A 115,343-nucleotide genomic window follows, 5' to 3' on the forward strand; every position below is an offset into this window, starting at 1 on the left:
TGCTCCAGCACAGTGTGTATGGCAAAATTATGACAAAAAAACCATTTATGCAACCCTTTTGTCTTCTTTCCGCCTAACGTCCTACTACAACGTAAACTGCCTTACCAAATTGTGACGGAACAAAACATTTCCGTTTTCTTTTTTTTATCAAGATATAATTAGATTTGCCTTCCCAAAACAGGACATAGGAATGAGCTCAGTAGAAATCACGAAAGACACTTATCTGCACTGGTATGAACAAATGCTTCTCATGCGTAAATTCGAGGAGAAGTCAGGTCAGCTTTATGGACAACAAAAGATAAGGGGCTTTTGCCACTTATATATCGGACAGGAAGCAGTACTCGCCGGCGCAATGTCAGTACTGGGCCCGGGCGATTCTATGATCACTGCCTACCGCGATCACGCACATGCTTTGGCACGCGGGATGAGCGCCAACGAGATCATGGCCGAGTTATACGGCAAGGCTACAGGTTGCTCAAAAGGCAAAGGAGGTTCGATGCACATGTTCAGCAAAGAGCATAAATTTTTCGGCGGACATGGTATCGTAGGCGGACAGATCCCGTTGGGTGCCGGTATCGCATTTGCGGAGAAATACAATGGTACCACCAATGTAAATGTTTGTTACATGGGTGATGGCGCAGTTCGCCAGGGCGCGCTTAATGAAACATTTAACATGGCCATGCTTTGGAAACTCCCGGTGATCTTTGTTTGCGAAAACAACGGTTACGCAATGGGAACTTCCGTGGCACGTACCACCAATATGGTCGATATTTACAAGATCGGTCTCGGCTTCGACATGCCTTGCGCGCCGGTTGATGGCATGGATCCGGTAGCAGTGCATAACGCGATGGACGAAGCGGTTCAACGTGCCCGCAACGGCGAAGGACCTACTTTCCTCGAAATGCGCACTTATCGATATAAAGGTCACTCGATGTCTGACCCCGCAAAATACCGTACCAAAGAAGAAGTAGAGGGTTACAAAGCGAAAGACCCGATCGAGGTGGTAAAAAAAGCGATCCTTGATAACAACTATGCCGACGCAGCCTGGATCGGGGAGATCGACCAGAAGATCAAGGACATCGTAGAAGAATCAGTTAAATTCTCCGAAGAATCACCATGGCCCGACCCTTCAGAGCTTTACAAAGACGTTTACGCACAGGAAAATTATCCTTTCATCAATAATTAAGCAATCAACACTCACATAGCTAAATCCGGATAAAGAAACATGGCTGAAGTAGTAAAAATGCCGAAAATGAGCGACACCATGACCGAAGGGGTCATCGCGAAATGGCATAAAAAAGTTGGTGATAAGGTTAGCTCAGGGGACCTGATTGCTGAAGTGGAAACCGACAAGGCCACCATGGATTTCGAATCTTTCCAGGAAGGCACCTTACTGTACATCGGTGCAGAAGAAGGCTCGGCCGCCCCGGTAGATTCCGTGATCGCGGTATTAGGTGCAGAAGGCGAAGATTACAAAGCCGCGCTCGAAGGAGCCGGAGCTGCAGCAGCTGCGGCAAAAGAAGAAAAGCCAGCTGCCGAACCGGCACCTGAAAAAACAGACGATAAACCTGCTGCGGAAACACCAAAAGAAGAACCAGCCAAAGCTGCGGTGACACCGGAATCGCTCGGTGCTACCGTAATTCGAATGCCGCTCCTGAGCGACACCATGACCGAAGGCGTAATTGCCGAGTGGCATAAGAAAGTAGGCGACAAAATTAAAAGTGACGATACCCTGGCGGACGTAGAAACCGATAAAGCGACCATGGAAGTTACCGCTTACGCAGAAGGAACCCTGCTCTACGTCGGCGTTGAAAAAGGAAACGCCGCTAAAGTCAACGACATCATTGCCATCGTTGGGAAAGAAGGTACCGACGTAACCTCATTGCTGGGCAGCGCGCCGGCGGCTGATGCAAAAGGTGATGCAAAAAAAGAAGATGAGCCTGCAAAGGAAGATGCAAAAGTTGCTGAACAACCGTCACAGGAAGAAAAAGAGCCGGCCGCTACCGCTGATTCGCGCGTGAAGGCCTCGCCTCTCGCCAAAAAGATCGCCAAAGATAAAGGAATCGATATCGCACAAGTAAAAGGCAGCGCAGAAGGCGGCAGGATCGTTAAAAAAGATATCGAAGGGTTCACACCTTCCACCAAGCAGGTGGAAGAGGCTGCACCAGCGCCGGCAGCAAAACCTGCTGGTACAACTTCCACTTCCGTTACTATTCCACAGTTTATCGGCCAGGAAAAATATACAGAGAAACCTGTTACCCAAATGCGCAAGGTAATTGCCAAGCGCCTCTCAGAAAGCCTTTTTACTGCTCCGCATTTCTATCTCACTATGAGCATAGATATGGATGGCGCAATGGCGGCCCGTGCCAAGATCAACGAGTTTGCACCGGTAAAGATCTCCTTTAACGACATGGTGCTAAAGGCGGTGGCCGTCGCCCTGAAACAACATCCAAATGTGAATTCTTCCTGGTTAGGCGACAAGATCCGCTATAACGAACACGTAAATATCGGTGTGGCCGTTGCAGTTGAAGATGGTCTGCTGGTACCGGTAGTTCGCTTTGCCGATGGAAAAACTTTATCGCATATCTCAGCTGAAGTGAAAGATTTCGCACAGCGCGCCAAAGCCAAGAAGCTGCAGCCCGCTGATTGGGAAGGTTCTACTTTCACGATCTCTAACCTCGGCATGTTTGGTATCGATGAGTTTACCGCGATCATTAATCCACCAGACGCTTGTATCCTCGCCGTAGGCGGTATACAACAAGTGCCGGTAGTGAAAAATGGCGCCGTAGTGCCCGGCAACGTGATGAAAGTAACGCTTAGCTGCGACCACCGTGTAGTTGACGGCGCAACCGGATCCGCGTTCCTGCAAACTTTGAAAGCGTTATTGGAAGAGCCTGTTAGGTTACTCGTTTAAAAACGAGCCCTGCGCTACTTTACAGAACTTATACCTGGGAACGAGATACGAAGCTTTACGCTGACTTATCTCATTCCCTTTTTTATGCTCATTACCTCACTCTTTTAAAAATCTTGCCCTACCCAGGACCTTCCCGGATGCCGTTTGCAACTCCGCAATGTACTGACCCGCTTGAAGACCGGAAATATCATGCTCCCGGAACCCCGAAAACGATAGCCGCTTACAACCGAGCATATCATAGATCACTAGTGTAGCCGGCGGCCCTACCACTAAACTGCTTTGAACATTTATCCTGGTCTTTACCGGGTTTGGATAGACCAGTATCGAATTACCCTCCAGGAGACGATCCACCTCTTTCCCGGATTTAAATATTATTTCGAATCGTCCTTCCTCCGCGGCGCTATTATCGGCTTCCTGCGTGAAATTATATGCTTCTGACCCGGGTATTGGTGTCAATCGCCCGGTCAGCAGGTCATGCAGGAAGAGGTCGTACTTTTCCAGCCCGGGCGATCGGGAAAACTTTAGCGAGGCGTTTACCTTACCTGGTACCTGTATATTTAACGGGATCCGCATACTATCAACGATACCCGGAATGAAATTGATGGCAAGCTTAACCAGGTCATTACTCAAACTTGAAATAGCCGGAAGCGTACCCGGAAAGGCGACCGCATCAAGTTCATCAGTACCTGGTTTACTTTGATCGTTAAACACGATAGCGGTCTCATCGGCCGCGGTGCCCACGGCCACTTGAATCCTTAACAAAGCAGCGGTCGGTTCCTGGTTGCCCGAACTACTATGCCGCCATCCGGGAGCGGTACTAAGGCTGGGCAGAAATTTTTTACCTGGTGCAACCAATAACCTGTCAGGCGAAGCGTTCACCGCCTTACATGTTTCGTTAAACGTCACCGAAGCTTCCGGTCCCAGCGCCTTCACATAGAACGCCTGTCCCGGTTGAATATAGGGTAATGCCGAAGCTGCTCCCGTTACCGGGCTGTTCACCACCACTCCGTTGCTATACGTAATCATTCCACCGCCGGGCTTGATAATAGCTATCATGTCTTGTGTATTCGTCCTGCTTACTTGCCGCCAATCTATCGTTGATGGATACGGGTTCCCGATAACGTGATAGCCATTATAAACATCTCCCGCGTTATTGGTATACCCCAGCGTTACTGTTCTGCTCCTTTTGTAAACAGGACCTTTATAGCTAATCACCACGTCTTCCGGCACGGCATAATTGCCCGATGTAGCATTGAGCTTATGAAAAGGGTCAGACCTGTTTCCCCTAAAATACAGGAAGAAGCCAAATCCCGATCCCACATAGGCTGAGGTAGCACACCGCTGAAAAATATCCGGCAGCGGGCGGTACGACACCTGTCCCTTCCCCGCCGGCTCATAGTAGGTCTGGATAGTGATCGCCTGCGGCTGAAGCGGTCCACCCGGATCAAACCCGGAAGCCACCCCTCCGGGCCCGGTAATAAGCACCTGCTCCTGTATTTGGCGAAACACTGACCTATCCGATAACGCGTCATCGACCGGTGGCGATAACATCCTCGTTCCACGCATCCCCGCTCCGCCGGAGAGCCAGCATTGAACGGTTACATCGCCAAGCACATCTGCAAACGACGAAAGAGGGCCGATCGCCGCAGAACCGGTAGCCGACGACAATAGTACCAGGTAGCCGTTGCTGTTAAGCTTGCCGGACAGCACATTCAATTGTTCCTTCACATATAAAGTGTTGGCCAGCGTGATGATGCGGCCCGATGTACGATTCAGCTCTATATATTTCAAGGTACGGTTGGACGGGGGACCACCGGGATTAAACCGAAGCGTGGCATTCCCCCCGGAACCCTGTATATACACCGACGCCTGTTCAGACCCCGTTAACCATCCGCCTTCCTGGATCGATATAGATAAATTAAGAAAAAGCCGGCTCCCCGAAAGATTGAGCGTACTTACGCTATCGATACGCAGCGTGCCGTCGATGATCAGCGCCGATGCATCAGCCAGCATCACTTCTCCCGCTCCGGGCATCCGGTTAATCACGAGGTCCTCAAGCGTGAAATTTGCCGCAGATGCCTGCGAAAGACCGATCACAACACGCGAAGTTCCGTTCCCCCTTACCGTGATTCCAGACGCGGTTCCGGCATACAGGGTTCCCTGGCAAACAAGGTTTCCCTGACCGGGATTACCTCCGTTCACCCCGAGCGTAACGGTGGCATTTGAAGGCAGCGTGACCGAAGACCCGGCAGCGATCATCAGCTCCGTTCTCGCCGTAAAAGAGTTCTGAAACGTAACGCCGGATGGCCTTATTACCGTGATCTTGTTAAACACCGTATTTGTGGTTAGTCTTAGTGAAGTGATCGCCGGGCCCGTCCCGGCAACCGCCAGATCGGCCGTCTCTGCACCCGACAAGCTTCCGTTACCCGCAATATTGCCCTTAATGGTAATGGTGTTCATCGAACCGGTCAGCAGCCTGTCGGTCGCCGATACCAAGGCCAGCGGCCCAAGCAACTGCAGCGGGTTGGCCGTGGTATTGTCTTTAAAGGCGAGGGAAACGGGTCCTGAGGAAGCAGACTTATTAACAGTGATACCCGGGTAGAAAAACATCGAACCGTCTGAGGGAATAGAGGCATTCTCCGTTCCCGAGAATTTGAAGATGGTCCGCTCCCTTTTATAAAGTTTGTTTATTGTCGCCGGCGAATTCCCGGTAATATTATCCGCGAATGAGATCACCATATCATCATCGAATTCCAGCCCATAAAGGTCCAGGTTCAGCTGGCTCAGCGTCCATACGCCTGCACCCGACCAATAACTATGCCCATGAAGGAAAAGCGTTCCTTTTCCCGAATTACTGTTCCACAATATCAGTTCGCCGAGATTGCGGATATTTCCCTTAATATGCAGCGATGAGCCATTGACGGTAAGGACAAGCTTGGCACCCGCTTCGATCGACAGGAACGCGAGCGGATTTGCCGTGATCATGTTGAGGTTTACAATAGTACCGGACCTGATCAAGACAGAATCATTTACCGCCGGAATTATGGCTCCCCATGTAGCTTCGTTACTCCAGTTACCACTTATTTTACTTGATTTTATAGTCGCTACTGCCGTCCCGCGAACGGCTGCCAACAGCATAACGATTATCGCCACCGTTAAATATCTTTTCATAACCTCCATATTGAGAAGGCTAAATTAAAATATTATTTTAAATAAAATAACTATTGATTAATTATTATTTATAATTTTACGAAATAATTAATTAAATAACATGAAACGACTGATCGCTTTGTTATTATTGCTGATAATAACCTGTATGGCAGCGAATACTTTTGCAGCGGCAGATCCCTGTGACCTGGACCCGTTCTGCGACGATCCTGATTATGGCGAACAGGTTCCGCTCGACAATAGCCTGTGGATGCTACTGGTAGCTGGGACGATTTATGGCGTCAGGGTATTGGGACAGCAAAAAGAAAGGTCCCCGACCTGACGACCGGGGACCTGTATCTTTGCTAATATTAAAGTTACAGCGCTACTAAATTCGGGTTGTATTTTATGAATTCGGCATATGCACGACTGATGTCACGAACAGAGGTGATCTCCAGGTTATCTCCCCAGGGTGTCCATGAAACAAATTTCTTATCCTGCAGGGACGGCGACGCTTTACCGTCTGCTTTGCGGATCGGTGTTTCCTCATAGATACCAAAATTATCAAGCGTGTAGTACTTGATCTTCTTGGACCTGCTGCTCAGAATGTGGGATTTCGATAACTTGAATCCCATACTTTTGATCCAATTCCTGATGGAAGATGCTTTGTTAGGTGTCATGGTGATGCTTTTTATTGTTTATCATAGATGTGATTTACAATAGGTTAACATCATTCCTAACGCAATGTTTAAGATTTTTGAAAACAAAAAAACCCCACGATTGTGGATAAACGCCACAAGCGAATTACCGGTTCGTTGTACCGGTAACCGGTACATCCCGATGTTTGGCGCCATATTGAACAGACGCTGTTTTTACTTCGCCATTATCGGCGACCGTTACTTTAAACAAGTAGTCATAGTCTTCGTCCGATAACGCCTTTACGGGTCTTTTGCCCCCGAAAGCTTCTACCAGTTCCAGCACGGTATTGGAATGGCCAACAACCAGGACGCTTTTCCCCCTAAAAGCGGCAACGACCTCCTTCGCCAACGCGCCGGGATCTTTGGGATCATACGAGATGATGGTAAGTCCCGCACGTGCTGCCAGCGGCGCCCCGGTTGCCTGGGTACGTTTATATTTAGTTGAATAGATTGCGGCCACCCGCTGATCTGCCAGGTAAGTATCCAAGTCCTTTGCGCGCTGCGTCCCAGCGTCAGAAAGCGGCGGATCAGCATTTTTCGGGTCAGAAACATCTTTCTCCGCATGCCTTACTACCCAGACGGTAGTTTGTGCGAAACTTTTTCCAAAGCCAAGGCAGCCGATGATGAGTAGTAAACGAAGCAGGGCGGTGAAGGATCTTTTCATAATTCCGGTGATTAGCAAACCAAATATAGTGTCGTGTGCGGGTTATCCAATAAACTTTAACTTTCATCAAACACTTTAGTGTAAAGTTTCATTTAACAACCAAACGGGAAAAAGATTTATGAAGCTCAATAAACAATATTTTAAAGATCTGTGGAAAGTGCTGGTGTGTTCTGCGAACGCTTTTGTAAGTGATAAAGCCTTAAAAATGAGTGCGTCATTAGCATACAGCACTATATTTTCGCTTTCACCTTTACTGGTGATCGTGATCTCGCTGGCGACCTTGTTTTATGAGCGCGAAGCCATCCAGGGTACGCTATTTAAAGAAATCAACGGGCTGGTAGGCAACGATGCCGCCCTCCAGATCCAGCAGCTGATCGAAAAGAGCAGCATTGGCGGAGGTTCGGTAATTTCTCTTACGATCAGCATCTTTGTGCTGATCCTCGGTGCAACCGCCATATTTACAGAGATCCAGGATTCATTGAATACGATCTGGCGGGTGCGGCCAAAGCCAAAAAAAGGATTTCAGAAGTTCCTGCTCAACCGGGTACTGTCATTTTCGATGATCATTGGATTGGGCTTCCTGCTGATCGCTTCCCTCCTCATTAATGGCGCCGTTGCATTTATCAGCGAACGACTGAGCCATTACCTCCCGCATACCACTGCTGTACTGGTGCTGGTATTTAATGTCGTCCTTACTTTCACCATCGTATCCACGCTCTTTGCTATCATTTTCAAGTTCCTCCCGGACGTTAAGATCGCCTGGAAAAATGTGAGAACGGGCGCCATCGCCACTGCGCTCCTGTTCATGCTTGGCAGGTATATCATCGGGCTTTACTTAACGACCACCGGTACCGGCTCAACTTTCGGTGCAGCCGGATCAGTGATCGTGATCCTCACCTGGGTATATTATACTGCCGCCATACTTTATTTTGGCGCAGAGTTTACACAGGTTTACGCCGAGAAATTCGGCGGGAAGATAGAGCCCGCTGAATATGCCGTATATGTTCAGCAGATAGAAAAAGAAAAGGACGTGGCTGTGCTGCCGCTGCAAAATCCCGATATCAAAAAAGATGATTAATACCGTTCATAGAGCCAGGTCACGATCCGTTCCATCTCTTTACGCACATCGGCGGCCGGATTAACGTAATTGTTGTTCATAAACGAGTAGGTTAATCGCTTACCACGCCTGGTGAGGAGATACCCGCTCTGGCTGTAGTTATTTGACAACGTCCCGGTTTTGGCAAAAACGAACGGTTTCCCACTTTTGTAAAGGTTCTTCAGCGTGCCTGTCTTGCCTCCTGCGGGGAACAGGTCGAACAGCCGCTCCTGGTTCCCGGCTTTGGCATAGATCTTTTCCAGCAGGAGCACCATGTCCCTTGGCGTAAAAAGGTTCATTCGCGATAGCCCCGAGCCGTCAACCCACTGCGGCTTATCAGGAAGGTTGGCCAGGTAGGTTGATGTTACATAATTGATGATCCCGGTTGTATTCATGGGCTTGCCTGCCGCAACGGCACAAGCCAGTAACAGGTGTTCGGCCAGGAAGTTATCGCTGGGCTGCAGCATATGCTTGTACAGCGTGTCACTTTTGATGCTGTAAAGGGTTCGCACATCCCGGGGCACGGGCTTACTGACCAAAGCGACCGGCCTTTTGAGCGTATCCTGCAGCAATCTCCGCACCAGTGCCGTATCTACCTTAAAAGGCACAGACTGCATATAACCTGGAGGCACCGGGACAGCCGGGAAACTGAACTCGTTCGTCATAAACTCACGCCGCACGGAGAACTTCCCTGACGTCTTCAGCGTATCCGTATTCAAAAATACGTCTAACAGGCCGGGGGATACCCGGAGTTTCGTGCCTTTAGAAGAAAAATGAGCCATATTTTCGAATATCGGGAACTCCGTTATCTCCGGCTGGTAATCGCCATTGTAGTCGTCCCACATCCAGCCATATCCAAAGAAATTACCGGTATACCTGCCGGTAGCCAGGTAGATCGGTTTGCCAGCGCTCTTCAAAAAGGAAAAAGCACGGCCGTTATCCAGCGAAGGGTTTAGGAACGACGCATCGGCAGTTCCCCAGCAGATCAGCGAGTCCCGGCGTTCCACGTATTGAAGGGCAGGGATGGAATCTCCCAGCATGTTAAGTGCCGCGAAAAATGTAAACAACTTGGTGTTGGAGGCCGGCGTGAAATATCTGTCGGCCAGCACCTCGGCCACCATCTTTTTTTTTACAGGATCATACAACGCAAAACCGGTAAAGTGCGTATTTAAAACAGGAGAGCTGGTCACTATTTTGCGTATACGCGCCGGCCGTACGCTGCTGCAGCTGGCCAGGTAAATTGAAAATAAAAAAATTACAAAAAAGAATATTCTGCTTAACTTCATATATTAAATATACTTAGAATTAACACTACCTGTGCTGCGCTATCCTCCAAACTAACTATGCAGGCCTTACTTAAGCATCGATCTCCCTTTCACTGTTGCTTTATATTGGCCCTATGGATGTTGGTTACCTCCTTTGCGACAGGACAAGGGCTACACCTCGAATATAAGAGACGCCGCCAGACCATCGAATTTAAGATGGTAAAAAACCTGATGATCATCCCCATCATGATCAACGGCAAGGGGCCTTTTAATTTCGCGCTCGATACAGGTGTGGGTTTATTCATTATCACAGACTCTACGCTCATCGATTCTCTCGCCATCCATACCCTCCGGCAAATCAAAATTACCGGCTTTGGAGAAGGAAAGGACATCAGCGCTTACGTCACCCCCTCGGTTACCCTGCATATCGGCACCGGAATTTCCGGAAATGTGTCTGCGGCCATCTTAAAACACGATGCGTTCGATCTCTCCACCTATACCGGTATGCCCGTCCATGGACTGATCGGCTACGAGTTTTTTAACAGTTTCATCGTCAGGATCGATTACCAGGTGAAAACCATCACCGCATATTCCACCGAAAAACCCTACCGGCTGCGAAGAGGCGCCACCGTCCCCATCACCATCGAAGAGCATAAGCCTTACCTTCAGTCGGAGGTTACGCTGTTCTCCGGCAGAACACTACTTACAAAACTGATCATCGACACCGGTGCCGGTCACCCGATCTCCCTGGAAACAGACTTGGGAAACCCGTTCGAAGTGCCAAAACCGAATATCGCAGGCAACCTGGGCGTCGGCTTAAACGGTCCCATTAAAGGGAATATTGCCCGGATCGGCTCCTTCAGGCTGGGCAATTATGAGCTTAAGAATGTGATCGCGGCTTTCCCCGACTTTAACGACGTGGGTGCGAAGGTGGGCGGCGTGAACCGTAACGGGAACCTGGGCAACACCATCCTGAAACGGTTCAACGTGGTATTCGATTACTCGCGCGGACTCATGTACATACGGCCGTCGTACGAATTTAAAGAGGCCTTTGAACACGATATGAGCGGCCTGGAGCTCAATGCCGCCGGAAAAGACCTCGACCGCATCATCATTTCGCGGGTAGAGCCGGGCTCCGCAGGCGACGACGCCGGCCTGAAAAAAGACGATGAGATCCTGGCTATTAATTTTAAACCCGTAAACACGATGTCGCTGCAGGAAATCGACGACCTTTTCAGGTCGAGAAATAACAAAAACCTGCTGCTCGATATCATGCCCAAAGATGCAGAACAGCGTGAACATGTTGTACTTACCCTCAAGCGACGAATCTGAACTATTTTGGCTACCCGATCCACACATACCCATTACTTCGAAAATTTCTCACCGTTAGACCTGTCGTACGGCTTTATCATCAAACACAGCCATGGAACCGCAGACACCGGCGCCAAAGGTTACTATGATATTCAGCCGGAAAAGATTGCGGTCAATACCGGTGTGTTCAACCTCCATCTTTACCCCGTATCATACCAGGTAAGCCTGGCGCTAAATGATCGTACATTAATTATTACGTGCAGCTGCAGAGACTCTTCCAGGTTGTTATGCACACATGCCACACAGGTACTTCTCAACATTTCGAACCGCGACGAGTTACGTATTTTCTTTGACGAGCAACACCGGCAGGCGGCCCTTACCACGCATGCTAAGGACTATGGGCTTGAAAATGAGAAAGATCTGCAAAACTTCTTCGAGGTCGGGTATGTGGATAAGTCCCTGCTGATCACGTCAAAAATTAAGGGTCTCGTTCCGGTCACTAACAGCCGCAACACGCTCTTTAAGGACCAACTGCTCCCGGTTATTAACAAAATCCCCGCTTACAAAACAGGAATAAAACCGGGAACCAACACCGTGCTGATCTTTAAACAGCATAAATACTATAAACATTTCCAGGCGGAATTAGCAGAAGCTGAAACGGCCAAAAATGGCAAGCTGAAAAATCCGCTGATCACGCTCGACCCGCTTAGCTTTGTGTGGAAAACACAAGATCCTGCCGAGTTAAAGTTCTATACCGCGATCCTGAAGTTCCAGCATACTTTTGAAACCGGCAGTTTCGAAACTGACCAGGCAGGCTTGAATGCGCTGGTAGCCAACCCATTAAATTTTCCGGTTTTTTTCCATGACGCCAAAATCGCCGAAAGCATCACTGCGGCCTCCCTCGTACCCGTAAGGCTAAAGACCCTGCAGGCCGATGTAAGGATACAGGTGGAAGAAAAAAATGACTTCTACGAAATCTCCAGCCAGTTCTACCTCGACCAGATCCCCTACGACATCAACAACCTGCAGGTTAAGTTTGGGTACTTTATTCATTATTATGGTGTGCTGCATTTCATAAATAACCCGGATTACCTGCGTGTGATCGAATTCTTCAGGAAACACCAAAACCTGCTGGTGATCCACCGGTCTAAGTTTGAGGCGTTCCGGCAGGAGATCCTGGATAAGCTGGAAAATAACGTGGCCATTACCTACACGTACCTTAAACCGGCCACGCAACAACAGCTAACGGAAAGCGGTTTCGATGAGGGTACAGAAAAGATCGTCTATTTGTCGAACGTCGATGATTTTATACGGATTACCCCTGTAATGCGGTACGGAAAGGTGGAAGTACCCCTATTGTCGAAGAGAAAGATCTATGCCATCGATCCCCACGGGCGTCCCTTTACCGTTAGCCGCAACGAAGCCGAAGAAATTAAGTTCCTGGGAACGGTGATGCGGCAGCATCCTTATTTTGAGGAGCAAGTGCAGGGCGACGAGTTCTACCTGCATAAAAGCCGGTTTATGGATGAAGGCTGGTTTCTCAACGCCTTCGAGGAATGGCAGGACCAGCAGGTTACTATCCTTGGCTTCAACGCCCTGAAGAACAATAACCTGAACCCGCATAAAGTAAAGATCTCCATTAGGGTGAACAGCGGGCTCGACTGGTTCGAAACTTCCGTGAAAGTGTATTATGGCAAACAAAAAGTACCCTTAAAGCACCTCCAGCGATCGATCCGCAACCGCCACCAGTTCATCAGGCTGGATGACGGTACCCTGGGTGTGCTTCCCGGGGAGTGGATCGAAAAATTTACCCGTTATTTCCGCGCGGCGGAGGTGGCAGGCGATACATTGCGGACCCCTAAAATCAACTTCTCCGGTATCCGGGAAATCTATGAAGAAGAAGTCCTGTCTGAAGAAGTGAAGCTGCAACTGGAGCAGTACCAGCAAAGAATTTCGTCTTTCGATACCATTAAAGCCGTAGAAGTACCCCGGGAGTTAAAAGGCACACTTCGCGATTACCAGAAACAGGGGCTGAACTGGCTTAATTTCCTGGACGAATTCGGCTTCGGCGGATGCCTGGCCGATGACATGGGACTGGGGAAAACCATCCAGGTGATCGCTTTCATCCTCTCGCAACGCGGTAAAGATCACGCCAATACCAACCTCGTGGTCGTTCCCGCAACGCTCATTTTTAACTGGCAGGATGAAATTGCCAGGTTTGCCCCTTCCATTAAAATACACACCGTATATGGGGCCGACCGTGTAACGGATACCAGATCTTTCGACAAGTACGAGGTGATTCTCACTTCGTACGGCACCTTACTAAACGATATCCGTTTCCTGAAACAGTACAAATTCAACTATATCTTCCTGGATGAATCGCAAATCATTAAAAACCCGGATTCGCTGCGTTACCAGGCCGCTTGCTCGCTGCACTCACGGAACAGGGTGGTGATGACCGGCACTCCCGTAGAAAATAACACCTACGACCTCTATGGCCAGCTTTCGTTTGCATGCCCGGGGCTGCTGGGAAGCAAACGGTTTTTCCGCGATCACTATGCCACCCCGATCGATCAGTTTAAAGATACGAAACGGGCCATCCAGCTTCAGCGGAAAGTGAGCCCGTTCATCCTCAGAAGAACAAAAAAACAGGTCGCTACTGAACTGCCGGATAAAACCGAAGTGATCATGTACTGCGAAATGGGGGAATCGCAGCGGAAGGTGTACGACACGTATAAAGAAGAGTACCGCGATTTCCTGCTCTCTAAGCCGGAGGAGGAGCTCTCGAAATTCAGCATGCACATCTTAAAAGGGCTCACCTTGCTGCGCCAGATCTGCGATTCACCCGCCCTGTTAAAAGCCGACCGGTATTACGGAAGCTCCTCCTCTAAGATCCAGGCGCTGCTGGATGAGATCGAATCGAGATCCGGCGAACATAAGATCCTCGTGTTTTCGCAATTTGTGACCATGCTCGACCTGGTAAAAAAAGAACTGCACGCAAGGACCATTCCTTTCGAGTACCTCACCGGGCAAACACGCAAACGGGCAGAGAAAGTGGCTAACTTCCGGGAAAATAAAGACGTGCGCGTTTTCCTGATCAGCTTAAAAGCAGGCGGCACCGGTCTCAACCTGACTGAAGCAGATTACGTATACCTTATCGACCCCTGGTGGAACCCGGCCGTAGAAAACCAGGCCATCGACCGCAGTTACCGCATCGGGCAGGAAAAACAGGTAGTCGCCGTACGGCTGATCTGCCCCGACACCATCGAAGAAAAGATCATGAAGCTGCAGCAAACGAAGAAACAACTGGTGAACGAACTGGTAAAAACGGATACGGAAATGATCAAAGCGCTCTCAAGAAATGATTTGCTGTCGCTTTTTAGTTAGCGGCCTTTAATTTAATGTTAACGTTGTAAAGGTGCTTTATATAAACCGCGCATGGTATTACCGAGCATAACGTAGTTGACAAGACCGTACCCCATATTACTCCCGGCACGCCATAAGACTTAACTAAAAGAATTGAAAAAGTTAGGTTGGCCATTACCATGATCAATGCCCAGAATGCCTGTAACTTTAATTTTTTCAGGCCGTTAAGTAAGGTGGCAATATTACTGTCGATACTATTTACAACTGCCCACAGCCCGAACGCGGCTAATAAAGCTGCGGAAATCTGCATCTGCCCGGACAACCAATATTTTACCAGGAGGTCTTTTGACAGGCCTATTGCAGCTACGAAGATTACCGCTCCTAAAAATGCAAAGAACAACGAATTTAAGAATACCCGTTTTATCCATGCCCAATTGCCATCTGAAAATGCCTTGGCGTAAGCGGGCCACAGGCTTTGCAAATAAACTCCCAGGATTACCATCGGAATGGCGAAAATTTTTGCCGCAACGGTAAATTGGGCGACACCCGCATAGGTGGTGTAATGTGCCAATATCAAACAGTCGGTTTGGAAACAGATCATCGCCGCCAATTGCAGGAACAACAGGAGGGCACTGTCGCCGGTAAATAGCTTCATTTCTCTCCAGCTGATATTGCGGCTGATGAATGCCTGGCTGAATACCTGTTCCTTGTATAGGAACAATACGGAATTCACCAGGGATACGACTACGGGTACCCCGAAATTCACCAGCGCTATCCATTCCAACGCTGGATTTTTCATCAGCACAAGCCAAAGTAACAGGAGATAGATTATAGTGCCGGCTAACAACCAAGCATTTGCGGTATAGCTTTTTTGCAAGCCTTTTTGAATAGCGTAGATTGTGCTGGTGACAAGGTTTACCAGGAAACAGGTAACGGTGATAGCCACTGCCCTAAGAACATTTGCTCCCGGCTGGCGTATATTTAAAATACCGTCCCATGGTATGTGCGCAAATGACAGCTGCAAAACAATAAGTAAGATGCCGATAAAACAAAACTGGATCATGTAGGCCGTCTTGATAAATTTTACGACGTCCGCTTTACGATCGGAATTAAATGCGATATAGTTCATCAGGGCACTCCCAAGGCCCAGGTCCAGGAACCCCATTAATCCGACCGATGAGCTGATCACCATCCATATCCCAAACGTGTTTTGACCCAGTTTTTCCAGCATTAACGGCAAAACCATGAAACTCCCAATGGCCATTACCGCCTTGTTAACTAAACCAATAACAGTGCTTTTAAGGAGGTTTCTAAACACGGCACATCGATTTAACAGGTTAATTGGTAATGTCCCAGGTTTTACGAACTGCCTTAACCTGTAAAAGGTACGTATTTAAAGCTGAAAGGCTTTTTTGCAGGTCGAATTCAGACTGCATGATGTGGGTGTAAGCTGAATCCGCCAGCGACGTCCTGCCTTCTTCATTGCCGGTGAGAAGTTCCATTGCATTTTGTATAGATCCAGGGTCTTCGGGCTCGAAATACAGCGCATACTCTCCCATGATCTCGTAATGGCCCTTAAGGTTTGAACATAATACGGGGCATTTTAGCCGGGCGGCCTCGATCAACGGCATATTAGTAGGCCCTAAAAATGTTGGCATAACCGCCGCTGTTGCGTGCCGGTAGAATACAGAAAGCTCTTGGTCGGGTACAAAACCCGGGAATAAGACAGAATCATCCAGTGACAGGTCCGCTACCAACTTTTGGATGTAACCCAGGTTTCCCATGTCCGAGCCCGGAAGCACTAATTTGAAGTGACGGTCCGGATCTTCGCCAATGAAAGCGGCGAAGGCGACAATGAGATTATAGTGATTTTTTAACGCCCAAAACTGGGCCGGATAAATAAAAAATTCATTCGTGATGAGCCCGTACTTATTTAACACCTGCCTGGCCGCTTCTACAGACACCGTTAACTGAAGATCGCTGTTGCCGAATAAGGGCAATCGCTTGATTCTTAACGGGCTAAGCGAGTAATGATACCTCAGCTCTTCGATGCCGGCATTTGACTCGCACAATATCAACATCGCTTTGTTGAGTACGTTCGAGTAATATTTTTCCCTCGATTCATGATGCCCGTCCAACGCAAGTTCAGGAAAAGGATAGGTAGATTTGTGAGCAAGATCCCAATGGGTGGCAATAAACGGATAATTAAGATCTACCATCTCAGGTTTTAAATGATAAATAATATCGATACCATTTCTTGCCAAATCTCTTTCAATCCGTCTGAACTTGATCTTTTCGGGAAGAGACAGCAGGTCGTTTACAAAGGTCAGCGATTTAATAATGCTTTTCAGGCCTTTAGAGACTCGTCGGGCCAGTTTGTTCTTGGAACTGATATTGAGATACCCTTTTATAAAAACGACCGGCTTTTTAAAGTCGACTTCCGGTTGTGTCTTTTCATAAAACACCACGTTTACGATTTCTATCGCCTGGTCGAATTCGTAATTGTTAATGCCCGAAAGCAGCGTATTGTAATAGGAGAAGGTTCCGCCGAGGGATTTAGCCAGGTTGACGTCTACAATAACTCCAACTTTCAACTTATGCATAAAACCCTTTTATTGCTTCTACCACTAAGCCCATCTGTTCCCTGGTAGTGCCCAGGCCGCTGGGTATGTAAAACCCGCATCTCGCCAGCCGCTCCGCGAACCGGAAACCAGTTTTTTTGTAAAACTCCCGGGAGGCAAACACGGGCTGCTCATGCATGCACCAAAAAAAAGGCCGCGTTCCAATATTCGCCTTATTTAAATAGGCGACAAGATCCTCTTTTTCTGTTTCTGAAGGAGCGACCAGCCCGAACACCCAGTAAATATTATCTGCATAAGCAGTCTGTTGTTTGGGAAGCAGGTAGCCTGACTCTTCCAGGAAGCTTAATTCGTCGTGATAATACCTGCCCATTCCACGTTTTCTGTGAATAAAGTCGTCGATCTGCTCCAGTTGCGCCAAACCCATAGCCGCCTGCATGTTTGTCATCCGGTAATTCCATCCCATTTCGTGATGCACGAAGCGAGGCAAAGCGGGATCGAAGGAAAGATTTCTTAACTTCCTGCATCTTTCAGCCAGCGCATCGTCATTACAAAGGATCATTCCCCCTTCGCCGGTGGTAATATTCTTGTTTGCGTAGAAACTGAATATGCTGATATCGCCAAATGAACCACAAGGACGACCATGGCACGTCTGGCCGTGCATTTCGGCAGCGTCTTCAATTACCAGGAGATCGTACTTTTTTGCAAGATGTACTATTTTATTCATATCAACGGGTAAGCCGTAAATATGTACTACTAAGATGGCCTTTGTTCTCGCGGTTATTTTGTCCTCGATCTCAGCTACGTTCATATTCCAGGTTGTCAGCTCACTGTCTACCAATACAGGTACTGCAGCAGCCCTGATGAGGGAGAATGCCGGAGAAATAATGGTGAATGTGGGCATGATCACCTCATCTCCGCTGCTGATACCAAGTGCTTTAACTGCCACATCCAACGCAGCCGAACCGCTTGAAACGGCTATACCGTGATTTCTGTGGCAATAACGACTATACCGTGCTTCAAACTCTCCTACAAACGGGCCTTCCGACGAAATCCACCCTGTTTCGATACACTCATTGACATACTTCTTTTCGTTGCCGTTGAGAAACGGAATATTAACCGGAACGCTCATTTTTTACGGAGCTTATAACATACTTTCCAGGTACTGCTATCAGCGGCTTTGCCGGTTAATAACTCCCCGCAACCAATCAATTCAAACCCGGAGGAGCAAGCGATCGCGTCAATCTCGGGTACATTAAAGTGCCTTAATGTATGGATCTCTTTAAGTGACCGGTATTGGCCGTTGTTTTTATCCCTGATAATAAATTCATAATGCACAGCTACCGTATTTTGCCGGTAGTTCATCACCGGCTCAGCAAGTCGTATAATTTCTACCTTGTCATTTTCTGCACGCCTGATACCTGCCTGGGGTGGCGAAGCATAAACTGCAGGTGTGTACCAGCTATCAAAAATCAGCACCCCGCCTTGCTTCAGGTTTCTCGATATACTGTTAAAACAGGATATTAGTTCCTCGTCTTCCGTTAGATAACACATTACATCAAACAAGGAAACCGCCGCATCATATTCCCTGTCCAGGTCAAAAGATACCATATCACATAACAGCGGCTCGAAATTTTGAATCGACTTCATTTTCGATCTTTCTATCATCGGCCTGCTTTTCTCGATACCAGTGACATGATAACCTGCTTCGGCGAAATAGTGCGAATAATTGCCTGTACCGGAACCCAGCTCTATCAAGGTACCCGCACCCGGGCTCAGGTCCTTTAAAAGTGCGATCACGCACCCCGACTCTTTCTCATAGTTTTTATCACGGTAAAAAAGATCGTAATAGTTGCTATAATCCTCAAACACATGTTGATTATCAGCCATGACAACTTTTGGTACTGTGAACATTAAGCGGCAGGTTATATTGATCGCCACTATAGGGCCCTTGTTTTATTTCTATCAATTCTGAGTCTTCCAGCATTTCAAACCCGTGGCCATATCCCGAGAGGAGCATCACATCCCCTGTTTCAATAGTGGTTTCTGCAAAAAAATTGTCGGCCTCATCATATAAAAACACTTTAACGCTTCCTTTTCTTACGATGAGTGTCTCGCATGACTGTTTAACCACGATTTCTTCGTGGTTATGCCTGTGCGCGTTAATGAGATATCCTTTAGGCCGGTTCATGTATCCCATTTGCTGAGGCAATTCCGGAGCTGTAAAGAAAACAATTCCCTCAGCTTTAAAAGCCGACTTAATGATAGTAGCCAGCACACAATTTTCCTTAATTATTTTTTCGATCACGGTTTATAAGCTATCAGATGCAAATGGAAGTTAAGGCTGGTGAACCCTTGACAAGTAACACAGGTTATTGATAGCTTGTTTGGAAAATAAACTGGCCGGCTTAATAAATTCATCTTATAGGTTATTTTCGCAAATATAAAAACATCATTGTTCCCTCATCATTTCTCCCCAGTTTATCTTTCGGCTGCCGCTTGATCACCCCGAACGCTCCCTTGTTACGCTCCAAAAAAAAACTATCTTTGCACCTCTGAATGTAGGAACTATGAAAGTTTTAGCAGTCCTCCCTGTACGATAAGGACGAATTCTTCCGCTGATAATTATTAACGCTGTGCGATCCGCAGCTTGTTTTTCCGTTCCTAAAACCGATCAAATGTTATTTTCTAAAACAAAGGGGCGCAAGCTTTCTTCATTCTTTTCATTACTGAAACAATCGCTGCGTGGCGGCGAAATCGATTATACAACAGGCAGCATCAACCGTTCAGTGGTGCTGCTGGCCATCCCGATGATGCTCGAAATGATCATGGAATCGGTATTCGCCCTGGTCGACCTGTACTTTGTAGGGCACCTGCACAATAGCAGCATCGCCATACAGACCGTAGGTTTGACCGAATCCGTACTTACCATCGTTTACTCCCTGGCGATCGGCATCAGCATGGCTGCCACGGCCGTAGTGTCCCGCCGCATTGGCGGAAAAGACCCAGTTGCCGCGGCAAAGGCGGGTATGCAAACGATCGTCATCGCTTTCATGATCAACCTCGTGCTCAGCGTAACCGGGGTTATTTTTGCAAAAGACATCCTGCACATCATGGGCGCATCCCGGGAGGCCGTGGAGCAGGGCTACCCGTACACCCGCATGATGATGGGAAGCTGCCTGTTCATCATGCTGCTGTTCCTCATTAACGGGATCTTCAGGGGCGCGGGCAATGCGTCCATCTCGATGAAAAGTTTGTGGGTAGCCAACCTCACGAACATCGTGCTGTGCCCGGTATTCATTAACGGATGGGGACCCGTGCCGGCGTTCGGGCTTAACGGCGCAGCCATGGCCACCACCATCGGCCGCGGGCTGGGCGTTTGCTACCAGTTGTACCACTTGTTCAACGGGAAAAGCTCGCTGAAGATCCGTATTTCGCACTTTATACCAGACTGGGCGCAAATCAGGGCACTGCTTGTAATCGCCGCACCCGGCGTTTTACAATTCGTGATCGGTTCGTGCAGCTGGCTGTTCCTCGCACAGTTGGTGGCAACTACCGGCGGCGACCATGGATCGGCCGGTTACCAGACCGCTATCAGGCTGCTTATGTTCTTTATGCTGCCTGCCTGGGGATTGAGTAATGCCGCAGCTACACTGGTGGGCCAAAACCTCGGGGCCAAATTACCCGACCGTGCAGCCACCTCCGTGTACCAAACTGCGAAATTTAACGTTTGCTATATGGCCGTTATTACCATGATCACTTTGCTTGGCGGCACACATTTCGTGTCCTTTTTTACCAACGATCCGGCAGTACAGCAGGTAGCCGTTACCGCCCTTCGCATCATGTGTGTCGGCTACATTTTTTACGGGATCGGCATGGTTAATGATCAATGCCTTTAACGGTGCAGGCGACACCTGGACACCTACCTGGATAAACGTTGCAGGTTTCTGGTGTTTCCAGGTTCCGTTGGCTTACCTGCTGGCGAAATATATAGGAATGGGGCCAAAGGGTGTGTTCTTCGCCGTACCTGCCGCAGAAATCGGCATGACGATCGCAGCCGTTCTGCTGTTCAGAACCGGCAGGTGGAAGAAGATCAACGTGTAGCGGTTTGACGTTAACATACCACCAATACTGACACACAGGCAGTACGTACAACGTCAAACGTATAACGTCCTGCGTACAACCTTTTTTACTAGCTTCGTACGAATGGAAAAACGCCTCCGTTTATTGTTAATCCTGGTACTCGCCGTCGCAGACGTATTTGCCGAGGGCAGTAAAGAATTGACCGCGAGCGGAGGCTACCGCGCGTTTTTATATTCAGGACCCGCCGTAAACCTCTCCTACCCGTTCCCAAGTCTCGGCACCGTGAAGGTATATGTTAAACCGGGCGAAATCATTTGTGCCGGGTCGAGCGCGCAGGGCATAGGCTCGGGTACCATCAATTTCAGGGCACCCGACGGCGCCGCTTACACCAGCGGAGGAGGAGCCACCACCGGGCGCATCGCCAACCGCAGCCAGGAGGTGGCAGGGCCGTTGCCTGCCGCAGGCGGCTACACTCCTTATACATTAACGGTACTTGCAGGGCAGGAAGGCGTTTGGGAGATCGACTTTACCTCGCCTACCAACGTCAGCGGTTCAAACCCGGTACCCATCCTGGGCAGCGCCAACTGGACACAGCTTACCAACCAGTATGTGGCCGCGTTTGATGTATCCGTTCGCAATGCGGCAGGCGCCTTCGTCCCAGGCAGGGTATATATGAACGTATTCACCGGGATCCTGGGCACCTACGATGTAGGCTTTAACGCCATTTTCAGGATCCTTACACGGGATGGTTACCAATATACGCTCGACAATAACGGGCAGGCCGGGAACGGCTTTTCATTCTTCGCTAACAACAAAGGTTTCCGCACCCCTGGTGGTGCGGCATCTTATAAAAGCGTGGACAATCTCGCGTTGCCAAATATCCAGGATCCACGAGCGTTAGATACCCAGTCGGACATTACCCACAAGATATTCTTCAACACACCCGCTGCCGACCTTCCATCCTCCGCAAAAACGCCGGGCGGAACTACCTGGCTGTTAACCACGCCCATCACCCCGCAAACCACCAACCTTACGTTTAAGGGGGGCGAGGGCACACCCGGCAAAGGCGGCACTTCGCCCATTGGCGGTTATATCGGGTTTGATGCCAACCAGAACGGCACCTACGTTATTTCCATCGACCTGAACAATAACGGCAGCTTTACCGACGCCATAGACCGTAAGCTCACCGGGAACTCCGTGGCCGGCAACAACCAGGTGCCATGGGACGGGCTCGACGGGCTGGGAAACAAGGTTGCCGCCACCGGGACCTCCGCCGTGACAGCCATGATCAGCGTGGTATTGTTTGGCGGTGAGGTACATTTCCCGTTTTTTGATGTGGAGCGCAACATCAATGGCCTTAAGCTTACCCGCATCAATGGTGCCGGCGCTCCCGATAATACGTTATATTGGAACGACTCACCTATCACGGTAGTGGGCACGCCCTCCAACCCCCTGGTGAACCTCACCGGGCTCGACAGCCAGCTGAACGGCCATAAATGGGGTACCGCCGGCGCGGGCGCTACCGAGTTTGGCGACGAAAACGGTCTCGATACCTGGGGCTATATTTCCAGCGCCCCTGCCAACCTGCTGGTTACCGGCGGCTTGCGCGAAGCAGACCTGGAAGTGGCCTCCCTGGACATGTCGCAGGATTGCACCGGAAAGCTGGTGACCTATACGGCAACCGTTAAAAACAACGGGCCCGACGAGGTAACCGGCGCGACTTTTTCCTTCACCTTCCCGGCCGGGATCACGGGAGTAGCGGTAACGAGCGCTGCCATTTCGGGAACGTCGTCGGTAAACGGACCGGCTACCGGCAGCGGCCGCTACACCACCACTGTCAACCTGGACAATGGAGCCACACGCAGCTTCACCTTAACGGGCGTCGTTCCTTCGGCACCCGCCGGAAGCATGATCAGCGTGTCGGCCGGACTTCTTCGCACGGCGGACGTGACCGATCCCGATGCCACCAATCCCGACGACGCCGTTCCCTCAGACATACTCGCCGAGTGCAACGCTGCTCCCTCAGGCGCCGGATGCAACAACCTCAAAACCGTCGCCACCGCATTCTTGCCCACCTTAGATGCAGGTCCCGACCGAACGGTGGCCAGGAACACCATGGTAACCATGGCCGCAAGCGGCACCGGAACGTGGACGCAATCGGGCGCCTCGCCCATCAGTGTCGCCATCGCCGACCAGGCGAATCCGGCCACATTGATCAGCGGGTTCAAGCTCCCGGGCATCTACTCTTTTACCTGGGCAAACACGAGCGGGTGTACAGATACGGTCCGGATCACGGTAGTTTCTTCTGCAGACGATGAAACCATCATCCCCACCATTTTTACGCCCAACGGCGACGGAAAAAACGACACCTTCGAAATACCGGGACTCGAGAACTATCCCGGGTCCATGCTGCATGTGTTTAACCGCTGGGGAAACGAGGTGTACCGCTCTGAGAATTACCTGAATAACTGGGATGGCAGCGATCTTGCTGAAGGTACCTATTTTTATGTGCTGGACAGAAAAGCGCCCGCCGGCACTTTGAAATCATTTAAAGGATGGGTATTTATAAAAAGATAACATACCTGCTTTGCGGCAGCCTGCTTGCTGCGGGCATACCGGCGCGCGCGCAGCAAACCATCCAGTTTAGCCAGTACGTGTTTAACGGTCTGGCCATTAACCCGGCTTATGCCGGTTATAAAGAAGATTGGTCGGCAAGCCTTAGTTACCGCTTACAATGGGCCGGTATTGACGGCGCACCAAGGACCGGGACCGTTTCGCTGGACGGGCTCACCAACGATCGCAACAAGAATATCGGCATCGGCGTTATTGTCACTACAGATAAGATAGGGCCGCAAAACACCTCCTCGGTATACGGAAACTACGCGTATCGCGTCCGCTTAGACGAATATGACACCAAACGCCTTTGCTTCGGCATTGGTATTGGTGCCACTCAATATAGTGTTGACGGCGCCGCGCTTACCGGGACCAGCATCGGCGACGGCAGCATCCCCGCCGGTCATGTGAGCAAGATCATCCCGGACCTCCGCGCAGGAGCAGCTTACTATTCGCCAGGTTTTTACCTGGCTGCATCGCTGATGAACGGACTTGCCGGCGCCGGGTTTATCGATAATACCACCGCCATTAAACAGGTAAGGCATATGTATGTGACCGGCGGCGCACTCATTCCGCTAAATAAGGGCCTCGACCTTAAACCATCTTTTCTGATAAAAGAAGATTTTAACGGGCCCACCAACCTCGATCTCACGGCCTACCTCGCCTTTAATAAAGTGATCTGGGCCGGCGCCTCCTGGCGCGCGCGCGCGCCGCTGTTTAACAAAACGAACCTGCAGCAGGGACTCGACCGGAGCGACGTGGCCGCCGCCCTGGTGCAGTTATATTACCAGCGTTTCCGGCTCGGGTATTCCTATGATTTTACTACCAGCAAATTGTCGACCCACCAGAACGGCTCGCATGAGATCTCATTTAGCATGGCCTTTAAAAGCCGCGCAGGCAGGGTGTTAACTCCCCGATATTTTTGATGATGAAAAGGCTCCTGCTAATATGGCTGATGATTGCGCTGCCGCGGGTTGCCCATGCACAGGAGCAGGTAACCCGGAAACAGCGCGCCGATCAATTATTTGACCGCTACCTGTATGCCCGCAGCCTCCCGATCTACCTCGACCTGGCAAAAAAGAGGAAACCGGACCCGCAAGTGATCGAAAGGATCGCCGAATGCTACCTCAAAACCAGCCGCTACCAGGAAGCCGAAGAATGGTACGCCAAAGCGTTGGCCGACCCGCAATCAGCCCCGGGATTGCTGTACGCCTACGCCACCGTCCTGCAGATTAATGGCAGGTTCGACCTCGCGAAAACACAGTTCCGGAAATACTACACGGTTACACGCAACAGCAGGGACCTCGCCGTCAAACTAGCTGCCTGCGATTCGGCTGCGTTGTGGACGGCAGCCACGCCCGGCTTTACCGTTACCAACGTGCAGCAGTTAAACAGCGCATATTCCGACTGGGGAACCGCATTCTATGAAAATGGCCTGGTCTTTACCTCCGACAGGGTCGACGATACCAAAACCGCTCCCGATACCTTCGGGTGGACCGGCAACGGCTGGCTAAAACTTTACCAGGCAGATCCTGCCGCCAACGGGCTCAAAGAGTTTCAGCTGCCTTTCGCGAGAAGTGAAAAAGATGAAACCATTTTTCACATCGGCCCCGCTGCGTTTACCGCGAAGTACGACACCGCTTACATAACGCTCACTACCACGGTGCCTAAGCATCTGCTGCCCACCGATAGACCTGGTGAATCTCCCGGCGATCGGTTTTATACCAGGCGGCTCGAACTGTTCACCGCCGTGAAAGCGAACGGCAGCTGGCGGAATTTTACCCGCTTTCCATGGCACCAGGTTGGCTCGTGGTCGGTAGGGCACGCCGCAATTTCGGCGGATGGCAAGCTGCTTTACTTTACTTCCGACATGCCTGGCGGCGAAGGGAAAACGGATATCTGGTACTGCCAGAAACTCGCCAATGGCAGCTGGAGCAAGCCAGTTAACTGCGGAAAGACCATTAATACCCGCGAAGAAGAGGCCTTTCCCACCATTGGGCCGGCGGGGCAGCTATATTTTGCGTCGAAGGGATGGCCGGGCATGGGCGGATATGACCAGTTTTCGGCTACCGGCAGCAAAAGTACCTGGACCAATGTCAGGAACCTTCATTACCCGATCAATTCTACAGCGGATGACTTCTGGCTCACCACCACCGACGGACGTACCGGGTTCTTCTCCTCTAACCGCACTGGCGGAAATGGCGGCGACGACATTTACCGCTTTGAAGCCCTCCCGCAGGAACCTATCGCTGTTATCCAGCCTAAACCGGCCGATCGGCCCCAAACCGTTATCGCCCTGCAAACCGATCCCCCGATGGGTACCGGCGGCCCGGAAAAAGGCAAAAGCTATGTGCTGAACGATATTTTCTATGACCTCGACCAGTCGTTTATCCGCGCCGATGCCGCGCTCGTACTTGATCAGCTCGTTATGCTGCTAAAGCGATACCCTGCTATCCGTATCCAGCTTTCCTCGCATACCGATGCGCGTGCGTCCGACGACTATAACCTCCGCCTTTCTCAGCGCAGGGCGGATGCCGCTATGCAATACCTCGTACAAAAGGGGATCGACCCTGCACGCCTCCAGGCAACCGGCTACGGCGAAACACAACCCAGGAACAGGTGTGTTAACGACGTTTCCTGTACAGAGGCCGAGCACCAGCAGAACCGGCGGACGGAGTTCAGGGTATTGCCATAAAACACCTCCAATTACAGAAGGCGGCAACGAAGTAAAAATCGGTTACCTCCGCATGCCGGGAGCGTTCGACCGGAATGCCGCCTCTAAATAGTTACGCCGCACCAAACCCTGGCCTGGCTTTATCCGTATACGGAATATATTTAGGAAGTGCTGTTACAATTCCTCCCCCCGGTTCGTCTTAGATATAAATCAATATAATTACGATCAACTCATATCACTATGTTACTCCGTTTAAGCCATTTCTTTTTTGGCTCCAGCAGATCAGAGCTCCAGCAATTGCAGCAGCAGGGCGTTCCGTTAACCTACGAACAAAAGGTTAAAGGCGACCGCATGACCATGCTTTTGCTGATCGGTATTTCTATCGCAGCCACTATTTTGTACAGCTTAGTCTAAACAGGCTGAACTATTGACGCATCACCTGGTCTAAATATTTATAACCCGACCCGGTGTTTATCAGCAGGACCTTTTCAGCTCCCTGCAGGATTCCGCTCCCTTTTAATTTGATCATCGCTTTCCAGACTGCCGCGCCTTCGGGACAAAGTAACAGGCCTTCGCGGATGGCCATCTCGCGCACACCCGCTACGATCTCCTCTTCGGTAACCGACAGGGCCATCCCGCCTGACTCTTCCAGCACTTTCAGCATCAGGTCGAGACCGAAAGGATAAGGTACCGCCAGCCCGTTTGCCACGGACGCCGCCGGCCCGGAATAACTGTTTGACACTCCCCGCTTGTCATCAAAAGCCTTCACCACCGGCTGGCAGTTTCCTGACTGCACCGCGATCATCCGCGGAAGCGGCCCCGTGATCCAGCCCATCTCCTTCATCTCTATAAACGCTTTCCAGATCCCGATCAGCCCGGTGCCTCCGCCTGCAGGATAAATGATCACCTCCGGAAGCTCCCAGTTAAATTGCTCGGCAATCTCGTAGCCCATCGTCTTTTTACCTTCAATGCGATAGGGTTCTTTTAACGTCGAGATATCAAAAGCGCCCGTTTCCCTGCTGATCTCGCCGGCCTTCTTCCCGCATTCATTGATCAGTCCGTCTAATAACAGCACATCGGCCCCATGCAGCACGCACTCATCTGCAAAGATCTGCGGCGTAATGGCCGGCATGATCACCGTTGCCTTCATGCCGGCTTTGGCGCAATAAGCGCTCAACGCACCCCCGGCATTTCCGGCCGTAGGAACAATACAGGCCACAACTCCCAGCTCCTTTGCTTTAGATATCGCCATACTCAGCCCGCGGGCCTTAAACGACCCGGTGGGATTGTATGCTTCATCCTTCAGGAAAACCTGCGTAAGGCCGTATTCCGCAGCCGCTTTTGTTACCTGCATCACCGGCGTAAACCCTTCGCCAAGCGAAACGATGTTTGCCTCGTTAATAACCGGGAGAAATTCGCGGTAACGCCACATGTTGCCGGGCCTGCCGGCAAGGATGTGCCGGCCGGGAGCGCCCCGGAGGTCATAATTTACCAGGAGAGGCTTTATGCAGCAGGTGGCAAAAGTATTCAGGTGGTGGGCATCGTACTGTTTTCCGCAGGCGGAACAGGATAGAAAAGTGAGACGGGAACCGGCTTTAGGCGAATGGTACATTTCCAAAAATACATGCGCCTGCTATTACTCTTTTATCGAAAGTTTAAATAGCGTATAACTATAAGTTATATACAGCACTGCAATAGCGGATAAAGTGCTTGGTAAGCGAGAACTCTTCTGAGCCTTTTCGTTGAATAAAGAAGAAATCGCGGGTAACCTGCAGTCCTGGAATGTTCAGCTGGACCAGTTCGCCGGAGGCCAGTTCCTTAATTACCGATCGCTTTGGCAGGAAGCCGATACTGGGGTCGGCCAGCAGGAAGTTTTTCAGGGCTTCGGTTCCGCCCAGCCGCACCTTCACCTGCAGGTCGGTGATCTTTATCCCGTTTTTAAGGAGCGCCTGTCCGAGCGCCGCCAGCGTTCCGGAGCCTCTTTCGCGCAATGCGATGGGCAATGTTACGAGATCTGTAATTGTTAGCGTCTCTTTTCTCGTTACGTTACTTTGTGCGGCACATACGGCAATAATCTCATCGGTTATAAAATGCTGGTAAGTGATGGCCGTCAGCTTATTTTCCACCTCTACTATGCCAAGATCGATCTCGTGATTTAACAGCGCGGTGGTAATATTTTCCGCATTGCGGTTCACCAGGCGGATCTCCAGCTGCGGATGCTGGCGGTGAAACCCGGAAAGCACTTTGGGAATGATGTACAACGCTACCGTAGTACTGGCGCCTACCACGAGATGGCCGGTGGCGTCAGACTGGTGCTGCAGCGTGCTCATCTCAAATTCGAGCTGCCGTTCTATCTGCAGGGCCTGCAGCAGGTAGCTGTTAAGCACCTTACCGGTGGACGTAAGCTCGATGGTGTTCCGTTTCCGCTCAAAGAGCGAGGCTTTGTAATGCCGTTCCAGCTGCCGGATGTGTTTGCTTACGGCGGGCTGGCTGATAAACAACACCTCCGACGCTTTCGAGAAGCTTAACAACGCGGCAACTTTCAGGAAAACCTGGTGACTTTGGGATAGCATGCACCTGTAAAATTAGCAATTCCAAATCCTTTGCAGGATACGGTAAATTTTTAAATTTGATTAATTAACACGACCATGTCTTTCATAAATACCAATTACTATTACGTCATTGTAGGGCTGCAGGCGCTTTGCGTATTTCATTCTTTCCGCAGGGGTACGCAGGGAAGGTGGTTGTTTGTGATCGTGCTGCTGCCTGTTGTGGGCTGCCTCGCTTATATTTACTCAGAAATTCTCGCCAACCGGCGGGTAAAAACGCCCAATATCGACCTGGCAGCCGTATTTAATCCCGGGGCCAGGATCAAAAGACTGGAAGATGCACTCCGCTTTTCAGACACTTTTAATAACAAGATCAGGCTTGCCGATGCCTACCTGGAAGCCGGTTACAACAACAGGGCCATAGCCGTATACGAACCGGCGCTTACCGGTGCGTTTGCCGAGAATGAACACGGTCTTTCCCAACTTGTCATCGCCTATTTTAACGAGGAACGGTACGACGATGCCATCAGGGCTGCAAAAAAAGTGTACCGGGCATCTCAATTTAACCGGTCGAAAGCACATATCATTTATGCACAGGCGCTGGAGCGTAACGGTCAGCCGGACCTGGCCGAAAAAGAATTTAAAGCCATGAAGGGGCGTTATTCATGCTTCGAACATCGTTATCATTACGGGGAATTCCTGAAACGGGCCGGTCGCCACGGCGATGCGCAACAAGTGTTCGGCGAGATGATGGACGAGGCACCGCACCTGGGCGCGGTAGAAAAGAAAACAAGCCGCGTTTGGATCAACAAAGCGAAAGAAGAGCTGAAGAAAATGGAAGCGTGAGGCGAGAACATCACTTCAACTACCCCTGCCTTGCGTGGTTATAACATAAATTCCGCGTAAAACTACCTGTTTTTACAACCTGGGGAAGTATACCGCGATTTAAGAGTCGATATTTAAGCGGATTTCCGTCGTAATCGTAACTTTCACAGATCATATCAAACAACCTCTTTATATTATGGCCAAAATAAAGCCATCGTTACCCGCATCCACGCTTCGTAAAACCCCTACCGGGATCCAGGGGCTGGATGAAATTACGCTCGGGGGCCTCCCTGCCGGTCGTCCCACGCTGGTATGCGGGAGCGCGGGCTGCGGAAAGACCCTGCTTTCTATCGAGTTTATCGTACGCGGCGCCACCGAATACAACGAGCCGGGCGTGTTTGTTGCATTTGAAGAAAAAATGGACGAGCTCACGGTAAACGTGGCATCGCTGGGGTTCGACCTCATAAAGCTCCAGGAAGAAAAGAAGATCCGCCTCGACCATGTACACATCGAACGGAGCGAGATCGAAGAAACCGGTGAATATGACCTCGAGGGCCTTTTTATCCGCCTCGGTCATGCCATCGACAGCATCGGCGCCAAACGGGTCGTGCTCGACACCATCGAATCGCTTTTCTCAGGACTCAGCAACGAGGCCATCCTGAGGGCCGAGCTGCGCAGGCTTTTCCAGTGGCTGAAAGAAAAGGGCGTTACCGCCATTATTACCGGCGAACGCGGCGAGAAAACGCTCACCCGCCAGGGCCTGGAAGAGTATGTATCCGATTGCGTAATATTGCTCGACCACCGGGTGATCCACCAGATCTCCACACGTCGTATCCGGGTGGTAAAATATCGCGGCTCGGTACATGGCACTAACGAGTACCCGTTCCTGATCGATGAGCACGGTATCTCCGTATTGCCCGTCACCTCTTTAAAGCTGCAGGGCGAAGTATCATCAGACCGGGTTTCTACCGGGTTCCACTCGCTCGACCAGATGTTTGGCGGCAAGGGTTTCTTCAAGGGCAGCAGCATCCTGGTATCGGGCACCGCGGGCACCGGGAAAACAAGTATCGGCGCTAATTTCATCAATGCGGCATGCCTGCGCGGCGAGCAATGTATCTACTTCGCTTTCGAAGAGTCGCCGGGGCAGATCATTCGCAACATGCGGTCGATCGGCCTTGACCTGCAGCAGCACGTAGATAACGGCCTGCTCTTGTTTCACGCCTCCAGGCCAACGTTATATGGGTTAGAAATGCACCTGGTCTCTATCTATAACATCATCAAAAGACATAAGCCCGCTACGGTAGTGGTCGACCCGATCACCAACCTTATTTCGGTGGGTTCGGTAAGCGAAGTGAAATCGATGATGACACGCCTGCTCGATTTCCTGCAGAACGAAGGCATTACCGCTATGTTCACCGCTTTAAGCCGGATCACCAAGATCAACGAAGAAACGGATGAAGAAGTGTCCTCGCTGGTTGACGCCTGGATCACCGTAAGGGACATGGAGAACAACGGCGAACGTAACCGCGGCCTTTACGTAATGAAGTCGCGGGGAATGCGCCATTCTAACCAGGTGCGTGAGTTTATGATCACCGGCGACGGACTGAGCCTCGTGGACGTGTATATCGGTCCCGAGGGCGTGTTAACCGGATCGGCACGTGAAGCCCAGCAGCTGGAAGAACAGACCGGCCAGGTACTGCGCACACATGCCTCGAACCGCAAAGACCGCGAAATAGACCGCAAACGCATGGTGCTCGAAGCCAAGATCGCCAGCCTGCGGTCGGAATTTGAATCGGTAGAAGAAGAATTGAACAAAGTATATATCGAAGATGATCTTAAAAAAGAGATCATGCGAAAAACAAGATCAGACATGGCGCGGATACGTGGCGGCGCCAATCGGCAGGGTGATCCTGTAAAGAGAAAAGGCAAAAAATAATGGCGACAATAAGCAAACAATGGGAGCTCAGGCTGTACATCGCAGGCAAAACCCTTAAGTCGATGACGGCCCTTGCCAATCTTAAAAAATATTGCGAAGAACATTTAAAGGGCCGCTACCGGATAGAGGTGATTGACCTAATCGAACAACCGCAGCTGGCAGAAGGCGACCAGATCTTCGCCATCCCCACATTGGTGCGCAAAGTTCCGGAACCGATACGAAAAATTATCGGCGACCTCTCTAACGAAGAAAAAGTACTGGTGGGACTAAACATCCGCCCCTTAAAATAACCCGATGGGAGAAAAACTGGTTACCGGGGATGATGAATGTAAAGACGCAAACGAGCCATCCGCTTATGTGCTTCGTTTATTTATTTCAGGCGCTTCACCCAATTCTACGCGGGCGGTATACAACATCAGGCAGGTTTGTGAAAAGTATCTCCCCGGCCGCTACCAACTGGATATTATCGACGTGCACCAACAGCCGGTCCTGGCAAGGGAAGAGCAGGTGATCGCGCTTCCCTTACTGGTGAAATTGTCACCCGAGCCCAAAAGGAGATTGATCGGCGATATGTCTAATACGGCGAAAGTGCTCTCGGGCCTTGGCATCACTATTTCATAATCATGAGCAATCTGGCCAAAACATACCAGGAGCTGGCAGCCGAACTGCAAGAGCTAAAGATCCAGCTGGAGGAAGCGAATGATACCATTCACGCCATCCGCACAGGCCAGGTAGACGCCTTTATCGTGCAGGGCGAGGACGGCAGCCAATTATATACTCTTAAGAGCGCCGACCATACCTACCGGATCTTTATCGAGAACATGCAGGAAGGCGCCATTACCCTTAACCGGCAGGGTTTTATCCTGTACAGCAATTCGCGTTTCGCGGAACTGCTGGGCCAGCCGCTCGAACACGTGATCGGGGTGCCATTCACAACTTTTGTTCCCAATGATCAAAGAGCCGCTATAGAAAAAGTGATCGATGGAAGCTGGACCCATAATACCCGCTTTGAACTGGCATTGCAGGGTGCACACAACGAGCTGCTGCCGTTCCAGTTATCGGCCACCGGCCTTTCACTGGACGATGGCGAGTTCCTGAATATCATTCTTACCGACCTCCGCGCCGTAAAGGAGAGCGAGCGCCTGATAAAAGCCCAGAACGAAGAGCTTGAAATTGCCCGGAAGGCCATGGACCTGAAGGATGAGTTCATCGGCATTGCCAGTCATGAGTTAAAAACGCCGCTCACCAGCCTTAAAGGATACTTGCAGCTGATGATCTTTTACAAGAAAGAACCGGTACCTGATATCGTACGCCGGTTTATCGTGAAAGCCAACGAGTCGGGTAACAAACTGACCACACTGGTAGAAGACCTGCTCGACGTAAGCAAAATAAACGCCGGCAAGCTCGAGTTCAGGAACGAGCGGGTAGACGTAACCGACCTGGTAACCTCGGTAGCGGAAAACGCCTCGGTCATTTACCCCGATTACCGGTTTGTAAAGAAACTAACCGAAGACTGCAAAGTATCAGGCAACTTCGAGCGGTTAGAGCAGGTATTGATGAACTTTATCAACAATTCTGTCAAATACTCGCGCGAGCGGAAAGACATCATAATGAGTTCCGTAAAAGACGGCAATGAGATAGTGATCTCCGTCACCGATTTTGGGATAGGCCTCACGAGCGACCAGCAGGAGCTGATCTTCGAACGCTTTTACCGCGTACAAGACAAGAACTTCCAGGCAAGCGGCCTGGGCATAGGCCTGTATATCTGCGCCGGGATCGTTAAGGCGCACGATGGAACGATCGGTGTAGAGAGCCGGTTTGGAGAAGGCGCTACATTTTATTTCAGGGTACCCTGTTTATAAACATGGGCATAGATCTTCGCCTTTTTAACTGGCCGGGCCCGGTAAGCACCACCTCACTGATTGAACGTTATCGCGGTGATCATTTTTTCTTTGCCCCCGCTTTAGCCTGATTTTCGGCTATTCGAAACTTCACGATCTTCGCAATCAGTTGAGCCGGAACCGGCTTCGTGTACGGGAACTGTATTGCGCCCTTAGACGTAACATATCCGGCCAGCTCTTCTTCAAACTTTGTGATCGCCGCAGGCATGGGATAAAAGCCCAGGTGCTTTTTTGCTGCCGCGAAATATACCAGCATGCCATCCTGCTTAAAAGCGGGCATCCCGTAGCTGATCACTTCTTCTGCGCCGGGTGCGGCCTCTTTAATAATGGCGCGGGCCTTGTTTAATACATCCTGGATCTCCGGGGAAAAATTTCTTTTGTAATCTTCGAAATCTGCGGGTTTAAGCATGGTTACCTGGATTAAAAGTTATAAGGTTTGCGGTGTGGCCTCCGAAAGCATGTCGTCGCTCCGGCGCTTCATAGGCCGAGGCTGGCAGCCACGTCATAATCAGTCAATTAATATTTAAATTCAATGTACGATTCCCGGGGATCTTAAAAAATACCCCGGCGGTAAGAAAACATCTACGAGCTCGCGGTCACAATCATATTACTTCGTGCCCGAAACCAACATCGCTATATTAATTCTAACTTATACCCATGAAGAAGCATATCACCTTACTCGCGCTATTATTCGTTTTCGCAGCTGCGCAGGCACAAACAGCCATCCCGGTGGATTCTTTCCTCGGCGTTAAATTCGGCGCCACAGCCGAAGAAGTGGCCAATAAGATGCGGCTTGCCGGAGCCGGAGCGGATAAAAAGAGCAGCAAAAAAGATTACCTCGTATTCGCCGGCATGCAATACGGCAAATGGAAACCGGAATATGTATATTTCAAACTCTCCAATGGCAAGGTTTTCGAAGGTGGCGCGTATTTTAAGCCTGCGCAGAACAACCTGGCCATCGCCCTGTACAATTCCATAAAACACTACATATCACTTACTTATAGCGAGGGAACGGACAAGAACCGCATCCCGGTTACTTATAACGACGGGGAAAACGAGACAGCGGCCATCGAGCTCGGCAATGCGGTATATACCTGTCATTGGGTAGAAGACGTCTCCCGGTCGAAGTTTAACACCATCGACATGGCCATTAATCCCGACTTGGTTACCCAGCTCTGGTTTACCGAAGCAAAGGAAAGCCTGAAGGGAAACAAAAACATTAAAAGCAAGTAATATCATTCAACCTGGTTTCATTTGGAGGTTTTTTCTATCTTCATGAGGAAAACGCCAATGACCAAACCTGTAACCCTGAACGTTAACGGTAAAAAGCACACGCTGGAAACCGATCCCGACGCGCCCCTGTTATACGTGCTTCGTAACCAGCTGGCATTAAACGGCCCCAAATATGGCTGCGGGTTACAGCAATGCGGCGCCTGTATGGTGCTGCTCGACGGCAAGGCCGAACCGAGCTGCATGATCCCCGTTACTGCCGTAACCAACAAACTTATCGTTACGCTCGAAGGCCTGGCAAAGGCCGACGGAACCCTGCATCCTGTACAACAGGCATTCCTGGACGAACAGGCGGCACAATGCGGCTATTGCCTTAACGGGATGGTGATCTCGGCGGTTGCCCTGTTAAAAGCTGCGCCGAATGCCGGCGAACAAACCATCCGCCAGGGCATGCAGCGCGTCCTTTGCCGCTGCGGATCGCAGGCCAGGGTGTTGCGTGCCGTAAAACGTGCCGTAAAAAACAAGCCCAGATAGTTGCTATGAATACCGGGAGACGTAATTTCCTTAAATCCATCGGCAGCCTTACTATCCTGTTTTCGCTGGACCATACGCATACCCTTGCCTCGCTGCTACCGGCCGACCCGGAGCTCCCCGGGATCCTGCAGCGCGTGCCGGCCATCAATGCCTGGCTCGAAGTATTGGCCAGCGGCTCGGTACGTGTGTTTACCGGCAAGATCGAAATGGGGCAGGGACTCTGCACCGCCGTTGCGCAGGTAGCGGCTGAGGAGCTCGATATGGAGATGCGACAGGTAGAAGTGATCATCTCCGAAACCAACGTTACGCCCAACGAGGGCTATACCGGCGGCGGCTCCTCCACCGAAACCAGCGTGCTCGCCGTAAGATATGCGGCCGCAGCCGCCCGGAAGGAGCTGATGGACCTGGCCGCGCAGGCTTTGGCCGTTCCGGCTGAAGCGCTGCTGATGAATAATGGCCGCATCGCCGCAAAACAAGGGGGGCGCGCCGTTTCATTCTATGAGCTGCTGAATGGCAAAAAACTCACCGGCGAGGTCAAGCTGCCGCTTACGGTTAAACGGAAAGAAGACTACCGCCTCTCCGGGAAATCCGTAAAACGCGAAGATTTCAGGCAGATGATCACCGGGCAGTCCATGTATATCCAGGACCTGCGATTCCCCGGGATGGTACATGCACGAACCGTCAGGCCGCCAGGTTACCAGTCTATGCCGGGCAAAATGGACGAGGCTGCGCTCGCAAAACAAATTCCGGGCCTCCTGAAAATGGTGGTGAACGGGGGCTTCCTCGGCGTGATCTGCACAGACGAATACCAGGCAGTAAAGGCACAACGTTACCTGGAAGCGAATACCCGCTGGGACGTAATTACGCCACCCCGAAGCACCAAAGCATTGCCGGAACAACTCAAAGAGCTGCAGGCTCAAACCAGGACGGTAAAAACCCCTGCCCTGCCGTTCCCGGAGGACCGGGTTACGCTAAAGGCCAGTTATTCGAAGCCGTACATTATGCACGGCTCGATTGGCCCCTCGTGCGCCATCGCGCTTTACCACAATAACGAGCTTGAGGTATGGACACACGGCCAGGGAGCCTATCCCGCCCGCGATACGTTGAGCCGTTTGCTGGGCATCCCAGCTGCCAGTATCCACGTAAAGTGCGTGCGTGGCGCCGGTTGTTTTGGACATAACGGCGCCGAAGACGCTGCCGCCGAAGCAGCCTTACTGGCAGTTGCCTACCCGGGGAAACATGTGCGCCTGCAATGGTCGCGCGCCGAGGAACATGCCTGGGAGCCGTACGGAACCGCCATGTGCATGGAACTGGCAGCGGTACTGGAGCCGGGTGGCAGGATCAGTCACTTCCGCAGCGATGTATGGTCCGACGCACACAGCACTCACCCCGGTGGCAACCCGGAGCTATTGATCTCCGCTAACTACCTCGCCAGGCCGTTCATCCGTAAGCCGAACCCGGTTGGCGGCGGCGGTTACCGCAACGCGGATGCCTATTATAACATCCCCAATCAAACGGTAACGGCGCATTTTTTTACCGGCCCCCTGCGTGTTTCCAACCTCCGCAGCCTGGGTACGTACGCCAATATTTTTGCGCTGGAATCTTTTATGGACGAGCTAGCCGCAAAGGCCGAGACCGACCCCTTCGCCTTCCGGCTGATGCACCTCGAAGATGCGCGGGCAAAAGAGACGCTGTTTCGCCTGCAGGAAAAAGTATCCCGTCTGCCGAAGGAAAAGAATACCGCCATCGGCATTGCCTTTTCGAGGTATAAAAACAACGCGGCATACAGCGCAGTGGCGGCACAGGTGACGCTCGATCCGGCCACGGGTAAGGCGACCGTCAAAAAAATGTGGTGCGTAGCCGATGCCGGCGAGATCATCAGTCCAGACAATGCCGTTAACCAGCTGGAAGGCGGCATGATCCAGGCCGCAAGCTGGACCCTATTCGAAGAAGTAAAATTTGAAGGCGGCATGGTTACCAGCAGGGACTGGGCATCGTACCCCATCATCCGCTTTAGCGATGTGCCCGAAGTAGAGGCCGAGATCATCCAGCGTCCCGGTGAAAAACTATGCGGGATCGGGGAGATCGTAATGGGGGTAAGTGCAGGGGCGATTGGGAACGCGGTGGCGAGGGTAAGCGGTAAAAGGGTAAGAGACCTGCCAATTTACGGCACTCGCTAATATACTTACGGAAAGTCCATACGTTTTCTTGTTGGTCGAAAAATGCCATAGGGCCTGTAAGACGGCCAGGCATCCTTGCTTATGGATTTACCTACAGTGGGATAAAGATCATTCATTTCGGCTTGCGGCATCTCCTTCCGCTGCCATCGCCCGCATATCCGCCAGGTACTCCTTGTACTCGCTTTGCACACATTTCAGGCTGCTGATCACTTCCTCTACGGCACTTTTTGCGGCAGGCTCGTCAACGTGTTTGAGCACCAGCTGGAGCTTATCGATATTTCCCTGCAGCTGGCCGTCTTCGAGGAAGCAATGCTTAATATAATCGAGCAAATAAAGATCCACGGTGAACCGCATGCCCGGCTTCTTAGCGGCACGCACCAGGTTAATGATCTCTTCGTCGTTTAAATGCTTGCGGTCTTTGCTTTCTTCTGACATGGCTTTTCACACACCTTTGGATCGGTGCTGTCTTCAATAACCTGCCGGAGGCCGATTTGTTCTGTTGCTGCCTGTGTTGATTGAAAAAAATGAAAAAAGCAAGACAAGGGGTCGCTACTTAATCGTCACATCCGCCATCACGGGAAAATGATCTGAGGGCATTTTTCCGTGATAGGTATCTGTTAAAATACCCCATTTGGTCGCTTTAATACCTGAGGTGCCAAAAATATGATCGATCACCGCATATCCTTCCAGTTCCTTGCCGAAGGCATTGAATGTGGCGTTATTGGCGTAGGGATATTCCACGTCTTTTACAGTATCATGAAGTATACCCGAATTTGCGAGGGTTTTGTACCATTCAGATTCGCGGTTACCGTTAAAATCGCCGGTAAGCACTACGGGAGCACTGCCTGCGATCGCGGCGATCTTCTGCAGCATCAGTTTGCCGCTCTCAACGCGGGCCACCATTCCCTGGTGATCGAAGTGTACGTTAAATACGTAAAATTTTTTTCCTCCTTTTAGCGGCTGCAGGTATACCCACGAGCAAATCCGGTTACAGCAGGTGGCATCCCAGCCCAAGCCGGGTTTATCGGGGGTTTCCGACAACCAGAAGTCGCCGCTTTTAAGCACCTTAAACTTATCCTTCCGGTAAAAAATGGCCGAGTGCTCTCCCTTATCACTGCCGTCATCACGCCCTTTACCATAACGCGCGTATTGGGGAAGCCATTTGGAAAGGTCCTCCACCTGGTTTTGCAGACCCTCCTGCGTTCCAACTACATCGAAATCATGGAACCGGATAAGGTTGGCCACCACCGGGCCACGATTTTCCCAGAAGTTGCCTACGTCGCCACGGTTATCCAGGCGAAGATTGTAGGTAGCAATGCGAACGGTCTTTTGCGCCATCGCAGGCGAAACAAGCAGCATGGCTGCGGTAAACAGGATCAAAAGGTGTTTCATAAACCGGTTAGTGTAAAATCTTTTTCCTGGACGTCTTTCGAGCTGCTTCCCACGAAGACCTTAAAAGCGCCGGGCTCGGCCACAAATTTAAGGTTCGCATCGTAAAATTTAAGGTCTTCTTCGGTGATCCGGAAAATTACCTCCCTGGTTTCGCCCACGGCGAGACTGATCTTCTCAAATCCTTTCAATTGTTTAACCGGGCGGGTACTGCTGCCAACCACGTCGCGAATGTACCGAGCCGGTGGTAGCCTCTCCTCCCGTGAGTAGGTTCAGCTGGCCGATCTTTTCGTCGACCGTCATTTTTGATAGAAGAGAGGAAATGAAGCTGCTCATTTCCCCGCTGCGGGCTTACTGCCCGTTTGCGCGATAGCGGTGGTAGCCAGCAAACTAAGGGCGGCGATAAAGATCTTATTTTTCATTGGAGTTGGGCACATGACGGTTTCATTGTTTTGGCAGGTAGGGACTTGTAAAGCCCAGTTTTTTTAACCCGTTCTTAACTTCCGGTGCGTTCATAAATAACTTCCAAAGCAAGCCGGAGCGGTAATTTTCGATCATCACAATTATAGGGCCCTGGTCTATGGCCAGGTGCGATTTGGCGTACCAGTTCTTTTCTTCACTGAATGCGTCTACAAAACCGTACTCGCTCCAGATCTTATCGCCCAGGTCGAAGTAAAAGTGTTTAAGCGCCTGCATGGAATATTCGGGGGTATACGGGAAGGAAGACAACGCCGCTGTGGGCGAAATTACCCCGAGATCCTCCGACGGGCTGTGGGCCGCATAGCCTACCCAGCTATCGCTGGCGGTAAGCCCCCAGCAGTTTTCGCCATAGCCCTTGAATTTCTTCGGATTCTCCAGGCAATAGGCCCGGTTAATAAGCGTATGATTTTTGGTTTGCTCCTGGTAATCGGCGTAGCTATCCTTCAAGCCATTGGGGTCGAGCGCCATAAAGGTGTACTGGCTAAAGAACAGCGGACCTCCATAATCAAAACCCAGCGGCAGCTTATAATTAAAATACGTTTTGCCGTTTTTAAAGAAATTGCTTTGCGCCCACCCGCGATGGTACACGTTCGCGTTCACTTCGTATTTCTGGTTGCTTCCGGAGGCGGCGAGGATATACGTGATCATGCATTCGTTAAATCCCCGGATGGGGAAATTCATGCTCCAGCCGTTGTTGGGGCTCCAGTGCCAATACAGTACTTCCTGCCCTTCGCGGGTGAACCAGTTCCATTCCACCTCGTTCCATAAGCCGTTAATGCGGCCGCGCAATTGGTTTTCCACCGGGTTATCCTGGCTGAAATACTGGCGTGCACAGAGCAATCCTTCAAACAGGTAAGAGGTTTCTACCAGGTCGGCGCCATCATCTTTGCGGCTGAAAGGGATCGTTCTCCCGGTTTCGCCGTTCATCCAATGGGGGAAAACGCCGTGGTATGAGTCGGCTTTGTCAAGGAACTTTACCATTTTTAACAGGAACCGGGCAGCGCTGTCGCGGGCGACCCACTTCCGCTCGGCAGCTACGATGACGGCCATAATGCCGAAACCCGTGCCGCCGGAGGTTACCGTTTCCCGGCCATATTCATAAGCGGAGTTGCTGCGCTCGCGGGCCATGCCGCTGGTAGGGTGAGCGAAGTTCCAGAAGTACCGGAAGGTTTGCTTTTGTACCAGGTCGAGCAGTTCGCTATCTGTCAAACCTTTGCGGATCTCCAGGTCCGCGGGAAGCGAATTGTTTGTTTGCGCGCTTACCGGAAAACCGGCGAGGAAAAGGAAGAAGCTGCATACCAGGAAAGGAAGGTGTTTCATAATGGGTTCGATTTACAAATTCGGGGGCGGTGCGTTACCGGCCAGTTTTGATCCCCCGCCTGCTATTCTCACTTAACGCCAGAATTCCGCTACAACACTTTCTTCATAACTTCCTGCACCAATCGTTCCATCACGGCGTAGCCGGCTTTATTGGGATGAACGCCGTCCCCGGAATATTCTTTCTTTAACCCCTTCTGGTCGTCGACCATTGCGGTATGGTAATCAACATAAGGGATCTTTTTGCTTTTCGCGTATGCTTTGATCCAGGTATTAAGGGCGATAATATCCCCGGCAGGTTGTAATGCCGGTTTCCAGCCGAACTTATTGGCGGGCAATACCGAGCACAATACTACCTTGATCTTGTTCGCTTTTGCGAGATCGGTCATACACATGATGTTGTTTTCGGTCATCTCCAGGGTAGAGGGACCGGTATTCCCGGCAATATCATTGGTGCCGCAAAGGATCACCACCGCTTTAGGTTTTAAGTCGATCACATCCGCACGGAAGCGCACCAGCATCTGCGGCGACGTCTGTCCGCTAATGCCACGGTCTACATAACCGTTCTGGCTAAAGAAATCGGGTGATGCAACGATCCAGCCATCGGTAATAGAATCGCCCATATACACGGCGTTGACAGGCCCAGGCGAGTTTCGTTTAAGCTTCTCGTTATCAGCGCGATAGCGTGCTAAGTTCGGCCAATCCTGGGCATTTGCAAATGAAGCGGCAAAAAACAGGGATAAGAACAGCGCTACTTTCAGGGTCTTCATAGAGGGTCGATTTATAAAGTTGGTCGCGCTAAAGGTAAGGAAAAGCGGGAATTCCCCTACCCTTTTAACAGCACCAGCACACTTAGACCGGGAAAGATCTTTTTTAAATTCCCCGGTACATACAGCTCCGGTTTCAGGCGTATAAACGACCGGCTTGGCACAATCGTGCCAAATAATTTAAACGTGTTCTTTTCAAAATAATCGCCGCGGCGTCGTACCAGGTAACCCAGGCCGAAAGAGAACTCGTCAAAATTAAACACGCGCTTGTCCTCGTTATTGTACCGGTTACCGATGCTGCCCTCTGCAAACACGTTTACGTTAGTCACACGGACACCAGCCTGGTTACGCTCCGAAAGGTACAGCGCAGAAATACCCGCATGCAAAAACGTATACTCGGGAATTAAGTCACGCAAATAATAATCCTGCCGCTGGGGAGCGAACTCCAGGTAAAGCCCCATTAAAGGAGCCGGCGTTTCTTTAACCAGGCTGGCCCCGATGGCTGGCTTAAGGCGAAAAGGCTGGTTTTTGGTGATTATCCTGGTATACAACTGGTCGCGTGAAACCGGCTTCTTTGTCTTGCCTTCCGGCGATATGGAATCTTTCACAGCTTCGAGGGCCTTGCGCACCAGGGAATCGAGCTTTATGTTCCTGAAGCTGTCCAGGTCGGTACCGATCAGGATCACTTTGCTGCCCAACTTCATATCGAGCTGCAGCGTATCAGGTCGGGCATTTTGCCCAAATGCCAGCAACGGCAGGAATAACCAAATGAATAATATAACGCGACAGATCATATTCAGAATTTGAATTTAGGTTTAACAGGTACGCTCCCGGCATAATAAGAAGAATCGGTGCGCACGCTTTTACGGGTACTAAGCGGCGTCTTCCCGCGGTTAAAGGAAATTTTCACGGCCTGTTCCGGTACCTCGGGCTGACCGCGTTTAAAGGTCACTTTTACAGGATCCGCAACGCGTTCCCCCGGTGCGGCAACCGGGTCGCTGCTGCCTGCCAAAGGGTCTTGCTCAACAGGCGTTGCTGTTAATATGCTTGCCGGGTCAGGTGCCCTGTTAGGGCGAAATGCCTCTTGCGGCTCCGGTTGCGTGGCCGCCGTTGGCGCCGCCGCCGGGTAATGGCCGGTGGTTACAGCCGGCGGCGCAGGTTTGGCAGGTAAATCACGCACCGGTTTGCCTGCCCGTATTGCTGCAACTTCTTCCACCGGCGGCGTTACCTTCCGATACTTTTTTGCCACCGGCGAAGGCGGCTGCACCCCGGGCATCAGCCAGTTAAGTACGACAAAGATCAACGCGGCGGTGGTGGATAAAACAGCCGCGGTTAACCAGTACCGACCCCGGCGACGCGTTTTTTGCCACACCCTTTCTTTATTAAATGCGGGTATAGCCAGCTGGTCGAAATCCAGCATGGCCGATTGCAGGTCACGGTCAAATCTTTCTCTTTCCATGTTGGCTTTTGTCGTGTCTTAATAGTTTCTCTTTCATCAGCTTCCGCGCTTTGTTTAGCTGCGAGCGGGAGGTGCCCTCGTGAATACCGAGGATTTCTGCAATTTCCGGGTGCGTATATCCCTCAATCGCGTAGAGATTGAGGATGGTGCGATAGCCGGGAGGAAGCTCGCGAAGCATCGTAAAAATATACTCCGCTTCGATCCGGCCCAGGGCATCATCGTGGTATGGGACTGCCTCATCATCTTCCAGACTGATAAGCGAGAAATTGGTGACCCGCCTTAGCCGCATCAGGCATTCATTCACGGCGATTCGCTTGATCCAGGCCCGGAGACCTGCCATGTTATGGTATTCGAAGGCGCCGATGGCCCTGAAGATACGAGTAAACGCCTGCGACACCATATCTTCGGCTTCCGCCTCGTCATTCATGTATCGAAGGCAAAGGCTATACAGCGGACCCGAAAAAAAATCAAAGAGCTTTCGCTGAGCCTGGTGGCGGCCCTTCTTGCAATCTTCGATTATTTCGAGCGTGATCATTTTACTTACCGATTACAAGCGCCGCCGAAAAATAATAGCTCCTGTTCGAGATCCGTCCCGGGCCTTTGGAAATATCGCTCAACCCGATGTCATAACCGGTAAAAGCTTCAAACGACCCCATGTCGGCGCTTATGCCAAACCTGGTACCATAATCGAACCGTGTAAAATGACGGTCTGCCAATGGCACATTGCCTGTTGCCCGTTGTGTAGACCAGAGTTTCATGGCGCCATAAGGGATCACGTTAAATCGAATGGGCTGGAACGCGCCGCCAAACCAGGTATGGTAAGCGATACGCGGGGCCAGCACCACCGGTAGCTCCAGGTAATGCAGGCTATTGACGGTACCGGCCGTAACGCCTCCTTTTTTATTGAAAAAAATACCCGGCTCTATGGCCAAATGCTTGTTCCACCGACCGAAATAACCCCCGAAATAATATCCTGCAGCGGAGCCGGTTTCGCCAGCGGAGCCCTTCAGCGAGTTGGTGCTGATCCCGAATTTAAATGCCGGCTTCCATGCGCTTACCGATGCGTTAAAAAACAACCGGTCTACCGGCGCAGCTTTCTTAGCGATTATTGCCTGATATTGCGCTTCCGTAAGGCTATCTGATTTTACAGCGAGTGATTTACCGCTCCCATCGGCGATGCCCTCCCCTACGAACGAACGGAGCTGGCTAAGTTTCATGGCGCCAACTTTCTGCCTGATCAAACCTTCCTCCGGGGAGATGATGATGAACGTAGGATACCCCTTTACGTCGTATTTGATACGCAGCTTTTTACCGGGTTCCGTGTCGCCGTCGATCTTTAACGCCAGGTATGCGGGCTCAAACAGCGCATCGAGCGAGGGTTCGGGGAAGATATAGTCTTCCATGTACTTGCACGGCCCGCACCAGCTTGCCGTAAAATAGAGAAAAAGTTTGCGGTTTTCTTTTTTCGCAGTCGCGAGGGCTTCCCGGTAGGTGCCGTTAAAAAAATGAACGGCCAACAAGCCGGCGAGCTCAATAACAGAAGAAAGGTGATAAGGTAAGGTTTCATAACAAAAGGTTTTTTTTCTGTTAATGCCTTATCAGGCGCCGGCGTTGCCCGGCGCCGCAATTATTATTTATGGACGGGCGACACGGTTACCGGCGAGTACACTCCCGGCAACAGGTTCTGGCTGATCATCCAGTCGACCTGTTCCTTCGGCTTGGTCACTTTCCCTGAAAGATACTGTTCTACCAGGTATGAGGCCATCGGCGCTGCGTAACTCGCCCCGTAGCCCGCGTTTTCTACAACTACCGCAATAACGATCTTCGGATTTTGCCGGGGCGCGAAACCTGCGAATATCGAGTGGCTCTTGCCTTTGGTATTTTCCACGGTGCCCGTTTTGCCGCATAAAATAACCCCAGGAATGCGGATCCCTGCCGCCGTACCCGTTTCTACCGCGTCCTGCATGCCGTCTATCACGGTCTCGAAGTGGGCGGCATCGATGGGAACGAGGTGTTTCTCGATCCGTTGCGCATGGCCAGGTTTTTGATCACCGGTCATCCGCACCAGGTGCGGGGTAAAATAATATCCCCGGTTGGCAATGATCGACTGCATATTCGCCAGCTGCAGCGGTGTTACTTCCATTTCGCCCTGCCCAATGGCAAGCGAAATGATGTCGTTCGGCCCCCAGTTGTCCCGCCCGTTCACATGGTCGTAAAAAGCGCTTTCGGGCAGGAGGCCCCCCTTTTCGTTGGGAAGATCGAGGCCGAGTTTATTGCCCAGCCCAAAAAGCGAAAGCTGTGCGCGCCAATCGTCGTACGAAGCGCGGGTTCCGGCGTCATTGGCCGTCATCTGTTTTTGGAAAACGTTACAAAAGTAGGTATTGCACGATTGCGCGATACCTTTCCGCAGGCGGGTGTAGCCGTCGAAATGTTCGCAATTCACTTTGTGTGCCCCGGCCATAAAGTATTGCGGGCAAAAGAACACGTCGTCAGGCGTGATCAGCCCTTGCTGCAGCGCCACCAGCGCCATCACCGGTTTTAACGACGATCCGGGCGCATTTCTGCTTTGCACGGGGCGATTCAGCATCGGGTGAAGGGGATCTTTGCGCAGCTTCTGCAGGTTATCGCGCGTTTCGGGCCCCGACAACAGGTTCGGATCATACGCCGGGAAACTCAGGTACGCCAGCACCTCGCCCGTGGCCGGATCGAGGGCAACTACGCTGCCAACTTTGTTTTTCATGAGCGTTTCGGCGAGTTTTTGCAGGTCGAGGTCGATGCCGGTCACCAATCGCCGCCCGGGCGTGGCCAGGGTATCGTGCGCGCATTCTTCCCACGAACCGCGGCTGCGGCCAAATGAATCGACCTGGTAATAGCGCACTCCACGTTTTCCGCGCAGCAGGCTGTCATACGCCAGCTCGAGGCCCGAACGTCCGGCAGCTTCGCCGGGACGGGAGTACCCCCGCGCACCTTTCAGTGCCTGCGGGCTGATCATGTTGGCAAAACCAAGCACGTGCGCGGCAACAGAATCCGGGTAACGCCGCACCGCGCGTACGCGTTCTACAAAACCCGGGAAGTCCGCCAATTGCCCGATGATGGTCATCATCTGTTTTTCAGGGATAGACTTCAGGAAGGCCGAAGCCGAATGATAAGAATACGCCGCCGCTTTGCGGAGCCGCTTACGTAACTGTCGCCGCGTAATGCCAAGCAAGCGGCAAAACCTGGCAGTATCCATGGAGCGGACCCTTGCGGGGATCACCATCAGGTCGTACCGGGTTTCGTTGATGGCGAGCAGTTTGCCGTTGCGGTCGGTAATAAGGCCGCGCTCGGGATACAATACCTCCTGGCGGATGAGGTACTGGTTATTGGCAGCATGCTTAAAAAACCGGAAATAACAGCACATACCCAACAGTGCGGCGAAAGCTGCAATTACAACAGGCAACAACATTCGCCGGGGTGAGAACCGCTCATTCATTGATCAAGTATAACGAATATTGGCGGCCACGACGAAAAAAAGGCCGTACAACCGGACCCCGGGAGTACTTCACTGTTCTTAACCCAATGCCTTCAGTCCGGTTTCTGCAACCCGGCGATCTTCTCTTTGGCGGCAGCATTTGCCGGATCGAGCTCCAGCGAGCGCCGGTAGTTTAGCAGCGCGTTCGCCTTATCGCCTTTGCGGTACCAGGCTTCGGCCAGGCTATCGAACACGTTCCCCGACTTCGGGAACAGCGTGGTATTGTAGCTAAAGACCAGGATGGCGTCATCAAAACGTTTTTTGTTAAGCAGCACATAGCCGATAGTATTGAGGGTCGATTCGCTTTCGAAATTATACTCGTTGGGGTGGCTGGTTTTTAATTCCCGGTAGGCAGCCAGGATCTCTGCGCCGGGTGCGGTGTCGATCTTGTCCTGCAGCGCCGTCAACACCACCTTTTTCGGTTGCTGGTATGGCTTTCCGTCCAGTATATTCAGTATGGCATTGCTTATGTCGTACAGGTTGTTCTGTTTATTGTTGGTCATCAGTATCATGGTCCTGCCCGAGCGGGCATCGGCGGTAAGCAAGGCCTGGTAGTTCAGGCTGGTACCATCGTGCGTATGGGTAGCCAACTTATCTCCGTCCATTTCCCCGCCGCCCAGTCCGCATTGCTTACGGGGAGCAAATGGCGTAAGGATCTCGCGGGTGGAGGCAGGATTGATCAGTGTGAAATTTTCCAGCGCACGTTCCCATTTATAAAAATCACCGGGCGTAACGGCGGTCCAGCCCGAAATCGGGGAGGTAAGCGGCGATTGCACGAACGCATCGGTATACGATTTCGCCATCAGCGGGGTGTTGTCGTCCGGGTCGACAATGGAAGCGTTCATCTTTAAAGGCTTCAGCATTTTTTGGGTGACGAAGCTCCTGAACGTCATGCCGCTGATCTTTTCAACGATCAGGCGCTGCAGCAGCGTATTGCTGTTGTTATAAGCATATTGAGTACCTGGTTCGAAATCCAGGCGGGGAATACTTTTAAGCGAATCAAGAGCCTCGCGGTCGTTACTGATGGTTTTCCACTTCAGGTCCGGTAAACCGCTGGTGTACTGTAGCAGGTTCTTCACGCGGATAGTTTGGGCCCATGCGGGAAGATCGGGCAGGTATTTTGAAACGGGATCGTTAACCGATAGCTTCCCCTGCTCTTTCAGCATCATGACGGCGGTGGCGTTAAACTCCTTGGCGATGGAGCCGATATGAAACCGGTATTGATCAGTTAACGGCGTTTTACGCGACGCATCGGCATAACCGATCGCCTTGCGGTACACTTCTTTGCCGTGATTTATCACCAGGATACTGCCATTAAAAAGACCAAGGCGGTGGGTGCGGGCAATTAAGGAATCGATGGCGGTGTGCGTATCTTGTGCCTGCGCGAGGGTGGTGCACAGCAAAAGCGCCGAAATAATCATGCGCTTATTGGAACTGAACTGTTTATTGAGCATAGGCAATATAAGTACAAGAATACGCAATTATGAGCACTAACGGTTACCCGGATGGTATGATATAATAATATCTAAACATCCGGTCACTGGACCTTTCCTATTTATGCAGACACAATTCATCATTTTAAATCAACAAAGATTTCCCTGCTTTCAATTAATATTCAATACTTTTATGGAGCAACTCCACTGCTTTGGAAAAGTATAAAAAGCGATTCTCTCTAATACTTGCCGACGACCATCCGCTGTACCTGGAAGGCCTCGTATCTGTGCTGCATGGCGAATTTATGATCACCGGTATCGCGGCAGATGATAAAGAACTCTTTACTCTATTAAAAAGCAGTCAACCTGATGTCACTCTCATCGGCTTAAAAACGCCCGGATCTAACGGCATTAACGCGGTGCGCGAGATCAGCTTGCTTTACCCGGAAATAAAAATAATCCTTTTTTCTTTAGCTTATGACAAAGCGCTGGAAGAAGAGCTGAAACTGGCCGGGATAAAAGGCTACCTGCTGCGTGACGTTAATGTAAATACGCTCGCCGACAAAATAAACCGCGTAGCGGCAGGAGAAATGGTTTTTGACTATGATGCTTGCCAGGACCAGGAGATGCCGCGCTACCGGACCTCCGCCTGACCACGCATAAGCGTTTCGCGCCTTCCTGCTTCCCCGTTTGTCATCCTTTCCTAATCTTTTTAAATACCGGAACGATTGTTCCAAATTGATCTATCTTTGCGGAACGATTATTCCAGAATAAAATATAGTCGTACCATAAACATGAGCAAGTTAGCAAACAAAGTAGCCGTAGTTACCGGTGCATCAAAAGGTATTGGTGCATCCATAGCAAAAGGGCTGGCCGCCGAAGGAGCCGCCGTAGTGGTCAATTATGCATCGGCCAAAGAAGGCGCCGATAAAGTAGTGGCAGAAATAGTAGCCAATGGCGGCAAAGCCGTCGCCGTACAAGGCGACGTATCGAAGCAAACCGACGTAGACCGCATTTTTGCAGAAACACAACAGGCATTCGGTGGGGTGGATATCCTGGTGAATAACGCAGGCATTTACAAGTTCGGCGCGATAGAAGAGGTCACCGCCGAAGAATTTAACCGCCAGTTCAATACCAACGTACTCGGCTTATTGCTGGTTACACAGGGCGCGGTAAAAAGCTTCGCCGATAAAGGGGGGAGTATTATCAACATCAGTTCGACGGTAACGCGCATCACCCCGCCGGGAAGCTCCATTTACACGGCCACCAAGGGTGCGGTAGATTCGATCACGCAGGTGCTTTCCAAAGAGCTGGGGCACCGCAACATCCGGGTGAACGCCATTAATCCTGGTATAGTGGAAACAGAAGGCACCCACACGGCCGGATTTATCGGCAGCGAGTTTCATTCCAACGCCGTGAGCCAGACACCGCTCGGGCGTACCGGCCAACCCAACGACATTGCGCCCATCGCGGTATTTTTAGCTTCCGATGACTCGCGGTGGTTAACCGGCGAAACCATGCTGGCAAGCGGTGGTGTAAGATAACGACACCCGGATTAGACCCGCACGGGACCGCATCCGCTTATACGCCTGCATTTACCTTAAAAATGAATAGCTTTGCCCCATAACGGGTAAAGCTTTTCTGCTATGGCAAGAACCAAGGATTTTGATGAGCGCGAAGTATTGAGTAAAGCCGTCTGTCTTTTCTGGCACAAGGGATATAATGGTACGTCGATGCAGGAACTGGTGGACCACCTGGCCATCAGCCGCTCGAGCTTGTATGATACCTACGGCGATAAACACACGCTGTACCTGAAGGCGCTGGAATTTTACCAGGCCTCTTCGGTTGGGCAGATGTGCGATACCGTAACGAATGCCGCATCGGCGAAAGCCGCCATCCAACAGCTCCTGCGGCTGGTTACCCGCGATTTACTGAACGACGAGCAAAACAAAGGCTGCTTTATGGTGAACGCAGAGGTAGAAGTAGCGGCACACGACCCGGAGGTAAAAGACATCATCCGCAAAAATGAGCAGCAGATCGAGGATTCCTTTCACAAAGCGATACAATTAGGGCAGGAAAACGGCGAGATCGCCAACAAACAAGATGCCCGGGCGCTGGCCCGTTTCTTCCTCAACACGGTAAAAGGGATCCGGGTATCGGCAAAATCCACTACCGACAAAGGCCTTTTCAAAGATATTATCGAGACGGCGATGTCGGTGCTGGGGTAATAGCCGCTAACTTATTTCGCCGGTCAGCTCCACGTGCTCCGCCATATTTCCGTTCGTTACTTGAAACCGAATATGAACGGAAAAACGAATGTTACGATCACCGTCCACACAACATAAACGGGCAGGTAGAAAGTAATGATTTTGCCTACTACGTTTATGCCCGCCTTCCCCGACGTTACCGCGAAAAGCTTTACCGTTACTAAAACCAGGTTTACCAGGATCAGCACATTCCCGCCCAGCACCGCAGCCCGGTTAGGTGTAATGCCGCCTTCGGAGATCCGGAATAAAATGGCCGACAACGCCACGCCATTCACCACGATGGTAACAAACGCCAGCAGCAAAAGCACCCAGGCCTCCATCCTGCTTTTGGTCGCTTTCGTACTTTCGGCTACGGAAAAGAAAATAATAGCCATTACACCGATTAACAACGCATTAAACACGATTAAAAATTGCCGGTCGTTGTATGGGTCCTTGTTTGCATAAACTATAGCGATAAGGTAAACCACCAGCATCACCAACACCAGCGGGCTGAAGATTTTCGCAATCACCGGTGAAACTTTGCCCACCAGCTGCGGATTGGCCCGGGTAAGGTACGTACCCACGATAGGGGCGGCGGCAAGGCCGAAAACACCCACGTTTTCAAAATAGAATTTTTCGATATGGAAGCCGATCAATTCAAAAAGCCCGATAGTTACGCCGGTCATAATGCCGCCCGCCAGCAGGATAAGCGCGGTGATTACGACCAGGTCGCCGTTATATTTAAGATAGGCGAGTCGTTTTTCCTCGTTATTTCCCGCCTCTCCAACGAAAGCAAAACCGAGTACCGACCAAAGTAACAGCAGTAAATGCATACAGGATAAGATCAGCGTATCACTGGTCTTCACGTCGGGAAGCGAATTGATAAACAGCACCGCGATAAGCGTTACGGCAGCGATCGCGGTAACTTTGCCCGCAGGTAATTTATTCTTCCAGGCGAAATAAGCCGACAACACCGGGAAAACTACAAAACCAACATTCCGGGGGTAGAAAAAATCTTCTTCAAGGTGAAGAAATGCCGGAAGCTTTGCAACCAGGCCGGCAAAAAGCGATGCAGCAATTATCATTACCAGCTCCCGGCCTGTGCCCCAGTTAATGCCATCGCCTTCGTAATTCAGCCTTTCGTACCAATACGCGGCAACCTGCCGATCAGTCAGCTCCGGGTAGATTTCATTGAATGCCTGTTTAAAGCCGGCACTATTGGAGCGGTACATTTTCTCGAGGCGTGTCGCATCGTCTATGCCGGCGCGTATTTCTTCTTTCATCATTAAATTATTAACATCACTATTGAAATAAAAAAAGTACTTTGTTATGCAAAGTTAATATGCAAAACTGCATTCGCAACTTTTTATTAAAAAAATTAAGATGATGGGTGGGTACGCGCCTCTTCCGTACATGAAGGCTTACGTGTGGTGCGGCCGCGTATCTTTCCGAACAGGTCTTCCGGAATGACATACGCCCTTGCGGGATCACGACAAGCTGAAGATCCTTTTTTTGATCGCGTATAAGATCAGACCCGAGCGGCTTTTAATGTGCAGCTTTTGCAGCAGGGAATCGCGGTAATTGTCGACAGTACGCGGGCTCACGCACATTTTATCGGCAATCTCTTTATAGGTCAGGTCAGAACAGCAGTATCTTAAAAACTCAATCTCTTTGGGTGATATTTTAGGGTCTGTATCGTCAGAAAGCACACTGCGCAAAAGCTTGCCCGACACCAGCTCGTTAATGTAAATACCTTTCTCTACCACTGTTTTGATGGCTTCCAGCAGTTCGCGCGGCCGCATTTTTTTGAGGATATACCCGATAGCGCCGCATCTAACCATTTTAATGATCGCATCTTCATCTTCATACATACTCAAGGCGAGCGTATAAACGGACGGATGGTGTTCGCGAAGCCAGCCGGTGGTTTCATATCCGTCCATCCGGGGCATATTAATATCCATTAACACCAGGTGGGGCGCTGGCATACGACCCAGTAATTCTATCAGCTGCACCCCGTGTTCGGCTTCCATAACGATCTCGAGGTCGTCAAATTCACTCAGCAGCGCTGCTATTCCGCGTCTGAAAAGGGTATGATCGTCAACGATCGCCACCCGGATCTTTTCTTTCATAGTTATGGGTAGGGTATTACAAAGTTTATCGCAGTTCCGCCCTCCGGCACCGCGGAGATACCGGTTTGGCCGTTAAGCGCAGCTACTCTCTTTTGAATATTGAACAGTCCCATGCCTTTTTGCGTGCCGGTAAGTGCCGGGGGATCAAACCCCAGTCCGTCGTCGGAGATCTTTACCTGCAGGTGGTTATCCTGGTAGTCTATCCCAATATCGATGGTGGTGGCACAAGCATGTTTAATGATGTTGGCCAGGATCTCCTGGATTACACGGTAAATGATCAGGTCTTTCCCGTTTGAGCCGGGAGAGGGTAAGTCGGCGCAACGATAGTTCACCTCGTACTTACCCGATTTTATGATCCGTTCCGCCGCTTTGCGCACGGCTTCATCCAGGCCCATGGCGAGCAATTGCTCGCCATGGATCAGTTTCCCCAGCGACCGAAGCTCGGCCAGCGATTCGTTGGTGAGGTCGATCGCCGAATCGATCTTATCCCGGGCGAGTTTCCAGTCGCCGGCCTCGATAGAGCCCAACATCAATGCAGTGAGGCTTAGCAGCTGGCCGATGTTATCGTGGAGATCCGTTCCCACCGTACGCAGGGTTTGCTCTTTCACTTCCAGTTGCGATTGCAGCAGGATCTCTCCAAAATTGGCCACTTCAATGGCGTGCAAGCGTTTCTTGCTATGGTAGAAAAGCGCGGTGACGATTATGATCGCTATCAGCAGTATAAAAAACACGCTGATCAGTATCACTATGAGATGAATTTCCAGCGGCCTTTCACTACGCATAACGATCCGATACATAAGCACATATACAACCAAATATTTAGCGGGGCCATTACCATCCCGAACAACTTCCTGGCGGCCTGCGGCCCGATCGTTAACAAGTATGGGTAAAGACCTAGCATCACCACGCCTCCGGAGAATATCATGAACGCAACCGCCACCCAAAAATCCGGGTGGGCGTACACCTTACCCGCACCGGGCGGATCCAGTTTAAACAGCAGGTAAGAGAAGATCGCCAGTAACAGGATGTTCTCCACTGTGATATTGAATGCTGGTATAGACCTAAAACCGTTGAGGAAGGATACCGTAAGACTGAACACGAAATAAAGCGGAATAGAATACTGTATTAACGTTTTAAAACGGCCATCAGGCCCTGCTTTAAGAAAATAGACACAAAGCAACGCGTACTCAAACGGATTATAGAGATGGTATGCCCACCCGAACGACCGGGCTTTACTGGTCGCTACATATAACTCGGTTAACAGCGTGAGCGATAGCAGTATCGCCAGGTACAGCGATGGCCGGTACCCTTTTTTATAGGACCAGCAGGCAAGTACCAGGGATAAAACAATCAACCCGAGATAAACAAAGGCGTAGATTTTCATGAGTAATAATAATTACGCATGAATATACTAAAAAATGGAACGGGGAGCCGATTATATTAGACAATCGGCCCCGGGGGATTATGGTTTATCAGAATCAGGTACAGGATTGGCTGGCTGGCTCATTCTGGCACGTCTCAACAGCACGTACTGTTTTTTTGGATTTTTTAATACCTTCTTACCGTTCCCATCTGGCGGAAAACCGTACTCTACGATAAGAGAACCGTCATCTTCGCCGTCTTTTGGCTTGCCCTCAACGAAATTCAGGTCAAAACCATGACCATCCACCCCTACTAACACAAGTGAAGCGTGCATATCGGCGGCGGCCTCACCTTCCGTCCATTTATCGCCGTTAGGACGTTTGCATAAGTACATCCGTAGTCCTTCGCAACGTGGCTGGCTTAAGATTCGAAGCACAATCGACCGATCGAACGTGATACCATACAGCAACCCTGTTGCATCAGCAATGAATCTTTTTTGATCCGCCCTGAGAGAGGCCGTCTTATCGTCCACCAGGGCAAGCGAATCTGCCCGGGCATCCCTCATAAATTCGACCGCAAGGTCTGCTGTAATGGGCGTACCAAACCGGTTTCTCTTGGACTCCTTAGGGTTACCAGAACGATCCATCTCGGCCCGGTCAATAACAAGGGGACGATTTCTAAAATTAAGGTAGGTCTCAAATTCCGGCAGCGTGATTTCGCCTTCCTCAATCGTGCTTTTTCCGTCATTCGTTGCGGGAGGTTGCAGACGGCGTCCCGTTACGGTCCATGTTTTGGTGTTTTTTTTACTCATGAGATTTAGTTTTAGATTGAATACTGAATGATGACAATACAAATTACAGGGCTAGCCGGCGCACTTTTACAGGGTGATTAAACGGTAACAAAGGCCGTTTATCAACCGTATTCCTCCACTTAAAACGAACGAGATTTGATGCCTACTACCGGTTGCCGACCGCACTAAATAAATCTAATAACAAATCGTTAAACTATGCTTTTTTTTAATCAAAATCAACAATTGATTTCGCAGGAAACCCTTGTTACGGAAATTACCGGCTTGCCGGACGAGCCCGCATTATCGCAGGCGGAACTGGAGTGGCACCTTGAAAACTTCTACCGGGATACACTAAAAAAAGAAGCTGCCCAGCTATCGTTCAAGGTAACGTTTGCGGCGCCGGCCATCCGTTCTTTCCCCGCTATCGGGCGGTCTATCCTGGAAAAGGTCCGTAAGCTTATTTGCGCGGTAATTATCACAACAGCGACAAAAGAACAGATCATCGGCGCGATCATCGATGCCCTGGGCAGGGTGATCACCGGGGGCGTTATCGATGCCGGCATGGTGAGGAAGATACTGGCATACCTGCTAAATACCGGCCTCGGGGCCTTTTGCTCGTTTCCGCCCACCACCCGTTAAACAGGGTATATTGCTATGCAGGGCCCAGCTCCGCCGGGCTTTGCAGGGTTTGCTAAGAAATAAGTTCGCCGCGAAGGCCCGGCCCGGAAAGATTTTCAGCATATTTTACGCGCTGATTCGTCTGCGTGCATACTATGTACCCTATCCTGCTCCCCCTCCATTCCCTGCTGCGCTGGCTGGTGCTTGCGGCGCTGCTGATCGCTATCTGTCGCGCATTTTACGGCTGGCTAAACACACGGCCTTTCTCCCGGCACGACGACCTGCTGCGTCATTGGACGGCCACCATCTGCCATATCCAGTTCATGGTGGGATTAACGCTTTACTTCGTCAGTCCCCTTGCACGATATTTTATCTCCCATACCGGCGAAGCCATCCATATGCGCGAGATCCGCTTCTTCGGCATGGAACATATTACGATGATGTTTATCGGTATCGCGATCATTTCCACCGGATCGGCGAAGGCCAAACGAAAGCAGACAGACCGCGAGAAGTTTAAAACCATGGCAGTGTGGTATGCGGTGGGGCTGCTAATTATCCTGTCTTCTATCCCGTGGGCGTTTTCGCCGTTAATAAGCAGGCCGTATTGGAGGGGATTTTAGGAGGAGGAGCTTTTCCCGAATAGCTTTCCGCCACGCGTAGCAATCCATCCGAATACTGGGAAATATCATCGTAAATTCCGAACTTGGTGAATTTCTTATTCTCGTCAGGTAACGCTATGTACTTCCTTTTTCCCCGCAACTCAATCCTCCCACCTGCACAACTTTTTTCCACTTTTTTTTGCATTGCTCAGGGTGATCTTCGCTACCTTATAAGTACAGTTGCCAAGTCCGCGGCAGTTCCGTTTGTAGTGATACCGCGTGGCATTGCGGCTTTCGCAAACATATACCGCAGTGGTATCCACAACCGCACAATTGGTGTGGATGAAAACGATCATAAGAAGTAACAGCGTTTTCATTGTGATACGATTTAGTCTCTGGTTATGGACCAAATGTATAGCAGCACGAAATCGATTCTTTATGGGAAACCGTAGAAGTACGCATTCTTAAATAATACCCATATCCTTACAGTAGGCGATCAATTGTTCATTATTTGAGAAACCCAATACCGTTTTGATGTTGTTAAGGTGTTTTTCGACGCTGCTTAGGCTTTGGGGATAGATCTTGTTTTCCTGTAAATAGCAGGGGATTTCTTTTTGTGTTTTTCCCTGCGAAAGCAGGCGGATGATAAGAATCTCGAATTCGTTGAACGCATAAGCATTCTTCTGTTTGATCGCCTGGCGTATGTCAGACGGAAAGTACCGGCTCCCCTTATAGATACTTTCTATGGCATCTTTGAGTTTCTGGCTATCTCCGCGCGATTTGCGTACATACCCATTAATACCAAGTACCGCGAACAGGCGTTCTATCACCGCGGGTTTATCCTCGGCCGAAAACACCAATACTTTTAAATCGGGTTGCGCCTGTCTCGCCGCTGCAATGAGTTCCATACCGTCCGAAAGCTCCTGTACACAGTGGTCTTCTTCAAAAGAAAGATCGGTGATCAGGAGCTCATAAGGCCGGCCGGTCCGGATGCCTATCTTGATCTTCTTTAAGGCCTCGTCACAATAGTATGCAGAGCCTGGCTCCCTGATGCCGAGGTCTTCAAATGCTTTCCTTAGCGAGATATTGACAAATTCCTGGTCTTCGGCGATTAGTACACTTTTAAACATAGTTCTGTATCTTAACGATTGGAAATGAGATCCGGATTTTGAGTCCTTCTTTATTGGAATCAAAATTAATCTCACCCCCGATCGCTTTTATACGGTTTCCCGTATTTGAAAGACCATTTCCATACTTAATGTCTGCCGGTATACCCACGCCGTCGTCTGCATAATCGATGTGAACGGTATCGTTTTCCTGCCTGAACCTGATCACTACATTACCCGCGCGACTGTGTTTTTTCATATTGACCATCAGTTCCAGGAGCACCTGTTCGACCTCGTGCTTCACAACCGGGCTTACTGCACTCCAAAAATCTTCGCTATTCCCGGCAACCGCTATTTTCGTGCGTTCACCGGCAAAAGAAGTGATCAGGCGTGCTATGATCTCATGAAAATCGATATCCTGTACTTCCGGCTTTTCGTCGTAAGATATATTACGGGTCTGTTCGTAAAGCACTTCCATTTTGTCCAGCCACGCTTCCTTACCTATATTTCCATATTCAACTTCGGCCATTACCCGGTATACGCCGTTAGCGAGCACGTCATGTACCTTCTTATAAATCCTGAGCCTGTCTTCCTGTACCGCGTTCTTTTTCTCCAGCTCCATGTGTTGTTTCCGCTTACGGTACCAGGATACGAAGCCGATACAGATCCCCATAAGGATTAAAAGTATGGTGATGACCTGGTACCTTCTCTCCGTGTTCTCCTTTTGCAATTTCAGATTCTCGGTCTTATGCTTTTCCGACTCATAGCGCACCAGTGCAAACTGGTTCTTCGCCGCGCTGCGTGCTGTTTGTAAGCTGTCGTTCAATTGCTGGTGTTTGGCGAAATAGTTTTTTGCCTGGTTACCGGGAGCCAGGCTTACCAGCTTTTGCAACGCTTCGAGCCGGTCGTCGGGGTTGCCTGCCAGCTTCGTAGTCCGGTACATTTGCCGCGCATAAAATAAGGCGGAATCCGGCCGGGAACGCACGTAGTAGTCAGACAAATGTGAATAACTTGCGTTTTGCCCCAAAAGATCATCCTGAAGGATACGCAGCCGCAGCGCTTTTTGAAACTCAGGCGCGGCGTTGTAATTTGAATCCTGTAACCACCTCGTATAAGCGTAATTGGTAAGAACACGCGCAAAGATGGTTGTATCCGGCTGCTCCTTCAGGATATTCTCATAAACGGTTAACGCCTCCCTGAGCTTACCTTGCTCCATGTAAGCAACACCTATGTTGGTTTTAACCGTTTGTGTACCGACTGTATCCTTGTCGTACTTCAACGACTGATCGTAGAATTCAAGCGCCTTAGAATAATTTTTCAGGTGATAGGAGGCAAGGCCGAGCTCGTTAAAATTTATTATGACGTATGGAAGGTCGGTCTCCCGGGCTGGGTCGAGATAATCAAGGGATTGTAAAGAAAGTTCCTGTCCACCGAAATTATCACCTTTATCAATGGAAAGATAAGCCATATTTACCAGGCATTTTCCAACGCCAAGGCTGTCTTTCGCCTGTAAAAACAGGTCTTTCGCCTGGTCATAGTATAAGAAGGCGCTATCGGTCTCTCCGGCATTCTTATATTGGATTGCCCTGGTATAAAATACATTTTCGCTGGCATTTTTTTGTCCAACCTTATTATTGGAACACGATGCCGCGAGAACTGCGGCAAATACTAGGATGACAAAGCTTTTCACTATCCAATTTTACTTAAAAAAAGTAAATAAATTGGATAGTTGCCGGTTAATAAAAAAAGCCGCCCGGTGATCGGGCGGCCTTGAGTACCACAGTTATTCCTATTCGCCCGGAGGGATCGGAATATGGCCGGTATCTCCCCCGGTATAGCAGGGATACAAACAGGCGCAATTTTCCACGTCTTTAGGACATGACGAGTTGGGCGGATTAAGCTCTTCGTCGCAATCACACTGGATTGCCGGACGTGCATGCGATACGGATACAGTTGAAGATGGCGATGCCAACGCCAATAAAACGGCTACTATTAAGTCAAACATTTTTCTAAAATTTAAAGAGTGATTAAAATCACAGCGGCCCCCGGGAGCGACCCGGACCGACACTGCAAACCGCGTAAGAAGCGCTTCTTACATTTTTTGGGAAGTGGTTTGAGCATCGATTGCGGAAGCTTTTACCTGCTTCCCAAACCGGGTATCGGCCGCCGCTTTCTCTGCTCTTTTTTGAGATCAGCTTTTTCGTAAAACCTTGCATTGAACAAGGTCATCGCTGACATCGGGAACAAAGATATATCGACATAAACTGCTTATTTGCAGATAGTTACGATAATTCCAATCATTCCGAAGAATTCCGGCAGAATTCCGAAAACGCGTTACGGGATTCCGGAATTTCCGTTAGCTTTACTTTTAGATCTTTGAAAAATGTTCGAGGATTATAGATCAGCAGTACTGAAAAAGTACCACGACAAGAAAAAAATCGCGAATCCACTTTCGCCTTATCTTACACATCCTACTCCTTCCAAATTGCAAAAGGCATGTCTGGTATTATTTAAAAGAAGGGTTATAAAGAAGGATGAAAATACATTGAGATCTTTTTTTACGGAGGGCATTGATGAGATGGTATATGAAGAGACTATCAGGAGATTTGACCCGGATCTATTCAGGCCGTTAGTGAACTTTCTGAAGGGTAAAACAAAAGTATCGGACGACAAAAACATTGAACTTCTTGCGTGGCTGATCGACTTTGAACCAAGACCATACCAGTATGGCGAAAATTACCTCACACCTGAAGCTCCTGGCGTACCCGGCACTGACCGGGAAGAGACGCAAACGCCAAACCCTGAAATACCGGAATTTCCGGAATTACCTGAACCCAGCGACGGTCCCCGCAAATTTCCGGAAGAAAAAGAAGAGACCCAACAGTTGGAGATCGTAGACACCGGTGTTACCGCTGAAAAGCACACCGGGGATAAAAAAGGGTGGATGTTTAAGCGCAGAAATATCGCTATTTCGCTTTTGTTACTATTGCTGGGAGGCTGTGGGGGGTACCAGCTCTGGAGTGACCGGCATTCCGCTTCGAAATATGCGCTTACCGGGCGGGAGCAATGTATGTATTGGGCAGAAGACCATTATCAGCCCGTTTTATGCAACGAAACGATTGAGGGAGTATCGATTATCCCGTTAGAAAAAAACAAAGTGGATCGTTTCAGGAGGATCACCGACCTCCGTACCCTTACAGCTGCATCTGTTGGAAAAGTTTGGTATCTAAAAAAAGACAATAAGGTGGATTTCTTTACCGACACCGGTTTTCACCCGGTATTTACCGGCAGGAGGTTGCGCCCCGCCAGTCGTTATATTCTCGACACGTATGCGTTTCATGTCAAAAGCCCGTGGTTTCAATTCCTGGGCATTGATGTGTACCTATAGTTACCGTCTTCGCCAGGCTGTTTGTTACCGTGCAGGTTTTTAGCCGGGATGCAGTCCCAGCCCTCCAGCTTATCGTTTACAAACCGAAGGGTATACCCATCTTCGCCGCGGTTCAGGGGTTACAGATCTTGCAAGGCGTATAACCGTTTAACAATGCGTTAGCGCGGGATAGGCTGATCTTACTTTTCAGATACCCGCAGTTGCCCCGGTGAAAGCGTTTACCCGTCCTGGTGACGTAAACGGTGGTTTCCAGGGGCTCCGGCGTTCCGGTCGCCGCCGGTGTTTCCCCGGCTGCGGCAGGGGCCGGCGCTGCCTTCCAGCCAACGTCCATTTTCCATGGACTTAACACCACATATAATAAGACGCCCACCACGGCAATTGCCGTGAAGAAGCTGATTTTCCATTTATTCGGTTCGGAGGTTGACACTTGTTGGACGTGAGGTGGTGATCCGTTGACGTTGTTAAAAGATGTAATGGATACCGTTTCGAAAGTACTTGCGCAACGCCTGCCGTTTTTACGGGAAACCGTAAAATAGCCGGTCCCGGTCTGTCAAAACCAGTTTTCCTTCCATTTACGGTTTTCCGTAAAATTCCGCGCTTCCGCCGGCCTAGTTTTGAACCGGTCCAACACCCGGATCTTTCACAATGGAAATACTACATAACATCTTTAGCGACGCTTTAATTACCCCGGGTGCAACCTATCTCCGTCTCGTAATCCATCACAATAATAATATATGAAAACATTGATTTACCAGTTATTGGGCGCCCTCTGCCTTCTGGCAACTTCCTGCAATAACGGCGGCGGAGACCCTTTTGCCAGCGTCGACCTTTATAGCCAAGGCCTGCCCGCTACACTCATGGCCTACCATGATCTGCGGGCTGGTACGCAGCAGAAAACGGGGCCTACAGCCTTGTACATCGACTTTTCCGCAGGCATTTACACTGCTTTCGGTACGGAAATCATCCGCCGGTCGATGTCGGAATGCTTTAACGCGGTACTTTCCAATCAGTTCGAAGTGTACAAAATGGCCATGGAGAAGGTAGCGCCGCTACAGGTAAGCAGCAGCACACAGCTTGGCCAGATCGTCAGCGACCCGAAACAATACCTGGACAGGCGCGCTCCCATCCAGGCGGCCGTAGAAAAGATCGTATCCTCCAAAAACGACGCCCTGCTGATCACCGACTTCGAAGAATGGCAGAACAACGCCGAAGTGACCACCACCGCTTATCTGAAGATCCCTTTCTCCAGGTGGCTTAGCGCTGGAAATTCGATTTCGTTCTTCATAGCCGATTACAAAGAAGGCAAAACCGACAAGCACATTTACTTTACGGTGTTTACCTATGGAAGAGCTTCCGGCAAAAGCCTGATCAGCAAGATCCGTCCAAAACTTGCTGAATTCCCCGCAAAATTCGACCTGGCGGCCGATGCCTACACGATCACCACTCACTATGCAAAACCCCAATTAGGCGGCATCTTCCAGGATTTGAACGGTTCAGGTAAAGTCGGACAAAACATTCTCGATGTACAGGAGACCGGCTATATCTATGGCCTGAAAGAGAATCGCCCGTTCGAATATTACCCGCTGGGATTGAATTGGGCGTCTATTGCGGAAATTCAAAAAGAATACGCCGCACAGAACCAGTTTAAAGACCTTTTCCGCGGCCTCTACCTCGATATAACCAACAACGACAGCTATGATTACGGCGATTTCGATGTAAAAACATACGACATCACCGGGGATTTTGAACAATACGCCAGATTCGCAGAAGCGGGCAAACACAAGCCGTCGATGACCAAAGGTGCCGACGGCGAAAGCCGGATCTCCGGCCAGGAGACCGACCCCATCGCGCTTGCCTGCTACGAGCAAAACGGAGCGCTTAAAAAGCAGTTCGTGTACGAACCAACTTCCTATTCCGCTTTGAACGAGGTGTTCGTTTTGAATAAGGCCTTATTCGATAATACCTCAAAGCCCGACAAAAACGCTGTTGAGGCGGCCGTTTCCTTCTCCCCCCAATTCGCTGCAAACCAACTTCCCGGTCCGCACCGGCTGGTACGCGTTGACCTGGCGCTGAAACAAGCTTCTGTGAACTCGGGTAACCCGGCGCTTCAGAAGCTCAAATGGACAAACGCGAACGGCACCCCGAACGTGGGTCTTTACGAATCCGTAATGAACACGCTCACCGAGCTTAAACCGCAAGATCAAACCGTATACACCTATTATATCAAAACCACCGAAAACTAAATTATATTATGGAATTAACTACCGCTTACGTCGTTTCGGGCATTACCACGACGACACTTTTACTTGTGGCCGCATTTATAGCTACCGCGATCAATTACGAAGGCGGGGCCCGCCCGAAAGATCCCGCCAGAAGGCGCACCTGGTTTTGGGTGATCGCCGTGCTCAATCCTGCTATCATTTACCTGCTCGGTTATTACCTGTTCATGCCGGAAGCGAACATCATGATCGTAAAGCGATACGTGAACGCGCTCAGCATCGGCACCGCCGCGGGTTTCGTGGGCTACATCGCGCTAGGCTATATCCTGAGCCGGATCTACCGGACAGGTAAGATCGGTCACTGGTTTTAACAAGCTAGGGTTATGGACAAATTATTCATTATCGCTGTAGGTGGCACCGGGATGCGCTGCCTGGAATCGTTCGTACATCTTTGCGCCATCGGCCTGTTCGACAGCCAGGAGATCGAGGTGCTTACGCTCGATACCGATCAGACCAACGGGAACAAGGGCCGTGCAGAAGAGCTGATCCGTCTTTACAACCGGGTCAAATCATCCGACGCCAATGAAGGAGGCACGCCGAACGTGAACACTTTCTTCTCCGCCAGGCTTAATCTCCACCGGTTCTTTACCAATTACGCTGGAAAGGGTCGCGAAAACTACAAAAATCTTTCGCGCCTTACCGCTGGAACGGTGGAACAACAGCGCGACAACCAGCTGCTGTCTGACCTGTTTCTCGACAAACAATCGGTGCAGGAATTTAACCTCGCACACGGCTACCGGGCGCAAACGCACCTGGGTTCGATGCTTATTTACCACGGTGTTACGGAAGCTGCCCGTAACCTAGCCCGTGGTATAAACGTGCAGCCGCAGGAAAAAGAACTGGAACAATTTATCCATAAGCTGGAGCAAGCCGGTGCACATGCACGGGTATTCGTGTTTGGATCTGTGTTCGGCGGCACCGGCGCTTCGGCCATCCCCGTACTGCCTAAGGCGATTAAGGACTTCGTGCACATCCGGTCGGCAGGCGCATCCAGCATCGATCTCACCAAAACGAAATTCGGCGCTACGCTGCTAACGGAATATTTCAGCTTCCGCAAACCGGACGATAAGCATCGGGCGACGAAAGACGACAGTGTTATCGCAGACTCGGCTTTCTTCCCGCTTAATAGCCAGGCAGCGTTGCAATTTTACCAAAGCGATCCTACCGTACATAAATCGTACAAGTTGCTTTACCACATCGGCTGGCCGATAGAAAGCAAAAAAGTGGACGAGGGACAGGAAACAACAAAAACCATCACCGGCGGCGCCGAGCAAAAGAACGACTGCCATATCGTAGAGTTGCTTTCGGCCTGCGCGGCCTACGACTTTTTTACGCGGAGCACTAACCTCGACGGGACTAAGGCGGAATACGTCTACAAGGCTGTATCATTTACCGCCAACTCTTTCAATTTCAGCTATAACGACTTTGTGGGCAACACCAACCGCGCGGGAGAGCGCTTCGCCAACAAGTTAGGCGCGTTTTTCTCGCTGGCGCATATTTCACTCACGGAAAACGGCGGGGCCAGGGGCGACCTTGGGATCAAAGCCTTCATCGATCGCTGCCAGACACAAAACATCCGGCAGTACGATGGCATTACCGACATGGAATGCAACCACATCAACGAGTACTTCAAGCATTTCGCTTACTCGTTTAACGGCGGCGCGTTCACCCCGGGATGGCTGTACCAGGTACGGAACTCCATCGCACCGGGCAGCTTCATTTTCAGCAGCAAAGCATTTCCCGATAACACATCCGAGCTGGATAAGCTGGATGTCGGTTCCATCTTCTCCGATACTAAATACCACTGGCCCAAAAGCCTCATGAGCGGTCGCTACGACCTGTTCGTAAAGAAACTGGTGGAGTCTGGCCCCGCCGATTCGCAGAAGGTAAATACCACGAAAGAAAAATTCCTGGCCCATCTCTACAACGCCATTTCAAGCTCCCAGGGTTTTAACCTCAACTAAGTATACCAATGACCGAAAATAAAATTAAAGGGCTGGTGATCAAGGTTAAGCCTGCCGCCGAGCCCCAGGGCGTGGAATTCGCCTGGGATAAGATCCCGCAGCTGGAAGTGTTTACCAGGAGCATCCTGATCCCGGAGATCGGCGTCGATCAGCAGGGCGGTTCCTCCGCCAATATCGGTTCGATCGTTTCGGGGATGCCTACCGTTTTCGCCCGCGCGGGCCTGTTCGAGCAAGCGCTCATGCACGTACAGGATAAGGACGCCGAAGCTTCCGGTCTCCTGGCATTTTACAAATCGCTGGTAAACGAGTGGCGGGGGCTGATCAGCTGTATCGCGCTTAATTACAAGGACCTCAGCATCCAACGCGTGCACCTGGCTTACTCGGACGGCAAACCGATCGAAGAAACGGAAAATATATACGAGCCTAAAGGCGCTTTCGGAAATGCATTGTTCGAGCGGAAACCGTTGTGGTGCGACCCTTCCCTGGCGCATAATGCGGCCCGGATCCCGTTTATCGATGTGATCTCCTACAAAGGGCAAGTAGTTGGCGGCACCTCGCCCGATTCGTTTTTATTTACCTCCGTGGCCTGCGAGATCCGCGAAACGCTGCCTTTCGTGAGCATTCAAAACCAACGTTTCGCAGACCCTCTTACCTCCGATTTACGCCCGGAGGAGCTGTTCAAGATTTATGGCTACGCCAATCATATCCTGAAGAACATCGAACATTTCCGGAATCAATTTGCGATCCTGGATGAATCCATCCGGCCGCAATACGGTCACCTGTCTTCGGCCCTGCGGTCGTGGATGGACGAGATGATCGCTTACCAGCAGGTAAAAAATTTCCCGAAACTGGATACTCAAACTCCGCCCGAGGTGGGATCGCTTTTCCAGGAGCCTTACGCGCGATTGTTTAATTACTCAACGGTGCTGTATGGCTCGGAAGGAGTGATCTCAACAGATGCCACATCAGACTCCAGCATCTTGTTCGATCCGAAAGACTTGTTACTGCCCGACTCCACCGAGCTTCTCCAATTCGATTTTGGCAGAACAGGCATTTCCACAAAAAATTATCTCCGGGAGAAACCGGTGCTCCTGCTCCCGGCCGACATCAAAGGGCAGCACGGTTATTACGCTTATTTCGCGCTGCCGCTTACACCGCTGGCATTAAACGTGTTCGGGGCTAACCTCGACGCATTGGCGGGCTTAACCGATGCGCCCAATATCCGTTCCAGGATCAGCGCGGTTTACGATCCCAACCCACGAACCGGCGAGAAACTGATCGTTCAGCTAAAGCTGATCACCGACTCGGGTAACGAGATCATCAAACAGATGGTTTACTCCGTGATTAAAGATCCCGTTATCGGGCGTGATATCCTGATGTGGCCAAACTTTATCTCGAAGCAGTGGGGCCGCTACTTCCTGTACTCCGAAATTCCGCATAACGATTCTAAGTTCCAGGCCACACCTTTCGTAGGACGTTCAGAAGATGAATTTTTCAGGATCGCCGTAGATGAGCGGAATATTCCGCTTTACCTGGCAAGCAAGGGGCGCGTCGCCAGCCCGGGGGATTCCAGCGGTATTTCCGCTAAGCTGCACATCTCGTCTAACAATTCCGTCGCCGACAATAAATACAAATACGAGATCTACGAGAGCGATCAGCCATTTAAAGGAATTAAGTTCTCGCATGCCGGGATTGATTGTGGGTTCGCTATGATCCGTTACACCGGCACGGTAAGCAGTAAAACACTGCCGGTGAATATGTTAAGTACCGCAAAAAACTTGTCGCCGGCGTTCCTGGGCGTCGATTTCGGCAGCACGAATACATCCGTTGCCTATTGGTCAGACACTGCGGGCAAGGTGTGTGATAGTCTCAGGCTGACCAATAAACGGGTGTCGCTGCTGGGGAACGACAATAAGAACAACGATGAGCGACCGGCGGTAGAAGATGAGATCTTCTTTTTCCAAAATGACGAGATCCTGAGCAATTCCATCAAATCGGTACTCACGCTGCACGATACGCGGCGGGTGGTAAATGATTCCGGGATCCAGCAGGATTCGCTGTTGTCGCAGGCTGTAAAAGGCGGCTTCCCGTGCTTCGAAAAGAATCTGCCGATTAACGATGCACAGGAAAACCGGTACTTTTTAAGTTACAACCGGGTGGGTAGCGCCGAGTTGGTGTACAACATGAAATGGTCCACCCAGGTGCTCGACAAAAGCTACAAGACCGCTTACCTGAGCTCGTTGCTGCTGCACATCTATGCACAATTGTTCGTAGAGAATCACGAGCCGACCACGCTCAAGTGGTCCTACCCATCGTCTATGGGAAAGGATATGCTCAGTGAATACCGCGCGATCTGGGATTCGCTCACGAGTATCAGTCCCCTGAAAGGCTCGCCAAAGCTGATAACCTACCCGCCCTCCGATCTGTCGGATATCGGCAATACCGAAGGCAGCGCATGGACCCTGCCTGGCGCCCCAGCCGATTCGTGGACAGGGGCCGGCATTGGAGGGTCACCCGGTTGGGGTACCGGGCCCGCTGCAGACCCGTGGTCCGCGCCGTCTGCAGATCACCCCAATAATGGCTGGGGTGATATGACACGGGAAAAACCAGCGGAAGCGGTCGATATCCCGGCAGATCATGGCCCGATTCGTTTCGATTTTGCCGAATTGCAGGACAACGAATCACTATCCGAAGCATGTGCCCTGGCGAACTACCTGCTGCGTGCAGGCGGTTACCCGGTAAGCCAGGGTGAATTGCTGTTATGCTTCGACATCGGCGGCAGCACCACCGACATCACCGTCCTCTCCGATCTCGGACGGGGGAAGGCGATGATCAAGCAAAACTCCATACGCTTTGCTGCGGAACGTTTGGCGCAGGCCACGCGACATTCGCCCAACTTTAAGCGCGTGCTGCTAAAGATGTGTGAGCAGAAACAGATCTTCATCCAGGGATTGAACAAGGGAGAAGATAAATTTTCGTCGAGTACGGCGCCTTATTACTTTGAGCAGGTGGTTGACCGCCTGGAAGCTGCGGATTTCGAATCGTTTTACCGCCTCATCGCCGCCGAATGTAAAGAAATGATGAGCGTAAACCTTTACATCACGGGGTTGATCATGTTCTATGCCGGCCAGTTGGTGCATAAGCTGCGCGAGGAGATCGTCCGTTCAGAAGACGCCACAGAACTGGTAAAAGCCAGGGCTCCCAAGGTCAGGATCGCTTTTGCCGGAAAAGGTGCGCGTATTTTCGACTGGTTCAGCGCGGTAGATCCAAAAGCGGCCAACGAATACTACACCCAGCTATTCCTGCGCGGCATCGGCGGCGAATCGGTGGCCCGGAAAACCATCAGCCCGATTGAGGTGAACCCGCTGAAGATCATCGATATCAACTCGCACCGCAGTCAAAATAATGGGGACGTGAAGTATGAAGTATCTAAGGGGCTCGCCATCCCGACCAATCAAACACGCATCCTCGTACCGAAAAATAAACAGGCGATCGAAATCCTGGGGGAAGAGAACTTCTGCATCGTTAAACCCGGCGGGCAGGTAGAGTACCTCGATTCCACCAATTCCATCGTCCCGAAAATGCTCGAGCATATCGGTTCTCACTTCCTGTACCTGGTTGAACCGGGCAAGGCGCCGTGCCCCAGGTTCATGGACTTCGCCGACCTGTTCTACAAGGTATCCTCCGCTATGTTCGGCCTCAAAATGCGTCCGGCGGATTTTATGGCCGGTTTCCAGGATATGAACATCGAAAACTACATCAAGGCCATCCCGGAATTTATTGATGCCCAACGCCGGAAAAAGACGGAGCAGAAATCGTTCGACTACGTAGCGCCGATCATTATCCTTGAAGGCATGAAATTCTTTGAAAAGCACCTGCTGAAAGGCATCAATATACGGTAGCAATGGATTTTGGTGTATTGGTCAAAGTATCCCGCAATTCTGCGACGTTCTGGTACCAGGCGGCCGGAAAGCAGCACGCGCCGCTCGTGGTGCGCGATACGAACGAGGTGCCGCTGTATTTTTTCGTGGAGAATAACCAGTTCATCTTTGGCTCTGCGGCCCGCGATCGCTGGTTTAACCACGACCCCAACGCCTTTGGAAACTACTTTGAGATCAGCCAGGACCCATCGGGACAATTCATCCTGCACAACATTCCGAAAAGAGCCAAACAACTGCTCTACTACGGCATCGAACAATACCTCTCGCACTTCCTGAACAAGGTGCTGTATAAAAGCGAATCCATTGAGTCATACCGGCAGAATTTCCCCCTGACGTTTCTTTTCGATGCCGACCTGGCGGAACCGGAGCGGGACCTCGTCGAGCAGCTATTCACAGAAGCCGGTTACCGCAACATTTCTGTAATCAGCCAGCACAACGCACTCATCCAATACCTGCGGTCCGCCGGCTTCCTGGAACCGGGCGTGGCTTCGCTGGTACTGGCGGCATTGGACGACACCCTGTACATGGACCTTTATTCTGCGGGGGCCGCAAGCCCGGTAAGTGCCGCCCCGTTAGCCGACCAGGGCGCAGATCCAAGGATCAGGATCATGGCTGGTATGATCCTGCAATATATCTTAGATCAGAATCCCTTTCTCGAGCTCGATATCGACCACGAAGTAAGCGCCCAGCTCTCCTTTACTGCCGAACTTCTATCCGCCGGAGGCGTCATCGTAACAGGCGATGCCGAACTGACAGATGGCAGTAAACACTGGTTCAGGATCAATACCGGCAACGTGGAGGAGCGCCTCCAATTTTACCAGGACGATTTGTTAGTTCCGGCATCTATCCAGGAGCTTATCCGTACGGCGGGGCTTAACCCGGACAAAGTGGTTGTGCTCCTGGTAAGCGACGAGATCAAGACTTCTTATTTCAGCACCCGCTTGCTTAACCGGTTCCCGCATGTCAGGAATATTGAACCGGCACACCTGGAGGCGATGCGCCAGTATGTATTTAAAACGATCACCCCTATAGCAGGCAAACAGACGCCTTCGCCGGCGATGCCTCCTTTAAAAACGGTAAAAAATCCGGAAGCACCTGCGCCCGGCCAACCGTCGGGCCCCGTGCCGAAACCCCCGCCATTACCCCCGCAAAAGCCCCCGCTCCCGGGATCAAAGCGCCCGCCTGAAAAGCCGCCGGGTTTCACGCCACCACCATTGCCGCCGCATAAAAAAACTTAAACAACTATGGCTATACAACTACAAAAAAAAGTACCGGTTTCGCTGACCAAAGTGAGCGGCGGACCTAAAAAATTCACGGCGGCGCTGGGTTGGAATCCCGCAACTGCCAACGGGCATTCCATAGATCTCGATCTCTCGCTTTTTATGATGGCCGCTAATGGGAAGCTTGTTTCAGACGCGTTCTTCATTTTTTATAACAATCCAACCAGTCCCGACGGGGCGGCTCATTATCCCGGCGACAGTCGCGCGGGAGAAGGCGATGGCGATGACGAAGTGATCGAGATCGACCTGAACCGGATCGACAGCCGTGTGGAATTTCTTTACTTCGCCGTCACCATAGACCAGGCCGAAGCACGCGGCCATCACTTCGGTCATGTAGCCGATGCTTATATCAGGCTCCGGAATTCCACAGAAGTGGTCTGCGAATACCGCCTGAACGAGACTTATACGCACGAAGATTCCCTCATTATTGCAAGTATTACCCGTAATAACGGCAATTGGCACGTAGAGGCGATCGGCCAGGCATTTGCCGGCGGATTGGCGACACTGGTGGACATGTATCAATAAACCAACACAACATGGCAAATTTTAAACTTCAAAAAGGGGAACGGTTCTCCTTGTCAAAGGCCGCCCCAGGCCTTAAACAGATTAAAGTGGGTATGGGCTGGAACCCGAACGAACAGCCCGGCGGACCGGAATTCGACCTCGACGTTTCAGCTTTTGCGATAGGGAGCGATTTCAGGATCCCGTCAGATTCATACTTCGTTTTTTACGGGCAAGTGGAAATAGGGAACTGCCGGGAAGACACGCTGGAGAAGGGACTATTCCGCCCGGTAACCGAAGACGGGGCAATTACCGGCGCCATCGACGATCCCGACGGGCGACGGAGTGATGGCGACGATGACGAAGATATGCTCATCGACCTTGACCGGGTGAACGGCGAAGTTGAACAGATCATTATATGTTGCACCGTCTGCAAGTATCCAAACGATGTAAAGAAAGACCGGAGGACACTGAACCTTAACTTCGGACAGATCAGCGGCTGTTACATCCGGATCGTCGACCAGCAAACCGGTGAAGAGATCGCGCGGTACGACCTGAAGGAACGCTTCACCAACGAGGATGCCATCGAGTTCGGTCGCTTGTTTCGTGCAGGCCGGAGCTGGGAATTTGAAGCGATGGGCCGGGCCCATACCGGTAGTTTGCAAACGCTGGTAGACATGTACACCTAAAATTAAATGACATGACATTCAATCTTCAAAAAAAAGAGCAGCCAGGCGGCGATCAGAAAAAATCTACGTTCGACCTTTCAAAGAAAGCGGCAACGGTGGCGGCCTCCCCAAAGCGGTCGAACTGGCCTTACCTTGTTGTAGCCTTACTATTGGCCGGTGGCGCTGTACTGTATGTAGCCAACCGTGACGAAAGTCACGGAACAAAAGGCAATCACGTCACCGAAGCCGGAATAAAACCGTCGGCAGCCACGGAACCCAACCCGCCCCATGAAGCTTTAACTGCGGCATCGTTCGGGGTAGGGTCTGCGGAACTTGCGGGGATAGACGAGGTTACGATCAAACGGATCCAAAGCAAGCTGAAAAGCGGAAGGGTAAAAGTGGAAGTGCATGGTTATGCAAGCAGCGAGGGGACATTATCGCTAAACCAGGCGATTTCGCAGGCCAGGGCAGAGGCGTTGAAAAAGGTCCTTGTTGAAAACGGGATCCCGGCATCAGCGATAAAAGTAACAGGCATGGGAATCGGGCACCCGGTGGCATCGAATGAAACGGAGGAGGGGCGCCGGAAAAACCGTCGCGTGGAGGTGATATTCGTGGAATAGCGAGCGGCGTGCCAGGCGCGATTGGGCATAGTGCTTGGAAGCAAAAGCCGTAGTAAACTATCAACGTTGATAGCCTACATAAAAATTTCATTTTTCAAAACCTTTCTATTTCAACGCGGTTATATTATCAACAACAACGTACATTGACAGCCTGAAACCACCACATCCGTAACTGAGTGAGCCTTATGGGCCGACAATTGGTTATCGTGGAACGGTTGAAGCGAGGAACGATCGCCGCCAGTTACTTTAATAGAAACAGGGCATGCCGAAAGACCTCCCGGGCGCCGTCCAGGCGCTGCACGAACCTACGGGTAACGCAGAGGCAGACGGAGGACGCAGGCCTACATCCGTGAGGAAGAGAGCCGGTCGGTTAAGCGTTGTATGTAGATCTTCATGTTGTTACGACAAATGGAGAACTGAAACGGGAGCTATTCGCAGGAATGGGCTCCCGTTTTGCTTTTAAAGCATGAGAACGACACGTCACCAACAGCCAAAGTCTCCGAACCCCGGTGAGATGACATAAATATTCACCCTTACGGAACGCGCTGGGTCTCCCCAATAATTTTGCCTGATCCATTAAAAAGATCATTCAGCACCTTAATACGGAACGCGAAGATCCCATTTAGCTGGCGTTTCACGAAAAGGGCGTTCGCAGCCCGCCCGAGTGGCCCGAAAGGAAGTTTGTAGTGGACTTCGTCGGTCATCAGCACCCCCTCGTCCGCCGGCTCGAGGCGATGCTGGTGATGCCAGAACGCATACGGACCGAAACGCTGCTCATCTACGAAAAACCGGCCTGGCGTTACGTGCGTGATCTCGGTTACCCAATGCAGGCGGATGCCGAGTACCGGGCGCACATAATACTCGATCAGCTGGCCGGCATACATTACACCGGCCGTTTGGCCAAGTACTTCGAAACCCATATACGGCGGCGTGATCCTGGCCAGGTTATCGGGCGTGGCGATAAAATCCCAGGCAGCCTGGGGTGTACAGTGGAGCAGTTGTGCCGAACGGAGAACGTGGAGCATAGCTTCGGGGGTCGGGGTTATAGTATACGTACGAATTCGGCATGAAATAGTTTGACGGCACCATTATATGCGCCCTGCTTACGATATTATTTCGGAAATTTAATGCCTGGGATTGACCGTAACCAAATCATCCCACACTATACCCATGAAAAGAATCGCCTTCTTCCTGCTTTCGCTCACCGCCCTTTCATCGTGCCGGCGCCCCGCGCCAGGATACCTGCTGGTAAGACAAGATACCACACAGCAACGCGCTCAATATGTATTCATGAGTCCTGGTGGCGACACGGTAAGACGCCTCGATACCGCCAAATACTACGTTTGTTTTTCCGACACCGTCCGCGCCTTCGCCATCGTAGGCATCAAAGGCCGGAAATCCTGGTGGGCGATCGACCGCGATGAGAAGCCTTTATTTCAAGTATATAATACCAGCGACGGCGAACCCACTCCCGATGAATTGCGGTACGGCATGATCCGGATCGTTGATGATAAGGGAAGGATCGGGTTCGCCAACGACCGGGGAAAGGTGGTAATTTCGCCGCGTTTCGAAGCCGCGTCTAACTTTTACCGCGACAAGGCGATCATCGGCGGCAGCTGTAAGAAAGTGCTTTGGTGCTGCGAGGGCGAGAATTCTGATAAACATTACATGATCGATTGCAAACAGGCAGGTTTTATAGACAGAAGCGGGCGCATCAGGAAAATGGGCGCATATTCCTTTGAAGAAATGGAGAAGCTGAGCGGGTGGAAGCCGGACCAGGATTAGGGAGGCAAATTACTATTAACGTCCCCAGTTATTTCTTTTCCGCATTACCTATAACAACTGGTAAGACTCCCGCAGGTAAGTGAACAACACCGGCCGCAGGTCATCCAGCACGGCCACCCGGATATGATTTTCGAACTTGTTGCCGGAAGCCACACTTTTTAGCACCAGTTTCTCCGGGTGCTGCGTCCTGGAATAGAACTTAATATCCAGGTCCTTCTTCATTGGCCGGATCACCAGGAAGGTGAGCCGCCGGGTGAAAACGATACAGTTCGGGGTGGTACCTACAAGTACGCCGTCCCAGTCGGCAACTTCCGCCAATATCTTATCGAACACCAGTACGAGCTCCGGTGACCTGCCGGCAAACAAACTGTCAAGGCTAACCCGTGCGCAATAATGGCGTTGTTCCGGTTTAGGCAGCTCACGGTCACATTTCGGGCAGGTCCAGCTCATTCCCTCATCTTTTTTGGTTAAATTTAACAAACGAATCGATTTTATCCGGCGGGAAAACCAATGTCTTTCGATTTGCAGTTGGATTACCTGCCCGGTCGGCATTGTTGTCATATTAGGGCGTCTTTTCCCCTCCCAAGTACTCGTAAAAGGTAACCTGGCCGATCGTTTCCATCGGCAGCGATATTCGTTTCGCTGCCGAAGATTAAAGATGCAACAAATAGAATGATCGGTAAGAGAAAGAGTTTTATACGGAATTGTCGATCATGGATGTCGAACTTAAAACTGGTTATTATTGAACCACGGACACCTTACTACTTACTCTTATAAAACCCATGGATCGCGTCGATCAGCTTTTCTAATTCAGGCGCATCGTCCTGCATCACTACCAGGTCCATCGTGCCAATAGCAATGGGCTCGTTGTCGCCGTAGGATGAGTTCAGGTTTTTTTTAAACCAGATCGTGAACTTTCGCACTTTATTACTGCCGATCACCCGGTGCATTTCCATATCCTTCCAGGGGATATTGGTATACTTCAATTCCATTGGTTTGGCTGCTGCTCCCGTTGCATCTTGTTTTTTTTCGGTTAACACGACGCCGCTTTCCGAAACTTTGAACGATAATACGATGCGGGTTACGCCCAGGTAATCCATGTACCGCTGTTTAGTCGTTTTGTTCAGCAATCGTTCCACACGGCTGAACGTTGTTTCCAGGGTTTCGGGCTGCTGCGCCTTGCTGAACAACGAGCAGGCAAGAACGAGCAAAAGGGTGCAAAGCTGTTTCATGAGTAAGGCAAGGTAAACACCTATTTCGCCGGGAACACCCCTGAAAAGATCAGCCCGATCGCATTCGCCGAGTAGTCGACCCCGAACTGATCGCGATAGCTCATAGATGTGTACCGCAAGCCAACCCATTTGTAAGCAAGCTCAAAAACGGGTCCGCCGGATGCTTTGAACGATACATTGCTGCCGATACCATCCGCATTAAAGCGAATAGCCTGGTGACTTACCCAGCCGGCGCCGAAACGCATTTTCGGGGTTAACAGCCAGTTGGCGGTCACCTGGAGCGGAACGCGCGTTAAACGGATATGCGCGTTGTCGGCCGCGGTGGTCACGTATTTAAAACCGACACTCGCGCGCAGCGGAAATTTTTCGAGGCCGCCAAAGGTAACTTCACCCCCAGCTGCCACGGCCAAGCCTTGCCCGGCTTTTACCGACTGCGTTTCGCCATTCGTAAAATAGATCTCGGCCACGCGATCTCCGCCAAGCTCGAGGCCACCTTCGAGCAGGAAACGAACGTTAACCGGCTTTTTATCGGCGCCCTGCGCAAAACTTTGAATAGTACATAGCATAGCATATAAGCAAATGCTTAGAGAAGTTAAGTATTTCATGTAATAAAGTTTAGGGACGTGAAGATAGGAATTTCGTTTTATTTTTCGTCGGTGATACATGCCGCCGGCCTCCCCCGGTTGGTTGCCAAAGTACCCGCTCAGCAGGTGGCCTCGTGCACCACCTTCAACTTCCGTTTCCTGTTCACCTTGTACGATTTTTCGATACGGTCGATCAGCGCGGAGACCCAACCCTGCAGTACATCGATCTCGTTTTCGGTAACTTTTTGCCATTCATAGGCGTGCGTAATGTCGGCCGCGTGCATCAACAGGTAAAATAACCGCACTTCTTCGGCGGTGGCGCGCGGAAAGGCAGCGCCGATTTCGGGTGAGAAGCGGGTTACGGCTTCGAGCTGTTCCCGGGTATTTACGGCCTGCCCGTGGCGTACCGGCAGGGCACGGATGATGGCGGTTAACGCAACGGCGGTGGCCTGGTGAAGCAGGTATAAAGCGAGGTGCCGGTAGCGGTTGTCGTCTTTATACCGATCGGCGGAGTACGCGAATTCGTCGGCGGTTAAGATCAGTTGACTCCAGGCTTTGGGGGTGAGTTTGTTAGAAGTTGTATCGGGGTGTTTGGTTAATGCTTTCATGATCGTATCTATTAATAGTGAACAATAACTAGTTGAGCAAGGGATCATCCCCACATGATCGCTAAACGAATACTTGTTCGAAACGGTGGGGGTGGCCCGGCAGAACGGCGCGGGAGGCGTAAAGGCCTTTGCGCGGGGAAGCATCGTTCTGTCTTGAGTTTGGTTACTTTGGGTCAAGCCAATTACGGCCCCTCCGCCAACTCCCCCAGCAACTCATCCAACGCATCATAAAACTGCACCAGCCCCGCCATCTCCAGCGGTTCCAGCAAATGGTACTCGCCGGAGACGGTGCATCGGTACCAGTGCCATAAGCGTTGGCGTGCACCCGAAGCACGATCGGCACCCGCGGTTGCGCCGCCGCCATAGGTTTGGAAAAACTCGAGGACGTGCAGTTGCAACGCGCCGCCCGTTTCGAACGCCGGCGAAGGGGGAAATGATTCCTGTCCGGTAACTGCCGCCGGGTGGCTGATGGTTTGGGATGGGGTAAGTTTGAGTGCGTTCATGTGGTCCTCCGGTTTTTTGGGTTGATGGATGGGGGGAACCACGGCAAAAAGATGGCGTGGAACCTACTTACCGCCTGGAGGTACTGGTATACCCGGAACGAGTAAGCAGGCCCACGCCAATAACTGAGCGTGAGCACTGAACACTTACCGTCTCGTTCCTTTTAAATTACCAGTTTTCCAGGCGAGAACTCAAGTGCGAATGCTTTCTATACTATAGAAGAGTTCGCAAAAATATATACTGTTGTTATGTCATGAGGTAAAGATAAAAACATATTTTGATTTGCGGTAATATATTACCGCATTTATTTTAAAAAAATCAGAGACCTTCCTATCTGCCATGTATTGATATGCAGAAAGAAGAAATTGCTGATTTACAAATTCGTTTTGGAGTACATCTTCGCAAGATTCGTGAAGACAAAGGCTTAAGCTTGCGGGAAGTAGCTGATCGGTGCGACCTTGATAATAGTAATATTTCGAAAATCGAAAACGGGCAGTTTAATATACAATTGTCAAAAATCTTTGAATTAGCGAAGGGGTTAGGGGTTAGCGCAAAAGATTTGTTAGATTTTTAGGGCGTTCCCCTGCGGGTCGGGCCATCCGCTGTACTCCTCGTCGTCGTTCCTCCTCCTGCGGGGTGCCACTCCTGTCCCTAACTCGGGAGTCGCGAAACCTCTAGTTCCTACTTTAATCGCGTTAACGGCTATGCAAGTTTAGAAGAAAATTGTTGGCAATATCTTTAAACTTGTCAAAATACACTGATCATTAGATAGTTATCAAACTGTTCAATATCTTGCGCCATAATGATACGCGCTCCAGGGATATGAATCATGAAGAATTTTATCATAGTCTTTATTATCGTAGCCACGATAACAAGAGCGAGATTAACAACTCGCTTTCTACGCCCATTGGGATATTAACGGCGTTGATCGCCGGGCTGTTTTATGTCCTTACCAACTTTGAGTTCGAAAACAGTAAAGCGCTAACGATAGTGTTTCTCGTAGTGGCTACAGTTGCAGTGTCTCTTCTCTCGATTTCGATTTGGCGATTAATCAAGGCGTTTTCTGATGCGCATGATGGCTATGATTATGCCTATTTACCCGATGCTGGGGATCTTAACCACTATCACGCCAGCTTACGGGCTTTTTATAGCCAGCAAACCGGCGTTACGAATGAGCAGGCAGTTGCTCAGGCTGATAGGGAGTTCAACGAATATCTGCTCGGCTTGGCCATTAATGCTGCAAACATCAACCAGAAGAATAATAAAAGGAAGCTATTTCACCGGTTTCAATGCCATCAGTACATGATCTACGCCTTCATTTCCGTAAGTTTACTTGTTGTTCCCTTCGGTATCAACTTTATAAGTAATAAGGGGAAAGACAAAGTGCAGCATGTGAGCGTAACAAATACGATCCCCATTGCATTAAGCGTTAGAGAAAATAGCAGATCCGCAACAACTTTTAAGACCAACGACCATGGCCAAGCAAGAAATAAAAAAGCCGACACCGCCACCCATTCAGATGATTCGAGAAGGCGTAGACCCTGACAAAAGGCCGGCTAACACAAAAGCGTCCGGAAGTAAGACCGGGAGATAGTAACGGGGAAGTTTAATGGTCTGATAACCGGTCCTGGCGCAAAGCCGTCCCGCCAGAAACCCTCTCGAAAATCTATTCCCAAAACAGGTCCTTATCCCAGCCAGCCCCTTAATTGCTACACGATCCTTAGGCGTTCCCCTGCGGGTCGGGCCATCCGCTGTACTCCTCGTCGTCGTTCCTCCTCCTGCGGGATGCCGCTCCTGTCCTTAACGCGGGAGCGTCTACATCAACAGCAGTACTATTCATCAATATGCCGGAACAAACACTTCCAATAATTGTTGGCATTTTACCAACATTGTCGTATATTTGTTAAGTGTTTACAAATACATCAGGTTAGCTCGGGCAAGACGTTGGCGAATGAAAATTCTTTACCTCAAAAAGCTGCAACAGTACGCGCGGAAGCATGCCGATGCGGCCAAAAGCCTGTCGGTTTGGAAAACGGTAACGGAAAAAGCCGACTGGAAGAAAAGCGCCGATGTATTGGTGAGCTTCCCCACGGCCAAAACGATCAAGGGTAACCGCGCCCGGTTCAAGATCGTGGGTAACAAGTATCGCCTGGTGGTGGAGGTGGATTATGAAGACGAGATCGTCGAAATCCGGTTTATCGGCACGCATGCAGAATACGATGATATCGACGCGGAAACAATTTGAACAACGGGAGTTAAACGATAGGTAACGACTATGAAAACGAAAACGCAATGGTTTTTAATTGATTCGGAGCAGGACTACCAAAAGGCCACCGCCCGGTACGAGGAGCTCAAGCACGCCGCCAAAGGCACGGCCGAGCACAAAGAGAAACTCCTGCTTGTTCACCTGATCTCCGAATACGAAAACGCCCAATGGGATTTACCAGAGGTGGATCCTGTGGAACTGATCAAAATCCGGATGGAAGATTTCGGGTACAAATCTGCCGATCTCGCCAGGGAATACGGCGATAAAGGAACCGTGAGCAAGGTATTAAACTATAAGCAAGCACTATCGCTCACCATGATCCGCAAGTTCAGCGAGTTGCTGCGCATCCCGGCGGAAGCGCTGATTAAGGAGTATGAATTGAAGGGGAATGGAGCGGAGTTGGTTTAAAAAACATATTTAAATTTAAAAAAGCACGATGACAAGTATCCAACAACGCGAAGAACTAAAACGTCGAATATGGCAAATTGCAAACGAGGTTCGTGGCTCTGTCGACGGATGGGATTTTAAACAATTCGTATTAGGAACACTTTTCTATCGATTCATTAGTGAGAACTTCGCTAACTACATAGAAGGTGGTGATGATAGCGTTATCTACGTAAATTTATCAGATGATATTATAACGCCCGAAATAAAGGATGATGCCATAAAAACTAAAGGGTATTTCATCTATCCTAGCCAACTTTTTGTGAATATCGCAAAAACAGCCCGCACCAATACCAATCTGAATACCGACTTAGCCGTAATATTTGCTGCGATCGAAAGCTCAGCGATCGGTTATCCGTCCGAAGAAGATATAAGAGGCCTGTTTGCCGATTTCGACACGACCAGTACACGCCTTGGCAATACAGTAGAAAACAAAAATAGCCGGTTAGCAGCCGTTATCAGAGGGGTGGCCGATCTGAACTTTGGAAATTTCGAAGACAGCCAAATAGACCTTTTCGGCGATGCTTACGAATTTCTTATTTCCAATTATGCGGCCAATGCGGGTAAGTCGGGCGGTGAGTTCTTTACGCCGCAAAACGTATCCAAGCTTATTGCACAGCTGGCGATGCATAAGCAGACCACGGTGAATAAAATATATGACCCAGCTGCAGGTTCAGGTTCCTTACTACTACAAGCGAAAAAACACTTTGATAATCATATTATTGAAGAAGGCTTCTTTGGTCAGGAAATAAACCACACCACCTATAACCTGGCACGTATGAACATGTTTTTACACAATGTAAACTATGATAAGTTCAGCATCGCATTGGGTAATACGCTCACAGATCCTCACTTCGGCGATGACAAACCATTTGATGCCATTGTTTCCAATCCCCCTTACTCGGTAAATTGGATTGGTGCTGACGATCCTACCCTCATTAACGATGACCGCTTTGCGCCTGCCGGTGTGCTTGCACCTAAATCTAAAGCGGATTTTGCCTTCGTGCTGCATGCCTTAAGTTATCTTTCAAGTAAAGGCCGGGCAGCTATTGTATGTTTCCCGGGCATCTTTTATCGGGGTGGTGCGGAACAAAAGATCAGAAAGTACCTGGTGGATAATAACTTCGTAGAAGCCATAATCTCTTTGGCTCCTAATCTATTCTATGGAACTTCGATAGCTGTGAACGTTCTCGTCCTTTCGAAACATAAAACTGATAGTACGACTCAGTTTATTGATGCAAGTGGTGAAGGTTTCTTCAAAAAAGCAAGTAACAACAACGAGCTCGGAGAGAAGCACATTAGCAGTATTATGGAGATTTTTGACCGTAAAGAAGAAGTCGCATACGTTGCCAGATCTATAGGAAACAGCAAAATTGCAGAAAATGACTATAACCTCTCCGTAAGTTCCTATGTTGAAACCAAAGATACGCGGGAGCAATTTGACATTACTGAATTGAATAAAGAGATCTCAGAAAACGAGAAGAAGATAATTGCGCTTCGTACCGAAATTGATGCCATAATTAAAGAGATCGAAGCATGAGGTATTTAGAAAAATTATTAGATGGTGTTGAAGTGGAGTGGAAGTCTCTGGCGGACATTTCTGATATATTTGGAGGCCTTACCGGGAAAAGCAAATCTGACTTCGAGAATGGAAATGCAAAATATGTTCCTTATAAAAACATCTTTAACAATCCAGAGGTCAACTTTAAGCAGCTCGAATTCGTAAAAGTCGCTGAAAATGAACGTCAATATGAAATTAAATACGGCGATATTCTTTTTACCGGATCATCAGAAATAGCCGACGAAATAGGCATGTCATCTGCGGTTACCACGAATCCTGATTCTGAAGTTTACTTGAATAGTTTTTCCTTTGGTCTCAGATTTAATTCAGACGTGGAGATAATACCTCAATTTTCCAAGCACTTGTTCAGGAGCCATTATATGCGCAGAGCAATCGCGAAAACTGCTAGTGGCGTAACGCGTTATAACATATCAAAGAGAGCTTTTGGAAAAATTCAAATTCCCGTCCCTCCTCGGGAAGTTCAAAATGAGATAGTTCGTATTCTCGACACCCTTACCGAGCTTACAACAAAGCTTACAATAGAGCTTACAGCGCGTAAACAGCAGTATAGCTACTATCGTGAGCAATTGTTGACCTTTAACAAGGACAAAGTGGAGTGGAAAAGTTTGATAGAGATTGGAGAAGTTCGTCGTGGCACAGCGATAACAGAGAAAGAAGCAAATCCAGGAAACTACCCTGTTGTAGCAAATGGTCCCAGTTATAACTACTATCATGATCAAAGTAATCGAAGTGGTGAAATAATTGTTATTGCCAGATCTGGGGCATATGCAGGCCTTGTAAGCTACTGGGACATTCCTATTTTTCTCACCGATGCTTTCAGTATCCACCCGGATAAAAAGGTTCTCATAACAAAATTTCTTTATTATATTCTAAAGAAGGATCAAACGAAAATTCACAACATGGCTAAGGGTGCAGGCGTTCCTCATGTTCGGGTAAAAGATTTTGAACCTTACAAAGTTCCTGTTCCTTCTCTCGAAGAACAAGAACGCATTGTTTCCATTCTCGACAAATTCGATACTCTCACGAACTCCGATAGTGAAGGTTTGCCAAAGGAAATTGAGCTAAGAAAAAAACAGTATCAATACTACCGAGATAGGTTGCTAACATTCCCAAACGATATTTAACGGCATAACATGGGGCAGTCATTAACAGAAATAGCACAAACATTAAAGGATGTCGATAAAAAAGTGCAGCTGATTTATGCCTTTAATGGCACGGGAAAAACACGACTGTCAAGAGAATTCAAGAAATTGATAGCGCCAAAAGAAACCGATGTGGAGGAACACGAAGAATCAAACATCAAAGTGCTTTATTACAATGCATTCACGGAAGACCTGTTTTATTGGGATAATGACCTGGATACCGACTTAACCATGAAGCTTAAAATACAGCCAAACAATTTTACAAACTGGGTTCTGCGTGACCAAGGACAAGGCCCAAACATTATAACGAATTTTCAACATTACACCAGTGATAAGTTAACGCCTCGTTTCAATGAACAATATACGCTTAGGAAGGGGAACGACGAGGAAGCGATTATTGCAGCCTACTCAGAAGTTACGTTCTCCATTGAAGGAGGTAATGAGGATCGTATCGAAAATATAAAGATTTCCAAAGGCGAAGAAAGCAACTTGATTTGGTGTGTGTTCCATAGTTTACTTGAGCAGGTTGTAGAAGTGCTAAATGTTCCAGAGCTTGATGAACGTGAAACTGACCAGTTTAACGATTTGGAATATGTGTTTATTGACGACCCGGTGAGCTCTCTGGATGACACACACCTTATAGAATTGGCTGTAAATATAGCTGAGTTAATAAAGTCAAGCCCAAAAGGTTTAAAGTTCATTCTAACCACTCACAATCCATTGTTTTACAATGTCTTATCTAATGAATTCAACAGAGTAAAAGGCGTGAAGAAATTACGTCTGGAAAAATTAGGCGACGGCACGTTTTCAATGGCGGAGTCCGGCGACTCGCCTTTCTCGTATCATCTGTTCTTATTATCTGAATTAGAGAAAGCGATACAGTCCGGCGATATACAAAAGTATCACTTTAACTTCATTCGTAACATATACGAAAAGACGGCAACTTTTCTAGGGTATGATAAATGGGAGCACCTTTTACCACGAGAATCGCGTAGAGCGTATTACAACCGTATTATCAACCTATCTAGCCATTCTAAACACAATGGAGAAGAAGTTTCAATGGTCGAAGAAAATGACAAAAGAGTAGTGAGTTATCTGGTGGACGAATTTAAGAAAGGCTACCCGTTCAGATCAAATGATAATCCTATCGCTGAGGAAAATGGCACAGTATAAAACCATCGCAGAAACGAACAACTTCATAGTTCTTGATAACTATGCAAAGCTTTCCCTGGTGAATGAGCCCCCTGCGGTTTATCAGACGGAGTCGGCTCTCGAGCGTGAATTCATCCGGGACTTAATCGATCAAGGCTATGAAAATCCTTCTAACCTCACTACAATCGAAGCCATGCTTGCTAATGTAAGAATACAACTTCAAGCGCTTAATGAAATGGTGTTTACCGATAGTGAGTGGGCTCGTTATGTAGAAGAGTACTTGGATAAACCCAGTGATAATCTCGTCGAGAAAACAAGGAAGATACATGACAATTACATTTACGATTTCGTTTTCGATGATGGGCATATTCAGAACATCTACTTAGTAGATAAAAAAAATGTTTCGCGTAATAAAGTTCAGGTGATCGCCCAGTTTGGGCAAAAAGGAACGCATGCAAACCGTTACGATGTTACCATACTGGTAAATGGCCTGCCTTTAGTTCAAGTCGAGCTAAAAAAACGCGGGGTTGCTATCCGCGAGGCGTTTAACCAGGTACATCGCTATACCAAAGAGAGTTTAAATATTAGCAATTCACTGTTTAAGTACCTGCAGATTTTCGTTATCTCGAACGGTACAGACAGCCGTTATTTTGCAAATACGGTCGAGCGAAATAAAAACAGTTTCGACTTTACCATGAATTGGGCGAAGGCTGATAATACGTTGATTAAAGACCTTAAGGACTTCACAGCAACGTTTTTTCAGAAACATACACTGTTAAATGTTTTGCTCACCTATTCAGTATTTGATACCAGCGATACGCTGCTCATCATGAGACCCTATCAAATCGCGGCAACGGAAAGGATTTTGTGGAAAATTGCGAGTTCATTCCAATCTAAAAATTGGTCGAATGCCGAAAGTGGCGGCTACATATGGCATACCACAGGATCAGGTAAAACGCTCACCAGCTTCAAAACTGCGCGGATAGCTACACAACTCGATTTTATCGATAAGGTATTCTTTGTGGTCGACCGTAAAGATCTTGACTTTCAAACAATGAAGGAATATCAGCGATTCTCTCCCGATAGTGTGAACGGATCAGAGAGTACAGCTGTTTTAAAGAGAAACATAGAAAAGGACGACAATAAAATCATCGTAACAACTATTCAGAAACTCAACAATCTGATGAAAAGCGAAAATGACCTACCTATCTATCAAAAGCAGGTCGTTTTTATTTTCGATGAAGCACACCGTTCGCAGTTTGGTGAGGCGCAAAAAAATCTAAAGAAAAAGTTTAAAAAGTTCTATCAATTCGGCTTTACAGGAACACCGATATTCCCGCAAAATGCATTAGGCGCAGAAACTACCGCAAGTGTATTCGGTCGTGAATTACACTCCTACGTCATCACTGACGCTATTAGGGATGAAAAAGTACTGAAATTCAAGGTAGACTACAATGATGTCCGGCCTCAGTTTAAGGGGATAGAGACCGAAAAAGATGAGAAGAAGTTAAGTGCCGCTGAAAATAGAACAGCGTTACTTCACCCGGCTCGTATCCGCGAAATTTCTCAGTACATTTTACAAAGTTTCAGAGTAAAAACACACAGAAGTCAAGGCGGCGGTAGAGGCTTTAACGCCATGCTTGCCGTAAGCAGTGTAGATGCGGCTAAGTTTTACTATGAGGAACTAACTAACTTACAAAAGGCCAGTGAAAGGCCTCTTAAAATAGCCACAATCTTCTCTTTTGCGGCCAACGAAGAACAAAATGCCATCGGTGAGATCGTTGATGAGACTTTTGAACCCTCCGCTATGGAAAGTAGTTCGAAGGAATTTTTAACTAAAGCGATCAATGACTATAATGCGATGTTCAAGACCAGTTATGGCGTCGATAGTAAGGAGTTTCAGAATTATTATCGGGACCTAGCGAAACGGGTTAAAAGCCAGGAGGTGGATTTGCTGATTGTTGTTGGTATGTTTTTAACGGGATTTGATGCGCCTACCCTGAACACCTTATTTGTAGACAAAAACCTACGTTATCACGGGTTGGTTCAAGCATATTCACGGACCAACCGAATTTATGATGCTACTAAGGCTTTTGGGAACATAGTTACGTTCCGTGATTTGGAACAAGCCACAGTCGATGCGATTACGTTATTTGGCGATAAAAACACTAAAAACGTCGTACTTGAAAAAAGTTACGACGAATACATGGAAGGCTTTACTGATGCAGCAACAGGTGAAGCACGCCGCGGCTATTTAGAAGTGGTAGCTGAATTGCAACAACGCTTTCCAAATCCTGATGAAATTTTCAAAGAGAAAGATAAAAAAGACTTCGTTAAATTATTTGGCGAGTACTTACGTGTCGAGAATGTGCTGCAAAACTATGACGAATTTGAAGGATTAAAAGCTTTGCAGTATTTAGATGTAACCGATCTTGAAGCACTACAGGAATTCAAGGCCAAATACTATCTAAGCGATGACGACATAGCCACAATGAACGCTATTAACATTCTACCTGAGCGCGTAGTTCAAGATTACCGTTCAACGTATAACGATATCCGCGACTGGTTGCGTCGTGAAAAGTCCGCTAACGAAAAAGACGCCTCTACCATTGATTGGGAAGACGTTGTATTTGAGGTTGATCTCCTTAAATCTCAAGAGATTAATCTCGATTATATCCTTGAGATAATTTTCGAGCACAACAAAAAAGCAAAAGATAAAGCAGCACTCGTTGAGGAAGTTCGTCGTTTGATTCGTGCCAGTCTTGGAAACCGCGCTAAAGAAACTTTACTTGTCGATTTCATCAACCAAACTAACCTGGACAATATCCTCGATAAGCCCGGCATTATTGACGCTTTCTTTTCTTTCGCACAGGTCGAACAACAGCGGGAAGTCGACGAGATAATCACTGGTGAAGGCCTTAATTCGGAGGCAGCTAAACGCTACATTGCAGCATCATTAAAGAAGGAATATGCCAGTGAAAATGGGACTGAATTAAACGCCATCCTTCCTAAAATGAGCCCACTAAACCCTGCTTACCTAACCAAAAAACAAAGCGTATTTCGAATAATTGCGGCCTTTGTTGAAAAGTATAAGGGCGTGGGTGGGAGGATCTGACATAGATTTATAATGTGGCGTGACATCAGAGTGTAAACGCTACGAAGCACTGCCCTATCCCCCGTAAACGCGACCGGCCGGAAAGCCCAGAGCCGAGTTTCAGATGGTATTCGAAGAAGAGGAGATGGATCGCCTGATGACCTAATACACTAAATAAGAACGTTAAGACTTTGTAATATACAGCAAAATACTTATCTTTAAAAAATAACAAATCCACTGCTTATCGTAGTTGCTTCCCTTACAACAGGAGCATTGCTACTTACACAGTGGTTTGCTTAGCTGAGGCTCTCCAACCCAAGCTACTATCTTAAGCTGAACTACGTTTCAGCTTTATTTTTTTGGTCATCCGGCAACATATAGGTGTTGAATGATCCGTTTGAGCCTTTGATTAGTTTATTCCTCTGCACTCTCATTGTAAGTACAGCTGACAACGTATTCTTTGAAATGATCTTCTCTGGCTCATTGGAGGTCAGCGCCTGGTGAATTTCCTTCAACGACATCGGTCTATTTACCTCTAAAAGGACATTTCTAACCTTCGTGTATAGGGAGGGTTCTTTAATGTTCTGGCCTTCAAAAGTCGTCGGCACGTGCGTTTGAGAATTCTCAACCTCAACCCTTGAAAGCACTTTTCTAATAACTTGCAACTCATCCTGTAGCTCTAATATAGATGCTACCAATTCTGCTTCCCGAGCTTGATACGCGGGTACCAAGTACTTAAGGTGGCTTTCTGGTATGCTAATTACTTTTGTCATCGTGCTAACAATGGTACAAATATACTACATGAAGTTAAAACAGCAAGAGTATATTATAATTTTTTTCAATTTGCTATCAGCGGAGAGGTTTATGTAGATATAAGATGTTTTTGGTACGTTTTTCCTCAATAATAGCATTATCTGACTGTCAGAAAATTAGTTTAAGCTCTTGCTTCTTCAAGCCGTATTATGCTGTTCAGTAACCGTAGAGCATATCTAATTAAGAACAGCGCTCGATAAGCACCGCCTGTAATTTTTTTTATTTTGCGGAAGCCCGTAAACAATTTCGGTAAAATTCGTATTCGGTACACGCCACGCTACCCGTAAGATCAGCGTCCCAGGGCGTGTCTTTTTTATATCCCTCATCCATTCTTCGCGGCATGATCTACCAAAAACCAGCGCTTACTGTTCAGCAGCTGATCGCACAGCTGGAAGCCCGTGGATTAGCCATTGCTGATAAACCCTTAGCAGAACACTTTTTTCTCAACATGAGTTATTACCGACTGGCCGGATACTGGTGGCCGTTACAGGCAGACAAGGTGCAACGCCTTGATTAACCACTAAAAACGGTTTCCCGTAACACATGGGTTAATACTGGAAAACTTAAAACCTACGAGAACAACTGTAATAGCTTACTGTAAGATAAACTCACAGAAACAAACCGAACGTCTTCTTTAAGCTCGGCTTGATCGTTTTGGCGGACTTAATCACACTCCGCAACTGCTTCAAATCATCTCCGGAAAGATTGCCCAATACCCTGGATGGATCACCAGCGATAATATTAGCTAAAAGCTCTTTCTTGATAGGGTGCAGATTTGAACAATCTACGTACGAATCGTGGGCAAGATAATCCCTGTTTTCACTTAGGAACTGTGGATTTAAGCTTTTCAACTCATCTGTTGGGAACACATTTTCATTAAGTTCTGTATTGATATACACAGTGGCCACCAGCAAACGGTCGAAGGACTCGCCCATTACGATCACTCGTTTCTCTTTAGGAGGTGTAGTGTCGACAACAAAAATCTTGATAACCACGCCTATAGCCAGGCTATCATTGGCAAAACGGGCGCGTTCCTCATTGGAAAACGCATCGGCTAAAGACGTCATGCCAATTTAGAAGATGCGTTTTCAGCTTGAAGACAAATGTAAGATATCATACCATCCGAAATACCGGCGGCTTTTGCGATGTCTATATACGACATTTCGATATCCTCAGCCTTTTCCGCAAGATCCCAAGCCGAATCGTGAGATTTTTTGACAAGGGCATCAAAACCCAGCATACTATTTTCTTCGATCGAAATGGTTAAAGCTTCCAGGTCAGATTCGGAGAGTTCGTCCAGATCGGGTTTCACCAATGCCCGTACAATTGGTTTGCGAGCACCTCGCTCTACAGCAAATGCTTTACTCCTAACCATTGCTTCTACAAAGGGTGACTCAGATTTCTCTGAGGCTTTAAAAACATCGTACAGGAACGATGGAACCGGCCCGTACTTCATTGCTTGGTAAGAATCGCCGGTAAGCGGTCGGCCAAAGTTCTTCAAATGAACCTGTTCAGCAAAATACAAGATTTTGAAAACCTTGTGATAGTCAGCAGGCCCTATACGGTCCAAAACGTATAGTGCTGCGTGCACTGCTTTGTCTTTGTCGATACGGAAGGCTGTCATAATTATATACAAAGTTACTACAATTCAGGAAACTACAAAGTTTTATACTAAAATACTTAGCAACAAAATATTTATTAATGTCAAACACTTTAAAGCCTTAAACCAGATGGAAAGGAAAACCCCGAATGGGCGCCTGCGCCCCTAAACGCAGTGCGGCGTGCGTTAGACAGGAAAAAACGGTTTCGTAAAGTACCTTTGTTATTTTACGAAGGCGTGTCTTTTTTATCTACCAATTCACTCTTGGAAGAAGTATCGCACTGCTAAGATAAAATCCTTATTTCTTTTTATCCGGATCAACAAACGGCGGAAACTTGGTCAACGTTTCCCGTGCTTCGGCGGTTTTCTTCACTATGTAAGGGGACTTTGCATAGTCGCTTGCCTTACGCACCTCTCCTGTACGAGGCTCTTGAGATTGGTGTGATTGATTCTGTGGCATAGCTATACAAATATACTTTTTCTAACGTCTGTTTGCCAGGAAAGCTTCATAATTTACATTTTTCTGAAACGGCTCCCAATGCTTATTTCTCAGGCCCTTAATTTCAAACTCTTTGCACAGTTCGTCGTAATGCCTGGAAATGCTCATCTGGTATAACCGGGTTCTGGCCGCGCTGCTTCCTGCAGCATAGATGTGGTGGTTACCGTTCTTATCGCAAAAATCATGAATAGAGGAAGCTACGGTAGCTAATACCTTGTCTCGATCTTCATTATTCGTTGTAACGGCATCGTCGATATCACCCGTTTTTTATCACCGAACCCAAGATTGAAAATAGTTACCGGATGCTTAACAGCTTCTGTAAAGATGATCATCTTCCGAATGGCTCTTTCGGGCCGTCGCTAAAGAACTCGTAGCTCGTAAACGTCTCGTCGGGTGTATAAGTGTACTTCGGAAGATGCATAAAATCGTCGAGTATCCAGAAAGCTGTGAAGCTACAAAATTTCTAACTATCGGCTGATTATGAATACATTATGACAAGTACAGCTTTGCATTGTCGGATGCTAAGCATGTTTAAACCCATCCCACGAAGAACGCCCCAATTCCTGGGGCCGATAGAACATAAGTCCGGAAGCCGAGGCACGAGGCTGATGCAAGCAGGAAAAGCCGCCTATTCCTAAGGCCTCATTCACCTGCTAAAGGTGAGACTTACGCGACGTCTAAACCGGATCATCTCCGAATAAACTGATCGCTGATACACCTTTATTAAGCTCGTTCATCACCTCGATTTGATGCTTTACATTCCCCCGTTCGTCGATATGCTGCAGAAAAATTCCGTCGTCCCTTAACACCTCGCCAATCAACTTGCTTCTATGGCATTCGCAAGGCTTGCTTTCGCTGCACATCACTGCCACTTTCAGGCCCTGTATATGGGCTTTTTTCAGCCTTTCGATACCCTGGCGGAAGAACTCTTTGGTTTTCACGACAGAGTAATCGACTTTCCCCTCCGCATGATAACAACCAGGATCGCCCGGGCGGCCTCCCATCGCATCGCCCATAAACACATACCTGATCCCATGCTGCTCCAGGAATGCTTTAAGAGCGAACCGGTTATATTGAGGGTTATATTTTGAGTACGGGGCGGAGCGCACGTCGATAAGGTATTCGATACCAAATCGTTTCAACAGGTTCAGGAAGTCCCCAGCCTTTCGTGTGCCATGGCCTATGGTATATACCGGATGGTAACTCATCATGCTAAAATATAATTAAAACATCTTTTTCTGCGCAAGTGGTTTGTCATCTTCTTGCCTTATTGGGTTGTCAATTATCAACATATCCACAATAGTGTTTTTCTTTGCCATGCAAGCCATACCGATTTGAAAGGAGGGTACGAAGAATAGGCCTAACTTCCTAAACCCGATAGAACGGAAAGCCCGGAAGCCGAGGCACGAGGCTGAGGACTTGGAGGGATAGCGGGACTACAGCACCCACGAAGCCACTGCAGCACCTTTCCAATAACCTCACCCCCTATGAATGATCGCATCACTCAGCGCATCCACAATTCCCTGAACGTACTCCCGGTTCTTTGAAACGATGCTGTTCGCCTCGCCCGAGTTGGTGCTGATCCTTACGGCGAACTCGTTTTTGATCACCAGCAGCAGGATAATGCCCGCCACCAACAGGACGGCTCCAAGGCCTCTCGCGTCTTCGGATAAGAGCATCAGCAGGCCGGCAACGACCAGGAGTACGGGTGCCGTCCTGCTTTTTTTGATCTCGAATACGTGTACAGAAGAGATGTTCCGCATCGCGTAGGTTTTGGAGCCGGTTTTGAACCTGGATTGGGTGACTACCACCGTTGTGTCCTGGTAAAAGGTTGTTTCGTTTATTGTTTCCATGATGACTGGTTTTTATGATGACCAGGTACGTCAAAAATATCCGGCTAAACAAACCGGTTATTACGGGAAACCGTACTACCCGGCTTCCCCGTCCTTATGCACATCCTTGAACCGCAGCATCTGCCCTAACTTCAGTTCGCGCGCCTGGTCGAACCCGCAGGTGGAGGTAAATTCGCGGGGGTTTTGGTAGGTGCCGAACAGCATGTCCCACCATACGATGTCGCCGTAGTTGTTGGTATGTTTCTCGTATTCGTGGTGGATGCGGTGCATTTCCGGTCGCTGGAAAATGTACCCGATCCACTGCGGCGTTTTCACGTTGGTGTGGTAAAAGAATTCGCCAAGGGCTGTGCACAGGGTGTAGACGGCGCCGGCTTCGGGATTAAGGCCGAGGAGCGTATACACGAGGAGGCTGCCGATAACGGAGTTGACGGTCATCTCCAGGGGGTGCTTGTAGAACGAGGTGATCACTTCCAGCCGCGCGGGACTGTGATGGACCTGGTGAAAGCGCGTCCACAAAAAATCGCTTTCATGGCGCCAGCGGTGCCACCAGTAGAACACGAACGTGGCGACGACGTACGCGATCACTCCTCCCGCCCAATCGGGAACGATCTGCGAAAGATGGAAGAGTGAAACGCCGGAAAGCCATTTTTCCCACGAGAGGCCGGCCACCACCACTACGCACAATTGAACGAAATTGATAGCCAGGACCCGGATCGTCCAGGTAGGTACTTCGGGCAGCTTCCAGCCGGGCGCGAGCCGTTCGAGCAGGAAGCAGAAAGTAAAACAAATAAAGATGACGGTAAGCATAACAACGTGTTTAGTTGAACACTAAAGTCGGTTGGTGTGGCCGCGTTTCTTTTGACAAATATCAAAAAGCGATAAACAGCGGGCTTCGGTGCGTTATTTCCGCCGGCGGATGCGGCTCAGCGTTTCCTGGGTAATACCGAGGTAGGAAGCGATCTGCCCCAGCGACGCGTTTTGCAGTACCGATGGGTATTGGTCCAATAACCGGTTGTACCGCTCCTTCGCGTGAAGCATCCGCAAGCCGATGGCGCGCGCCTCGCTAAGGATGTAGTAATGTTCTGTGAGCCGCCGCCCGATCACGTTGAACTCCGGGAACAGGCGATACGCTTCCTGCAGCCGTTCGTAGGAAAGGCTTACCAGCGTGCTGTCCTGCAGCAGCTCGATGCGTTCGGCGCCGGGCGTTTGGGTGAAGAAGCTGTACACGGAGATGATCACGTCGCCCTCGCCCATAAACCAGGCGGTAACCTCCTTGCCGTCGTTAAAGTAGCAGGCCCGTGCAAATCCCGAATGGATGAAATAGATCTTCCGGCAGGTAGTGCCTTCCTCCAGGAGAACGTGCCGTGGGGGAAGCTCGTAAACGCGTGTATGCGTGTGCAGGAAATCCTGCAGCGGATTGCCGGGGGGATAAAGGCGGCTGAACCTGTGGAGAAGATGCTCAAGGGGCGACATAAGAATTAAAGTTAGCAAAACCGGCCGCTCTGCGGAAGAAGTTTCCACTTCGCACGCCGGCTATACAAGGCGTTGAGCTGGCAGGAACGTTGCCGTATAGCCAACCACTTGAACAGCGTGCCGTATAATTTTCCCGAAAATAACCCTCCCCGCCTGGATCGAACCAGGTTAAAGCAAGGGCACGGCAATGAGCAATATCTTCAACGAAGACTTTAGGGATTATACAGCGGCTTAACAACCTGACGCTGGAAAAGCTTCTTCACCATCCAAGTTTGGACGTGTTTAGCTTTGGAAACCTCCTTCGGCTATCGATATCATGGTAAAGGTGAAAGGCCTTAACTTTGCTGACTGTTTCGGGAAAGCGTTATTTTTGAAGACTACGGGCTGCTTATCAGAACTATTCACCTGGACGACTTAAGGGATGCCAAGCGTTCTTCCGGGCGAGCCAAAGATATTAACGACCAGGAAAATTTATAAGTACATTGGTTGTGGTCACCAGGATCTTATACACCAGTACGAGCTCCGGCGACCTGCCGGCAAAAACAAAGTGTCGAAACTGCCCCGCGCGCTAAACAGAAGGACGGATATTTTGAGTCTTCTAAAATGGTTGCACTTTGTATTCGTCCACAATAAAATTACAGATGTGCCAGGAAAATAAAATCGGGATATATATAGGTTAAAGGGTTATTCACCATCTTAGGAACCTAAAAACCTGATAGTATAAAAATAATATTCTTATGCATAGAAAAGTGATCTCTGTGTTTATCGCATTTGCGTTTATATTGATTCTATGCAGTCTTGTAACATCCTACTCACCTGGAGAAAAAAAACAGGAGGGTAAGATAGCGGGCAAAATTGTTTACAATAAGAAGAAGCATAGCCTGACGTTATCATGGCCAGCATTCGGCTCTTCGGGGAATTATGTGATCACCAGAGGAGGCAGTCGATTGGCGTCAGATTTTATGCCGGTAGGTTCCACTTCTGCGCCGAAATTTACAGATACCAAACCGAATGCAGATAAATACGAAAACTATTATAAAATTACCCGTGACTCTATCACCATCATACTTTCGCTGGAGAACCAAATTTTTGGTAACAATATGTATTTCTATGACAGGAAATATGAAAAAGCAGCAACTGCACGAAACGAAATCAATTCGCATTTTGGCGCCATTGGCCGAAGCGGATCAAATGGCGAATGGACTACAAAACGCCAGGCATATTATTTCAAAGCGAATGTTGATGGTCAAACTTACGATGCGGGTGGGTCGGGTTCTGCATCATCGGCAGCGGCTAACTCGATAGAATTGGGGTTCTACTCTCACATCGGTGGTTTGGGCAAATTACCTGGAGACGTTAAACTGGGTGCTATATTCACCCGGCCTCACCTTTCGGGCGGAGCAAATGCCACGTGTACATTTTGGCGTTCTGTGGAAAATGTGGCAGTGATGCGGGATTTTGCCTGGACAGTTTCCCAATCGACCAGTGCACGGAGAATGCTGATTGAAAGCACGTCGAAATATATTTCGGATGTTGGAAGCAATAACTTTTGGGGCAGCGGTGGTTTTATTGCAGACACCCGTTATACGTCGGCCAGGCCAAACTGGGGCGGACAACAACAATGGTACACCAGGAACACCGTCTTCCCTGCTGGCCCGGGAGCCATGGGCGGTTCGTATAATATGGTTTGGCAGGGTTGCATCAATGCTCCGCAAGCGGATCATATCAATACTCCGATTCCTGCTACACCCATTATCAGGGAGAAACCTTTCCTTTTTATAGACAAGGATGGCGAATACAAAGTATTTGTCCCGGCATGGCAAAAGGACAGGGCAGGACTTTCCTGGTCGTCAACAGGTATGGGCAAAGGTAAAATCCAGGATCTGCTTAAAGACTGGTATGTTGCCAAAGAAGGCGACACGGATACGGAAATTAACAAAGCCCTAAAAGCCGGCAAAAATGTATTTTTCACCCCGGGACATTATTCATTAAATGCGCCTATCCAGGTGAATAGAAAAGACGCAATACTTTTAGGTGCCGGTATCGCTTCCGTAACGCTGGAGCCTACCGAAAAAAACACCTGGGGATGTATCTATGCCGACGATAAGGACGGAATTATCATTGCCGGATTGTTGATGGATTCGTTTAACAGTACCACTTACCAGGTCAGAATTGGTAACGAAGGAGCGAATGCAGACCATTCTGCAAACCCGCTTTTGCTTACCGACATTACTTGCAGGATAGGCGGCGTTCAGTCAAAAAACATCCAGGTACATGCTTCGATGCAAATAAACAGCAACAACGTGGTGGGCGATCACTTCTGGTTGTGGCGCGCCGACCATGGATCGCAACGTGGCGGAAATGCACGCTGGACAAGAGACCGGTGTAAAAACGGGTTGATCGTTACCGGTGATGACGTTACGCTTTACGCCCTGTTTGCCGAGCACTACCAGGAATATGAAGTACTATGGTTGGGAGAACGTGGCAGAACCTATTTTTTACAGAACGAACCGCCGTACGATGCCCCGGACCAGGCAGCCTGGAGCAGCCAGGGAGGCCGAGTTGATGGTTATGCGGCTTTCAAGGTAGCTAATACCGTAAAAGAACATCACAGTATAGGAATGGGTTCTTACGCTGTTTTCACAGGAACCGATGGCCATGTGAACAAGAAAAACGGCTTTGAAATACCTAACAGCCCGAATGTGACACTCGAGAAAATGTGTATCACGCGTTTTTCTGGTCCGGGTAATATCCAAAACGTGGTGAATGGCATTGGTGGCAGCACGGCAACTGGTGTAAAACGCGTGGCATCATACAACAATGGTACAGGCACACCACCTTACGACGAAGGATTTGATTTGCCCGATCGTGAATCATATCCTGCTTATATCGGTATGGATAAGTAATTAAGAAATAGGACACCTTTACCGGGAGTTTTTAAACAAAGCTTGTGTCATATTGGTTCTTGAATTCTTTAATAAACAATGTTCGACTAACAAAGCTACGTTGCTCAAGAATGACTGATAGGTGTCGGCCTGCTGGATATTTGATGGTATATATTGAGATTTTAGGTGTGTCGGGATGGCAGAATAATACGCTGCAAGTAAATAACTGATTTATTGCGGGTTACGAAGCCAGATTTTTCTATGGGTCACCTAATTATCAAAGCTGCATTTTCGGCGGGCTGGACGATAATTTAGGGTTGTCGGGCGGTAACGGATGATTCAAGGAACGAGTGTAGGGTAAAGATAGGAAGAAGATATTTATTTGGAAAGGGGTGCAATAAGCTATTGATTTGAAGGCTCGACAAATCATATCTTTGTACTGCCCTATCGAAGTGAAGACCTGAGTTCCACGCGGGAGTAGCGTAGATGGGGCTTTTTTGCCACATCATTGAATCCGCAGTATTTTATACTTACCGTTCCATATTAAGGATTTGTTGGTTTTATCGTCAAAGTCTTTGTAATAAAGCTCAATAAGCAGATCGTCATCGTTAAGGGTCATTTTACCAGATAGCTTATCATAAAAAGAATCAGCAGGTATCTCACGCGCGTTAATAATCCCTTGCGAGCGAGGGATGACGAATCTCATGCTATCCAAATAGGTTTTCCGTTGTAAAAGCGATATTGGATCATGAACCATAAGCATCCGTTCACCAGTGACGATAATTTCGTACTTGCCGCCAACTTCTTCGATCGTCGCGACCTTGTTATTATATACCGGCGAAGTAAATAGGTAATAAGCGAAAGTTAAGAGCCCAAACAGGAAGGGGAATAAGAGCCTGGCAATGCGTCTGGCTCTTCCTTCGAAGATCCATTTTATTGGAAAATATAGGACGAGGTAGGCGATCCCGGCTGTTACCGCGAAAAAAGCAATTAAAAGAAACGCAAACAGAACCATCGTCGCTCTTGATTAATACTTTTCGAATCTCGTGCCTTTCAACCAGTAATCGAAATATTCCAGGCTATCTTTCAGTTCCTTCTTTTTTAAAAGGTACTGTTTCGTATCGATCGAGCCTTCATCTCTCGATTTCTCTAAAAGTTCTTTTTCGTTCCGTTTCAGCTGACGTTTTTTGGCGTTTTCATAATGCTCCAGGTCTTCTTTATGTTGTTTGACCCAGCGCTCTTCAAGGATATTGGGGTTTTCTAGGTTTGTAATTCTCTCAAGCGAAACCCCTGAACGTTCAATATAGGAGATGGACTGGCCAAACTGGAATGACGGCGGTTGCCTGATAAATTGCTCATACCCATCGCACATAAACTCGAAATCGCCACGGGTGGTAATAATAGCCCAAACAGTACCCTCCTCACCAGCTTGCCGCTCGATATCCTCAATTTCGAGCGTATACCCCTCCAAGATATCCACTTCGAACTTCAGGTGCCTGATGTTCTTAAATACCAAAGTGGCTGGTGCCACCCAAAATGTAAAGGGCATCCCCTCAACTTCTGGCTGGTTCCATTTAAAAATGTAATCGATGTCGAGCTCGAGGTCTTCGGCCACGCGAATCTTATAAATCGTTGCATCGTGCCAACCCATGTCGTCGAAGTCGGAGTCTGTCCAGATAGGCTTTTCGAGTTCGTAATGCATGGCTATTCGTTATAAGAAGCTTGATTATCAACTATTTTATTCACTCGCGACTGCAGAAACCATATACCTATTGGCAAGAAAGCCACCAGGAAGAAATCGCCGATATAATCACTTAAACGTGCTTTTTTACCCACTTCAAGTGACTTCAGTAATTGTGCAGGGAATGCCAGATAGTTTAAAACAGCGTAGATCACATAAAACATCAGTAGTACATAAACGCCGGTAAAAGTAATGCCCTGGCCGTCCGAAATAATCATCGCAGCTAAATATATGGTTAGCCATAAACCGCTATTAATGACGAATAAATTATAGTTTAATTCAATTCGCTCGGGCAAATAATGATAAAGCCCATTACCCACGAGAAACGGCCAAAGAAAATATAGGACAATGCCGACGATACGTATCACAGTAGTAACAGACGAATTATTTTCAACGGTGAAATTGCTGAGTATAACTCCTATCATAATGAATATAAAAGCTTGCCAATGTTTAAGCTTGAGGATGAACTTCATGCTACAATGATAACGGTCTGCAGATAACTTTAGTCGCGAACTAGTAAATTTGGACTATTCCATCCGGCGAGATATTGCAAAACAAATGTATACTGATTTAACCCCTGAACAAAAGGCACTGGCTGACTGCATGAGTGACATTTCCGAACGATGCTTTGGCGCTGATTGGATGGATGGTCTTGAGTATGACCTTTGGAACGCTTTATTGCATGGCGAACGGAAATATGGGCAGGGGATGATCTCTGCGAACGATATCGAGAACCTAAAGAGGATATCCAATGCCTGCAATTGTTGGATATATTTTGACGATAAACAAGAAGAGACAGCAATCGCGCTGGAGAGGTGGAGAGAACGCTGTCAATATCTTCAGGTTCTTCCTCGAACCAAGATGTCAACATTCATCAATAAAACAGCGCTCACGTTTAGCGGTATTGCGCTTTCCGGACTCTTGCTCTTATGGCTTTTAGGAGGGTTACTCCTTAAAACTATTCCAGGCACCCCATTTAAGTTAGATGGCTTATTAATCACGGTAATCTACCTTTCCTGTATTATTGCCGTTCAAAAAAGAGTCTTAAGAGCCGATCCTGGTACTAGTATAATCAGGTTGATCATCCTGGGTGTATTAGTGAGCCTCCTGGCAGAAGCATCCTTTCAGATCATCCGCCAATTTACTTTTCAGGATTATAGCTTGAGTGAGAGGGCAAGATACTTTTTTACCGGGGTGATCTCCATCACCCTTCTAATGGCCGTATATTCCTTTTTTTCCGCCTACCAGCTGAAAACGAGAAGAACCGCACGGCTATTCCTTTTTATAGGAATATTTCTCGCTATAATAGCGGTTATTAAACATTTTTTTCCTTCGCCTTTTCAGTAAGATGAAGCGAAATTAGAGCAATTGTACTGAAATATCTATGCACGGCATCAAACCGCTATTTTTTATACAACTCAATTTTCCGCCCATCAGGATTGCCGATAATTGCCACATAACCAAAATCTGTTTGTGCGGGATCTGAAAAGAACACCGCCTGTTGCTCTTTCAGCTTAGAATCGTTCCGTCGAAATCATCAATCCCGAATCCAATGCGCAAATTCTTATCTGGTTCCGTTTGATTTTTGGCAAGCGGTATATCTCTAAGACGGTTTGGCCGATGGTAGCTGAGTAGTGATAGGGTGAATTTCCGTGTTTATGAGAATCGAAGGTAAGTCCTAGCAAACTGTAAAACTCCGCCAGTTGCTGCGGTTCGCTGCTACGTAAAACCAGAAATCGGATATCCATAGTATAATTTAAGGTTTTATGAGAAGATTTTTAAGATCGGAAAAGATATAATACCAATTATGATTAGTTTAGGGTGAATGTGTCTCACTTAAAACATGGCCAGGTACCTCGACCACCAAACAGCTAAAACCTATTTAAACTTAGGCAAAACCATTGAGGTTTTTCTAGGGAGAATATCGGATGACCAGGAAATTCTGACTTACCTCAGTTTGACACGATCGGATACAGGAGATATAGAGGTAACCTGTTGCGAGCATTACGATGAGGGTAGCCTGGATTTTGTTGACCTATACGAATTTTCCACCGTCGACCCGGATAGAGAGAGTTCCCCGTATTTACTTCCGGGGATTTCGATGAAGCTATAGGATTTATAAAAAAGAATTTCGCCCTAGATGAAGTAAAGTTGGTGAATGATGGTGTTATACAGGATGAATATGCGGATTTGCTTAAGCGCGAGGGATTGATCTAATGACAGATAGTTTGATGGCAAAAGAAGATAACAAAGTCGTAAAGATACTTTTCAGATTTTACAGCAATGTGCTGGATGAGTGGACTGTCGAGACCATGTGGGCAGAAGTGGTCGACCAGGAAAAGGGACTGTATAAAATTGCAAATATCCCATTTTACGCTTCCATTGCATCGGATGATATTGTGTTTGCAGAATATGACGATGACGAAGAGAGGCTGACCTATCGTGAAACAGTCGAATTTTCCGGCAACTCAACGGTCCAAGTTGTTATTATGGATAAAAACACCGTTGCCAACGACATTCGCGACATATTCAACGACATGGGTTGCCCATCCGAAAAAGCCAGCGAAGGTTATTTCGTGCTGGAAATCCCTGTAAATGTCGACTATAGATCTGTTAAACAGAAACTATCGGAATTGGAAAATAACAACGTTATCGGTTATGCGGAACCGGTCCTGGCTGATGGACATCAGTATTGAATGATAAGCTAATCTGAACAACAACTAATTACCAAAGTAATAAGTTTATTAGCGGTTATTGTTCCTCATCATTCGATCTCATCAAGTCCACGATGCGGCCGTCGTTCAAGCGAAAGGGCCCATCTAATTGCGAGTCTAGTGTATAATTTATTCGCCAAAATGCAGTTTGGGCCCTTTCGACCGGGTTTTGAAAAGTTTTAAATGATAATATTGTTTGGCTTCGCGGTTCTTTGCATAGGATCATATCAAGTTGAAAGCCAATCTCAGTTATCGTAAGCGCTGATTTCTCCGTAAAAGCTATTGACCGAGGCAAGTGATTCACAAAGAATGTCCAATATTGTTACTGAATATCGAGCTCTCTCCAGATCAGTGGTATGTAATCTGTTTAGCGTCCCCTGTACTAGCATACTTAACTAATTCGGTTACACTAAGGCCAGGAAAGTAATATTGTCTTGACTCTTTATAAAGGGATTCAACCTTCAGCCATTCTTGCCGTGTGATTCTAGAAATCCCAAGTTTCGTTTTAAAATATTCTTCATGTGTGTCCCCGAACATGTCCTTATAACTTAGCTTCGCAAAAGTCTCAACTTCAGGATAGGCAATTTTTGCATCATAAAAAGCGTTTCTGATTCTAACTTCATGCAATCCATTATGATCGTTGTCGATGTTAAACACTTCACCTACATCATTTCCGGTTATATTTCCGCCCATGTTATAGTATCCTCTTAGCGGTAACCTTAACGTATCTGAACTAGTTTCGCGCCAGCGAGTGAAGTTTAAGAACGCCACATGATCGAATTCAAAGTCAACTAATCTTCCACCTCTGTTAAAAACGTGCAAAATATCATTATCCTTAATATTTAAGCTGTCATTTTCCTCCTGCTCCATGATTAACTCGAATTGCGGAAGGTTCTCCTGTCGCATAATTTTGGTTTGCGTGTCGGCTATATGATTTGCTTCTATAGATACCACGATGCCCATCCCAGTTAGCACAATGGCAACAATGACTTCGAAAAAAATTTTATTGCGCTCTAGGCCTTTCCGAACGTAATCTAATGTAAATTTCATAGAATTTTAGTCATTTTAATCTTGGTTTATCGATTTTGTAACTAGATAAGCGGTAACCATTAATTGAATATCGTTACATACATTTGCTAATTTAAAGATAATAACATTTGTAGTCTAGAGTCATCAACGTATGCTAATGCAAATGCTTTAGGGGAGCAGTTGATACGGTTATAATTTCAAAACCTCATTTGGAGGGTCCGCTCAAATCATTTTCTGTATATGATAAGGAAGCAGAACGCTAACTCATGTCGAAGAGACTTACGATTGTAAACGTCGCCGTACCACACATAAAATTGGGATTGAAAGGCCTGGCGGCTGTTTTGTTAGTAGTGAATTAGCAGATAGCATAAGACTTAAGGAATTGGTGCTCTATCGATTAAACATGAGTCTTGAGCAAGTTGGGAAATATTGCCCGTTATGAAAATCCATATTGTAGATAAAAATATTCCGCCGATTATTCGCAATGACATCGTCAATTAAAGTGCTGAACTTGGAGTGTGATGCCGTTTGACTCGTTTGATTATAATCGGCTAATGCACCGGTTAAATAATCCGGAATTTTTATTAGGTCTGCATAAAATTCGTCACTTTTGCTATCGGCTGGTGCGGCAAGAAATTTACAAAGGTATTTATCGTAAAGGTATTGGATAAAGGTAATATTGAAAAGATCAAGAGAAAAGTTCTTTTCCATGTCATTGATTTCGTCCCGGTCTGAAAACCACCCCATTTTTGTACACTGCGTACGGTTAGCTACCAGTGTGGCTAAAAATCCACCAATCGTAGTGATCAGGATAAGATTTCTTAAAACGCGGTGTTTCTTATCTTGCTCTATATAATTTCGGATTTTCTTGATCTTTCTTCCTATCGCTATATTTGTTTCTTTTTGAAATGGATCTTGTTCGTTCCATCCAGGGATCGAATTGTAAAGGTTGTCTAGCGACAATAGCAACGATGCCTTATAATTCTGATAGTTGTTGTAGAATCCATATTTGTGATTTGAGATAACAAACGAAAAACTTAAAAATGGTAAATGTCTTAGAAAGCTGGCAAAAGCTGGGCTAACAGACCTGGTTTGTTTAATCTCACCCGGAGCCAGCAAATTGATCATGCTCCCTAGTTCAAAAGGATTCTGTATAAAAGGCAAAAAAGAAAAAGTTACAACGTCGTTGAGTTTACCACTGGCAAAACTATAGTCGGAGAAAAGTGTCCAGCGATCGATGTGACCATATTGATGAAAATAGTCGGCTTCCAAATCGGCGATAGTAGTGCCATGATAGACCTGATTTACGGCCTTGATGATTGGCGAATCTTCCTCTTTAACCCGCATTACCTTAATATAAAAAAATCCAATATGCGGATCGGTTCGTCCTTTTTTACGTAAAGATCAGCCGCCCAAAAATCCGCCACATAGATTCTGGTTTGCCTGAAATGCCCCTGCTCAATCATGTCGTTCGGCAAAAGCAGCCATTCGTCATTTTTTATTGCGAGTTTCAACGCTCTTTTATACCGATTTTGAGTAGCCAAGTCTTCCATTACTAATTCAGGCTTAATCAAAATTAGAGAATGTGCTTTACAAATACCTCCGCAGACTCCGCAACCTGCATGTTGCAGCGCTAAAGTCGTAATGATACTATCATAACGAAAGGCTTAGCGTTTGTGCGGAGTGCATTGATATTGATAAGCCCATATCCCCTTTGCAAGCGGCATTAATTCAGCTTCAGCGATACTTAAATGAAAAACGTAACGTGTTTCCTGATATGGGACATTGCAAGAAATTAAATCCTCAGCCTTCAAATCAGCTGCCCATTTTTTTTGCAATTGCCTCGTCTTTAGTAAAGGAAATGAAGTCAGTTATTTTGTAATAATTTTTATCCGACTCTAGTAAATGATCGATATGTGCTTTGATCGTTGATAGCCCGCCCAAGTTCTCAATATTTTTTGGGTTTCCGCCGCCCCCGAAAGCTGCCGAGCGGATACCTTCTGAGCGAAATCCACTTGGATTTGTACACTCATTATATATGCTATCACCACGGTATAAGTGTACTATACTCACGTTAATCTTTATAGAGCGTCCATTACTTGTTCTGCCCGAATAACCTCAATTCGCGGATTGATCTGGTTGACCAAATCACGTATCATAGAAAAGTCTTGTGAACTCATAACACGTCCAGTAATGATCTGTACAACTTCCGCTGGCACATATACACCTTCAGTTAGGAAGATGCGCTCTTCTTCTTCATAAGTCCAGATATTTAGTTTGTGTATCAGAATTGTCCGTGCGGCTTGACGTTCATCGATTTCACCAGAAAGATGATGGAGCCCTTCGTATATTATAGGCCTTAAATCAACCACATCCGAGTCGACCATGACACCAATAGCAACGCCCCGTTGGCCGTCGGCGTAATGAGACCACATAAGTTTGTTATTATTGTTCCGACTCAGTGAACATACCCGGACATTCTGCTTGTTTTCCCGTATGATACGCAATATTCTTCTATCATAATTGCCTTGATAATAATAATATTGGCCCTCCATGGGATCATTCGTTTCTTTATACAACGAAGCATATAAACGGTTACGTAGAATGATGTCGACAAAGTTCTTAAAATTATTTAAGCTACGATATTTATACAATAGACGTTGGGCCATCTGTGATCGATGAATTAGCTGGTTATACAAGAAAACCAAATATAATAGTACTAATAGAATTGGGTGTATCTTTCATCCAGATTGCTCAATTAAAATTGTTGCGAAATGTAAATACAAGAAAAACTGTAACTTACCGCTCTAATATTGGCGTGAGATACTTAGTAAATTTGACCAACATCCGTAATAACCCATAAGTCATGAGATTACTGTTGATAAAAGAAACAAAAGCTTCTTTCATCCTGAAGTATCAAAATTAACCAGATCAAGTCTATAACGCAGATCCCATATTAAGCTAATATACGTTTAAAATAAAAAAAAAAGACAAGTTAAACTGAAGACAAGGCAAGCAAAAGGATTCTTCCTATCACTTTCCGGTTGTATAGGAAGAAGTGAACAATACTGTGGTTAAAATATATTAGCGAGACAATTTTGATCAGCTCTTGAACTACTGCTGACGTATAATTGGCACGATCTTGTCAGTACACTGTGATCTCTCATAACTGTAAGCTTACACGATGCTTATACTTAAGGGAAAGGTAATACAGGTTAAAAGCCCCTAGCAAACCGCTACATCAAATCAGTAAACAGAATAAATAGCTAGCCAATCCCTTCCAGATTCGCTTCCGGATGCCCTTGCATACTCTGTAACACCAATTCCCCTATAAATTCAGCAAACGGCCCAATGTTATTCTCCACACTAGCCTTTTCCAAGGTTGTCATATACCGCTCCCGCTTACCTACCGGGATCACCGTCCAAGGATACCCTCCCGAGGCAAGCATGGCATTCATTATAAACCTCCCCATTCTCCCATTCCCATCCATATAAGGATGAATAAATACAAAGATAAAATGTCCCAGTACGGCCCGCACAGATGCTTCAGGTTCTTCTTCGAGGAGTTCAAACAACACCGGCATGGCATCCCTCATCGCATCAACAGGTAATGGGGTGTGTTTAGATCCTCCTATATACACCTGGCTGCTACGATAGCCAGCCAAATCCGATAGCTTTAGTATTCCTGCAGCTACACTGGGATCGAATAGTTCCGTAAACCATTTCGCACGATCCTTATCGACAACGGATCCGGAATTAGCTCCATCGAGAATTTTGCCGATAGACCCCTTTACCTTCTGAAACGCCAGCCAATAGCCACGAGCCGCCATTGCATCACGTTGCTTTTTATCAGCTTCATTGCCATCCTTGTCCCATTTGCCGCTGCTCACACGTTCAATCAGCTCGGGCGTTACCCGGTACCGCTCGATGGATAAAGAGTGATAGGCATCTGTTACGTAAATATCATCGACCCGCTGGAGGTAGTTAGCAACGTTCTTAGGCAGTCCGGGAGCTTTTGGAAATTTGTCGATCACCACTTCTCTCATTTCCTGCCAAAGGAACTTGATCCTGTTTACCGCTGGCGAACGCTCACGCGAAGAAAGATTCACTTGAAGCTGGTATTCAAACGGATCGGATTCACGTATCGCATAATCAGCGCCTTTCATGGTGTCGATGATGCCATCGGCGATCTTTTCCCTGGCGATATTACGAAAAGCACCGGCTAGCCTGCCGGCAATGGTAGTATGGCCGTTTTCCAGTAATACAGGAAGCAGCTCGGAAGAATCCCGGATCATGGAAAGCGTTGTCCGGCTATCGACAGGATTCCTGGTGAAAATGCTGGCTGATGAATAGATCAGCGAAGCTTGTAATGTATACATCCTGATGCCATTCTGCATAGTTCGCAAATCTGGATCAGGCAAATCGCTTTTCAAGTTGAATAGCGAGGTGTTATGCGGAAACGGAGTTACCGTGTTGCTCGCATCCGGTGACCGCACAATTAATTGGGTGGGGACTGTCCAGTTCCCGGCTTGAATAAGCAAGGATTGCTCGGGAGAAATTATCCAATTGTCCCCATATTTTTGTTCAAGAAACCGCGAACAAAAATCCCAATACGAACCAAACCAAGCAGTGCTGTCTCCTTTTTTTTCACCAGGATCAGCGGGGATATACCAGCCCTTTAAGACTTCGATCAGGAATCCATGCTTGGCCAACAACGAGCGCTGCGATTTATTTGGCAAATCGGAAGCGCCAACAGCTATAACGCCTCTATCCTGCACTTCCTTTAGTGCTTTAAGCGCTTCAACGAAACGTTCTCTAGGTGTTGCCATTGCTTATGCTGTTATCACAATACAAATGTACTAAAATGTACTGTTACAATTATTATCGTTTGTACGATTACAATTATTATCGTCTGTTCTACTACAATTATTATCGTTTGTGCTACTACAATTACTATCGTCTGCCTTCTTTACAACTACCAGGAATAAAATGGCTCTACATCTCCTTGATCAGTTCTACAGTGATAAGCTTCTTCTGCAAGCTCAGTTCCTGGTAGCAACTCACAACTGACGCACGGTGCCTTTCGAGGTAGTTATTCAGGGCGACGATCTCTTTTCGGCTCCCTTTTGCAACCCCTTTTACCGCGTTCCAGTCGCTTTCCTGAATCGATTGCTTTAAGGACACTTCTATCCGCCTGCCATTAACCGTGATCCGTGCGCATAGCGGACATTTTCCGTTTTGATTGGCTTTGCCTTCTTAAGGTAAAAGCTCACTCCGAAGGTGTTTTCTGTGTTCATATGTATTCAATTTTTCAAAGCATTGCTTTGGCCGTTTTTGAATGATTTAGCTTCCGATAGGTCCCGGGAGATATCACGAATGCGACATAAATTGCTTCAAAATGAGCCAAAATAAATCACACATACTACTGACATACAGTAACTTACAGTGCTTCGAGGGACCCAAATGTAAAAACTCGAAATGGGTCGTAATACGTATTGCAAGATCCGTGTCGATAGTTCATAGCCCGTTGCCCCCTGCACGTACAACGTCTAACCTAAAACCCCTATCTTCGCCCTCATGTCGTATCGGCAGAACAAGGCATACTGGCCGCGCATCCCCCGAATAGGTCCCATACAGGTTGTTTTTACATGAATACTTTAGGCTGATTTAAAATAAAAAAGCCTTCAAATCATCGATTTAAAGGCTTTTTGGGCTCTGATGAACCCTTAAAAGTCGGGATGGCAGGATGATCTAGCCATTTTATAAATGAATGATTGTAAGCAGGTTACATCAATCTCCAGGATAGCTGGTAACCGAAAAGGGCACATGTATTTTGGGCCGTTTTGTGGGAGGGTTGTAGGGCTAACCGGATGGAGGGTTCGTAAGTCAATGAGCCTTGGGAGTAAAGATAGGGAGAAATTTGGGAAATGGAAAAGAGCCAATTTTATAGATTTAGTTTACCAAAATGGGTTTCTGCGGCGATGATCGCCGCAGTGAGGCGTTTTGGTAAACTAAAGTCCTTGGTGAAATCACATAGCCAAATCAGGGAGAAATCAATATTTTTACTTCATGTTTCCAAATAAGGAAGATTTCAGAGAAGAAGGCTATATCGCCGAAGAACTGTTTAGTGATAATCAAGATCGTTCACAACGGTTATGTAGAAGCATTCAACAGGGTGTTGAGTTGGGTGTATTTACGCTGGAAGACGGTTTAAACGCGTACAAGGTTAGCAAAGAACGTTACATTAGTTTCGTAGCTAAAACAAGAGTCTGATCCCATTCAAAGTCGGTCATTAGGTTCTTCCCCCGCACACCCCTCCATTGCCATTTTCTAGCTGCCAGCCCTGAAGCCGCCGGGCTACAAGGCAAGGCTTTTTGTAATTTTTTACTACCCGGAGCGCAGCGGAGGGTGGAGAAAAAATTACAAAAACCCGAAGGGCCCCGGCCTTGACTGTACAGCCCGGCGATCAGAAATTTGCTGCGGCAAAATGGCGATGGAGGAATAAGGTCGACTCATTTTAGATCCATCGATAAGATGTCGTAAACATTCGAATCCCTTCGGGCGTTTGCGATGTTATCGAAACATATTCCTATTTTTGTTTAAGGAGAAGATATCATGAGCAACATCACCTTACAAACCAAATTCGAGTCGCTTCCACCGGCATTAAAAGCTGAAGTGTCGGATTTTATCGATTTCCCTGGTAGCTAAATCCGCCAAAAAGAAGGAAAGTATTGTTCCGCAGTTTGGCAGCGCTAAGGGGAAGATCAAAATGTCCGCTGATTTTGATGCTCCGCTGGAAGACTTTAAAGACTATATGTAGTGGATTACTTGCTGGATAAACACGCTTTCCTGTGGTTTATCAATGGAGATCAAAATCTTTCAGATAAAGCCAGGAAGCTAATCGAAGATCCTACCGCAGCTAAATTTGTAAGTATTGTGTCGTTTTGGGAGATCGCCATCAAGATAAATATTGGCAAGCTTAATATTGCTCTCCCCTTTTCGGAATTGAAACGCCAACTTGAGCGCAACGGCTTTGAATTGCTGCCCCTCGCTATCGAACATACCTCGCGAGTGCTCTCTTTGGAGCTGCATCACCGTGATCCGTTCGACCGAATGATCCCTTCGCAAGCAATAACCGAGGGCCTTGCTATAATTAGCCGGGATGAGCATTTTACCAACTACCCGGTAAAGACGTTCTGGTGAAGTTAATTTAATAACCATTCCGGATCGACCCGTGCATTTATAAGAGGTTTTCTTACCACCTACACAACGTTTCCTTACATCGTCGGATCGATATCGCCTACTTTGAAGCCCATCTTGAGGCCAACGTCCCCGATTTGCTTTAGGAACAATCCCAAGTCTTTTACCAGGCTTTGCGGAAAGCAGATGGCCGCATTGATCCGTTTAATTTTCTCGGTTCTGAAGAGCCGTTCGATAAACTTGGCATCGTGCAAGCGCTCATTGGTCACCACAGGTTTCAAATCGGCGAAAAAGTCGTGATCTAAGCTTTCGCTGATCCGCCATAGCTCCTCTACGGACATGCTTTTCTTTTTATAGGTATAGCTGGGGCTTCTGCCGTTGATGCCTAGAGCTACTTTTATTTCAGCGGTGGTCAGTCTCTTTTCCTTCACCACTGCTTCTATCAGTTTGCCAACGTGTGCTGTCATAACCCTATTTTTAAGTTCTTTCATTAATTGTCTCCTTCCAGCCGTTTGCTTTGCAATAGCCTGGGGAGGATTTGCTGATCGAGGTTCGTTCTGAATTTGGCACCGATCAATAATGCTGTCTTGTTCGTGAGTATCACCGCGCCGCCTTCTACAGACCGGATCATATTAAAGTTTATGATGTACGATTTATGAATCCGGATGAAGCAGGCCGGATCGAGCACCGCTTCAATTTCTTTCATGGTGAGATAGGTGAGGTATTCGTCACGCTCCAGGTGAATGAGCAAGTAGTTTTGTGCGGCTTCGATATAAACGATCTCCTCTATTGGAATGCGGACAACCTTTCCCTTCATGCTGCTCTTCACGAAGAAGCAAGATTCAGGGTCAAGAGGGTTTGTTTGGGCCTGCATAATTATGAACTATCTCACCCAATCCCTATCGAACCTCGTTCAAGGCTTTGCTAAGCCGGTAGGAATCGTTCAGGAAATCGCCGATCTGCTCGTAAAAAAAGAGCATGTTATGGATGTCTTCTTTGGTTACGTGATCCGCTGAGTTGTATACCCAGCCGCTGTATAGTTGCCATAGTAGTTTTCGGAGCTCTTTGGGTGGATAGTTGACGAAAAAGTACTCGACGTCTGCCTGGACGGATTTGAATTGTTCCTGTGTGAGAACGGCTTCGTGAGCCATGGTGTTTGTTGTAGCGCTCATCAGTTTGGGTTTTAAGGGGTAAACTTGGGTTGATTATGCTTAGGCCACAACAAATAAGGTGTGGAACCAAGCTTACCGTCTTAGAGGTACTGGCATACCCGGGAACGAATAAGCGAGGCCCACACCTATACCGGTGTGAGCATCTTCACTTATTGTCTCGTTCCCAAATTGAAAAGGCCAGTTTTCTAAGACGAGATTCTTAAGTGCGAATGCTTCCAAATACTAGAAGGAATACCGCAAAAGTAATTTTTTAATGCTTCATTTTGTCTTTCTGATTTATAATCAAATATAGTAATGAGCACCCACTGTTGCAAGTTCTTGTAACAAAGAATTGAAAAAAAATAGCTGTTTTTATGTGGCAATGAATGAACAGCGAGACAAAAAGCGATTAGAAGACTTTGGCAAGCATCTAAAGGACTTAAGAGACAAGTTAGGTTTGAGCCAGGATACTGTAGTTGCGAGGTGTGATGTAACAAAGGGAAACCTCAGCAATATCGAGAACGGAAAGAAGGACTTTAATTTTACTACTCTGCTTGAGATTGCTAAAGGATTGGGAGTGAAACCAAAGGAATTGCTAGATTTCTAAATCTACAATACAACTATCATTTTTATTACCTTAGCCTAAACATTGCCTTTCATCCTTTCGGCTGAAAGCCAGATAGCTAATCTTTTTGAAAAAATTAACAGCGGTACAGTTTGAAGATTACATTCAAAAAGGCGGGTCGACCAAGCCTTGGATCGTACTTGCTGTTGAAGAGGGGAATAAATTACCGATTGCAGAAGCTTACGTAGTTAAGCTGTTTAAAAAAGATCATGCACTAAATGACTGCGCCCTTGCTTCAGAATTTATAGTTGCAGAACTCGCCAGGGAACTGGATTTAGTTGTCCCGGACAGTGCGATTATGACATTTTCAAATGACTTTGTCGAAACCCTTACTGACGAGCAAATTAAGTTTTTGGAGGGCAAACAGTATGCACCAACATTTTCATCGAGGCTATTAAACAGCTCGACACTAGTTATGGCCGAAGTTGGCAATCTGTCATCCCCTGCAGCCGAACTCGCCAAATTGTTCGCCTTCGATTGCATGGTGATTAACACAGACCGCGGAGGATTTCGGGATAAGCCGAATCTACTGGTGGATGATGACGGATTTACGCTAATTGACCACGAGTTGTGCTTATTCTTCCTGGCATCGTCCAGTTCAACCGGCATTAATAAGCTGATGAAAAGTATTAAGGCCGGGAATATTGATATGATACAATATGGCAGGCATATCTTTTACCAAAAGCTTAAAAGCTACAAGGGCAAAAAAGTACACTTATTCAATGAATTTGAAGAGAATTTGAGCAAACTTAATGTTGCCGGGATAGTGAAATATGCACAAAACTTGGAGCAGGAAAATATACCAGCAGGCTCCATTGATTCGTTAAATGAGTATCTTAGCCTGCTAAAACAAAACGCATCTCAGTACTGTAACATTTTATTGGGTTTAATCCGATGAAGAAAGGAACTTATACATACGGCCTCTTACAATATCGTCACTCCCAGGTTTTGGGGGAAGTGCTAAATATTGGCCTGTTGGTATATTTTCCCGATTTAAAAGTACTCCGCTTTATCTTTCCGGATAAGATTCTCCGGTTACGTTTCGCCTATCCCAATGTGCCCGAAAAGACAATTAAGGCATATTTTAAGTATTTTGAAACAAGGGTTAGCAAACTAAATGCTCAACCCGAAGTATTTGCCGATGACGCTTTATCCGAATCATTGGAACGGTTTATAGATAAGGAATTTCTTCCCTCTGACTCATCAGCACTACAGTTTGGCAACTATCGGAAGGGGTTGCTTTATACACCCGATATCGAAGTTATTTGCGACCAGCTATATAATTTGTACTTCTCCGTTTTCCAACTGCACGAAACTACGGCTCGCCGAATTGACGAAAGTGTATTGCTGGGAAACTATAAAAAGTTGCTAAAGCAATTTAGTAATGATGAGTTAGGTGTGCTTGGTAATAAAAACAGCTTTCACCTCGATTACGAAATCGCACCGCCCGAAAAAAGCAAGTTAAGGTTTGACATTGCCTGGAACAGTTCATCAAACCTTCACCTAGTAAAACCGATAAGCTTCGATTTGCAAAAATCGGAGTCGATTGATCGTAAGGCTTACCAGTACTATGGGCGCTTTATTGATTTACAGGATTACGCCGGAAAGTCGGATTATATTTTTGATGTAATTCTGGCTAAACCTAAACATAAGCCTTTGTTTAAAGCATATGATAACGCGATCAGGTTATTGCAACAGCCTAAGTTTGTTCAATTGATCGAGCCAGATAAGTTGGAGGATTATACGCACCAAACGGTTGAAGCCTTGCTGAGTACATAATTAGTAGCTTAGTTACCATTACTAATGCTTTTCAGATTAAAGCAAAGCATTTGCTCATTTCTAACTTGATCGCTACAGCTTAAGTTAACACATCTATGGTCCTGTATTCATTGTCCGCCAAACAAGGTCAATTATAGCTACTATTTGGTTGCATTGAAAAGATAACTGTGATCAGCAGTTAAAAATTCATAGTGCGCTTTACTGGAAACCGTAATATTGAATAGAATACCTAACTTAGCTTTAATACAATTATTGAATCTAATTAATGAGGCTTAAAACTATACATCCGTTCGCCGCGAGAATGGCCCCCGAAATTGCTTTCGCCGCTCTTGACGGATTGAATTCAAAAGCTACAATATTGGACCCTATGATGGGGTCCGGTACAGTTTTGAGAACCATATCGGAACTCGGATTCAAAGGATTGGGATTCGACATTGATCCGCTTTCAGTACTCATGTCCAAAGCCTGGACATCGAAGATTAACTCTGCCCAGTTTACAAAAAACACGGTTTCACTGGCTAAAAAAGCGCTTTATTTAAATACTGATAGCATCGAATTGCCTTGGATAGACAATGATAATGAAACAACGAAATTCATTAAATTTTGGTTTGGTGATAATCAAGTGAAGGATCTGAGAAAGCTTAGCTTGCTTATTAACTCGGAAAACGGCCAGTATTCTCATCTTTTTAAAATTGCACTCAGCCGGCTGATAATAACAAAGAGTAAAGGGGCATCTCTCGCAGCCGATATATCACATAGCCGACCACATAAGGTTAGGGAAATTAATGATTTCGACGTTTTGGACGAATTCGTTCGATCCTGCGGGAAGCTTACACAATCGATAATGCCTGAAAAGTTGCTTGGAAAAGTAAAAGTCGTTCAGGGCGATGCAAGGTCCTTAAACAGCGTGAGAGACAAATCAATAGATTCAATAATTACCTCCCCACCCTACCTCAACGCTCTTGACTATATGAGAGGTCATAAGTTATCATTGGTTTGGCTAGGGTTTAAAGTATCAGATCTGTCGGCGATTAGGAGTAACAGCGTTGGGGCTGAAAAGGCACCAGAGGCATCTGCGAACCTGAAGCGAGCCAAACTACTCACCAGAAATATGCCTGAGCTTAAGAACTTGCCTGCTCGGCGTATCAACATGGTTTACCGGTACGCGCTTGATTTGGACAAAATTCTACGAGAGTCTGCACGAGTTCTTAAAAAAAACAGGAACGCAACTTTCGTTATCGGCAATTCGAGCTTACAAGGTGTTTATGTACAAAACACGTTAATAGCCGAACACGCAGCCGAATTGAACGGCTTCCGCCTTGTGGAAAGGAAAGAACGCGAGATTCCGCCTAATAAGCGCTACTTACCGCCTCCCGTTGATGCGATCGGTTCCAATTTTAATGGCAGGATGAGAACCGAGACGGTGATAACCTTCAGGAGGTAATCGATGAAAGCCACTCAGACGGAAATAGAATATCACTTACTAATCCAAAGTCAGGATAGTTTAGCTCTGTCGAAGCTATATGACAAGTATGGCGAATTGATAATGGGTAAACTTAGCCGGCACTATCCTAAAATAGCCATGAAGGATGAATCAGTCATATTAGATGCTGTGAACCAAGCTTTCTTCGGCTATTACAAGAATCCTACAACCTTCAATCCTCAGTTGAGCAGTCTTCATCGTTTCCTAGAAATTGCGGCTGAAAGAGACCTTAAGAATATCATACAAAAAGAGGCGAAGCACAATAACAAACAAAATCTACCTGAAGATGTCGAACTCGAGAACAACTTCTGGAATAGAATACAAAAGCAGGAAGAAGATGGAGAGTCTAAGCTAATTTTTAAAGAAACCGCACACCTTTTAGAGGTTATTTTGGCTGAGCATTTCGACGAAAGCGCAGATAGAGATATAGCGAAAATGATTCTAGCAGGAGAAAGAGAGACAAAGCCCTACGCCCAGGTTCTTAAACTATCAGACGAACCAACGGATATACAGAAAGCCGAAGTAAAACGAGCAAAGGACAGGATAAAGAAAGTACTTGAAAGAAATAACATTACCGCAAAAATTAAGGAGATAATCAGATGATCGACAAGCTAATGTTATTGAAGAGCGCATATGAAAAGGCGGCACAAGAAAGCAAATTTCTGGCCCATACATTAGAGTCTTATATTCAAATAGAAGGAATAACACAAGCCGAAGCCATTGATGCAATAGGATCGACACAGGAGATATATTACAAACTCGGCCTATGTCTCTTACCCATCCCATCGGCTCAGAACTATTTGGAAGAGCTTAATAAAATATGTTCTTATCTAAATATAACAGCAATTAACCTAAATAAAATTATAAAGCGGGTTGATTCCATAAACAAATTTCGCGACTCAGGCACCTCAGAAAACGGCTTCTTGGCTGCTGCTCGTGATAGAACTAAAGAGAAATGAGCAATGCGCCTCGTTCGACCACATATCGAGAATATTGCCAAGCAGTTTTGGTCTGTAACGAACCTAGATAAGGAGCCGCCTTATGATCTCAGTGGAGCGATAAGCTTAATGTTTCCTATAGACATCGTTCAACTATCACAGCTTTCAACCGATAAAATAAAGCAATGGCTTAAACAACGTAACGTTCAGATAGACACTGAGGTTAATGACAGACCCGTACATGGTTTTGTGATATTTTATCGAGGAGCAGGATTTATATTTTCCGATGGCGGCGATGATGAGCGAGAGAGGCGCTACACCATCGCCCATGAAATAAGCCACTTTATATTAGACTATAAAATACCAAGAGAAAAAATTATCAATAAGTTAGGGGCTTCGATAAGTGACGTAATCGACGGGATTAGGCCACCCACTGATGAAGAAATAGTGAAAGGAATAGTTCATGGATTGAATGTAAAGCCATTCACTCATTTATTAGAAAAAAAAGGTGACGGCTCATTTTTAAACAGCGACGTGTATAACTCGGAGAACGCCGCTGACGAATTAGCAATCGAGTTGATAGCTCCAGCATCAAGGGTAGTTGCTGACATACTACAAGGTAATAAGCCATCGAGCTTCGGCGCATTCTCCGATCGTTGCCGGCTAGTTCTGGAAAATCGATATAAACTGCCTGGCCTTATAGCGAATGATTATGCTCGTTTGCTGGCTTATAAAGTAACGGGCGGGCCATCAATTATGTCGAGGATGGGATTTTGAAGTCGAACTTTTAAAAGAACCTCGGAATAGCAACTTATATAAGCTCCATGGAAGACAACGAAAATATAGAAGAACGTGATTTTCCGGTTGAAAACCAAACTAATGTGGATGACTTCAAACGGGCCTACGGCGAGGATTTTTCCAATGCTATTGACATAGATACTTGGCGTATCGGAGAAAATCTAGCGCAACTCTATCCTTTGATCGAGAAGGAACTAATTCAGGCAAAACAAGACGAGCAAAAGACCCGAAGCACCTTCCGTAGTACAATTTTTCCAAAAATAAAGGAATTACAGCATGTTCCTGCGGCAGGGCTACATAAAATTCCTAGTGAAGATATTATTGAAAAGGTTCATGCTGGCTTTTTATTCAATGGAGCGGTAACGGCCTGTGGTAGTGTAAGCGCTGTATATGATTCCTTACCTATTTCAATAACTCAGATTGGTGTTTGTTTAGTTTCCTATCAGGGCCAGCATGGCAGCTATTCTCACCGGCTATTCAGAAGAGACCTCAGATTCAAGGGTGATGATCCGATAAAGGAAGCGGTTGATTTACTAGAAAGGAGAAGAAGAAGCGATAACGCAGAGGGAAAGACGCAAATGAGCGATCTCGCAATAAGAGGAATTCGTACTTACGCAGAGAGAGCTATCCTTTTAGAGCGAGCTCACTCAACTTGGCTTTTAGGGGCTGGTTCGCCCACTCCGTTTGAGCTAATGACTGGGTTTTGGGCAAGCCGAACGGAGATGAAAGATCGATCAATTGCGCTAATGAAGAAAATGATCTTGGAGCATAAGAGATTTGTTTATGTCCAAAGTAGTGATAGGAGTCTGGAGCTTAAGACCTTTGGTAATGCATTAAACCCCTACGAGTATGTGGTCATCGATACCCTTGAAGACAGATTGAAGCATATGGTAGAAGTAGGCGGCACACGCAATACTTTTCGTGACTCATATCAAAATTTTGTTCAGGAAGTAGGGCCGA

The 115,343-nt window shown here is 48.2% G+C and carries 116 protein-coding genes (1 of these 116 cut by a window edge); 57 read left to right on the top strand and 59 right to left on the bottom strand.

Features of this window, described 5'->3' with window-relative positions:
• Window positions 1–190: 190 nt before the first annotated feature.
• The gene (gene pdhA / locus GS398_RS02895; protein WP_160905218.1) at window positions 191–1,186 is read left to right on the top strand and encodes a pyruvate dehydrogenase (acetyl-transferring) E1 component subunit alpha; all 996 of its coding nucleotides are present in this window, start codon (window positions 191–193) and stop codon (window positions 1,184–1,186) included.
• Window positions 1,187–1,225: 39 nt separating this feature from the next.
• Window positions 1,226–2,914: a pyruvate dehydrogenase complex dihydrolipoamide acetyltransferase gene (locus GS398_RS02900; protein ID WP_160905219.1), complete on the top strand. Its 1,689-nt coding sequence runs from the start codon at window positions 1,226–1,228 to the stop codon at window positions 2,912–2,914.
• A gap of 96 nt (window positions 2,915–3,010) precedes the next feature.
• Here GS398_RS02900 and GS398_RS02905 read toward each other — a convergent pair whose 3' ends face one another.
• The gene (locus GS398_RS02905) at window positions 3,011–5,899 is read right to left on the bottom strand and encodes a T9SS type A sorting domain-containing protein (RefSeq protein ID WP_160905220.1); all 2,889 of its coding nucleotides are present in this window, start codon (window positions 5,897–5,899) and stop codon (window positions 3,011–3,013) included.
• A gap of 286 nt (window positions 5,900–6,185) precedes the next feature.
• Between GS398_RS02905 and GS398_RS02910 the strand changes: the two genes are divergently transcribed.
• The gene (locus GS398_RS02910; RefSeq protein ID WP_160905221.1) at window positions 6,186–6,404 is read left to right on the top strand and encodes a hypothetical protein; all 219 of its coding nucleotides are present in this window, start codon (window positions 6,186–6,188) and stop codon (window positions 6,402–6,404) included.
• A gap of 34 nt (window positions 6,405–6,438) precedes the next feature.
• Here GS398_RS02910 and GS398_RS02915 read toward each other — a convergent pair whose 3' ends face one another.
• A complete protein-coding gene (locus GS398_RS02915; protein ID WP_160905222.1) occupies window positions 6,439–6,741 on the bottom strand; it encodes a hypothetical protein in 303 nt (100 codons plus the stop codon).
• A gap of 124 nt (window positions 6,742–6,865) precedes the next feature.
• Window positions 6,866–7,423 (bottom strand): SixA phosphatase family protein, encoded by a 558-nt coding sequence (locus tag GS398_RS02920; RefSeq protein WP_160905223.1) that lies wholly within the window; start codon window positions 7,421–7,423, stop codon window positions 6,866–6,868.
• A 118-nt stretch (window positions 7,424–7,541) separates the two neighbouring features.
• Between GS398_RS02920 and GS398_RS02925 the strand changes: the two genes are divergently transcribed.
• On the top strand, window positions 7,542–8,501 hold the full coding sequence (locus tag GS398_RS02925; protein WP_160905224.1) for a YihY/virulence factor BrkB family protein: 960 nt from the start codon (window positions 7,542–7,544) through the stop codon (window positions 8,499–8,501).
• On the opposite strand, the gene GS398_RS02930 is transcribed toward GS398_RS02925, so the two are convergent.
• Entirely contained in the window at window positions 8,498–9,805 is a 1,308-nt protein-coding gene (locus GS398_RS02930; protein ID WP_160905225.1) for a D-alanyl-D-alanine carboxypeptidase/D-alanyl-D-alanine-endopeptidase, read from the bottom strand. The genes GS398_RS02925 and GS398_RS02930 overlap by 4 nt on opposite strands.
• 117 nt (window positions 9,806–9,922) lie before the next feature.
• Here GS398_RS02930 and GS398_RS02935 point away from each other — a divergent pair, with 117 nt between their 5' ends.
• A complete protein-coding gene (locus GS398_RS02935) occupies window positions 9,923–11,116 on the top strand; it encodes an aspartyl protease family protein (protein ID WP_160905226.1) in 1,194 nt (397 codons plus the stop codon).
• Window positions 11,117–11,122: 6 nt separating this feature from the next.
• Complete coding sequence (locus tag GS398_RS02940) at window positions 11,123–14,482, top strand: DEAD/DEAH box helicase (protein ID WP_202405938.1); 3,360 nt, start codon at window positions 11,123–11,125, stop codon at window positions 14,480–14,482.
• Here the strand turns inward: GS398_RS02940 and GS398_RS02945 are convergent.
• The 5 genes from GS398_RS02945 to GS398_RS02965 all read right to left on the bottom strand — a co-directional run bounded on the left by GS398_RS02945 (window position 14,475) and on the right by GS398_RS02965 (window position 19,348).
• Window positions 14,475–15,725, bottom strand: coding sequence for a lipopolysaccharide biosynthesis protein (locus GS398_RS02945; protein WP_160905227.1), 1,251 nt, complete (start codon window positions 15,723–15,725; stop codon window positions 14,475–14,477). The genes GS398_RS02940 and GS398_RS02945 overlap by 8 nt on opposite strands.
• Window positions 15,726–15,798: 73 nt before the next feature.
• Window positions 15,799–17,064, bottom strand: coding sequence for a glycosyltransferase family 4 protein (locus GS398_RS02950; protein WP_160905228.1), 1,266 nt, complete (start codon window positions 17,062–17,064; stop codon window positions 15,799–15,801).
• Window positions 17,057–18,172, bottom strand: coding sequence for a DegT/DnrJ/EryC1/StrS family aminotransferase (locus GS398_RS02955; protein ID WP_160905229.1), 1,116 nt, complete (start codon window positions 18,170–18,172; stop codon window positions 17,057–17,059). Before GS398_RS02955 ends, GS398_RS02950 begins: the two co-directional genes overlap by 8 nt.
• Entirely contained in the window at window positions 18,169–18,930 is a 762-nt protein-coding gene (locus GS398_RS02960) for a class I SAM-dependent DNA methyltransferase (RefSeq protein WP_160905230.1), read from the bottom strand. The genes GS398_RS02955 and GS398_RS02960 overlap by 4 nt, the downstream gene beginning before the upstream one ends.
• The gene (locus GS398_RS02965; RefSeq protein WP_160905231.1) at window positions 18,923–19,348 is read right to left on the bottom strand and encodes a cupin domain-containing protein; all 426 of its coding nucleotides are present in this window, start codon (window positions 19,346–19,348) and stop codon (window positions 18,923–18,925) included. Before GS398_RS02965 ends, GS398_RS02960 begins: the two co-directional genes overlap by 8 nt.
• 370 nt (window positions 19,349–19,718) lie before the next feature.
• Here GS398_RS02965 and GS398_RS02970 point away from each other — a divergent pair, with 370 nt between their 5' ends.
• The 6 genes from GS398_RS02970 (at window position 19,719) to GS398_RS02990 (ending at window position 26,824) form a co-directional block, all read left to right on the top strand.
• Entirely contained in the window at window positions 19,719–20,939 is a 1,221-nt protein-coding gene (locus tag GS398_RS02970; RefSeq protein WP_237488069.1) for an MATE family efflux transporter, read from the top strand.
• Window positions 20,923–21,144 carry a hypothetical protein gene (locus GS398_RS22395; RefSeq protein WP_237488070.1) on the top strand — a complete coding sequence of 74 codons (222 nt, stop codon included), beginning with the start codon at window positions 20,923–20,925 and terminating at the stop codon, window positions 21,142–21,144. Before GS398_RS02970 ends, GS398_RS22395 begins: the two co-directional genes overlap by 17 nt.
• A gap of 102 nt (window positions 21,145–21,246) precedes the next feature.
• On the top strand, window positions 21,247–23,700 hold the full coding sequence (locus GS398_RS02975; protein ID WP_160905232.1) for a T9SS type B sorting domain-containing protein: 2,454 nt from the start codon (window positions 21,247–21,249) through the stop codon (window positions 23,698–23,700).
• A complete protein-coding gene (locus tag GS398_RS02980) occupies window positions 23,679–24,662 on the top strand; it encodes a PorP/SprF family type IX secretion system membrane protein (RefSeq protein WP_160905233.1) in 984 nt (327 codons plus the stop codon). Before GS398_RS02975 ends, GS398_RS02980 begins: the two co-directional genes overlap by 22 nt.
• Window positions 24,662–26,431, top strand: a complete 1,770-nt coding sequence (locus GS398_RS02985) for an OmpA family protein (RefSeq protein WP_160905234.1) — start codon at window positions 24,662–24,664, stop codon at window positions 26,429–26,431. Before GS398_RS02980 ends, GS398_RS02985 begins: the two co-directional genes overlap by 1 nt.
• 219 nt (window positions 26,432–26,650) lie before the next feature.
• Window positions 26,651–26,824, top strand: coding sequence for a hypothetical protein (locus GS398_RS02990; protein ID WP_160905235.1), 174 nt, complete (start codon window positions 26,651–26,653; stop codon window positions 26,822–26,824).
• Window positions 26,825–26,834: 10 nt separating this feature from the next.
• Here the strand turns inward: GS398_RS02990 and GS398_RS02995 are convergent, their stop codons facing one another.
• Together GS398_RS02995 and GS398_RS03000 are read right to left on the bottom strand one after the other, a co-directional pair.
• A complete protein-coding gene (locus tag GS398_RS02995) occupies window positions 26,835–28,022 on the bottom strand; it encodes a threonine synthase (RefSeq protein ID WP_160905236.1) in 1,188 nt (395 codons plus the stop codon).
• Between the two features lie 58 nt (window positions 28,023–28,080).
• Window positions 28,081–28,983: a LysR substrate-binding domain-containing protein gene (locus GS398_RS03000; RefSeq protein ID WP_160905237.1), complete on the bottom strand. Its 903-nt coding sequence runs from the start codon at window positions 28,981–28,983 to the stop codon at window positions 28,081–28,083.
• 75 nt (window positions 28,984–29,058) lie between these two features.
• Here GS398_RS03000 and GS398_RS03005 point away from each other — a divergent pair, with 75 nt between their 5' ends.
• The 5 genes from GS398_RS03005 to GS398_RS03025 all read left to right on the top strand — a co-directional run bounded on the left by GS398_RS03005 (window position 29,059) and on the right by GS398_RS03025 (window position 33,582).
• Window positions 29,059–29,805, top strand: a complete 747-nt coding sequence (locus tag GS398_RS03005; RefSeq protein ID WP_160905238.1) for a hypothetical protein — start codon at window positions 29,059–29,061, stop codon at window positions 29,803–29,805.
• Between the two features lie 175 nt (window positions 29,806–29,980).
• On the top strand, window positions 29,981–31,720 hold the full coding sequence (kaiC, locus tag GS398_RS03010; RefSeq protein ID WP_160905239.1) for a circadian clock protein KaiC: 1,740 nt from the start codon (window positions 29,981–29,983) through the stop codon (window positions 31,718–31,720).
• Window positions 31,720–32,010, top strand: a complete 291-nt coding sequence (locus GS398_RS03015; RefSeq protein ID WP_160905240.1) for a circadian clock KaiB family protein — start codon at window positions 31,720–31,722, stop codon at window positions 32,008–32,010. The genes kaiC and GS398_RS03015 overlap by 1 nt, the downstream gene beginning before the upstream one ends.
• A 4-nt stretch (window positions 32,011–32,014) precedes the next feature.
• A complete protein-coding gene (locus tag GS398_RS03020; protein WP_160905241.1) occupies window positions 32,015–32,341 on the top strand; it encodes a circadian clock KaiB family protein in 327 nt (108 codons plus the stop codon).
• A 2-nt stretch (window positions 32,342–32,343) separates the two neighbouring features.
• Complete coding sequence (locus GS398_RS03025) at window positions 32,344–33,582, top strand: sensor histidine kinase (protein ID WP_160905242.1); 1,239 nt, start codon at window positions 32,344–32,346, stop codon at window positions 33,580–33,582.
• A gap of 79 nt (window positions 33,583–33,661) precedes the next feature.
• Here the strand turns inward: GS398_RS03025 and GS398_RS03030 are convergent, their stop codons facing one another.
• The gene (locus GS398_RS03030) at window positions 33,662–34,030 is read right to left on the bottom strand and encodes an iron chaperone (RefSeq protein WP_160905243.1); all 369 of its coding nucleotides are present in this window, start codon (window positions 34,028–34,030) and stop codon (window positions 33,662–33,664) included.
• 248 nt (window positions 34,031–34,278) lie between these two features.
• On the opposite strand from GS398_RS03030, the gene GS398_RS03035 reads away from it, so the two are divergent.
• From GS398_RS03035 to GS398_RS03045, 3 genes are read left to right on the top strand one after another with little or no spacing between them, the layout of a single operon-like run.
• A complete protein-coding gene (locus GS398_RS03035; RefSeq protein ID WP_160905244.1) occupies window positions 34,279–34,854 on the top strand; it encodes a hypothetical protein in 576 nt (191 codons plus the stop codon).
• Window positions 34,855–34,896: 42 nt separating this feature from the next.
• A complete protein-coding gene (locus GS398_RS03040; RefSeq protein WP_237488071.1) occupies window positions 34,897–35,385 on the top strand; it encodes a (2Fe-2S)-binding protein in 489 nt (162 codons plus the stop codon).
• A gap of 5 nt (window positions 35,386–35,390) precedes the next feature.
• Window positions 35,391–37,565: a xanthine dehydrogenase family protein molybdopterin-binding subunit gene (locus tag GS398_RS03045; protein ID WP_160905245.1), complete on the top strand. Its 2,175-nt coding sequence runs from the start codon at window positions 35,391–35,393 to the stop codon at window positions 37,563–37,565.
• Window positions 37,566–37,673: 108 nt separating this feature from the next.
• On the opposite strand, the gene GS398_RS03050 is transcribed toward GS398_RS03045, so the two are convergent.
• From GS398_RS03050 to GS398_RS03105, 12 genes are all read right to left on the bottom strand, one after another.
• Complete coding sequence (locus GS398_RS03050; protein ID WP_160905246.1) at window positions 37,674–38,000, bottom strand: hypothetical protein; 327 nt, start codon at window positions 37,998–38,000, stop codon at window positions 37,674–37,676.
• 114 nt (window positions 38,001–38,114) lie between these two features.
• The gene (locus GS398_RS03055) at window positions 38,115–38,957 is read right to left on the bottom strand and encodes an endonuclease/exonuclease/phosphatase family protein (protein ID WP_160905247.1); all 843 of its coding nucleotides are present in this window, start codon (window positions 38,955–38,957) and stop codon (window positions 38,115–38,117) included.
• On the bottom strand, window positions 38,954–39,145 hold the full coding sequence (locus GS398_RS03060) for a fibronectin type III-like domain-contianing protein (RefSeq protein WP_202405939.1): 192 nt from the start codon (window positions 39,143–39,145) through the stop codon (window positions 38,954–38,956). The genes GS398_RS03055 and GS398_RS03060 overlap by 4 nt, the downstream gene beginning before the upstream one ends.
• 4 nt (window positions 39,146–39,149) lie before the next feature.
• Window positions 39,150–39,290, bottom strand: coding sequence for a hypothetical protein (locus tag GS398_RS03065; RefSeq protein WP_160905248.1), 141 nt, complete (start codon window positions 39,288–39,290; stop codon window positions 39,150–39,152).
• Window positions 39,291–39,398: 108 nt separating this feature from the next.
• Complete coding sequence (locus GS398_RS03070; RefSeq protein WP_160905249.1) at window positions 39,399–40,754, bottom strand: glucoamylase family protein; 1,356 nt, start codon at window positions 40,752–40,754, stop codon at window positions 39,399–39,401.
• Between the two features lie 89 nt (window positions 40,755–40,843).
• Window positions 40,844–41,521 carry an SGNH/GDSL hydrolase family protein gene (locus tag GS398_RS03075; RefSeq protein ID WP_160905250.1) on the bottom strand — a complete coding sequence of 226 codons (678 nt, stop codon included), beginning with the start codon at window positions 41,519–41,521 and terminating at the stop codon, window positions 40,844–40,846.
• Window positions 41,522–41,577: 56 nt separating this feature from the next.
• Window positions 41,578–42,312, bottom strand: a complete 735-nt coding sequence (locus GS398_RS03080) for a hypothetical protein (protein WP_160905251.1) — start codon at window positions 42,310–42,312, stop codon at window positions 41,578–41,580.
• 2 nt (window positions 42,313–42,314) lie between these two features.
• Window positions 42,315–42,977, bottom strand: a complete 663-nt coding sequence (locus GS398_RS03085) for a hypothetical protein (protein ID WP_160905252.1) — start codon at window positions 42,975–42,977, stop codon at window positions 42,315–42,317.
• Window positions 42,958–43,512 (bottom strand): RNA polymerase sigma factor, encoded by a 555-nt coding sequence (locus GS398_RS03090; protein WP_160905253.1) that lies wholly within the window; start codon window positions 43,510–43,512, stop codon window positions 42,958–42,960. Before GS398_RS03090 ends, GS398_RS03085 begins: the two co-directional genes overlap by 20 nt.
• Window position 43,513: 1 nt before the next feature.
• A complete protein-coding gene (locus tag GS398_RS03095) occupies window positions 43,514–44,494 on the bottom strand; it encodes a thioredoxin family protein (RefSeq protein ID WP_160905254.1) in 981 nt (326 codons plus the stop codon).
• A gap of 113 nt (window positions 44,495–44,607) precedes the next feature.
• Window positions 44,608–46,449, bottom strand: coding sequence for a penicillin-binding transpeptidase domain-containing protein (locus tag GS398_RS03100; RefSeq protein WP_160905255.1), 1,842 nt, complete (start codon window positions 46,447–46,449; stop codon window positions 44,608–44,610).
• Between the two features lie 92 nt (window positions 46,450–46,541).
• Entirely contained in the window at window positions 46,542–47,942 is a 1,401-nt protein-coding gene (locus GS398_RS03105) for a serine hydrolase domain-containing protein (protein ID WP_237488072.1), read from the bottom strand.
• A 191-nt stretch (window positions 47,943–48,133) separates the two neighbouring features.
• Between GS398_RS03105 and GS398_RS03110 the strand changes: the two genes are divergently transcribed.
• The 3 genes from GS398_RS03110 to GS398_RS03120 all read left to right on the top strand — a co-directional run bounded on the left by GS398_RS03110 (window position 48,134) and on the right by GS398_RS03120 (window position 50,149).
• A complete protein-coding gene (locus tag GS398_RS03110) occupies window positions 48,134–48,574 on the top strand; it encodes a response regulator (protein WP_160905256.1) in 441 nt (146 codons plus the stop codon).
• A 141-nt stretch (window positions 48,575–48,715) separates the two neighbouring features.
• Window positions 48,716–49,465 carry an SDR family NAD(P)-dependent oxidoreductase gene (locus GS398_RS03115; RefSeq protein WP_160905257.1) on the top strand — a complete coding sequence of 250 codons (750 nt, stop codon included), beginning with the start codon at window positions 48,716–48,718 and terminating at the stop codon, window positions 49,463–49,465.
• A gap of 102 nt (window positions 49,466–49,567) precedes the next feature.
• Entirely contained in the window at window positions 49,568–50,149 is a 582-nt protein-coding gene (locus tag GS398_RS03120; protein ID WP_160905258.1) for a TetR/AcrR family transcriptional regulator, read from the top strand.
• A 56-nt stretch (window positions 50,150–50,205) separates the two neighbouring features.
• Here GS398_RS03120 and GS398_RS03125 read toward each other — a convergent pair whose 3' ends face one another.
• From GS398_RS03125 to GS398_RS03145, 5 genes are all read right to left on the bottom strand, one after another.
• A complete protein-coding gene (locus tag GS398_RS03125) occupies window positions 50,206–51,453 on the bottom strand; it encodes a hypothetical protein (RefSeq protein ID WP_202405940.1) in 1,248 nt (415 codons plus the stop codon).
• Between the two features lie 201 nt (window positions 51,454–51,654).
• Window positions 51,655–52,296, bottom strand: coding sequence for a response regulator transcription factor (locus tag GS398_RS03130; protein ID WP_160905259.1), 642 nt, complete (start codon window positions 52,294–52,296; stop codon window positions 51,655–51,657).
• 2 nt (window positions 52,297–52,298) lie between these two features.
• Window positions 52,299–53,078, bottom strand: coding sequence for a sensor histidine kinase (locus tag GS398_RS03135; RefSeq protein WP_160905260.1), 780 nt, complete (start codon window positions 53,076–53,078; stop codon window positions 52,299–52,301).
• A complete protein-coding gene (locus GS398_RS03140) occupies window positions 53,042–53,680 on the bottom strand; it encodes a hypothetical protein (protein ID WP_160905261.1) in 639 nt (212 codons plus the stop codon). The genes GS398_RS03135 and GS398_RS03140 overlap by 37 nt, the downstream gene beginning before the upstream one ends.
• A gap of 78 nt (window positions 53,681–53,758) precedes the next feature.
• Entirely contained in the window at window positions 53,759–54,469 is a 711-nt protein-coding gene (locus GS398_RS03145) for a hypothetical protein (RefSeq protein ID WP_160905262.1), read from the bottom strand.
• A 195-nt stretch (window positions 54,470–54,664) separates the two neighbouring features.
• Between GS398_RS03145 and GS398_RS03150 the strand changes: the two genes are divergently transcribed.
• Together GS398_RS03150 and GS398_RS03155 are read left to right on the top strand one after the other, a co-directional pair.
• Window positions 54,665–55,087, top strand: coding sequence for a hypothetical protein (locus tag GS398_RS03150; protein ID WP_160905263.1), 423 nt, complete (start codon window positions 54,665–54,667; stop codon window positions 55,085–55,087).
• Window positions 55,088–55,221: 134 nt separating this feature from the next.
• Window positions 55,222–55,686 carry a hypothetical protein gene (locus tag GS398_RS03155; protein WP_160905264.1) on the top strand — a complete coding sequence of 155 codons (465 nt, stop codon included), beginning with the start codon at window positions 55,222–55,224 and terminating at the stop codon, window positions 55,684–55,686.
• Between the two features lie 140 nt (window positions 55,687–55,826).
• On the opposite strand, the gene GS398_RS03160 is transcribed toward GS398_RS03155, so the two are convergent.
• From GS398_RS03160 to GS398_RS03170, 3 genes are all read right to left on the bottom strand, one after another.
• Complete coding sequence (locus GS398_RS03160; protein WP_160905265.1) at window positions 55,827–56,042, bottom strand: hypothetical protein; 216 nt, start codon at window positions 56,040–56,042, stop codon at window positions 55,827–55,829.
• An 87-nt stretch (window positions 56,043–56,129) separates the two neighbouring features.
• Window positions 56,130–56,795, bottom strand: coding sequence for a response regulator transcription factor (locus GS398_RS03165; protein ID WP_160905266.1), 666 nt, complete (start codon window positions 56,793–56,795; stop codon window positions 56,130–56,132).
• Window positions 56,788–58,461, bottom strand: coding sequence for a tetratricopeptide repeat-containing sensor histidine kinase (locus tag GS398_RS03170; protein ID WP_160905267.1), 1,674 nt, complete (start codon window positions 58,459–58,461; stop codon window positions 56,788–56,790). The genes GS398_RS03165 and GS398_RS03170 overlap by 8 nt, the downstream gene beginning before the upstream one ends.
• Window positions 58,462–59,403: 942 nt before the next feature.
• Between GS398_RS03170 and GS398_RS03175 the strand changes: the two genes are divergently transcribed.
• Complete coding sequence (locus GS398_RS03175) at window positions 59,404–60,159, top strand: hypothetical protein (RefSeq protein ID WP_160905268.1); 756 nt, start codon at window positions 59,404–59,406, stop codon at window positions 60,157–60,159.
• Between the two features lie 112 nt (window positions 60,160–60,271).
• Here GS398_RS03175 and GS398_RS03180 read toward each other — a convergent pair whose 3' ends face one another.
• Window positions 60,272–60,586 (bottom strand): hypothetical protein, encoded by a 315-nt coding sequence (locus GS398_RS03180; RefSeq protein ID WP_160905269.1) that lies wholly within the window; start codon window positions 60,584–60,586, stop codon window positions 60,272–60,274.
• 307 nt (window positions 60,587–60,893) lie between these two features.
• Between GS398_RS03180 and GS398_RS03185 the strand changes: the two genes are divergently transcribed.
• From GS398_RS03185 to GS398_RS03220, 8 genes are read left to right on the top strand one after another with little or no spacing between them, the layout of a single operon-like run.
• A complete protein-coding gene (locus tag GS398_RS03185; protein WP_160905270.1) occupies window positions 60,894–62,402 on the top strand; it encodes a hypothetical protein in 1,509 nt (502 codons plus the stop codon).
• A gap of 8 nt (window positions 62,403–62,410) precedes the next feature.
• Window positions 62,411–62,749 (top strand): hypothetical protein, encoded by a 339-nt coding sequence (locus GS398_RS03190; RefSeq protein WP_160905271.1) that lies wholly within the window; start codon window positions 62,411–62,413, stop codon window positions 62,747–62,749.
• A 12-nt stretch (window positions 62,750–62,761) separates the two neighbouring features.
• Window positions 62,762–64,402 (top strand): hypothetical protein, encoded by a 1,641-nt coding sequence (locus GS398_RS03195; protein WP_160905272.1) that lies wholly within the window; start codon window positions 62,762–62,764, stop codon window positions 64,400–64,402.
• Between the two features lie 8 nt (window positions 64,403–64,410).
• A complete protein-coding gene (locus tag GS398_RS03200) occupies window positions 64,411–68,304 on the top strand; it encodes a hypothetical protein (protein ID WP_160905273.1) in 3,894 nt (1,297 codons plus the stop codon).
• 2 nt (window positions 68,305–68,306) lie between these two features.
• Window positions 68,307–69,581 (top strand): hypothetical protein, encoded by a 1,275-nt coding sequence (locus GS398_RS03205; RefSeq protein ID WP_160905274.1) that lies wholly within the window; start codon window positions 68,307–68,309, stop codon window positions 69,579–69,581.
• A 6-nt stretch (window positions 69,582–69,587) separates the two neighbouring features.
• Window positions 69,588–70,148 carry a TerD family protein gene (locus GS398_RS03210; protein ID WP_160905275.1) on the top strand — a complete coding sequence of 187 codons (561 nt, stop codon included), beginning with the start codon at window positions 69,588–69,590 and terminating at the stop codon, window positions 70,146–70,148.
• Window positions 70,149–70,159: 11 nt separating this feature from the next.
• On the top strand, window positions 70,160–70,813 hold the full coding sequence (locus GS398_RS03215; RefSeq protein WP_160905276.1) for a TerD family protein: 654 nt from the start codon (window positions 70,160–70,162) through the stop codon (window positions 70,811–70,813).
• An 11-nt stretch (window positions 70,814–70,824) separates the two neighbouring features.
• Window positions 70,825–71,412 carry an OmpA family protein gene (locus GS398_RS03220; protein ID WP_160905277.1) on the top strand — a complete coding sequence of 196 codons (588 nt, stop codon included), beginning with the start codon at window positions 70,825–70,827 and terminating at the stop codon, window positions 71,410–71,412.
• 533 nt (window positions 71,413–71,945) lie between these two features.
• Here the strand turns inward: GS398_RS03220 and GS398_RS03225 are convergent.
• Window positions 71,946–72,437 (bottom strand): SRPBCC family protein, encoded by a 492-nt coding sequence (locus tag GS398_RS03225; RefSeq protein WP_160905278.1) that lies wholly within the window; start codon window positions 72,435–72,437, stop codon window positions 71,946–71,948.
• Window positions 72,438–72,582: 145 nt separating this feature from the next.
• On the opposite strand from GS398_RS03225, the gene GS398_RS03230 reads away from it, so the two are divergent.
• Complete coding sequence (locus tag GS398_RS03230) at window positions 72,583–73,197, top strand: WG repeat-containing protein (protein ID WP_160905279.1); 615 nt, start codon at window positions 72,583–72,585, stop codon at window positions 73,195–73,197.
• A 48-nt stretch (window positions 73,198–73,245) separates the two neighbouring features.
• Here the strand turns inward: GS398_RS03230 and GS398_RS03235 are convergent, their stop codons facing one another.
• The 5 genes from GS398_RS03235 to GS398_RS03255 form a co-directional block, all read right to left on the bottom strand.
• Window positions 73,246–73,677 carry a DUF5655 domain-containing protein gene (locus GS398_RS03235; protein ID WP_160905280.1) on the bottom strand — a complete coding sequence of 144 codons (432 nt, stop codon included), beginning with the start codon at window positions 73,675–73,677 and terminating at the stop codon, window positions 73,246–73,248.
• 281 nt (window positions 73,678–73,958) lie between these two features.
• Entirely contained in the window at window positions 73,959–74,429 is a 471-nt protein-coding gene (locus GS398_RS03240; RefSeq protein ID WP_160905281.1) for a hypothetical protein, read from the bottom strand.
• A 20-nt stretch (window positions 74,430–74,449) separates the two neighbouring features.
• Window positions 74,450–75,034 (bottom strand): hypothetical protein, encoded by a 585-nt coding sequence (locus tag GS398_RS03245; RefSeq protein ID WP_202405941.1) that lies wholly within the window; start codon window positions 75,032–75,034, stop codon window positions 74,450–74,452.
• A 98-nt stretch (window positions 75,035–75,132) separates the two neighbouring features.
• Window positions 75,133–75,621 (bottom strand): hypothetical protein, encoded by a 489-nt coding sequence (locus GS398_RS03250; RefSeq protein WP_160905282.1) that lies wholly within the window; start codon window positions 75,619–75,621, stop codon window positions 75,133–75,135.
• A gap of 182 nt (window positions 75,622–75,803) precedes the next feature.
• Window positions 75,804–76,124, bottom strand: a complete 321-nt coding sequence (locus GS398_RS03255) for a hypothetical protein (RefSeq protein ID WP_160905283.1) — start codon at window positions 76,122–76,124, stop codon at window positions 75,804–75,806.
• Between the two features lie 347 nt (window positions 76,125–76,471).
• Between GS398_RS03255 and GS398_RS03260 the strand changes: the two genes are divergently transcribed.
• From GS398_RS03260 to GS398_RS03295, 8 genes are all read left to right on the top strand, one after another.
• Complete coding sequence (locus GS398_RS03260; RefSeq protein ID WP_160905284.1) at window positions 76,472–76,696, top strand: helix-turn-helix domain-containing protein; 225 nt, start codon at window positions 76,472–76,474, stop codon at window positions 76,694–76,696.
• A gap of 218 nt (window positions 76,697–76,914) precedes the next feature.
• A complete protein-coding gene (locus GS398_RS03265; RefSeq protein ID WP_160905285.1) occupies window positions 76,915–77,667 on the top strand; it encodes a hypothetical protein in 753 nt (250 codons plus the stop codon).
• Window positions 77,668–78,073: 406 nt separating this feature from the next.
• Window positions 78,074–78,367, top strand: coding sequence for a type II toxin-antitoxin system HigB family toxin (locus GS398_RS03270; RefSeq protein WP_160905286.1), 294 nt, complete (start codon window positions 78,074–78,076; stop codon window positions 78,365–78,367).
• Window positions 78,368–78,397: 30 nt separating this feature from the next.
• Window positions 78,398–78,796: a helix-turn-helix domain-containing protein gene (locus GS398_RS03275; protein ID WP_160905287.1), complete on the top strand. Its 399-nt coding sequence runs from the start codon at window positions 78,398–78,400 to the stop codon at window positions 78,794–78,796.
• A gap of 28 nt (window positions 78,797–78,824) precedes the next feature.
• On the top strand, window positions 78,825–80,372 hold the full coding sequence (locus GS398_RS03280) for a type I restriction-modification system subunit M (RefSeq protein WP_160905288.1): 1,548 nt from the start codon (window positions 78,825–78,827) through the stop codon (window positions 80,370–80,372).
• On the top strand, window positions 80,369–81,538 hold the full coding sequence (locus tag GS398_RS03285; protein WP_160905289.1) for a restriction endonuclease subunit S: 1,170 nt from the start codon (window positions 80,369–80,371) through the stop codon (window positions 81,536–81,538). Before GS398_RS03280 ends, GS398_RS03285 begins: the two co-directional genes overlap by 4 nt.
• Before the next feature lie 9 nt (window positions 81,539–81,547).
• Window positions 81,548–82,729, top strand: a complete 1,182-nt coding sequence (locus tag GS398_RS03290; RefSeq protein WP_160905290.1) for an AAA family ATPase — start codon at window positions 81,548–81,550, stop codon at window positions 82,727–82,729.
• Complete coding sequence (locus GS398_RS03295) at window positions 82,716–85,823, top strand: HsdR family type I site-specific deoxyribonuclease (protein ID WP_160905291.1); 3,108 nt, start codon at window positions 82,716–82,718, stop codon at window positions 85,821–85,823. Before GS398_RS03290 ends, GS398_RS03295 begins: the two co-directional genes overlap by 14 nt.
• A 317-nt stretch (window positions 85,824–86,140) precedes the next feature.
• Here GS398_RS03295 and GS398_RS03300 read toward each other — a convergent pair whose 3' ends face one another.
• Window positions 86,141–86,575 carry a hypothetical protein gene (locus GS398_RS03300; RefSeq protein ID WP_160905292.1) on the bottom strand — a complete coding sequence of 145 codons (435 nt, stop codon included), beginning with the start codon at window positions 86,573–86,575 and terminating at the stop codon, window positions 86,141–86,143.
• A gap of 380 nt (window positions 86,576–86,955) precedes the next feature.
• Between GS398_RS03300 and GS398_RS03305 the strand changes: the two genes are divergently transcribed.
• Window positions 86,956–87,132, top strand: a complete 177-nt coding sequence (locus GS398_RS03305; RefSeq protein WP_160905293.1) for a hypothetical protein — start codon at window positions 86,956–86,958, stop codon at window positions 87,130–87,132.
• Window positions 87,133–87,223: 91 nt separating this feature from the next.
• Here the strand turns inward: GS398_RS03305 and GS398_RS03310 are convergent, their stop codons facing one another.
• The 7 genes from GS398_RS03310 to GS398_RS03335 all read right to left on the bottom strand — a co-directional run bounded on the left by GS398_RS03310 (window position 87,224) and on the right by GS398_RS03335 (window position 92,040).
• On the bottom strand, window positions 87,224–87,682 hold the full coding sequence (locus tag GS398_RS03310; protein ID WP_160905294.1) for a hypothetical protein: 459 nt from the start codon (window positions 87,680–87,682) through the stop codon (window positions 87,224–87,226).
• Complete coding sequence (locus GS398_RS03315) at window positions 87,679–88,239, bottom strand: Panacea domain-containing protein (protein WP_160905295.1); 561 nt, start codon at window positions 88,237–88,239, stop codon at window positions 87,679–87,681. Before GS398_RS03315 ends, GS398_RS03310 begins: the two co-directional genes overlap by 4 nt.
• A 457-nt stretch (window positions 88,240–88,696) precedes the next feature.
• Window positions 88,697–88,969, bottom strand: coding sequence for a DUF6934 family protein (locus GS398_RS22930; RefSeq protein WP_439649213.1), 273 nt, complete (start codon window positions 88,967–88,969; stop codon window positions 88,697–88,699).
• A 422-nt stretch (window positions 88,970–89,391) separates the two neighbouring features.
• On the bottom strand, window positions 89,392–89,925 hold the full coding sequence (locus GS398_RS03320; protein ID WP_202405942.1) for a DUF488 domain-containing protein: 534 nt from the start codon (window positions 89,923–89,925) through the stop codon (window positions 89,392–89,394).
• A gap of 267 nt (window positions 89,926–90,192) precedes the next feature.
• Entirely contained in the window at window positions 90,193–90,567 is a 375-nt protein-coding gene (locus GS398_RS03325) for a DUF6232 family protein (RefSeq protein WP_160905296.1), read from the bottom strand.
• Between the two features lie 75 nt (window positions 90,568–90,642).
• On the bottom strand, window positions 90,643–91,374 hold the full coding sequence (locus GS398_RS03330; RefSeq protein WP_160905297.1) for a sterol desaturase family protein: 732 nt from the start codon (window positions 91,372–91,374) through the stop codon (window positions 90,643–90,645).
• A 93-nt stretch (window positions 91,375–91,467) separates the two neighbouring features.
• Window positions 91,468–92,040 (bottom strand): Crp/Fnr family transcriptional regulator, encoded by a 573-nt coding sequence (locus GS398_RS03335; protein WP_160905298.1) that lies wholly within the window; start codon window positions 92,038–92,040, stop codon window positions 91,468–91,470.
• A 737-nt stretch (window positions 92,041–92,777) separates the two neighbouring features.
• Here GS398_RS03335 and GS398_RS03340 point away from each other — a divergent pair.
• On the top strand, window positions 92,778–94,946 hold the full coding sequence (locus tag GS398_RS03340) for a pectate lyase-like domain-containing protein (RefSeq protein WP_160905299.1): 2,169 nt from the start codon (window positions 92,778–92,780) through the stop codon (window positions 94,944–94,946).
• A gap of 484 nt (window positions 94,947–95,430) precedes the next feature.
• Here GS398_RS03340 and GS398_RS03345 read toward each other — a convergent pair whose 3' ends face one another.
• Genes GS398_RS03345 through GS398_RS03355 form a run of 3 tightly spaced genes read right to left on the bottom strand, consistent with a single transcriptional unit; the run spans window position 95,431 to window position 97,139 of the window.
• A complete protein-coding gene (locus GS398_RS03345; protein WP_160905300.1) occupies window positions 95,431–95,940 on the bottom strand; it encodes a hypothetical protein in 510 nt (169 codons plus the stop codon).
• A gap of 12 nt (window positions 95,941–95,952) precedes the next feature.
• Window positions 95,953–96,627: a hypothetical protein gene (locus GS398_RS03350; RefSeq protein ID WP_160905301.1), complete on the bottom strand. Its 675-nt coding sequence runs from the start codon at window positions 96,625–96,627 to the stop codon at window positions 95,953–95,955.
• A gap of 2 nt (window positions 96,628–96,629) precedes the next feature.
• Complete coding sequence (locus GS398_RS03355; RefSeq protein WP_160905302.1) at window positions 96,630–97,139, bottom strand: hypothetical protein; 510 nt, start codon at window positions 97,137–97,139, stop codon at window positions 96,630–96,632.
• Between the two features lie 49 nt (window positions 97,140–97,188).
• Between GS398_RS03355 and GS398_RS03360 the strand changes: the two genes are divergently transcribed.
• Entirely contained in the window at window positions 97,189–98,013 is an 825-nt protein-coding gene (locus tag GS398_RS03360; RefSeq protein ID WP_160905303.1) for a hypothetical protein, read from the top strand.
• Window positions 98,014–98,897: 884 nt separating this feature from the next.
• Complete coding sequence (locus GS398_RS03365) at window positions 98,898–99,362, top strand: DUF4265 domain-containing protein (protein WP_160905304.1); 465 nt, start codon at window positions 98,898–98,900, stop codon at window positions 99,360–99,362.
• A gap of 366 nt (window positions 99,363–99,728) precedes the next feature.
• On the opposite strand, the gene GS398_RS03370 is transcribed toward GS398_RS03365, so the two are convergent.
• The 6 genes from GS398_RS03370 to GS398_RS03395 form a co-directional block, all read right to left on the bottom strand.
• On the bottom strand, window positions 99,729–100,430 hold the full coding sequence (locus tag GS398_RS03370; protein WP_160905305.1) for a hypothetical protein: 702 nt from the start codon (window positions 100,428–100,430) through the stop codon (window positions 99,729–99,731).
• A 369-nt stretch (window positions 100,431–100,799) separates the two neighbouring features.
• Window positions 100,800–101,756 carry a hypothetical protein gene (locus tag GS398_RS03375; protein ID WP_160905306.1) on the bottom strand — a complete coding sequence of 319 codons (957 nt, stop codon included), beginning with the start codon at window positions 101,754–101,756 and terminating at the stop codon, window positions 100,800–100,802.
• A 468-nt stretch (window positions 101,757–102,224) separates the two neighbouring features.
• On the bottom strand, window positions 102,225–102,482 hold the full coding sequence (locus GS398_RS03380; protein ID WP_160905307.1) for a hypothetical protein: 258 nt from the start codon (window positions 102,480–102,482) through the stop codon (window positions 102,225–102,227).
• 8 nt (window positions 102,483–102,490) lie between these two features.
• Entirely contained in the window at window positions 102,491–103,078 is a 588-nt protein-coding gene (locus GS398_RS03385) for a DUF2971 domain-containing protein (RefSeq protein ID WP_160905308.1), read from the bottom strand.
• Window positions 103,079–103,675: 597 nt separating this feature from the next.
• Complete coding sequence (locus GS398_RS03390; protein WP_160905309.1) at window positions 103,676–105,238, bottom strand: Fic family protein; 1,563 nt, start codon at window positions 105,236–105,238, stop codon at window positions 103,676–103,678.
• A 166-nt stretch (window positions 105,239–105,404) separates the two neighbouring features.
• Window positions 105,405–105,620: an Arm DNA-binding domain-containing protein gene (locus GS398_RS03395; RefSeq protein ID WP_160905975.1), complete on the bottom strand. Its 216-nt coding sequence runs from the start codon at window positions 105,618–105,620 to the stop codon at window positions 105,405–105,407.
• 1,486 nt (window positions 105,621–107,106) lie between these two features.
• On the opposite strand from GS398_RS03395, the gene GS398_RS22800 reads away from it, so the two are divergent.
• Window positions 107,107–107,229 carry a DUF2281 domain-containing protein gene (locus GS398_RS22800; protein ID WP_369410234.1) on the top strand — a complete coding sequence of 41 codons (123 nt, stop codon included), beginning with the start codon at window positions 107,107–107,109 and terminating at the stop codon, window positions 107,227–107,229.
• Entirely contained in the window at window positions 107,229–107,612 is a 384-nt protein-coding gene (locus GS398_RS03405) for a type II toxin-antitoxin system VapC family toxin (RefSeq protein ID WP_160905310.1), read from the top strand. The genes GS398_RS22800 and GS398_RS03405 overlap by 1 nt, the downstream gene beginning before the upstream one ends.
• Before the next feature lie 74 nt (window positions 107,613–107,686).
• On the opposite strand, the gene GS398_RS03410 is transcribed toward GS398_RS03405, so the two are convergent.
• From GS398_RS03410 to GS398_RS03420, 3 genes are all read right to left on the bottom strand, one after another.
• Window positions 107,687–108,076 carry a hypothetical protein gene (locus tag GS398_RS03410; RefSeq protein ID WP_160905311.1) on the bottom strand — a complete coding sequence of 130 codons (390 nt, stop codon included), beginning with the start codon at window positions 108,074–108,076 and terminating at the stop codon, window positions 107,687–107,689.
• Between the two features lie 23 nt (window positions 108,077–108,099).
• Window positions 108,100–108,426, bottom strand: a complete 327-nt coding sequence (locus tag GS398_RS03415; RefSeq protein WP_160905312.1) for a LytR/AlgR family response regulator transcription factor — start codon at window positions 108,424–108,426, stop codon at window positions 108,100–108,102.
• Window positions 108,427–108,508: 82 nt separating this feature from the next.
• Window positions 108,509–108,781 (bottom strand): hypothetical protein, encoded by a 273-nt coding sequence (locus GS398_RS03420; RefSeq protein WP_160905313.1) that lies wholly within the window; start codon window positions 108,779–108,781, stop codon window positions 108,509–108,511.
• Window positions 108,782–109,112: 331 nt separating this feature from the next.
• Between GS398_RS03420 and GS398_RS03425 the strand changes: the two genes are divergently transcribed.
• The 8 genes from GS398_RS03425 to GS398_RS03460 all read left to right on the top strand — a co-directional run.
• On the top strand, window positions 109,113–109,367 hold the full coding sequence (locus GS398_RS03425; protein ID WP_202405943.1) for a helix-turn-helix domain-containing protein: 255 nt from the start codon (window positions 109,113–109,115) through the stop codon (window positions 109,365–109,367).
• Window positions 109,368–109,452: 85 nt separating this feature from the next.
• Window positions 109,453–110,283: a HipA family kinase gene (locus GS398_RS03430; protein WP_160905314.1), complete on the top strand. Its 831-nt coding sequence runs from the start codon at window positions 109,453–109,455 to the stop codon at window positions 110,281–110,283.
• On the top strand, window positions 110,280–111,164 hold the full coding sequence (locus GS398_RS03435; protein ID WP_160905315.1) for a DUF3037 domain-containing protein: 885 nt from the start codon (window positions 110,280–110,282) through the stop codon (window positions 111,162–111,164). The genes GS398_RS03430 and GS398_RS03435 overlap by 4 nt, the downstream gene beginning before the upstream one ends.
• 265 nt (window positions 111,165–111,429) lie before the next feature.
• On the top strand, window positions 111,430–112,608 hold the full coding sequence (locus tag GS398_RS03440) for a TRM11 family methyltransferase (RefSeq protein ID WP_160905316.1): 1,179 nt from the start codon (window positions 111,430–111,432) through the stop codon (window positions 112,606–112,608).
• A 3-nt stretch (window positions 112,609–112,611) separates the two neighbouring features.
• A complete protein-coding gene (locus GS398_RS03445; protein WP_160905317.1) occupies window positions 112,612–113,250 on the top strand; it encodes a hypothetical protein in 639 nt (212 codons plus the stop codon).
• Window positions 113,247–113,606 carry a hypothetical protein gene (locus tag GS398_RS03450; protein ID WP_160905318.1) on the top strand — a complete coding sequence of 120 codons (360 nt, stop codon included), beginning with the start codon at window positions 113,247–113,249 and terminating at the stop codon, window positions 113,604–113,606. Before GS398_RS03445 ends, GS398_RS03450 begins: the two co-directional genes overlap by 4 nt.
• Before the next feature lie 3 nt (window positions 113,607–113,609).
• Complete coding sequence (locus GS398_RS03455) at window positions 113,610–114,362, top strand: M78 family metallopeptidase domain-containing protein (protein ID WP_160905319.1); 753 nt, start codon at window positions 113,610–113,612, stop codon at window positions 114,360–114,362.
• Between the two features lie 47 nt (window positions 114,363–114,409).
• Window positions 114,410–115,343: the 5' portion of a hypothetical protein gene (locus GS398_RS03460; RefSeq protein ID WP_160905320.1), read on the top strand. 251 nt of this gene lie beyond the right edge of the window; only the first 934 of its 1,185 coding nucleotides appear in the window; the start codon lies at window positions 114,410–114,412; its stop codon lies beyond the right edge, outside the window.

The organism is Hufsiella ginkgonis (assembly GCF_009834915.1).
Taxonomy (GTDB): domain Bacteria; phylum Bacteroidota; class Bacteroidia; order Sphingobacteriales; family Sphingobacteriaceae; genus Hufsiella; species Hufsiella ginkgonis.

Coding starts and splice junctions, on each gene's coding strand:
- GS398_RS03435 (WP_160905315.1), top strand. CDS start 110,280: ATGAAGAAAGGAACTTATACATACGGCCTCTTACAATATCGTCACTCC.
- GS398_RS03365 (WP_160905304.1), top strand. CDS start 98,898: ATGGCAAAAGAAGATAACAAAGTCGTAAAGATACTTTTCAGATTTTAC.
- GS398_RS03015 (WP_160905240.1), top strand. CDS start 31,720: ATGGCGACAATAAGCAAACAATGGGAGCTCAGGCTGTACATCGCAGGC.
- GS398_RS03415 (WP_160905312.1), bottom strand. CDS start 108,426: ATGAAGGGAAAGGTTGTCCGCATTCCAATAGAGGAGATCGTTTATATC.
- GS398_RS03100 (WP_160905255.1), bottom strand. CDS start 46,449: ATGAATGAGCGGTTCTCACCCCGGCGAATGTTGTTGCCTGTTGTAATT.
- GS398_RS03385 (WP_160905308.1), bottom strand. CDS start 103,078: ATGGCCCAACGTCTATTGTATAAATATCGTAGCTTAAATAATTTTAAG.
- GS398_RS03070 (WP_160905249.1), bottom strand. CDS start 40,754: ATGAAACACCTTCCTTTCCTGGTATGCAGCTTCTTCCTTTTCCTCGCC.
- GS398_RS03345 (WP_160905300.1), bottom strand. CDS start 95,940: ATGGTTCTGTTTGCGTTTCTTTTAATTGCTTTTTTCGCGGTAACAGCC.
- kaiC (WP_160905239.1), top strand. CDS start 29,981: ATGGCCAAAATAAAGCCATCGTTACCCGCATCCACGCTTCGTAAAACC.
- GS398_RS02985 (WP_160905234.1), top strand. CDS start 24,662: ATGATGAAAAGGCTCCTGCTAATATGGCTGATGATTGCGCTGCCGCGG.
- GS398_RS03190 (WP_160905271.1), top strand. CDS start 62,411: ATGGAATTAACTACCGCTTACGTCGTTTCGGGCATTACCACGACGACA.
- GS398_RS03450 (WP_160905318.1), top strand. CDS start 113,247: ATGATCGACAAGCTAATGTTATTGAAGAGCGCATATGAAAAGGCGGCA.
- GS398_RS03025 (WP_160905242.1), top strand. CDS start 32,344: ATGAGCAATCTGGCCAAAACATACCAGGAGCTGGCAGCCGAACTGCAA.
- GS398_RS03185 (WP_160905270.1), top strand. CDS start 60,894: ATGAAAACATTGATTTACCAGTTATTGGGCGCCCTCTGCCTTCTGGCA.
- GS398_RS03125 (WP_202405940.1), bottom strand. CDS start 51,453: ATGATGAAAGAAGAAATACGCGCCGGCATAGACGATGCGACACGCCTC.
- GS398_RS03375 (WP_160905306.1), bottom strand. CDS start 101,756: ATGCGGGTTAAAGAGGAAGATTCGCCAATCATCAAGGCCGTAAATCAG.
- GS398_RS02920 (WP_160905223.1), bottom strand. CDS start 7,423: ATGAAAAGATCCTTCACCGCCCTGCTTCGTTTACTACTCATCATCGGC.
- GS398_RS02975 (WP_160905232.1), top strand. CDS start 21,247: ATGGAAAAACGCCTCCGTTTATTGTTAATCCTGGTACTCGCCGTCGCA.
- GS398_RS02970 (WP_237488069.1), top strand. CDS start 19,719: ATGTTATTTTCTAAAACAAAGGGGCGCAAGCTTTCTTCATTCTTTTCA.
- GS398_RS03215 (WP_160905276.1), top strand. CDS start 70,160: ATGGCAAATTTTAAACTTCAAAAAGGGGAACGGTTCTCCTTGTCAAAG.
- GS398_RS02960 (WP_160905230.1), bottom strand. CDS start 18,930: ATGGCTGATAATCAACATGTGTTTGAGGATTATAGCAACTATTACGAT.
- GS398_RS03255 (WP_160905283.1), bottom strand. CDS start 76,124: ATGAACGCACTCAAACTTACCCCATCCCAAACCATCAGCCACCCGGCG.
- GS398_RS03350 (WP_160905301.1), bottom strand. CDS start 96,627: ATGCATTACGAACTCGAAAAGCCTATCTGGACAGACTCCGACTTCGAC.
- GS398_RS03155 (WP_160905264.1), top strand. CDS start 55,222: ATGTACCCTATCCTGCTCCCCCTCCATTCCCTGCTGCGCTGGCTGGTG.
- GS398_RS02925 (WP_160905224.1), top strand. CDS start 7,542: ATGAAGCTCAATAAACAATATTTTAAAGATCTGTGGAAAGTGCTGGTG.
- GS398_RS03355 (WP_160905302.1), bottom strand. CDS start 97,139: ATGAAGTTCATCCTCAAGCTTAAACATTGGCAAGCTTTTATATTCATT.
- GS398_RS03075 (WP_160905250.1), bottom strand. CDS start 41,521: ATGAAGACCCTGAAAGTAGCGCTGTTCTTATCCCTGTTTTTTGCCGCT.
- GS398_RS03115 (WP_160905257.1), top strand. CDS start 48,716: ATGAGCAAGTTAGCAAACAAAGTAGCCGTAGTTACCGGTGCATCAAAA.
- GS398_RS03230 (WP_160905279.1), top strand. CDS start 72,583: ATGAAAAGAATCGCCTTCTTCCTGCTTTCGCTCACCGCCCTTTCATCG.
- GS398_RS03410 (WP_160905311.1), bottom strand. CDS start 108,076: ATGACAGCACACGTTGGCAAACTGATAGAAGCAGTGGTGAAGGAAAAG.
- GS398_RS03205 (WP_160905274.1), top strand. CDS start 68,307: ATGGATTTTGGTGTATTGGTCAAAGTATCCCGCAATTCTGCGACGTTC.
- GS398_RS03270 (WP_160905286.1), top strand. CDS start 78,074: ATGAAAATTCTTTACCTCAAAAAGCTGCAACAGTACGCGCGGAAGCAT.
- GS398_RS03085 (WP_160905252.1), bottom strand. CDS start 42,977: ATGGAAAGAGAAAGATTTGACCGTGACCTGCAATCGGCCATGCTGGAT.
- GS398_RS03130 (WP_160905259.1), bottom strand. CDS start 52,296: ATGAAAGAAAAGATCCGGGTGGCGATCGTTGACGATCATACCCTTTTC.
- GS398_RS02990 (WP_160905235.1), top strand. CDS start 26,651: ATGTTACTCCGTTTAAGCCATTTCTTTTTTGGCTCCAGCAGATCAGAG.
- GS398_RS03390 (WP_160905309.1), bottom strand. CDS start 105,238: ATGGCAACACCTAGAGAACGTTTCGTTGAAGCGCTTAAAGCACTAAAG.
- GS398_RS03035 (WP_160905244.1), top strand. CDS start 34,279: ATGAAGAAGCATATCACCTTACTCGCGCTATTATTCGTTTTCGCAGCT.
- GS398_RS03210 (WP_160905275.1), top strand. CDS start 69,588: ATGGCTATACAACTACAAAAAAAAGTACCGGTTTCGCTGACCAAAGTG.
- GS398_RS02915 (WP_160905222.1), bottom strand. CDS start 6,741: ATGACACCTAACAAAGCATCTTCCATCAGGAATTGGATCAAAAGTATG.
- GS398_RS02950 (WP_160905228.1), bottom strand. CDS start 17,064: ATGCATAAGTTGAAAGTTGGAGTTATTGTAGACGTCAACCTGGCTAAA.
- pdhA (WP_160905218.1), top strand. CDS start 191: ATGAGCTCAGTAGAAATCACGAAAGACACTTATCTGCACTGGTATGAA.
- GS398_RS03300 (WP_160905292.1), bottom strand. CDS start 86,575: ATGACAAAAGTAATTAGCATACCAGAAAGCCACCTTAAGTACTTGGTA.
- GS398_RS02980 (WP_160905233.1), top strand. CDS start 23,679: ATGGGTATTTATAAAAAGATAACATACCTGCTTTGCGGCAGCCTGCTT.
- GS398_RS03040 (WP_237488071.1), top strand. CDS start 34,897: ATGAGGAAAACGCCAATGACCAAACCTGTAACCCTGAACGTTAACGGT.
- GS398_RS02955 (WP_160905229.1), bottom strand. CDS start 18,172: ATGAGCGTTCCGGTTAATATTCCGTTTCTCAACGGCAACGAAAAGAAG.
- GS398_RS03160 (WP_160905265.1), bottom strand. CDS start 56,042: ATGAAAACGCTGTTACTTCTTATGATCGTTTTCATCCACACCAATTGT.
- GS398_RS03260 (WP_160905284.1), top strand. CDS start 76,472: ATGCAGAAAGAAGAAATTGCTGATTTACAAATTCGTTTTGGAGTACAT.
- GS398_RS03120 (WP_160905258.1), top strand. CDS start 49,568: ATGGCAAGAACCAAGGATTTTGATGAGCGCGAAGTATTGAGTAAAGCC.
- GS398_RS03330 (WP_160905297.1), bottom strand. CDS start 91,374: ATGCTTACCGTCATCTTTATTTGTTTTACTTTCTGCTTCCTGCTCGAA.
- GS398_RS03165 (WP_160905266.1), bottom strand. CDS start 56,795: ATGTTTAAAAGTGTACTAATCGCCGAAGACCAGGAATTTGTCAATATC.
- GS398_RS03245 (WP_202405941.1), bottom strand. CDS start 75,034: ATGAAATACTTAACTTCTCTAAGCATTTGCTTATATGCTATGCTATGT.
- GS398_RS03280 (WP_160905288.1), top strand. CDS start 78,825: ATGACAAGTATCCAACAACGCGAAGAACTAAAACGTCGAATATGGCAA.
- GS398_RS03080 (WP_160905251.1), bottom strand. CDS start 42,312: ATGATCTGTCGCGTTATATTATTCATTTGGTTATTCCTGCCGTTGCTG.
- GS398_RS03320 (WP_202405942.1), bottom strand. CDS start 89,925: ATGATGAGTTACCATCCGGTATATACCATAGGCCATGGCACACGAAAG.
- GS398_RS03295 (WP_160905291.1), top strand. CDS start 82,716: ATGGCACAGTATAAAACCATCGCAGAAACGAACAACTTCATAGTTCTT.
- GS398_RS03050 (WP_160905246.1), bottom strand. CDS start 38,000: ATGTCAGAAGAAAGCAAAGACCGCAAGCATTTAAACGACGAAGAGATC.
- GS398_RS03030 (WP_160905243.1), bottom strand. CDS start 34,030: ATGCTTAAACCCGCAGATTTCGAAGATTACAAAAGAAATTTTTCCCCG.
- GS398_RS22395 (WP_237488070.1), top strand. CDS start 20,923: ATGATCAATGCCTTTAACGGTGCAGGCGACACCTGGACACCTACCTGG.
- GS398_RS03135 (WP_160905260.1), bottom strand. CDS start 53,078: ATGCGTAGTGAAAGGCCGCTGGAAATTCATCTCATAGTGATACTGATC.
- GS398_RS02995 (WP_160905236.1), bottom strand. CDS start 28,022: ATGTACCATTCGCCTAAAGCCGGTTCCCGTCTCACTTTTCTATCCTGT.
- GS398_RS03225 (WP_160905278.1), bottom strand. CDS start 72,437: ATGCTCCACGTTCTCCGTTCGGCACAACTGCTCCACTGTACACCCCAG.
- GS398_RS03005 (WP_160905238.1), top strand. CDS start 29,059: ATGTCTTTCATAAATACCAATTACTATTACGTCATTGTAGGGCTGCAG.
- GS398_RS02945 (WP_160905227.1), bottom strand. CDS start 15,725: ATGGCCATTGGGAGTTTCATGGTTTTGCCGTTAATGCTGGAAAAACTG.
- GS398_RS03285 (WP_160905289.1), top strand. CDS start 80,369: ATGAGGTATTTAGAAAAATTATTAGATGGTGTTGAAGTGGAGTGGAAG.
- GS398_RS03325 (WP_160905296.1), bottom strand. CDS start 90,567: ATGGAAACAATAAACGAAACAACCTTTTACCAGGACACAACGGTGGTA.
- GS398_RS03440 (WP_160905316.1), top strand. CDS start 111,430: ATGAGGCTTAAAACTATACATCCGTTCGCCGCGAGAATGGCCCCCGAA.
- GS398_RS03305 (WP_160905293.1), top strand. CDS start 86,956: ATGATCTACCAAAAACCAGCGCTTACTGTTCAGCAGCTGATCGCACAG.
- GS398_RS03290 (WP_160905290.1), top strand. CDS start 81,548: ATGGGGCAGTCATTAACAGAAATAGCACAAACATTAAAGGATGTCGAT.
- GS398_RS03055 (WP_160905247.1), bottom strand. CDS start 38,957: ATGAAACACCTTTTGATCCTGTTTACCGCAGCCATGCTGCTTGTTTCG.
- GS398_RS03310 (WP_160905294.1), bottom strand. CDS start 87,682: ATGACGTCTTTAGCCGATGCGTTTTCCAATGAGGAACGCGCCCGTTTT.
- GS398_RS03420 (WP_160905313.1), bottom strand. CDS start 108,781: ATGAGCGCTACAACAAACACCATGGCTCACGAAGCCGTTCTCACACAG.
- GS398_RS03250 (WP_160905282.1), bottom strand. CDS start 75,621: ATGAAAGCATTAACCAAACACCCCGATACAACTTCTAACAAACTCACC.
- GS398_RS03140 (WP_160905261.1), bottom strand. CDS start 53,680: ATGAAAATCTACGCCTTTGTTTATCTCGGGTTGATTGTTTTATCCCTG.
- GS398_RS03275 (WP_160905287.1), top strand. CDS start 78,398: ATGAAAACGAAAACGCAATGGTTTTTAATTGATTCGGAGCAGGACTAC.
- GS398_RS03315 (WP_160905295.1), bottom strand. CDS start 88,239: ATGACAGCCTTCCGTATCGACAAAGACAAAGCAGTGCACGCAGCACTA.
- GS398_RS02900 (WP_160905219.1), top strand. CDS start 1,226: ATGGCTGAAGTAGTAAAAATGCCGAAAATGAGCGACACCATGACCGAA.
- GS398_RS03195 (WP_160905272.1), top strand. CDS start 62,762: ATGGACAAATTATTCATTATCGCTGTAGGTGGCACCGGGATGCGCTGC.
- GS398_RS03340 (WP_160905299.1), top strand. CDS start 92,778: ATGCATAGAAAAGTGATCTCTGTGTTTATCGCATTTGCGTTTATATTG.
- GS398_RS03200 (WP_160905273.1), top strand. CDS start 64,411: ATGACCGAAAATAAAATTAAAGGGCTGGTGATCAAGGTTAAGCCTGCC.
- GS398_RS03000 (WP_160905237.1), bottom strand. CDS start 28,983: ATGCTATCCCAAAGTCACCAGGTTTTCCTGAAAGTTGCCGCGTTGTTA.
- GS398_RS02910 (WP_160905221.1), top strand. CDS start 6,186: ATGAAACGACTGATCGCTTTGTTATTATTGCTGATAATAACCTGTATG.
- GS398_RS03240 (WP_160905281.1), bottom strand. CDS start 74,429: ATGAAACAGCTTTGCACCCTTTTGCTCGTTCTTGCCTGCTCGTTGTTC.
- GS398_RS03335 (WP_160905298.1), bottom strand. CDS start 92,040: ATGTCGCCCCTTGAGCATCTTCTCCACAGGTTCAGCCGCCTTTATCCC.
- GS398_RS02935 (WP_160905226.1), top strand. CDS start 9,923: ATGTTGGTTACCTCCTTTGCGACAGGACAAGGGCTACACCTCGAATAT.
- GS398_RS03065 (WP_160905248.1), bottom strand. CDS start 39,290: ATGAGCAGCTTCATTTCCTCTCTTCTATCAAAAATGACGGTCGACGAA.
- GS398_RS03145 (WP_160905262.1), bottom strand. CDS start 54,469: ATGAGTAAAAAAAACACCAAAACATGGACCGTAACGGGACGCCGTCTG.
- GS398_RS03455 (WP_160905319.1), top strand. CDS start 113,610: ATGCGCCTCGTTCGACCACATATCGAGAATATTGCCAAGCAGTTTTGG.
- GS398_RS02930 (WP_160905225.1), bottom strand. CDS start 9,805: ATGAAGTTAAGCAGAATATTCTTTTTTGTAATTTTTTTATTTTCAATT.
- GS398_RS03150 (WP_160905263.1), top strand. CDS start 54,665: ATGCTTTTTTTTAATCAAAATCAACAATTGATTTCGCAGGAAACCCTT.
- GS398_RS02905 (WP_160905220.1), bottom strand. CDS start 5,899: ATGATCACGGCAAATCCGCTCGCGTTCCTGTCGATCGAAGCGGGTGCC.
- GS398_RS03445 (WP_160905317.1), top strand. CDS start 112,612: ATGAAAGCCACTCAGACGGAAATAGAATATCACTTACTAATCCAAAGT.
- GS398_RS03105 (WP_237488072.1), bottom strand. CDS start 47,942: ATGCTCAATAAACAGTTCAGTTCCAATAAGCGCATGATTATTTCGGCG.
- GS398_RS03045 (WP_160905245.1), top strand. CDS start 35,391: ATGAATACCGGGAGACGTAATTTCCTTAAATCCATCGGCAGCCTTACT.
- GS398_RS03020 (WP_160905241.1), top strand. CDS start 32,015: ATGGGAGAAAAACTGGTTACCGGGGATGATGAATGTAAAGACGCAAAC.
- GS398_RS03220 (WP_160905277.1), top strand. CDS start 70,825: ATGACATTCAATCTTCAAAAAAAAGAGCAGCCAGGCGGCGATCAGAAA.
- GS398_RS03370 (WP_160905305.1), bottom strand. CDS start 100,430: ATGAAATTTACATTAGATTACGTTCGGAAAGGCCTAGAGCGCAATAAA.
- GS398_RS03090 (WP_160905253.1), bottom strand. CDS start 43,512: ATGATCACGCTCGAAATAATCGAAGATTGCAAGAAGGGCCGCCACCAG.